The following is a 115343-nucleotide window of genomic DNA, read 5'->3' on the forward strand; positions in this document are numbered from 1 at the left end:
GCGTAGCAAACATGCCCTCGCGTTTACTACTTAGCTTGGGTAGTGCGTCTGTAAATGCACACTGGCTTGCTGTGAGTACACCAAAAGTAGAGCGACGGGTTTGCATGTTTGGTGCAACGGCATAAGACCAATGCGGTAACTGTAACTCAGTGTTCGAACTAAGCTTAGCTTCTTGAAGTAATAAAAATAGGCTGGGAAACTTTTCTAACACGTGCGCCAAAGCAAGCTTAAACCTTAGCGTTTGGGTAAGCTTTTGGGTGTTCCAGCACAGCACGCCGAACTCTTCACCATGCGCGATGGGTTGTTCATGAATAAGCTGTTGAGGAATAACTACCTTGGGTTTGAGCACGTTCCTGCCTTTCTAAAATTGAAAACCAGCATAATAAATAAGCTTTAACATCAGACATTAGTTTAGTATGCGAGTTCGAAAGCTTTCAATCGTTCTCGTTAAATGAGCAAAGGGGAATCGGCAGTAACGGGCTGGCGCTCGATTTTGCCTTTGAAACAGTTAGTAACATAGAGCCGATTGTAATTGGCTAAGTCGGGGGCTAGGGTTTATTTCTTGATAAACCACAAATTCAAATAGAGAAACTTATGATAAGAGTACTCTTGTTTACATTGCTCCTAATTCAATGGGTCGCGGGTTGTTCAGATCATGAAGGCACTCAAGGTTCTGAGCGTTTTGATGCCGAATATGCAGAAAAAGCAGAACAAGTACTCACCGAACATCAGCAGTCCAGCGCATTTATGGGCAACATTGTGGTGCTGAAAAATGGTCAACAGATCTTTCAATACTCGTCTGGCTTCTCGCAGATTGAAGAGAATTTGAGGAATAGTGAAAGTACAGGTTTTAGAATTGGCTCCGTGTCAAAAATATATACGGCCGCCGCCATATTCAAAGCGATTGAGCAAGGGCGGTTATCCTTAGATGACATACTCGGTGAATATTTCCCCATGATTGAGAGCGCTGAGCGCATTACCATTGCGCACTTGCTTCAACATCAAAGTGGAATTGCTAACTACACAAGTGAACCCTCTTTTAGAAATTATCATGTTGAAGGCATAACAAAAGAAGAGTTGCTAAACGTTATTTCCTCTATGCCTAGGGAGTTTGATGCGGATTCTCAAACCCAATACAGTAATTCTAATTACTTTCTGTTGGCTAACATTCTCGAAACGGTCTATCAATTGCCCTACGCTGAAATAATTAATAATGAGATCGTTCAACCTCTGCAGTTTAGTAATACATATCATCCGCTATCTAAAACTCTTTCTGAGAAAGAAGCCGCGTCTTATGATTACACGGGCACTTGGGAGCTGCTGCCCACCACTTCACCATCGAGCTCTTTTGGGGCTGGCTCTTTAGTGTCAACAGCTGACGAAGTAGGTTTCTTTCTCCATCAGCTAATGATCGGTAATGTCGTAAACGAATCTTCTCTCATTTCTATGAAAGATATAGAACGTGGTTTCGGTATGGGGCTCCAACAGATTTCCGCAGGCGCTTATAATGGGTTTGGTCACGGAGGAAAAGTTGATGGCTTCGAGTCAATTGCCGTTCATTTTCCTCAGGGCAATCTTACTATTGCAATTATAAGTAACGGGACAAGCCAAAACCTGAATCCGCTTATGGTAAATCTCGCTAAAGCTACTTCGGAGAAACGCAACAACCGCTTACGCAAGAGCAAGCAGAGCTTTTTGCAGGGCGTTACGCTGAAGCCACAAATCCTTCAGAAACCTTTACCTTTATAGCAAGAGGTAATGAGCTCATTCTGCTCGTGATGGACGAGTTTGAAGAATCGCTTAGCTATCAAGGCAACGGGGAGTTTCTATTCGAGCAGGCGCACGCCACCAATATGACGTTTGAATTCTCACAAGACGGTCAAACGCTTATGTTCACGCAGGGAGCATATCAAGGCGAGTATAGAAAAGTTCCGTCGGGCCAATAAATGGCGCACGCTCAGGAGGTCGAACCTGCGGCCTCTGCCTCCGGAGAATAATTGAAGAATTTAGGAGTCTTCCTGTTGGGTTCTCATAAGTCTTTCTTTGCGCGCTTGCATCCCTTCAAAAATCGGTTTTGAAACTACCTCGGGGAAACCACGGGGTAGGTTTTTCTGTACCCGGCTAATAACATCGTCAACTTGGCCGCACATGTTACTGATAATCTGGTTCATTTTTGTTGGACTGAACTCAGCGAGTTTTGATGTGTTAAGGAAATGCCGCTTAAATATTTGATATATATTCCACTTCTTCCCAGTGCTTCCTCGCAAACTCATCGCCAACTTCAACTGACGAATATTTAATCCTGTACCACCTAACATGGGGTAGGCTGAGATAATGTCGTATAAAGGAGTTAACCGATATGCGCCATAAGGCTCAATATGCAAAGAGAAGTTCTTTGCATGTCCATCGGTTGCAGCTAACAAAAAGAAAAGTACTTGTGCCGCCATAAAGACTTCACGATCATGTTGGGCTTTAGCAGAGCCCTGAAGGTGTTTCATTATATCGGCTATTGATGGTCCATTATCTGATTCGTATTTTCGTGCGGACGGTAGGCCGAAAACTTGGCAATAGTCTTCTTGCGGGAGCCGCATGAGCCAGGACCGGTCTTTTGCGTATTTTCGGTCAAAGCGTTCGATCGCGAGTGCTTTCACGTTTGACGTTGTTACCACTTCACAATCCGGAACGTCAAAGCCAAACGCTTTAGCAATTCTCAAACAAAGCATTTCGTTTTCTACGCTATCACTGAGGTCTATTGTATGGTCATGGCTTTCAATTTTACCTATTGGAAGTTTAAGAATATGCGACGTGGGAGTGTTTCCAACAGGTATGCACCATTCACCATCCACTTTCAATAAAGCAGTTTTTTCCTGAGCCCCTGCAATGGATATTTTGAAGTCGTCCAATTCTCGAAGCATTCCTAAGGGAGCTCTCGACTGATACCCCGTTAAAATACGTTCCAATTTTTCTTCGGTGAGTTTCTCATAACGAAGCTCACGTACTCCGCTAGGTTCTTTTCCTTCCGGTACGAACTGAAGTGCTCCAACGCTATCTCTGCCGATTGCCGAGAGAAGATCAAATGCTTGGTTGGAGTCAGCTGCATATCGTGCAACAACCCGATCTCTAATTTCTTCGTTATCGGGGAGAAGGTTGTCGAAGAAATTAATAACCTCCGGACCATAGTACGCGTCGTGGCGCAATGGCATAGATAAAGATATTGGCCGGGCACCTTCCTGTATAAGCCATTGGTTGTCATAGCGAAATTCGTGAGCACCCGAGTCAGAGCGTTTCAAGTAGCCAACTTTAAAACCATTCATATAGACGTCGAGCTTACTCATCACCACTCCTCATTCCATCGTTCACCGGCCGATGTTTCAGTATGTGAAGTTGTATTTTTAGGCTTTACAGAGAGCTCAAGCTCTAGGGCAGACAAGAGCCGAAATAGGGTGTCGAGCTGAGTTTTATCTGGCATAGACTCGAATTTAGATACAGTGCCCTGTCTTAAGCCAACCACGTCTCCTACTGCTGCCTGGCTCAGACCGCGGGCACGACGTTCATTTCGTAAATAGTTTGATAGAGCTTTGGAATCAGTAATTTTCATTATTTAACCGTTTTATACGCAAGGGCGTTTATAATTCATTTTATACGCAAAAGCGGATAAGTCAATTTTTACACGTAAAAGCGCATATATATTCCTGTATACGGACTTGCGTGTAAATCTTCTCTTTCATAAATCCCATACAAAGGGTGGTACATGTCCACTTTATGATGCCGGCTCAATAAGCATATTTCGTCTAGCAAGATGACAGGATAATAGGTTCCGGCACGAAAAATTAAAGGTTTGATTGGAGTGACTGCTAAGAGGACGTTTGAAAGTACAAATGGCGCACCCGGCAGGAGTCGAACCTGCGGCCTCTGCCTCCGGAGGGTAATCCCGTAAAGTGTCACAAGTCTCTTTTATTTTACTAATCAATATTTTACTGTGTTTTCGAGTGCGGTTTTTCGTGCGGGGCTGAGACTTTTTAGATCAATTAAAGAAAATTTTGGTCACAGAAGGGTGGTCCGAAAAGGCTTAAATTTGACCTTTAGCCACGACAGGAGTTCCCAATCGAGCCGGAAAATCTGACTTTTTATGTCGAAAAATTTCGACATAAAAAGTGATTTGCAGGTTTCAAAATGAATGTTGATGAGGGTCACGACTTAATTAGTTGAAACATTATGTCGATATATAGTTGCAAGTATCTACGTTTTGTTTCAATATTGAGAAATGAAAACGAAAGAGCAAGTCATTCTTGAGGCCCTTGAAAAGGGGCCTATGCGAACATCCGAGCTAGAAATCTTGGGGGTTTCGCGTGCGACTATCACACGACTCACACAAAATGGTTCTATCGAGCGAATCGCCAGAGGTCTATACCAGAAGCCGGCGGCTGAGTTTGATGAAAATCAACAACTTGTAGAGGTCTGCAAACAAGTGCCGAGGGGAGTGATTTGCCTTCTATCAGCACTACAATTCTATAATATCTCGACAGAACTCCCCTTCCAAACCTGGCTAGCGATTGAGGGTAAAAGTAGAGCTCCAGCGATAAATTACCCTCCCATTCGCATATGTAGATTTACAGGAGAGTCTTACCATAAGGGTATCGAGGAAGTTCCGACAGCAAGTGGAGTTATTCGAATCTATTCCCCGGCCAAAACAGTGGCCGACTGCTTTAAGTACAGAAATAAGATAGGCAAAGATGTGGCAATAATGGCCCTAAAGGATTGTTACGAACAAAGACTAGCAACGATAAACGAGCTAAATCATTTCGCTAATATTTGCAGAGTAAATAGAGTCATGCGCCCTTACATGGAGGTATTGGCACATGGTTAAAAACATCGCTGTTTCCGTTAGACAAAGGCTTATGAATGTTGCGAGAAAGCGTAAGGAGAATTTTAATTTCGTTCTGACACGATATGGAATTGAGCGCTTACTTTTCAGGCTATCCATATCCCCTTATGCCAATCAGTTCATATTAAAAGGCGCGACACTTTTCGCAATATGGAATGATGAGCCTCATCGACCAACTCGAGATGTCGATTTTTTGGGTGTTTGTAGTAACGATATCAATTCAATTCGTGCAACCTTTACTCAAGTGTGCGAAATCGAAGCGGAAGACGGAATCGTATTTGATGCACAATCAATCAAGATTGACGAGATAAAAGAGGATGCCGAATACAGCGGTGTCAGAGTGAAGCTGATTGGCCATATTCAACGCACCCAAGTTAACGTACAGATAGATATTGGTTTTAATGATGTTGTCGTGCCTGAACCGTTGACCCAAAGAGTCCCAGCGCTCCTGGATTTTCCTGAGCCTGAGTTACTAGCATATCCCGTTTATAGCGTCATCGCGGAGAAGTTGCAGGCAATGTATTCGCTCGGGGAAGCGAATAGCAGGATGAAAGATTTTTATGATTTGTGGACTATTATAACCACTCAAAAACTTGATACTTCGTTGCTGAAAAAAGCTGTACTGGCGACATTCGAGCGCCGAAATACAGAATTCACTTCACAGGCCGTAATTTTTGAATCATCGTTTGTGAATGATGAGGAAAGGCTTCGTATGTGGAACGCTTACATGAATAAGCTTGGTATTTCTGGAATTGATTTTGCTGAGGTTGTGGACTCAATTCAGCTTCTTGTCATTGAAATCTCAAATATACTGCGGAAAGAAATGCGTTAGGCTAGCTCGGGACTAACTAAGAAAGTTTGTCAAAGCGATGAGAATTTCGTCGAAGTCATGGTTTTATTCTTGGGTTAGGTCAGTGTTGTAAAGCCTAGTAGGAATAAAAGTCCATATTACGATTTAGAATAATCGACTTACAAAGGACGTATAATGAAAAAACTAACAGTTATAGATAAGGTTCTTCGCTCCTCAAAAAAACCAGGCGTAGTTTTAAGAAATGCCCTGACTAAATTAAAAGATGAGAATTTAAGAGTGTTCTCGAAAGTTGGTTTATCGAGCTATCCATTGAAGAACAGTCGATACGCTGAAATAGAAACTCGCAATATCGCAGATATAAAAAATCTTAAGGTGTCGGTGGTATTTGAAAGCATATCAAATGAAAAAGTTTTTTATTATGTTCTGGGTATATTAGAAAAAAATAGAGAGAAAATAGAGCAATTTAAAATTACTAGGGACAATATTGAAAATCTCATCGAGCAAAAAAAATATGATCAAGCTGAAAAAAAGATCAAACAGTTGGAGTCGGCTCTTGGTTCCAGCTTTTGGTCTCAGAATAAAACGCAGTTTGTACAACTTAATCAAGGTAAAGAGTATTCGGCTGAGAGGTCGGGAGTGCCATCAGGAACTCCACAGGAGTTAATTCTGCATCATTGGAACGCCTTTTTAAAAGAAACAGATGAGAGTCGGGTTCGCACAGAAGTTCTAGAACAACTATCAGAGCATAGAGAAGATAGTTTTGTAAATTACATTATATACAGACTACTAGGTATTGATCCGCGAGCGGGGGTGGATTTATACAGAATCTTAAAAACGGAACTAAATACAACACTGATAGACCTATACGTGGCATTCGAAAGTTTATGCTTTTATGAGGTGGCATTTTCAAAGGACAACAATAAAAAAGCAATATGTGAGAATTTTGTAAAGCCGAGCAAAGACTCGGTGAATCAGCCTTGTGAGTCCGGCATCATTGAAAGATACACGGCGATAGAGCATTACACCCTTGGGAATTATGAAAGTGTTGTTAAAGCTTTAGCGGAAAAGAGCAAACTTGATTTTACAGAACTTTACTTATTTTCATATTCCTTAAAATTGTTGGGATATAGGTTAATAGGTGGCTCTGAAAAGTCAAGACTCGTTAATTGGCTTGCAGATGTCGTTGAAAACGGTGAGCTTTTTCTGAGCTCAACGCTAAATCTGGACAACTATATTTTTACTAAGTCTACTTCTTATGAAGCTTTCATCTTGACCCATTTTCTAATGCTAGAAACTGAGCCAATGTCTTTTGAACAGACGTTAAAAATTAACGACGGAATTAAAAAAATTCAATCCAGCAGATCATGTGTTACTTCAACTGTAGAAAAGGAAATTAAAACAAAGTTTGCTCCAGAGACTACTAAAATATTTGAAGCGGTAAACCTTTTGAAGGTTGAGCATAGTTATTTAAGCAATAAGATTTATGCAAAATATCTTGGAAGAGCGTTAATGAAAAATGGGGATTATGAAAAAGCAAAAGACGTTTATCAGCCATTTTCTGACACTTCAGATTGTACTTTAAGAAGAGATATTTTGACTTGTCAGATTAGGCTCAATAACCGAGAGGTTGCTGTAGATTATTTTCTTTCATCTATTGATAACATTACAAAATCTATTAGCTTCTGGTATTCACATGAACTATGCGAAATGCTGAAGCAGAACGCTCTGCGCACAAATAATATTAAAGACATAATTTCCTTATATTTTCTAAATGAAACAGTATCTAATACAACTAATCAACGAGCGATCTCACTAGCAATACGAGCTTATACGCGTTACATGGAGAAGGATAACCCTTCTGATATTGAGTTCAATATTAACGATAGGAGGCATGTCTTTTTCTTAGAGCGTATCTGTAGCCGAGAACTGCTAGTAAAATCATTGCTCTATCGTACTCAAAGGGACGCGTACGAGGAGAGAATTAGGATTTGCAACCTCCTAGTGCTTAAAAAGCTGGGTAACACTTCTAGATTAAACCATGAAGCAAAGGAATTATCTAAGCAGCAAGTTCTAGAAGAGGCTTCAAAACAAGTTTCAAGCTCAAAAGTTTATGCCGATTTGGACTATGTAAGAACACAAGTGTGGGAGGATTTTGAAAATCATTTTCAACTTTTCAAAATAAGGAGTCATGAGGGCGATAGAGCGGTTCAGGAGTTGGAGCGTACGATTGAAATGATGGAGGATAACTCTATTTCAGAGAATGCGTCTCCTTTAGCAAAGTTTATATCTGGACAGTTGGAAAGCTTTTTGAGTTTAGGCAAAGACAAAGTGAATAAACAACTTTTCCTTATTTTGCAAGCTGTGATAGAGGAGTACTGCTATGGTTTAAAGGGATTAAACAGCTACCTAAGCACAAGAGTAAGGCATGGGACCTTCAGTTCTAATTTAACAGCACCACTAGAAGCCGAAGGGTTTCTAACAAAAGCAAAGTCCCTCGATGAGCTTCATATCGATGAAGGTAATTTTCCTCCAGAGATTTCAGAGACAAAAATTTACGCGATAATAGAAGGTTTTTCTAAGGAATATACTGAGGCAATCGATAGGTTCATAGGTGAGAAAGTACAAGTGGTCACCAACGGAAGAGGAAATGATGATGGTTTTTTCGATTATCGGGTTTCCTCCAAAGATTTATACAGTATCCGAGAGACGTTAGGAGAAGAATTTACCAGCCAGGATTGTTGGGATTGTATCGTTAGCTTCATGATAGACAGAACAAATATAGGCTGTAGTCGAGCCAAGGAAATGATAAGTGTCGAATTGGCTAATCAGCTAATCAAAGCGGTAAATCGATTTTCTGAAAATGTAACGGGGATCCTTGAGGATTGTTCGCCTGTCTACAGAGAACAATTTATCAGGAAGCTAGATAAGTTAAGAAGAGATATTAACGAGAAAATATCGCATGTTGAACAGTGGTTTGAGGTCGAGTTTTCAGCATCGAGCACGAAATATGACCTCGAAATTGCTTTTGATATAACTGAGAAAATGTTAGGCAGGAAAATATTTAAAGACTCAAAGGTCCCGAGCCTAAAAATTAAGAACTCTAATTTATCATCCTTTGTAGATATTCTTCACAACATCGTTACTAATGCTGTAACTCACTCCAATATAGAGGGGAGTGAGGTGCGAGTAATTGTACATGCTGAAAAGGAAAATGGTCGATATTTTTTCAAATGTAACAATAACTGCAAGTTTTATGGAGATGTGTGTATGGAAAATACACGTCTTTCTCAATTGACTGATATGAATGAAAATCAAATGAAGGAGAGAGCGCAATTTGAGGGAGGCAGTGGTGTCGCGAAAATCCTAGGAATTTTAAGATATGATTTGAATTCTGATTCTGGGATAACTTTACGTTACAAAGATGACCAAGAGTTTGAGGTTTGCTTTGAGGTTGGAGGAGGGATTTTTGTGTGAAAGTTTTAATGGTGGAAGATGATAAATATAAATCACAGGCAATATCAAAGTATTTAGATTCACTTCCAGAACATTTCGATATTGATATTGAAGAGTCATTGAATAGTGGCTTATTCAAGCTTGAAGAATGTCACTTTGACCTGATTATCCTAGACATGAGTATGCCTAGTTTTGATATCTCTAAAAGTGACCCTTCAGGAGGGGCTCCTGAGAGTTTTGCTGGGAAAGAGTTCCTAAGTCATATGTCGCTTATTGGCAAAACCATTCCAGTCATTATTGTAACGCAATACGATAGTTTTGGCCCGGACGAGCAGCAAACATCTCTGAATACTTTGAAGAAAAATCTACAAATTGAATACCCACAATTATATAAAGCTTCAGTCTACTTTAGTATTAAATCGGATGAGTGGAAAAGAGCTTTATTAGATGCACTGAAAGGAATCATATAATGAGAATTTTATTAGTGGAGGACAATTACGAAAAGTTGCGCCTTGTGCACAAGGCTCTGGATGGTTACGGGTGTAACATTCACAGAGTCAGTTCCAGCAATGATGCAATACTTAGGCTCGAAAGAGAACAATTTGATGTTCTGCTGATCGACATATTTATACCCGTGGTTGAAGGGGGAGATGTATCAGAGCGCGGGGGCGTTGAATTGTTGAGCGAGTTAGCTGAGATAGATACGATTATATTTCCAAAGTACGTTATGGGCTTAACCAATGAAATGGATAACTTTGATGCCTTTCGCAAGGAGTTCTCGAGCCATGGCTGGTTTTTATTTAAAGAAAGAGAGGACTACGATTCTTGGGCAGGTATTTTACAAGGCAAAGCCAGAGCGAGCCATTCAAACATACACAACAACATTTGTGATATCGCAGTTGTGGCGGCCTTACACTCTCCTGAACTGAAGGCGTTTTTAAGTGAAGTAGGTGAGGATTGGATAACGTTAACTCATCATGGTCAGGATATTTACAAAGGCTCAATCCCAAGAAGTGGGGAACACCCGTTGACAATTGTTGCGGCATCTTGCCCAAGAATGGGCATAGCCTCCGCTGCAGCACTTACATCAGAATTGATTTTCAAATTTTCTCCAAAACTAATGTTCATGACAGGCATCTGTGCCGGCATTCGAGGCAGAGTTGATTTAGGGGACATAATAGTCGCTGATCGTACATGGGATTATGGCGCCGGTAAGATTATCTCAAAAGGTGATGGTTTTGAAATTCAACCAGACCCACATCAAGTTCCACTGCAGGCCAACCTTCGATTAATGATTAATCGCTATGTTGAAAACTTTGATGATGGAGAGAGAATTTTTCAAGAGTGGAAAGGGAACAAGAAGTGTTCTCCTCCAACAGTAAACCTTGGGCCAATGGCGTGTGGAGCTCAGGTAGTTGCACTAGATTCATTCGCTAAAGATTTGATAACGAGAGATAGAAAGCTTCTGGCGATAGAAATGGAATCCTACGGGTTCATGAGTGTTTGTGAAAAGCACGAAATTGCAGCAATTGTTGCAAAGTCTGTCTGCGACTTTGCGGATTCGGAAAAATCTGATGATTTCCAAGATTATGCAGCTCACACAAGTGCTGCATTTATTAAGACTTTCATAGAGCGCGAGGCTGGTAATGGTTTAATAGACTAAGTGACGGCTTTGAGTGCTGTTGCAACTGAAACAACTAAATTGTCAATGTTCTATGAAGGTCAGAGTCATATCAGGCGGGTAAATTCGCAAAGAACGGAGTAATAGGATCGATGAAATCAAGCGACTGGGTGATCATAGCTTCAGTCACTGCTCTTAACACTCCAAAAGAGTAATTTAGCGTTAAAATATTTCTATTCTTGGGGGAGAGGTCAAGCGCTAAGTGCCCCTCCCGTGGTACCAGATCAATGGTCAGTTTTGAACGAATTTCGGACCATGCTAATTTAACTAGTAACTCGCCTCGCAGTAGTTAATAATTCTGGATAGCGCGAACCGGACACGGCACTCTTATCTCTGCAATATTGCGCGTTTTGTTATTGTGTTGTGTATTTAAGTCTTTTACTGTCAATAACATAATCAAAAACTAAAGTTAGATATTGTGCGCACGTTAGAGAGGTACTGGAACTTAACTATGAAGACTTTTCGTTACTATCGCTCACATGGCTGTGCGCTGAAGCTGGGCGTTACGCTTCATTATTAATTAAGGTACTAAATTTGAATTATGATTTTCGACTTTCTTAACAGGCAAAAGGGGATTTCAGTAGATGAGTTAAATGTTCGCGAGGACAATATGAAGTTCAAATTGGAATTCTTGAAGAATTTATTTTATCTCTCGATTAAAACATGGCCTGAAAAACAAAAAGAAACGATAAAGTTCCAGGTAGACTTTGGTGACTCGCTAACCCCTGTTGCTAGAGCCTTTCCCGGGGGACTATATAGAATAATTTTCCCTGTAAGAATGCTATATGAGTTAGAGCAAGTCGTATATGGTCCTGGAATTAAAAAGCACAGGAAAAAGTCTGAAGAAACGAGAGTAGTGCTAATCTGTTTAATGCTATGTCTAGCTCATGAAATGATTCATTGTGTTCGAGGCCACTTGGATAATGATGTAGACAGCATTAAGTCCGAAGAAACTGATGCCGACTTCATGGCAGGAGGAATGGTATGGGGGTGGATTCATAATCAGCTTTCGTTTCTTAAGCCCTATGGCTTTTTAGATGAGGAGCAAGGAGGATACGAAATGGGATATGCCTCTACTGTATTGACCTCTTTATTTCAAAAGTATCACTTTGAAGATGATGGGTATCATCTTCCGCGTCAAAGGTTACTGACCTTTATGGCTGGCTATATAAATCCTGTAAAGCAAACTCAAGGAAACTTAGCGGCAAGAAAAATTGGTCAGCTTCAGGAAGCAGGCGTTAGTGCTGCTAAGTTACTCTTATCTGAAAGAGGTTTTGATATCCATTTACAAAGTATGTTCGATAATCCAGATAACGATTCTGATTACTATGAAGTCATGGGCAAAACAAATAACAGACGAGATGAGGATATTAATGAATGGCATCGTGCTAGTTTTTTGCTAGAGCCCATCAAAAAACTACTATTCAAATTCAGCTCAAAAAATAACAAGAAAAGTAAGCCGTAGTAGTAAAATAGCGGTGTACTTGGCAGTGTATTTCTGAGGAGTGAGGGTCAAGTTGATTGGTTTTGAGAAGCCGCTTCCAGATGGCATCGCATGAGGATCTGGAGCCAGCAGTCAGCCGTCTTTATAGTCGGTTTGGGGTACCTAAGAAGCTTTTCCTCTCTATTTTCAAATATATGACATTTACCTGTGGCATATACAATTTACTATCAAACGAATTTGTAGCCTATGTCTGGTCACTTTAAGAATATAAATCGATGAATGAAATAACAGAGGAAGTTAAAGAGCGTCTAAGTGGGATAATTGATATTTTTCATGGATTATTCAATGGACTAGACCCACATTTTGTTGCTGATTCTATTGGATACAGCTTCACAATACTGGTGGGGTTCGTAGCTATTGGGATTCCATTAAGTCTCCAAGTTATTTCCCGAGCAACAGAAAAGTATAACTCTGCACATATCATCCGTTACTTAAGTAGCTGGAGGCTCATTACTCCGAAACGAATTTATTGGGGCTTGATTTTATACTTCATTTTATCCCTAACTTTTAAATCACTATTACCGGTAGACGGTGAGTCTGACATTTCCTTTCTAATGCAAGTTTATGCATGGGCAGTTGCGCTAATGTGTTTGGCTATAGTTCTCGCTCTTGGAATGTGGTTCAGCCATATATTTTCTCAGGCGAGTAAGCGACCACGGGAAATCTATGATTCTCTAAAACGAGGAGTCGAGCCCCATGTAGGTGCCAGAAGAGGGCGCTATTTAGATCAACTAAATGCTAGGATAGACATTGTTCGAGAGGGATTAAGCTCAAACCCTCTTGATGTCGAGCTAGAGGAACCTATAACAGAGTTGATGAAGGAAGTTCGTCCCTTGGTTTTTAATGAGGACTGGGTGGTTCCTGTTCAATCAAATGAATGGCTGGTGGTTGTAAACTTCATACTATCGCTCAACGAAGTATCAAGAGCTGCAAGGAAGAACAATCGGAGCCTTAATTTCTCCGCCCAGCGCTCAGTTTTCGTATTGTTAGGGTATATCTTTAATCATCCACAATTTTCAGAACTTTGCGGATCGAGAAGATCACGTCCTACGAAGGCACCTTTCCTTAATCTAACGCAGATAATGTATAGTGAAGCAGAGCGACAAAACTATGATCCTTGCTCTTATGATGATCTTTATGCAGAAGGTGAGTGGCTCAGCAATATAATGGGGCTCTTTATGCGAGCGAGGGATTTTTCGCTAAACCCAGAAGGTCTGGATGCCGCATTAAACTTATGGGAGAGCCTCGTAGCATATGCGGCTCGAAACAATCCTAACCGCCTAACTAAGCTTCATCAAAGTTTAAAGGAGGCTGCAACGAGCGGTTTGTACAAAAAGCAATTGGCTCCTGTCATGTTAGGAGAAAATGAAAAGTTCAGTATGTGGCGTAAAAGATTCAACAATCTAAAGCCCTTTAAAATATCAAAATTAAATCAATGTGAGGAGGCCTTAGGCGTATTACATGGTGATGAAGCCAAAGGAGAATGGTCTGAATTTAATGGTTGTTTTGGACACGAATCTAAATTTCTAAAACAGACTTTGCCTAATGTATCGGATATAAGAGTTACTTGTATACAATCGTCCGCACTTGATTCAATTGCTTATTTTTTCGCACTTTGTGCCTTGAATAACTCATGGTCTGAGCTTAAAGAAAGTTGGTACCAGTATCAGCCAAAAGATGCAGACGCAAACTATATACAGTACGGTCTTTTTAATAGGGACCTCGGTTCTTTTTCTGATTGGATTAATGAGCACGTACTCTCATTAGATAATAAGTTTTATGAAAGACACAACATTAAATCATATGCAGCCTCAGCATGCGTAGTAATACTTGCCGAAATGTTAAGTTTGGGTAATCCCCCCTCATTTAGACTCCTCAGTATTGAGCAATCAGAAAAACTCGAGCAATTTATTGTGTTGCTCAAATCAAAGTCACAACTAATAATGAGAGAGTCAGTAAGGGATGCATTCGACTGGGACTACCCTGAAGCACATCGTATAAAAATTCAAGTTGACGATTTCTTAGATACGGAGTTGGAAAATTGTAAACAGTATACCGTTAAGCAACTCAAAAATTGTGTTCCTGAAGCATCCAACCCTGATGACCTAAAGCTTATATATCAGTCTTGGAGTCAAACTAACAGTAATTTCTGGATTCGCTTTAATCAAATCCGAAAAGATTATTTAGCCATCAAAGTTAAGTTTGCTAACAATATTTTCCCCAACACAGTAGAAGTTCCATTTAACACCGGTCCTGCATATTCGTTATCAGCGAGGAGCGGAAAAGTCATCCACGGAATTGAGTTTAATGGTATTCAGTTAGCGGAACAACTGGAAGCAGAACTAATTCAAAAACTTAAGTCACTAGCTAGAAGCACAAGTACACCTGGAAACGCAGGCAGTATGTGGTTTATATGTGAGGATGACCGAAACACCGGTCGATTTAATAAAGTTCTGGCTCAATATGGTTTTAACTCTAAAACAGATCGAATCAGATATATCCAAGGACAAGAAAGTTTTGTTGTTGAGAAAAACGCAGTTGGACTCGTTTTCCATCAGTGGAAATTTATGCCTTGGGCTAACGAAGCACAAGACCCGATAGTTGTTTACGGGTTTACTAAGTACTCTGGAGATATTTCGGGAATATCTTCTCTCCACTACTTCCTCGAAGTTCATAATCCTCTTGGGATTTGGAAAGTATAGGTAACGTATTTAAAGGGTAAGATTACTCATCACAAGTAGAGATTTAAAAGTGTAATTGATGCTTTCTCGATCTCTAGGTTGGTGTAGGAAGGTCCCCAACTGGCACTAGGCGGAGGAGCACGACTGGTAGTTTCCTTATCTTTTTGACTCAAAGATTGGTAAAAATTCTGCCGATATCGTTTTAGGGTAAAGGTCAAAATAATCTGGTTCGAATATTCAACAAAAAAATTTTGTCACGGGCTTGTCACGAATGTGTCACGGATTTTTTCTTGTGAAATTTGAGTGGTTTTGAGCAAAGGTCATTAGTGTTTTTAGGATGACTTCAACTCAATACTAAGAAAGAAATAGAAATTGCGAGAGGAAATATGCTGAAAGGCTTTGATGGCGCACCCGGCAGGAGTCGAACCTGCGGCCTCTGCCTCCGGAGGGCAGCGCTCTATCCAGCTGAGCTACGGGTGCGTGGTATTGGAGTTGCTAGAAAGCAGGCGTGGATTCTAGGGAAATTCACGAGTTTTGTCCAGTAAAAGGCTTTAAAGCGCCCTAAAGTTTGGGCGCTGTAAATGTGTAGCCATTGCTCTCTAATGTTTTACCAAAATGTATGAGTTCCTGGTCTTGGTGGTGTGGTGCGCTGATTGAGAGTCCTATCGGTAAGCCTTGTTTATTAAGGCCTGTGGGTACTGTAAGCACGGGGTGTCCGGTAAGGTTGTAAAAGGCTACGAATGGGAAGCAGTAGTCTAAATATGGAATGGCTTCTCCGTCTAGCAAGATTGAACGGTGCTTGTGGTTGTGTTCAAACGCTGGTCCCATGGAAGTAGGGCTAAGTACAAAGTCGTAAGGCTCAAACAGGCGGTTCACTTCTTGAATAAGCTCTTCTCGTTCTGCCATTGCTTGACTGAAGTGTTGAAAGCTTAGCGAGAGGCCTTGTTTCAACTCTTTGCGGGCGGGCAAAGAAGACGCCTTTAGTGACGGGCTGAACTTCAAATAAAACATTTTCCGCACGAGCCAAGGCAAACCCTGACCCATCATAACTCCGAGTAGTTTGGTCCAGGTTTTCAACATGCGTTCAGAAAGAAACTTGTCGATATGAATAGGTACGGCTTCACCACCTAGTTTTTCAATGGTGTTCACCATGCGGTGTATGGCATTGCGCACGTCGCTGCCAGCTTGCAAGCCATACAATGAGTCGAAGTAGGCTACCTTCATGCCTTGTAGGTTGACGTTTCTTCCTTTTGTATCGAGGTAATGCAGCCGTTGAAGATCGGGCTTGTAAAGCACGTCATTCGCTAGTTGTATGTCGTTCATGGTTCTAGCGAGCGGCCCTGTGTGGTTCATTATACTTATGCCAATGTTGTCTTCAGGATAGGGCGGCACATGTCCGTCAGAAGCGTAACCGTTTTGGGTAGGTTTGAAACCAAATAGGCCACAATAGTGAGAGGGGTTTCTTATTGAACCACCAATGTCGCTTCCCAGTTCAAATGTAGTTAAACCAGCAGCTACCGCGGCAGCACCTCCGCCGGTGCTACCCCCTGGTGTTCTTGTTAGGTCGAACGGATTGTTCGCAGTTGGGTAAAGTGGGCCAAAAGTTTGCGAGTCAGAGAGTAGCGTAGGTACATTTGTTTTACCCAGTATTACCGCCCCCTGTTCCAACAAGCGCTTTACCAGAATAGAGGTTTCTTTTGCTCTGTAGTTTCGCTTCGGTGGGTAGTTTAAAGTGGTGGGTGTGCCTTCCCACAAATAGCATTCTTTAATGGATACAGGTACGCCATGCAGTAAGCCTTTCTCTTCTGTTTCTCCGCTCTGGTCACAGTGTTTTGCTCCTGCGAGAGCCTGCTCCGGCTGATGAAACACATACGCCTGCAACTTCTCGTTATGCTCTTTAATGCGTTCTAAATACAAAGAAGTGATGTCCACACTGGTGAGTTTCCCTTCACGTACTTGTTGTGCAATTTCGCTGGCGCTTAAGTATTCCATAACTTTTCCCACTCTCTGATTGTTACTTCAGCCTAATAGAAAATGCGTTATTTGAGAATCCCTTGAAAAGTTTGCACTATTTAGATGTTTAAACGGGAAACGTGCTGCTTTTTAGAAAGTCTTTTTGTACTTCCATTTCGAACAGTATTTTAACTCCGACAGAATCGAGTTGCTTTTTCATATCGTTTCCATGCTTCTCATAGTTTCGCGGCATTATACCCTTGGTGGAATTTCGATAGGCCTGTTCGCTGGGCCATTGCGCGTAAGCGATAAACCGACCTGATTTATCTTTATGTAATCTGGAACCTAAACTTCCTTTAAACAGATAAATGCCTCGTGTTGTCTTTAGCCAATTTAAAATAAATTTCTGTTCACAGCCTTTTCGTGCAGAGAATTGATAAACCACTACGAACATATTTAGAACTCATTTGAAACATTAAATTACGGTAAATCCATTCAACCTAGGCATGGAACCTGAAGCTTGTTGCCCGTAAGGTTCCATGCCTTTGTAAAGCAATATTAGAGTTGCACACGTTGCTCTAGAATGAACTCTCTTAAGCACGATAGCGCAGCTTCACCACTTCCTTCTGGGCATTCCAACTGAATATCCGGTGTAACACCGTCAGCTACAGGGTTCCCATTAGGGCGTACGATGAGCGCTTTCGGATAACCGACACTAATGCCCGTATTTTCAAGCGTAAATGTTTCCATGGCTGCATAGGTTGTAGCAGGGTCTGCTGTTTTCTCACCAATCACTGTGCCAAATCCATAGTCTTTCGTAATAGCTGCCACAGACACCGCATTACTGAAAGAGAAGCGGTCAATCCATACATAGATTTGAATATCACTATCGGAGATATTCATATCACCACTGTGGGGGTAACTATCTTCTAATGGAAATAAAATCACATCGCCTTGCTCGTTCTGGGCATAGAATTGCTCTAGCTTGGCGGTGATAGATTCTGGATCGTCGTCTAATGCGAGTCTTTGTAAGTTTGCATTTCTTGAATGTTCAGACACTTTCACGCGGAACTCTGAAGCAAATCGGAATTGCTCATCTGCATACCAACCGATTAAGTGGTCGCTAAAACTATTGGTGCCGCCCGCGTTACCCCTCACATCAATAACGATATCTTTTACGTTCGCGTCTAGAAAAGTATGCATAGCTTCGTCTATAAAACTATGAAACTCCGTGGTGTCCCAAATTTGGTTGTTATCTTCTGCGTAGACGTTATAAAACTCTCCTGGTTTTAAATAACCGATTTGATTGCTTAGAACTTGGTATTCTCTAGGCTCGGAGTCGTCAATAGCTTGGCTTGCAACGTGTTGTTCTTGGGTTTCATGTGACAAGGTTGGTTGCACAACTTCATATTGCTCACCGGAGTGCGCACGTTCGAGTGTAAGTGTGTATTGCGGTTGTTCACCTTCATGTAACCAAAGGTATGGTGCAATACCCCATGCTTCTAGCAATACATAAGCAAGTCTTGAGTCGTCGGCGGCAAGGTATTGAGCCAGTGTGTCTAGCCAAATTAGAGCAGGCTGCCCGTTTACGTTGATTAGCTTGTCACCTTGCTTGATATCTTGCAGACCTAAGTATTCAGTAATGATAACGCTGTCTGCTTCAACACGAATACTTAGCGGCAATGTTTTCCCACCACTGTTAAGAAATTCACGGAAGAATTGAATAGGGAAGTCGATTCGTGTGTGTGCAATGTCTGCAAGTGCAACGAAGCGTAAAAACAAGCGATGAACTTCCAGTTGCGTCATGTTGCCATTAATCTGGTTTTGGAACTCGAGGTAGTGTCGGTCAAAAGTATCTTTATCTGTGTGGGCGAAAAAGTTGTAGCTCGAAGACTGCAAGTCCTCGTACAATTGCGCGAAGTCGTCTTTAATTTGCTGTTCATTGAAAGTGTTGGCGTGCGTTACCGCGATAGTGGCAAGCAGTAAGCAAATACTTGTGAATGTGGTATACAATCTTTTCATGTTGTCTCTCCTGTAAATTTGATGAACAGCAGATTACATGGGAGCATAACCGCATTATCGGACAGTAAACTACTAAAGTCCGGACAAAACCCTGACAAACAGTAACCTATTGAATTAAATGAATAATAAATCCCAAAAATTTAAGCTTGGAGAATGGATCGTTGATCTTGAGTCAGGTAATTGTGTCTCCGACGTTCTAGGTACTGTTCGACTTGAACCAAAAACAAGCGCTGTTTTTGCTATTTTAATTCACGCCCAAGGCGAGCTTGTGAGTAAAGACGAGATTATTGTACAAGCTTGGTCTGGACAGTTTGCGAGTGACGAAACACTTCTGCGCACCATTTCTCGTTTACGCTCAGCTCTTCATGATGACCCAAAATCGCCAAGATTTATCGAAACTGTACCTAAACGTGGTTATAGGCTTGTTGAGAAAGCTCAACTTATTGATGAAACAGCGTCGGTGCAACCTGTTAGCGGCCAACCAAAGCGTAAATGGCTTTATATAGTGCTCGCAGTTCTTATCTGCGCTGCTGTCTTAGCTGGGTGGTTTATACATACAGCAAAAGAGCAAACCGCTGGTCGCGACCTGCTTACACAGGCAGATGATTTTTATCACCAAATGCGGCTAGCCGACAATGAAATGGCTATTTCCTTATACGAGCAGCATATCGATTTACAGCCCGGTGCTGCAGCTGGCTACGCTGGTCTCGCAAATACCTTAGTGCAAAGGGCGGTTCGGTATACGGTGGCAGAGTCAGAACATTACTCCTCATTAACAGAGAAGGTAGAGGCTGGGGTGCTGGACAACGAAGAGGCTAGAAACCTTCTCAATCGTGCCCACACACTTGCGGTGCGAGCGGTAGAAATTCAGCCAAATAGCGCTGTGACTCTGAAAGCCCTCGGGTTTGTGCAATCGGCACAAGGAAAGTACGAAGACGCAATTGAAACCTATGAGCGAGCCATTGCAATTGATGATCAAGCTTGGCAAGTGTGGATTAATTTAGGTGAGCTTCATGGAGTGAGTGGAAATCGCCAGCTTGCTGTCTCGGCTTTTGAGTCTGCATTTCAGTCTATGCGAGCAAGGTATGAAGAGCAGGAGGTTCAAATTCGACCATGGATTGCGGATATTGCAGCCGTCATTGGAACTTATTATCTTGAAGATCAAGCCTACAGTCAGGCTGAAACTTGGTTTGAAGATGCTCTTCGTTACGCCCCGTTACATGAGTCAGGCACATTGGGGCTCGCACAGGTTTTGTATTTAACAGGAGACAGGCTTGGTGGCGTAGAACTTTGTCAGCAGCTCGCTTCTCGATTGCAAAAAGAAATTCGCTGCGAGCAACTTCCCGAAACACCCGCAATTCTGCACTAAAAAGATCGCGAGGATCACGTTAAGTTTTTAGCTGCTCGGGCCGATAAATAAGCAAACCTTTCTCAAGAGAGTTTGTATGAAACGCTTAACTCAACGTGCAAAACCGATAGCAGCGGTTTTATTAGCATTGTCATTTACCGCAACTTTAGTGGGTTGCGCGTCGGCTCCTGAACAAAGTATGGCAGACCGCACTCCTGCGCCGTCAGCGGTTCCGCATAGTCCGTTAACGCAATATGAAAACATTCTTGCTCATGAGTTGTTTCAATATCACGAGGGTATTCGACGTGTAGCTGTAACAAGCTTTGTGCCGGCAGAGTCGCTTCAACATCAGGCGTCGGACAGCTACTCTGATTTAGCGCGGCAAATGCAAGAAGGGTTAATGGCCTCTGCACGTCCATATAATATTGGTTTTTTAGAGTATAGATTAACCCAAGCACTGCAGCTGACCGACGAGCAAGAGCTCATGCTTAGCCGCGACACCGAAAGGTTGCGCGACAACTATATGATCGACTGGGTGGTCGTAGGTACATATAGCGAAGTAGACAATGGCTTACTTGTGAACACTCGCTTAGTGAACGCGCGTTCTGCACTAGTAATCTCGTCTTCAACTGTGCTCGTGCCATGGGAAACCATTTCTTCAGACGAAGTGAACTCACAGTGGCGCCGCGGCGGTTTGTATCGTAGTTCGCACTTGTCTGACCCGCAGCCGGAACGTGAAAAGGGCGGATTCTTAAGTAGCATGTTCGACGCACCAGGCACACGTGGGGAGATTGAATAATGAGAACAATAACGAAGTTATTAAGTACGTTTGCTGTTCTTGCAATAACAGCTTGCGGTAATACGCCGCCTCCACAAGAGCCTGCAAGAGTAAACGACAACCCAACATATTCTACGGGTTATTACTCATTCCAATTGGTGGAAGAGCTTATGTCGACGGCTAACGATGTTAGCGTAGGCGAACGTGTAGCGGTAACAAGTCCTGTGTGGTTGGCGGGTGGCTTACGTGAAAGCAATTTAATGGGTTTGCAGCTGCAGCAAGAGTTAAGTGCTGAACTTCATGCCGCAGACTTACAAGTTGTGGAATTTAAACTCACGAATGCAATTCGTGTAACTCCTGAAGGAGACTTTGCACTTTCGACCAATTACCTTGAATTAAACGAAACATTCGACGTTGATTATGTACTTGTAGGCACATTGTTAGACCGTGGCGCTTCTATGGTGGTAACACTTCGTATGTTGGACTTCGGTACTCGCGTCGTGAAAGCCACAGCTCAAATAGAAATTCCAAGAGACGTTGTGCGCGACATGGTATATACACGCGGTACTGCAATCGTTAATTGATATCTTTTTCTCGCTCAAGGTATGCTTAGGTAAAATAATAATAAGACAGGCATACCTATGCACACTTCTCGCTTGAAAGCGTTAGGTCCAGGGCTTCTTCTGGCCACGGCCGCTATTGGCGGCTCCCACCTTGTTGCGTCCACTCAAGCAGGAGCGTTGTTTGGCTGGCAGTTACTGTGGGTAATTATCGCTGTAAATGCCCTGAAATATCCTTTCTTTCGCTTCGCCGTTCACTACACAGCTACACAAGAGCAAAGTTTAATTACCGGGTATCGCAATAGTGGTAAAGGACTTTACGGTGCCTTTATTGTGGTGTGTTCGATTGCCGCCATTGTCGCAACTGCTGGTGTGCTGCTACTCACTGCGTCTTTGTTGCAATACTTTGTGTCTTGGATACTTCCTTCGCCGCCTTCGGTCATTAGCTTAAGTTTATTTCTTTTAGTCGTTAGCTGGGTATTACTAATTTGGGGACGCTATCCGGCGCTCGACAAAAGTGCCAAAATTTTCATGTTGCTGTTGGCATTGGCAACCTTGGCTGCTTTTATTATTGCCTGGTCGAAAGGCGCCGCACGGGTAGACGACTTTGTGAGCCCTAATCCATGGCAGCTAGCGAGTTTTGGGTTTTTAATTGCCATGATGGGATGGATGCCCGCACCGATTGAAATCTCGGTGATTAATTCGCTTTGGGCAAAGGAGAAATACACATACCAACCCGAAGCTAAGAAGTATGCGCTTTTCGACTTTAACTTAGGCTACTGGGTAACCGCCGGTCTTGCTGTTTTATTCCTCGGTTTAGGTGCCATTATTCAATATGGTTCTACTACGGAAGTTGCGCTAGCGGGTGGTGCGTTTGCCCAGCAGCTCATTGATATGTACGCCCAAACTATGGGCGAATGGTCGCGTTGGTTGGTGGCGTTTATTGCTTTCGTTTGTATGTTTGGCACCACCATAACTGTGCTTGACGGTTACGCGCGAATTTTTGATGCCTGCTTCCATGAAAGTCGCCAAACAAGATCGAAGTTGCGTTTTAACGCACTGCTTATTGCCCAAGGTTTACTGGGCTTGTTGATTATTATCTTCTTTGCGGGTGCATTACGCCCTATGCTCACATTCGCAATGGGGTTGGCGTTTGTGACAACGCCATTATTTGCTTGGCTTAATATGAGGCTAGCGAAAGAAGCAGGGCTAATGAATAGACCATTAAAGGTATGGTCAATAATGGGTCTTTCTTACCTAATTATCTTTGTTTTCCTCTACTTAATCTGGCTATTGATGTAGCCACTCAAGGAGTTGCTTGCAACCGACATAAATTGTCGTTATTTTCTTACATCGGGTGAATTTCACGTAAGCCATCATATATAAAAATAATAGGCTTCCGTTTGTGGAGTTGTAGTTATCCATTCAAAGTTAAACGCCAATCAGCACGGTAAAAATAGCCGTACCAATAGAACGCGCATTTTGCGTGCTTTTGCACGTTTAATGATGCTGCTTTTGGTCGTGGTGGCTATCTTCACATCTTACATTGCATGGCAACGCACCCTCTCTTCCGAACAAAAGCAATTAAGCCATTTAAGTGGAATTCTTGCCCAAGGCTTTGAACACCAAATGGCGAAGCAAGACGTTATTCAACAAATTCTCGCCGAAGGCCTGGAAGTTAGCTCGGAATCTTCGAGTACTGAAACTGCTCAGGACTTTTTTCAGCGTATGCGGCCATATCATAGAAGTGCACTTGGCTATGCCATGCTCGACATGCAAGGCAATGTGCTAGGCTCTTCGCTTCCAGAATATGAATTCGCCCCAGACTCCCAATCCGCTTTAGACATGAGCAGTGAAAGCTTGCAAGAAGCTATACTCACACGTTCATTCCAAATCGGGCGCCCACAACTTTCCACCACCATCGATAAGTGGGTTACCCCGTTATACACACCAGTGTTTGACGACGATAACGAAGTTCGCGCGATTATGGTGTCGATGCTGATTATCGATAGCGACAATGCGGCGTGGTCTGAATTACAACTTGAAGACAATATTGAAATTGTACTGGTTCGTGACGACGGTTACTTAAACTATATGTATCCCGAGCCTGCTACTCGAGAGCGCTACGACCGAATTTATCAAACCCGAGCGTCGGAGCCATTACGCAATTTGATTCGCGAACAGCATGGCTGGGCTTCATACGATCGCCCTTATAACATGGCGGGTGGCTATCGCCATCATTACCTTTGGGTAGAGCCTATGGCGCAGTATGGTATGACTGCGGTGGCAATGAAAGACCGTCGCTATGTGATTATGGCTTGGTTGAGTAACTTAGCTTTGCCTACGGTGGTATGGTTACTAGGCGTATTAGTTTTAATTTATGGCTACCGACGAGCGAAACGCCTGATTGATGTGTCTGATCAAGATTTAAGAAGTTTAAACAGCCAGTTATCAAGTTCTTTAGAGCAATACGACTCGCTTACACAATTGCTACCTGTTGGGGTGTATCAAGGCAGAGTAAACAGCGAAGGGGAGCGAGAGGTCACGTATCTGAATCAGCGCGCTCGCGAAATATTAGAGTTGCCTGACTCTCTCCCGCTCGAACGTATGTTTACCGAGATAGAGCAACGAATCCACCCTTCGGATCGGTATGACTACAACCACCAAAGTTTAAAAGCCGCGCGAGAGAAAGCGCCTCTTTATTGGCAAGGCCGTATACTTGTCGGAAGCGAAATTCGTTGGGTTGAGGTGCAGTCGATTCCGCAAGTGAAAGACAATGAAAGTTTGCTTTGGAATGGCGTTATTATCGACACCACTGCAAGTAAACGGGCTGAAGAACAAATTAACCAATTGGCATTTTACGACGCATTAACCAAGCTACCGAATCGTAGAATGTTGCAAGAAAAGGTTAAAAATCTGAAACATAAAATGCAATCTATACCTCAGTATGCCGCAGTACTGTGTTTTGACGTCGACAATTTTAAAACGCTGAATGACTCTTTGGGGCAGCAAGCCGGCGACGACTTACTTGTTACCCTTTCTGAGCGGTTACGTCGCTCGATCCGAGATCAAGATTTTGTGGCTCGTATTGGCGGAGATGAGTTCGTGGTGGTGCTTACTCGGTTGTCTGAGCACGCAAGTGCTGCGGCTAACCAAACTCGCGCGTTGGCAGCGGAACTCATTCGTGACTTTGAACAGCCCGTTGCGCTAAATGAATCCTTTTATCGGGTAACGGCAAGTGTCGGTATTACCTTGTTTGACAACGACACGCGCTCGGTAGACACCCTACTGCAACAAGCAGACCAGGCGATGTATCAAGCCAAAGCCGCTGGTCGCAATACCCATATTTTCTTCGACGAAAGTATTCAAACCATGTTGCAGGACCGCCAAGAGCTTGTTCGTGACCTGCACCGCGCCATTGAAGATAACGAATTCGAGTTGCATTACCAGCTCATCGTAGAAGCAGATAAGTCGGTGCATGGTGTCGAGGCGCTGGTACGCTGGAGTCACCCAGACCGTGGCATGATTCCTCCAAACGACTTCATTCCGTTAGCCGAGGAAACTGGCGATATTTTGCTGCTTGGCGAGCAAATACTCACATCTGCGTGTCAGCAATTGAATGAGTGGCACCAAGATCCAGAACGAAAGCACTGGACCATGTCGGTGAACTTAAGTGTACGCCAGTTACATTCACCGAGCTTTGTGGCCGACACCTTAAGTATTATCGAAAAGTCGGGGGTAGAGCCACAATACTTGGTGCTGGAAATTACTGAGTCGATGCTACTTTCAGAACCAGACGACGCCATTGAGAAAATGACAGCCTTGAAGCAGCACGGTGTTAAGTTCGCACTCGACGACTTTGGTACGGGTTATTCTTCCTTAAGTTATTTAAATAGCTTGCCGCTCGACAAACTTAAAATTGACCAGTCATTTGTGCAAAATCTCCATAAAAACGAGAGTCCTCGCACCATTACCCGCACCATTATTTCATTGGGCGAGTCTTTAAGACTCAAGCTGGTTGCAGAGGGGGTAGAAACGAAAACCCAAATGGAACTACTTGCGGCACAGGGCTGCCAGTTATTCCAAGGATACCTGATTAACCGACCTACTCCTGTTTCGCAAATTGACCTTGTGCTGAAGCGCTTGCAAGAAGGCTCTGAAGCGTAGCGGTGTCATTAAATCGTATTATCTCCGTCAAATAATCTTCATATTGAAATGCCAAACTTTGCCTGACTTGGCTTACGTTGAGTTGTTGAATTCATCCACCTGCTAAAAGGGCAAAAGTTATGAAGCATCAAACAGCTCCGGTTGTGGCTAGAACACTATTCATTTCAGACGTTCATTTAGGGTCGAAAGACTGTAAAGCCGACTTTTTGTTACACCTTTTGCAGTCTGTGAAAGCTGAGAAAATCTACATTGTGGGTGACTTAGTCGACTTCTGGGCGATGAAGAAGCAAATGTTCTGGCCCGCTAAACACCACGAAATCATCCAGTCATTACTTGCCAAAGCGCAGTCTGGCGTAGAGGTTATTTACATTCCAGGTAATCACGACGGAGCCATGCGCAAATACCGTCACCCCAATGTTGCAAGCATTAGAATTCAGCGCAAAGCGATACATACCACAGCCGCAGGGAAGCGGTTGCTGGTACTTCATGGTGATGAGTTCGACGAGCAGGTGTACTTAGGTCGTTGGCTACATTTTATTGGCGACAAGCTCTATTATTTTTTGCTGGCGCTCAATCGTCATGTGAACCGTATGCGCAAATGGACAGGCCGTTATTATTGGTCGCTTTCTAGTTATGTGAAAGGGCAATTTGCTAAAGCGGAGTTGGCGATAACTCGTTTTCGTGAAGCGGCTATTCAAGAGGCTAAAAAGCGTGGATTAGACGGCATTGTTTGCGGACATATTCACCAGCCGGATCTTCGTATGGAAAACGGTATTATTTACGCAAACGATGGCGACTGGGTAGAGCATTGCAGTGCTTTAGTTGAGAGTGAAACGGGCGAATTGGAACTTATGTATTGGACGGATGCAGAAATAGCATCGGCGAGCACATCTGCATTTCCTGACAAGAACGTAGTACTTACGGAGCCAGAGAAACGCCCGCAAGCAGCTTAGGTGTAAAATTAAGCAGTTAGCCGCAATTCGCTTGAGAATGTGTAAGAATATAGACGACACTTCGTACTATTCATGCGCGTTACCAAGGAGTTGAAATGAAACTGCACGCAAAAACGTCGATGTTGGCCATTGCCTTCGCTAGCATCGTTGGATTTGGAGCCCAAGAAGCTCAAGCCAATCCAGTCGCTATTGAAAACCCTTTCGTAGAACAGTATTTGTTCACCAGTAACGAAGTTACCGACCAAGCCATTGAGCAAAGTGACATATTGGTTGTACCGGTGCCGGAAGACACCCAGGTAACACTACCTGAATGGTCCAGCGCAACGACTAGTCATGTTCAAAGAGTTTTAGAAATCGCCGAGTTTAGCGGTGAAGCGGGTTCGCAACGCGTTATTGTGGCACCTGCAGGATTAGACGTTGAACGTTTAGTGCTTATCGGTGTTGGCAACCCTGCAGAATTTGTGCGTAAAGAAGCAGAGAAAGCAGGCGCTGCACTTTCAGCTTTAGTGAACAGTACAAATGCGGAAACGGTCGGAGTAGATGGTCGTTTAATTACCAACCCTGTTTACAACGGACGAATTCTTGCTGCGATGTCACATGGTGCAGATCTAAGAAACTACCGATTCGACCGTTATTTTAGCGAACCTGAAGCGCGCCCTTCGCAACAATACACTTGGCGTGTTGCTAGTGTTTCTCAAGCAAACCAAGAGTTCTCGGCGTTGCAAGCCATTGCAGAGGGTGTATTTTTAGCGCGTGAATTAACCAATTTACCCGGTAGTGCAGGCTACCCAGAAGCATTTGCTGAATATGCGCGTCAGGCATTAGAACCCGCTGGTGTTGAAGTGACCATTTTAACCCCAGAACAGGTTCAAGCCTTAGGTATGGGGGCACTTTACGGGGTGTCTCAAGGTAGTCAGCACAAAGCGCATTTGCTTGTGGCTCACTGGGAAGGCAGCGACGATCAGCCGCTAGCGATGGTCGGTAAAGGTATTACTTTCGACACGGGTGGCTATAACCTGAAAACCAACAGCGGCTCTATTGTTCGTATGCAAACAGATAAAGCTGGCGCTGCTGCAGTGGTAGGATCGGTGCTCGCGTTAGCTCGCCAAAATGCCGAAGTTAATGTGGTAGCAGTTGCGCCTCTTGCTCACAACCTTATTTCAGGCGAGGCTCAACTCCCAGGAGACGTGGTAACAACCGGTTCTGGTTTAACGATTGAAGTGACGAATACCGACGCAGAAGGTCGTTTGGTACTCTCTGACGGACTTTGGTACGCACGTGAAAACTTCCGCCCTCGTGCCATGGTAGATATAGCAACACTAACAGGCTCTAAAATTGGTGCTGTTGGTAATGAATATGCGGCTGTATTTAGTGACCACGACGAAGTGCTTCAAGTTATGCAAGAAGCAGCAGACGTAACTGAAGAGCGTATCTGGCGTCTACCTATGGATCCTATGTTCGCAAGTGCAATTGAAAGCCGTATTGCAGATATGAAAAACGTGGGCTCGCCGGGTGCTACTGCCGGTGCCATGTTGCTGCAACGCTTTGTAGGTGACACGCCGTGGCTACACATCGACATGGCCGGTAATGCCTTGGTAGACGGACCTTCTGGTATTCACCCGCGTGGTGCGACAGGCTTCGGGGTTCGCCTATTGACTGAATGGGCTATTCGTCAGCCGTAATTTTAAGCTAAAAGCATTAAAAACAAAAAAGCCCCGAGCACACACAACTCGGGGCTTTCTCGTTAAAAGCTTTCGTTAGCTTTTGTTTTCTAAAGTACGTTCGTTTGACTTAATGGAAATAGAACGTGGCTTCATTGCTTCTGGAATTTCTTTCACCAGATAAATATTCAGTAGGCCATTGCGTAATTCCGCGTCGGTTACTTCAACGTGTTCTGCAAGGTTGAATTTGCGCTCGAACGCTCTTGCCGCAATGCCTTGGTATAAGTATTTACGCTTGCTGTCGTCTTCGGCCTTCTTGCCGCGAACGGTGAGTACACCGCGCTCGGTTTGAATGTCGAGTTCGTTTTCTTCGAAGCCAGCAACCGCAATGGTAATCATATACTGGTTTTCTTCCTTCGCTTCGATGTTGTAGGGCGGGTATCCACCTGTGCCGGTGTCTCCACGAAGCGCGTTGTCTAGCATTGAGGCTAAACGGTCAAAACCAATGCTGTTTCTGTAAAGTGGTGTTAAATCGATAGTGTTCATCATATCCTCCAATGAGCGATAATTAGTTACGCAGTCCGAATGTTCTCAGCGAGACCCATCCTCTGCATAACTAGACATAAGTACTGCCATATTTCTTTTCAAGTATGCGCAGCAAAAATTTTTACGTTGTTTGTTGCAAGAAAGGCATGTGGTAAATTGCAGCATTAGCCTGATTAGTGGGGTTTAATGGAGGTTCTATGAGCCATGAAGTTGCAGAAGGTTGCGTACGTGTAGAAGAGAAAATTTCACCTTTTACTCAGCAGGTCACCACTTATAACCACCGTTGGTTGGCTGACGAACCTGAAAGTCTTGGCGGAGCCGACGAAGGCCCTGCGCCGATGGAAATGTTGATGGCGGGTTTAGGGGCGTGCACCTCCATGACTTTACGAATGTATGCCAAGCGCAAGAACTGGCCGTTACAAAAAGTAACCGTAGACTTGTCGCATCAGGAAGGAAAGTTGCAAGACGGCGAAATTGTAGGGGAAGTTATTCATCGATCCATTCGTGTTGCGGGTGAGCTCACCGAAGAGCAAACCTCTAGGCTTTTAGAAATCGCGAATAAATGCCCTGTACATCGAACTATAACTAACCCGAACTTGGCCATTGAAACAGAATTGAATTTATCGACCGAAACGAAAGATTAAAGGATTGTAATGACTGAACAGTATTTACCCTGTGTAGAAGTAAGCCCAGAGCACGAAGCAAATGCAGCCGTTATTTGGCTACATGGCCTAGGCGCCGACGGCCATGACTTTGAGCCTATCGTGCCGCATATTCAATTACCCGCAGAGTGCCAGGTTCGTTTTGTGTTCCCTCATGCCCCAAAAATACCCGTGACGGTGAATGGTGGCATGACGATGCCTGCTTGGTACGACATTTTGGAAATGAGCATAGACCGCAGCGTCGACGAAAAGCAGTTACGGATTTCGGCAAAGCAGGCCCAAGATCTTATCGAACGGGAAATAGAGCGCGGTATACCAGCAGACCGTATTGTTTTAGCAGGCTTTTCTCAAGGTGGTGCGGTTGCTTATGAAGCTGGACTTTCTTTTGACAAAAAGCTTGCGGGCATTATGGCTTTGTCTACCTATTTAGCCACGCGTGACTCTATTCAGCCGAGTGAAGTTCAAGCGGAAACGCCAATATTGGTTCACCATGGATCACAAGACCCAATCGTGCCAGTTAGTCTAGGTGAGCAAGCAAAAGGGTGGTTAACCGACCATGGCTATGACGTTGAGTTCCAAACTTACCCGATGGCTCACCAGGTATGTGGTCCGCAAATTCAAGACATCGCAAAATGGCTGGCGCGCTTTTTATAACGCGCCTTAGCTCGGTTTTTTGCTTGGAAAAAGTTTGCTTGAAAAAAGTTTGCTTGGAAAGGGCTTGTTTGGCAAAGATTAGTTTAGAAAAGACGTTCCAAACTCAAGTTGTGGCAAGCCTAAATGCTCGGCAATGGTTTGCCCAATGTCTGCAAAGGTCTCTCGTTTACCTATATTCCCCGGCTTCACTTTCTTCCCAAAGCAAATCACAGGCACATATTCACGTGTATGGTCGCTACCTGGCCAAGTAGGGTCGCAACCATGGTCTGCGGTAATAAAAACGATGTCGTCTTCTTGCAGTATGGCTTCGAGTTCAGGTAAGCGCTGGTCGAGTTGTTCTAAAGCATGCGCGTAGCCTGCTACATTTCGACGGTGTCCATATTCCATGTCGAAGTCGACAAAATTGGGGAAAATAATACTGCCGTGCGGTGCTGTTTTAACAACATCTAACGTGACGTCGAAAAGGGCATTATTGCCCGCAGCTTTGTGCTTCTGTGTAATACCTTGATGCGCATAAATATCGGCTATTTTACCGATGCTAATTACTTCATTGCCGGCTTGCTGGTTTTTAACGAGTACAGTGGGTGCAGGAGGTAGCACTGAAAAGTCTCTACGATTACTCGTACGCTTGAAGCTCTCAGCGCTTTCTCCGGTAAATGGGCGCGCAATAACGCGGCCCACGTTTAGGTTTTGTTGGTCTAGAATAGCTCTTGCCTGCTCGCACAATGTAATTAAACGTTCTAGGCCAAAGTGCTCTTCGTGTGCGGCTATTTGTAATACTGAGTCTGCGGAGGTGTATATAATTGGCTTGCCGCTGCGAATATGCTCTTCGCCTAATTCGGCAATTATTGCTGTACCCGAGGCGTGGCACTCACCTAATACGCCCGGCAAATTACCAGCTTCTTGAATAGCGCTAATGAGCTCTGGTGGGAAAACACTTTCGCCTTTGGCGACTTCCTCGTTTTTAGGAAAGTAATGCCAGTCAAATTGCACCGGAACACCCGCTAACTCCCAGTGTCCGCTTGGTGTGTCTTTACCGTTACTCAGCTCTTGTGCAAATCCGAACTGAGCTTTTGGTTCTATCGAGTCATCGAGCCCCGGAATAGCGTGCCCTGCGGCCTCTGCTCCCAGTTGGGCAAGCCCTAAACGTGTTAGGTTTGGTAAGTTTAATGGTCCTTGGCGCTCTGCATTATCTGCCTGCCCTTCGGCACAGGCTTGAGCGATATGACCCAAAGTATTGGCACCCACGTCACCAAATAGGTGAGCGTCTGCGGAAGCGCCGACACCGAAAGAGTCAAACATCAGAATAATTGCGCGCGCCATGTTCTTTGCCTCACTAAAGTTTAAACAAAACCTTCAAGAACTACTTGATTAGAGAATACACCACTGGTGGCGCTTCTACATTCGCTTCGTTAATTGAATATGCCGATTGCACTGATTGAATAGCGGCTTTAGCGTCTTCTTCCGTTTTAGCAAAAACCCTAGCAATCGGTGTTTTTGTATCTACTTTCTGGCCTATTCGGGCAAAGTCGGTTAAGCCAACACTATGGTCTATGGTTTGGCTTGGGTCGGTACGTCCACCACCTAAACTCACCACAGCCAAGCCAACTTCACGGGTGTCGATAGCATGGATGTAGCCGTCTTGCGGTGCGAATATGTCCATGCTTACGGCAGACAATGGTAAATGCTTCGATTTGTTCTCGATAAGGTCACTTGGGCCGCCTAAAGCTGCCACCATTTCACTAAATTTCTCTGCGGCGGCGCCAGTTTCTAGTACAGTGCTTACCTTTTCTAATGCCTCTTGCTCGCTTGATGCCAAGTTGGTGAGTACTAACATTTGTGCGGCGAGCGTAACCGTAACTTCATGTAAACGTGGATGGCGATAATGGCCTGTTAAATACTCGATAGCTTCCCGAATTTCTACCGCGTTACCGGCTGTAGACCCTAACGGTTCGTTCATGTCGGTAATTGTTGCAGACGTGGCTACTCCAGCTCGGTTGGCAACCTGCACAATACTTTGCGCTAGCTCAGTTGCGTCCTCTTCTTGAACCATAAACGCACCGCTTCCGGTTTTAACGTCCATGGCTAGTGCGTCAAGTCCCGCTGCTAGCTTCTTCGACAGAATCGATGCAGTAATGAGTGGAATAGAGTCAACGGTGGAGGTCACGTCTCGAATGCTATAAAAGCGCTTGTCCGCAGGTGCAATCTCTCCCGTTTGGCCAATAATGGCTACGCCGACTTGTTTCACGATGCGTTTCAGCTCGGCTTCATTGGGGGCAGTGTTGTAACCTGGAATACTTTCAAACTTATCAACAGTTCCGCCGGTGTGTCCTAATCCGCGTCCGGCAATCATAGGTACATATCCACCACACGCAGCAATAATCGGCCCTAACATAAGGCTTACCGAGTCGCTTACGCCGCCCGTGGAGTGCTTGTCGACTACTGGACCGTTGAGGTTCATTGAGCTCCAGTCGAGTACTTGGCCGGAATGCATCATTTGCTCTGTTAATGCCACTCTTTCTGGCATGGTCATACCCTTGAAGTACACGGCCATGGCAAAAGCAGCAATTTGACCTTCGGTAACTGCGCCGCTTGTAATGCCTTTTACAAAGTAGGCTATTTGTTGTTCTGAAAGTGCTTTGCCGTCGCGTTTAGCACGGATAATTTCTTGCGGTAACATGATTAGTAATCTCCTTGATTCTTATTTTCGCTTCCTGTGAGCACTGCTGCTAAGTCACCTCTAACCGAGCTTGCGCCTATTCTAAAGCGAGCTGGCGTAAGTGCGTCAGGTGATAAAATTTCGCTGACTAAGTTCATATAGGTAAGCGCGTCGCTAAGGGTGCGAATTCCTCCTGCTGGCTTGAACCCGTGGTGAGAAGGTGAGCGTTTTGCAATTTCGTTCAACATGACTTCTGCCGCTTGTGCAGTAGCATTTACAGTCACTTTTCCTGTTGAGGTTTTGATAAAGTCGGCACCGGCTTCTAGTGCTATGTTGCTTGCACGGGCAATGTTCTCTTCACTTCCAAGCTCGCCGGTTTCTAATATAACTTTGAGTTGCACATAGGTACCGCAAGCGGCTTTACATGCCTGCACGAGCTGTTTAGCCAAAACTTCGTTACCTGCTAAAAATGCACGGTAAGGAAAAACAACGTCTACCTCGTCGGCGCCATAGGCAACAGCGGCTTGAGTTTCCGCAACGGCAATGTCGATGTTGTCTCCGCCGTGAGGGAAGTTGGTCACGGTAGCTATTTTTACCTTGAACAATTCTCTTGCGTCTAGTGCCGCTCTTGCGTAAGGAATAAACCTTGGAAATACGCAAAGGGCAGCGACATGAATAAGTTCTCCGCTGGGTAACAGTAAACTTGCGTCGTCCGCCAGTTGTTCAATGTCTGAAACGGTTTCTTGGTCAGTTAAACTGGTAAGATCAAGAAACGAGAAAGCCTGAGCCGCAAGCTCTATACTAGGTAAATTCATAATGTTTCCTCAGGCGATGTGTTCTGGGCCGAATGAGTGGGGTAAGAGGTCTTCTAAGAATAGACTTTTACGAATACCTTCAGGCCCGCAAATATGAACTTGTGTTTGCGCGTTAGCGAACTCGCGAATGCGCTGACGGCATCCGCCGCAAGGAGAAACCAGTGCTTCGCCATTGCCGATAACGTAGATGTGTTGAATGTTCTTTTCTCCTGCCATCACCATTGCAGCAATAGCACCGGCTTCGGCACACGTTCCCTCGGGATAGGATGCGTTTTCTACGTTACATCCGGTAAATGTTTGGCCCGAGCTCGTCAGAATAGCCGCACCCACAGGAAATTTTGAGTAAGGCGAGTACGACTTTTCCATGGCTTGCTTGGCAAGCTCAAACATTTGTTCTGCACTTTGTGTTGGTTCATTCATAGCTGTTTAATTTTCAGCAGCAAAAGGGGAGTTATTCTAGCGAACTTTAGCCACTGCTTCCAACCAACGTTGATATTGTCGCTCACGCTCTTCGGTGCTCATGTGTGGCCCCAAGTCTTGGTCATGCTCCACCAAGCCGTAAATGTCTTGAAGGTCATTAAACAAGCCGGCTTGAAAACCTGCTAGAAATGCTGCGCCACGAATACTTATTTCTACGTTTGCAGCTCGCTTCACCGTTTTTCCAGTAATGTCGGCAACGGCTTGCAAGAACCATTGGTTTTCGGTCATACCGCCGTCTACTTTTAGGGTCTCAATTGTTTGACCGTCTTCCGTCATAGCGCGCATGAGATCTTGTGTTTGTAACGCTACGCTGCGCAACCCCGCTGCTGCAATTTGCTCTTTCCCTGTGTCGCGGGTCATACCTAAAATGGCCGCACGAGCATGGGGGTCCCAGTAGGGTGCGCCAAGACCTGTGAATGCCGGTACGAGTATTTCTGACTGTTGCCAAGGCACGTTTTGCGCAAGTTGTTCTGAGTCGGAGGCTTTCTGCAGTATGCCTAACTTGTCACGTAGCCACTGCATAATGGCTCCAGCCATAAAGATACTTCCTTCTATGGCGTATGTGGTTTCGCCTTGAATGCGCCAGGCTACGGTTGAAAGTAACCGGTTTTTTGAAACAAGAGGTTTGTCACCGCTGTTTACTAATGCAAAGCAACCTGTGCCATAAGTGCTTTTAGCTTCACCGGGCTGTAAGCATGCCTGACCCATCAGCGCGCCTTGCTGGTCGCCAACCATGGAATAAATAGGAATTTCAGCGCCCAATAATTTTGAGTGTGTTACACCAAAATTGTCTGCGGTGTTACAAATCTTCGGTAAGCAGTTTTTCGGGATATCAAAAATATCCAGCAGTTCGTTGTCCCAGTCGCAGGTTTCAAGGTTCATGAGCAGGGTGCGAGAAGCGTTACTGGCGTCGGTGGCAAAGCTTTCACCATGAGTCAGTCGCCACAATAAGAAGGTGTCGATAGTGCCAAAACATAATTTGCCTTGTTTGGCTTGTTCGCGTGCGCCTTCTACGTTCTCTAAAATCCAGCGTATTTTTGTGCCTGAAAAATAGGGGTCAAGTAATAACCCTGTTTTCTCTTGAATTTGGGTTTCAAGGTTTTTGTTTTTCAGTTGTTGGCAAAAATCTGCTGTTCTGCGGTCTTGCCAAACAATTGCGCGGTAAATAGGTTCGCCTGATTCACGATCCCAAACTACGGTTGTTTCACGTTGATTGGTAATGCCAATGCTGAGAATGTCGCTTGCCTGCAGGCCTGCGCTATCAAGTGCGTCCTCGCATGACTTTAGAGTGGATTGCCAAATATCTTCAGGGTCGTGCTCTACCCAGCCACTTTGCGGAAAGTGTTGCGGAAATTCATGTTGGCCTTGGCCAACTACATTTAGCTGTGCGTCGAAAATCAATGCGCGGCTAGACGTTGTACCTTGGTCTATCGCTAAAATATGCTGTTTTTGAGGTTTCGGCATAAATCGTAAACTTTGGGTTATGGTTTTCCTTTACCATAACCCTGTCTAGGTTTTACGCCAACAGTTGATGTGTTTCGAAATACTGTGAAACAAGCTCTTCCGCTTGCTGCAAGCTAGTTACAGAGAAGTTTACGTGTCCTACCTTTCGGCCTGGGCGTGGCGCTTTGCCGTACCAAAACGGTTGGCTGGTAGGTATAGCCCAAAGACTGTCGGCAATTTTTTCAGCACCAATAATATTCAGCATCATGGTGGGTGCCATAGTGAGTTCGGGAATCGTATGTTGTGCCATGCAGCGCATATGTAGGCTGAATTGAGAGCAGTTACTGCCTACCATCGACCAGTGCCCGCTGTTGTGCACGCGAGGGGCAATTTCGTTCACCAGAAGCTCTGCGTTCTCGCCTTCGCCAACAACAAAGAATTCGATAGCGAGTGTTCCTACATACCCCAAATGCTCAGTGAGTTTTTGGAACCACTGCTCGGCGGTAGGTTGTAAATGAGTAGGAATGTCTACAAGCCCAGCAAAGGTGTGGCTTAGAATACCTTCTCGGTGGACATTTTGTACCAATGGGTAGCAGTGAATTGAACCGTTTTGAGTACGAGCGCCCACAATCGACACTTCGTAATTAAAAGGTATAAATGCTTCGACAATACCGGGTTGTTGTCCTGCAGTTGCCAATAAGCTGTCGATGTCTTGTCCTGGCTTCCAGCGCCATTGGCCTTTTCCGTCGTAACCACCTTCTGCTGCTTTAATCACTGCGCCCGTTTCCCACGACGCTAAAATATCAGCTAGCTCCTCAGCTGTATTGAAAGACTTCCATGGAGAAGTTGCGATACTTAGGTCGTCGCACATTTGCTTTTCATGGCGGCGGTGCGTTAAAGGTTGAATCGCATTAGGATCGGTTAGGAATTTATGCTTCGCCAACGCAATATGCTGTGGCGATATTTGTTCATGTTCCCATGTAACAACGTCGGCCCATTCCACCGCTTGTTCCAAAGTTAATGAAACAGCTTGGTGGGCACCAACAGGCATAACCTCGTTGGTTTTAGTGTTGACCAATAATACTTCGTCGCCCAGTTGAACTGCGGCTTGTCCTAGCATTTGGCCAAGTTGGCCATTACCAAGAATTAGGGTCTTCATGAATCCAGTTCCAGCTTACTGTTACTCATCACTTTGTCGCGTTGTTCTTCACGGAATTTACGAACTGCGCTTTGAATATCTGGGTTTTGCGTGCCTAAAACTTGCGCCGCAAGCAGACCAGCGTTTGCTGCGCCGGCTTGCCCTACCGCTAAAGTACCAACGGCTACACCCTTAGGCATTTGTACAATGGAGAGCAGGCTGTCTAGTCCCTTCAATTGCTTCGAAGGAACAGGTACGCCAAAAACAGGTAAACAAGTGTAGGCAGCTAACATACCGGGTAAATGAGCGGCACCGCCAGCCCCTGCAATCACAACTTTAACGTCGGTTGCTTCAGCTTCTTCCATGGTCGACTTCAGAAGATCGGGCGTACGGTGTGCAGACACAACGCGAGCTTCCCAGTCTACTCCAAGGTCTTTTAACATGGTCGCTGCGTGTTGCATCACGGGCCAGTCAGATTGAGAACCCATAAGAATTAGAACGGATGCCATTGTTAGCTCCCTCAATTGTGTCTTAATATTAACCACATTGCCTTCACGTCGACTGTGCGCTTACATCGATTATAGAGGCAAAGTAGTATGGAAGTTTGAAAGGCGCGGATTATAGCAGAAAATTCCGCCAATGGCAGGTGTGCAAAGATTCGTCGTAACGTGATAAGTTCCGTACCCAAGTTGTAAAAACAAAGTAAACTGGTTGGAGTCGACGGAAAGATTTCGCCATAGTCAAAAACCACATTAACTGGCGCCAAAACGGAAAGGCAAATTTATGAAGTATGTATTACCACTTGTCTGGGGTTCATTGTTACTGGCCAGTGTGGCTTTCACAAAACAAGTGGCAGCGTCTGAAGGATTATGGCTTCCTAGTGAGCAGCCAGATCTTTCGAATAATTTACCTACTCAAGCGGTAGTTAAAATTGGCACCTGCAGTGGTGTCTTGGTCTCTTCTCAAGGATTATTGCTCACCAACGCGCACTGTATAGAAGACACGCTCGAAGTGAGTAGTGACGTGGAGTCGGAAATTAAGGCGTCCGGTTTTATTGCGCAAAGCCAAGACCAAGAGTTAGTGTCCGCACCTGGACTTTTTGCCTCTATTACCCTCGAGCAAAGTGACGTGACCGAAGCAATGAGTGTGGGTGTTACGGCAGACATGACACCGCGCGAACGTTTCTTGAAAATAACACGTAACCGAAACCAACTCATTACCGAGTGTGAAAACGAAGCAACCATAAAGTGCCAAGTTCAGTCTCACCAAGACGGCTTAAGTTATTTGTTAATAAAAGAACGAGAGTATCGCGATGTTCGCCTAGTTTACGTACCGCCCGTGTCGTTAACGATGCATGGTGGCGAGGACATGAATTGGCAATGGCCAAGGTTTTCAGCGGACATTGCAATTCTACGGGTATACACCGACACCGAAGGTAAAGCAGCAGACTATTCCGAAGAGAACATTCCCTTAGAGCCACCCCAATATGCCGAAGTCGGTGATTCACATTTAACATTCTTTGACACCGTTCGTGTGGCAGGTTTTCCTGGCCAAACTCAACGTCTACGCACCGCGTCTGAAGTACAGTGGAACTTCACAGAAAACTATCCAGCCTTGCTAAGTTATTTGCATGACTTTGAAGCAATGGTGGAAGCGCAAATGGAAACTAGTGAGAGAGCTCGCATTCGTTTCCAGCCAGTTTATTTTCAGCTGAGTAACCACATTACTTTTATCGAGTCTCAAATTGAGTATTACCAGCGCTTTGGCGTGCAGCGTTTAAGCGAGAATAGGCAGGGGCAATTGCTACAGTGGCTATCTGCACCAGAACGCGAGCCTATGTTTCGTGAAGCGTGGTGGACGGTACAAGAGCAACTACAGAGTGACCGTACGTGGCTAGAGCAAGATTTGTGGTGGAATTTCCTCAATAGGTTGAGTTTGCCGGGTGCTGCATTACTTGTTCATCGTTATGCATACGAGCAAACCTTACCTGCAGACATTCGCAGTCGCGGTTTTCAGCAGCGCGACTTACCAGCACTACAGGCTCGTTTGGACCAATATGCACATAGGCTCTGGCCGGAGTTTGAGCAGCGGCTGATGGTGTACCTCATGAACCGTTATCTTGAGCTTCCGGAGGCACAGCAAATTGCTTCTGTTAATGACTTCTTTGGTATCGATGAAAACACCACAGAAGAGAGCTTACAGAACCGTATTGAAGAGTTGTACGCGGCCCCCGGCTTGCTTGAAGACGAAGTTAGGGAAGCGTGGTTAGGTAAGTCTTTGAACGAAGTTCAGCAGTCTGACGACCCGTGGTTGCAGTTTGCGACTCAAACTTCAAGAGCGCGCTTGCAAATGGATAGTCGTGAAATTGAGCGCCGTGGTCGTATGGCATACGCACGCCCAATGCTTATGAATGCCCAGTTAGAACTCGAGGGGACGTACGGGCGTCAAGTGCCCGCCAATGCGAACCGAACTTTAAGAGTGAGTGAAGGACAGGTTCTTGGTTATAACCCAAGCCCTAACAAAGATCCAAATGAATACAAGCTGGCGCTAACTTATTTAGATGTTTTTCGTGACCATATTCAAGAAAACAACGAAACGAATGTTCCCGAGCAGTTTGTCGGGATGATGAGAAGGCATAATAACGAGTGCTTTATTAATTTCGAACGCGAATCTGTACCAGTCAATTTCATTAGTACTGCCGACAGTACCCCGGGAAGTTCTGGCTCTCCAACTTTTGATCAGGAAGGGCGTCTAATTGGGTTGGTTTATGACCTTATGGAAGAGTCAACCATTAGTGATTGGCATTACAGTCGTGAGCATCATCGAACCATTCATGTGGATATTCGATATGTACTATGGATTCTAGGTTATTACGAGGGCGCCGACACTATTCTTCGAGAACTCGGATTTAGCCACCAAGGCGACGCAGAAACACCGTCTTGCAGACTTACTGCGCTGAACTTTTAGCGTTAAGTTATTCTAGGTCTAACTCCAATTGCCGGTCCTCGTCGGGGTCCGGCAATGTCACACCTAAACCAATTAACCTTACTTTCCTATTTTTTGCTCTAGCCCAAGCTTCTCCAAGCAGCTGGTAAAACAGGGAAGGTGAGACTTTGTTGGCACTACGAGAAACGGTTGTTTGTTGAAAGTCGTTAAACTTCAACTTAACGGTTTGAGTACGAATTCTAGTTCCTTGCCAAGGGCCCGGAGGAAGTCGCTTTTTCAGCGAAGGTAACAGAAACTTCTCGATAAACACCTCGGCTTGTTTCAACTGTGCGAAGTCTCTCGCTAAGGTGTCCTCGACACTTATTTGTTTACGCGTGCGTGAAACTGAAACCTCGCGAAGGTCGATTCCTTGGCAGCGCTGATGCAGTACATAGCCACTTTTCTCACCCAGTATCTGTTGAACTTGCTCAACGCTAGCGCGCTGAATGTCTTTGCCTAATCGGAATCCAGCATTGGCCAGCCTCTCTTGGCTTTTTGGGCCTACACCGGGAATTCGGCTGAGCGATAATGCGCTAATGAATGAGAATACTTGTTCGGGGGGGACGACAAATTGGCCGTCTGGCTTGTTTTCGTCGGACGCAATTTTTGCGACCATCTTTTGATTGGAAATGCCTGCGGAGCCGCTGATTCCCATTGTTCGCAATTGGGCACGCACATCTTCCATAGCCAACGAAGCAGAACCCTGATGACTTTTTAAATGAGAAAGATCGAGGTAAAACTCATCGATGGAAGCAGGCTCAACAAGGTCGGTATACTCACTGAGAAGCGCTCGTACTTTTTTGGACACTTCCTTGTAACTTGCCATGTCAGGTTTAACAAAAGTGAGGTGGGGGCATAATTGCCTAGCTTTAAAGCCCGACATGGCACTTCTCACACCATACTTACGTGCTTCATAATTACAGGTCGCCACAACTCCCCGTTCACCACCTCCACCAACAGCAAAGGGAATGTTCTTGAGTGCAGGGTTTTTAGTGACTTCCACGGCAGCAAAAAACGCATCTAAGTCTAGTAGCGCTATCTTTCGTTGTACCGCATCCGGCGTTGTATCAGCTGGCAAGGTCGCTTCCTAATTTCATGGCTTACCCAAAATATCTCGTGGCAAGTTATATTGCCACTTTACCTGAAACACAGAGCGTCTTGAATTGAGAAAGCACTAAACGTTTTATTTTAAGTTGCCGTAATTAACATTACATACAGTGTGGATACATTTTCGACAGCGCATTTACCTTGCGAAGATAAAACCGTATAATCGGTGCAAGAAGTTAGCAAAGCGGATGTATTCGGAAGCTTGAGTACGAGTAGCCAGGAGTGAGATGTGAAAGTGTTAACCCAAATTAAGTGGAAAAATATTTTAGCGGTTGTTGCAGGTGTTGCGGTAGCTGGCAGTGTTTGGGCAGCTACAGACGACATGAGTCGCGAAGCCATTTTAGAGCGTATTAAACCTGTAGCGAAAGTTCGTTTAGCAGGTGAAGAAACGCAGACTGCGAGTGCTGGTAACGAAGCGCAAGGTACGCGTTCAGGCGAGCAGGTGTTCAACCAAGCGTGTGCGGCATGCCACATGAGCGGTGTATTAGGTGCACCGAAGAAGGGCAACGCAGCTGATTGGGAACCACGTATTGCCCAAGGTATGGACGTACTGCTAGAGCACTCAATTAACGGTTTCAATGCAATGCCACCGCGTGGTACATGTATGAACTGTTCTGACGAAGAAATTCAGGTTGCAATCGAATATATGATCGAAGGCATCTAATTTACTGAGTTTTCAAAGCATTATGAAAAAACCGCCAGTTGGCGGTTTTTTTGTGCAATCTTGTCCGACCATTTCACTTTTCAAACCAAGCTGACCAAGTTATACTCAGCCCTTGGTAGTAATTATTACATTTCAATAACAATAATAATTACGGTAATAATATTTCTACCGCCTAAAGATAAATAACAAGTAACCGTTAACTAACTGGTTGATTAAATTGTAGTTAATGGTAGGCGAGAGAGTAAGTGACAAAGTCGGGAACACAAGGAACACCCACAGAACGTGTTGACGCGCTAGAAAAACTAAAACGACTAGAGAAGGTTGTTGAGCGGTTAAAGGCGTTAACCGAGAAATATAGGCAGGCTGAAGTAGTTCAGCAGGCCCTTTTCCGTATATCCGAACTTGCCTCGTCTGCACAAAGCATGGAACAGCTTTATTCTTCAGTGCATAAAATTGTTGCGCAGCTTATGGAAGCGCGTAACTTTTATATCTGTTTGTATAACGAAGACCGCAGTAGCTTTAGCTTTCCTTACTTTGCCGACGAATATGACACACCAGAATTTGTAGCCGAAGTTCCGGCAGAGTCGTTAATGAACGGTATGACAGGTTACATTCTGCGTTCAGCGGAACCATTACTCTGTACCGGTGAAGACATTCAGTCACTCAACGACAGCGGTGACGTAACTACAATGGGTTCATTGCCTGTTGATTGGATGGGTGCTCCTCTTATTCTGGCTGACGACGTAATTGGCGCAATGGTGGTGCAAAGTTACGTAGACGATGTGCGTTACCAACATGAAGATCTCGAGTTATTAACTTTCGTTTCTCAACACGTTGCGAATGCGTTAGAGCGTTTCAGACAACGCGAGTGGATGGAACGTGAGATACAGCACCAAACATCTGAACTGCGTTTCGCGAACGAAAGTCTATTAAAAGAAGTTACTGATCGGGAAAAGGCTGAGCAGCAAACTAGTGTGCTTTATGCTATTTCTGAGTTAACGAACACCGCGGAGGACATGCGCGGCTTCTACAGTGACTTACACCGCCAAATCGACAAGCTTTTAAACGCAGACAACTTCTATATTGCTTTATTGACCGAAAATGGTCAGCAGGTTTACTTCCCTTATTACATAGACGAAAGCGGTTCAGAAGCTCGCCAACGTCGCCTGCAAAAAGGCTTAACCGAGTATGTTTTGCGTACGGGTCGTCCAGCATTTGTGAATGCGCAGCGCCGAGACGAACTAATACGCCGTGGTGAAGTGGTGCGCGCGAGCGACCACGGTAAACTCGCTCACGAATGGTTAGGTTCGCCTCTAACTATGGATGGTGAAGTATTCGGTGTATTGGCGGTTCAGAGCTATAGCGAAGAACAAAAATATTCGAAAGACGATTTAGAATTGTTGAACTTCGTTTCGCAACACGTAGCCGTAGCGATTGAACGTCGTCGTTCTGCAGAGAAATTGGCCCGAGCCAACGTATTCTTGGAAAAAAGAATTGCCGAACGTACTGAAGAGCTTGTTGAAGAGATTGAGCGTCGTAAGAAAATTGAAGCTAGGCTTTTCCACGATGCGCACCACGACAACCTTACAGGCTTGCCAAACCGCGCAATGTTTACCGATCGTGTTAAACAAGCGTTGTCAGCTCAAAAACGCCGAAGTAAAGAATACTTCGCGATTCTATTTGTCGACTTAGACCGCTTTAAAAACATTAACGATACGCTTGGTCACTCAGCGGGTGATAAGTTCCTGCTCGAGGTGAGCGAACGTTTAAGCAGCATGATTCGGGAACACGATTTGCTGGCGCGTTTAGGTGGCGACGAATTCGTTATTTTACTCGATCGCATCAACCATATTGATGACGTGAAAGACATTTCCGCGCGCATTATCGAAGTTATGAAAGAGCCTTTCGTTCTGGAAGGGCAGGAACACTTCTCGGGTGCGAGTATTGGTATTGCTAATTACCGCGACGAGCATGACACGGTTGAGCGCTTATTACGTGACGCCGACGCGGCAATGTATGAAGCTAAAAGCATGGGTCGTGGCCGTTACGTGGTATTCGACGAAACCATTCGCAGCGGCTTGGTAGCAGCGATTAACCAAGAAACAGCATTACGCCATGCGCAGGTGAATGAAGACTTCATTCTTTGGTATCAACCTGTACAAGACTTAGAAACTCGCTCGAATGCGGGCTTCGAACTGCTACTGCGTTGGAAAAAGGGTAACGAACTTATTCAACCGAAAGAGTTTTTAGAGTTAGCAGAGCGTTCTGGAGCTATTCTAGAAATGGACGCATGGATGCTTACCCAGGCATCTGAACTTCTGGCTGCTCGAGAAGCTGCGGGCGAGAGTACGGCGCCTATCCATATTAACTTGTCGGTACAACACCTTCTGAGAAATCGTCATATTCAGCGACTCATCGACATTGTCGAGGCGGCGAAAGTTAATCCAACCGCATTGGTATTTGAGTTCGACGAAGAGTCACTTCAAAACGAAGATGCGCGTCGTATCTTGGCAAGCCTTCGTAAACTTAAAGATCAAGGTTTCCAACTGGCACTTGACGACTTTGGTAAAGGTGCGGGACCACTGCAGTTTATCTACAACTATCCATTCGACATTGTGAAGCTCGACCACCGCTTTGTAGCGCAAGTCAATAAGAAAGACCGCGCGCAAGCTATGGTGCGTCACGTAGTTACATTGTGTGAAGAGTTGGGTATTCGCCTTACCGCAGAAGGTGTTGAGAATAATCGTCAGTTAGAGAAGTTGACGGATCTTGGCGTGCATTTTGGTCAAGGTTATTACTTGGGTGCTCCACAAGAAGTGCAGTCGGAGAAGTCTGAACTGCGTTGCTCAGCTTAGCCTTCAGAATATTTTAATCGGCACTTTTTCCTTTAGTCTTCATCTAGCATGGCGCGAATGCGTGCGGCGTGTGCTTTACTGCGCTTAATACGCTCTTCTTCCGGCAACCGTTGTTGTTGGTTTTCCCACTGAATATCGTCTTGTGGCAGTTCTAATAAAAACCGACTAGGTTCTGGACGAATCACCTCACCAAATTGTCGACGTTCTTTCGCCATGGTGAAGATAAGCTTTTGCTGGGCGCGAGTAATCCCCACATAAGCCAGCCGGCGTTCTTCTTCAATATCGTCGTTATCTATGCTGGTTTGATGCGGAAGTAAGCCTTCTTCCATACCCACCATAAAAACATAAGGGAACTCTAGTCCTTTAGACGCGTGCAAGGTCATCAGCTGAACTTGGTCGGTTTCATCTTCCTCGTCTTGCCTGCTAAGCATGTCGCGTAGCATTAAGCGTGACACTACTTGCTCAAGGTTCATGGCTTCGTGTTCTGCGTCGCCTTCCAGCATGTTGACGACCCAGCGGTATAGTTCATTAATATTCTTTACGCGCATTTCCGCGGCTGTTGGACTCGGGCTGGTTTCATATAGAAATTCTTCATATCCCGACTGCTGAATAAGGGTTTGCACCGCCTCTATGGCGTCGCGAGTGTCTCCGGAAGAACTTCTGGCAGCGTTGAGAATAAGCTGCACGAATCCGAAAACGTCTTGATAAGAGTGCGACGAAAGCATGGTTTTTAAGCCTGGGTGCTGGCACGCGTCGAATAAACTAATGTTTTCTTGGTGCGCAAATTGCCCAATTTTTTCCAATGTCTGAGGACCAATGCCACGGCGAGGAACGTTAATAATACGCAACAAAGCATTGTCGTCGTCGCCGTTTACCACCAATCGCAAGTAAGCCATAACGTCTTTAATTTCTGCGCGTGCGAAGAATGACTGGCCACCGGTAATTTTGTAGGGAATACGGTTCGCCATTAGTGCCTTTTCGAACACTCGTGATTGGTGGTTACCCCGATACAGAATAGCGTATTCACCATACTTGGTTTGCTGCATGAAACGTTCGCGCACAATTTCCGCAACCACGCGCTCGGCTTCGTGCTCTTCATTTTTGCCGTAAATAACTTGCAATGGTTCGCCATATTCCATTTGCGAAAATAGTTTCTTATCGAATACGTGTGGATTGTTTTCAATAAGTATATTAGCAGCTTTCAAAACACGGCCCACAGAACGGTAATTTTGCTCTAATTTAATCACTTTGAGCTGTGGAAAGTCATTTTGTAGCAACGCCAAGTTTTGCGGCTGTGCGCCACGCCAAGAGTAAATACTTTGGTCGTCGTCGCCTACCACGGTAAAGCGCGCTCGCTCACCTACCAGTAGCTTAACTAACTGATATTGGCTGGTATTGGTGTCTTGGTATTCGTCTACTAATAAGTATTGAATGCGTTGTCGCCAGCGCTTTAATACCGACTCTTTCGACGCAAGCAGCAATGTCGGTAGTAAAATAAGATCGTCAAAATCTAGTGCGTTGTAGGCTTTTAAATGTCGTTGATACGCCTTGTAGGTTTCCCATGCGAACATCTCGTCTGGGTCGTTATTTACCTGAACATGCTCGGGCAATAACATGGCGTTTTTCCAGTGACCAATTTGATACTGCACTTTTTGAATCAGTGCTTTGTCGCCCTGTAACGTGTCTTCAGTCAAAGCATTCAATAATGCGTAGGAGTCTTGATCGTCGAATAGCGAGAAGCCTGGTTTAAAGCCCAAGTGGGCTGCTTCTTTGCGAATAATGTCTAAACCCAACGTGTGGAACGTTGACACTCGAAGTCCGCGCGTGCTTTGCTTGCCAAGGGTTTGACCAATACGCTCACGCATTTCTCGCGCAGCTTTGTTGGTAAACGTAACAGCTGCAATGTTACGAGCCTGGTAGCCGCCTGAAGTAATGAGGTGTGCAATTTTTTCGGTAATAACTCGCGTTTTACCACTGCCAGCGCCGGCTAATACAAGAAGGGGCCCTGTGGTGTACTTAACAGCTTCTTGTTGTTGGGGGTTGAGTAGCATGTCGTTGAATCACTGTTCGGCTTTGGCGTGAGAAGAGAGGAATTGTACCTGAATTCTTATTGGAGCTGAAACTCCTGCTAACATGCTATAGTAAAACAAGTAGCAAATACCCCAGCAGTAATAGGTAACCTTATGATAGACGGTAAAAAGTTAGAAGAACTCGCAAAACAAGTTACAGACAGTATTCCGCAAGGTGTGAGAGACGCAGCAGATAACTTAGAGTCGCGCGTGAAACAAACCTTGCAACAGCAGTTAGGTAAGCTGGATGTGGTAACTCGAGAAGATTTGGAAATTCAACAACAAATGGTGCTTCATATGCGACAGCGTATAGACGCACTAGAAGCTAAGCTAGATGAACTTAAACAGGCTCAAGACAAGTAACGAGGCTGCCTCGTGAGCTCGCGGCGATGGCGTGCTTGCCCTGAATGCGACTGGGTAAGTGCCTTGCCGGTACTAAAGGTGGGCGAATCCGCTTTCTGCCCGCGGTGCCAACATGAGCTCGTCCACCGCCACGACGCCCCTGCTCAACGTATACTTTCCTATGCGACTGCAGCGTTGGTGATGTTATTACTCACCTTGCCATTCTCTTTTCTTAGCTTTGAAATGGGCGGCATTCGACATGAAATTGTGTTGAGCGACGCTGCGTTTGTCATGTTCGACAATAACTGGCCGATACTGGCATTACTGATTGCCCTTTCCATTATTGTTCTTCCCGGAATTTTCTTACTTATGGTGACGTGGCTATACGGCTCCATAGCGATGCGAGTCAAACTGCCTGGTACTTTATTTATTGCCCGAATATTAAGCGGACTAAAGCCGTGGCTCATGACTGACGTGTTTTTAGTGGGGGTGTTAGTTAGCTTAGCAAAGCTGGCTAATATGGCAGACATTGGGTTTGGTTGGTCGTTTTTCGCGTTTTTCATTTATGTCATTTTGTTGGCAAGAACGGTAAGTATTGTTGACGCAGACTGGTTATGGTTTGCCTTGGAACAAGAGCCCCAGCCACCCTCTTTTGCGAAAAGGGGTATGACAGCGCACGAGCAAGGTTTAGTCGGGTGCAAATGCTGCGGCATGCTGAACTCTGCTACAGAGAGGCAATGCCAGAGATGCCATACATCGATAGCACCCCCCTCACCGCTGCGCATTCAAGCGACATGGGCGCTACTTATTTCTGCTTTAGTGCTTTATATACCTGCCAATATTTATCCCATGATGTACACCCAAACTTTGGGGGGGCAAAGAGAGTCGACTATTCTCGGTGGTGTGTTACAAATGGTTGATATGGGCAGCTATTTGATTGCCCTTGTAATTTTTGTGGCAAGTTTCATTGTACCTATCGCAAAGATAGCGGTACTTGGATATCTTAGTTATTTGGCTTCAAAGCCTGCTAAGTTAGCTACACCAAAGAAAATGCAGCTTTATAGACTTACAGAAGTTGTCGGTCGCTGGTCAATGATAGACGTGTTTGTGGTCGCTATTATGGTAGCTCTTATTCAAGGTGGTGTGCTGTTAAGCATTCTTCCGGGCGCAGCGGCTGTCGCTTTTGCCGGTGTTGTGGTGCTTACCATGATTGCCGCCAATACATTTGACCCGCGCTTGTTGTGGCAAGCAGAACTTAACGCTGACGAAATGAACGATGCAGTAAACAACATGGAGCAAGCTGGTGCAAAACGAAACGCCTGAAACGAAGAGCTCAATGATGCGAGCTGAGAAGAAGGTTAGCCGAAAGCTAAGTTCAGTATGGCTTGTGCCTATTGTAGCGGTGGCGATTGGTATTTGGATGGCTTACGACACGGTAACGAGCCGTGGGCAAATGATTACTATTGAGCTTGCAAGTGCAGAAGGTATTGAAGCAGGTAAAACACTGATTAAAACCCATGACGTGGCTGTGGGGCGTGTCGAACATGTTAGGTTGTCTGAAGATTTCGAACGCGCAGTTGTGGAAGTTCGCATGTACCAAGACACAGAGCGAATGCTGAATAGTGAGACACAGTTTTGGGTGGTAAAACCGCGTGTGGGCAGGCAGGGAATAAGCGGCCTTTCAACCTTATTGTCGGGGGCTTATATCCAATTACAAATCGGCGATGCTAGAGACAACCAAAAGAATTTTGTGGCATTAGACGCTCCGCCTGTAACACCCGCAGATATGGACGGCTTACGCGTTCATTTAACCGCGGACGACGCGACTATGCTAGGTGTGGGCGACCCGGTGTTGTACAGAGGCTATACCGTTGGGCGGGTAGAAACAGCTGTATTCGACCATGAAACCCGCAGCATGGATTACCAAATATTCGTACAGGCGCCATACCATAGCTTGGTGACACCGAGTGTAAGATTTTGGATGAGCTCGGGTGCTCAAATGGATCTGGATTCTCAAGGCGTACGCGTTGAGATTGGTTCTTTAGAGTCGTTATTAGGTGGCGGCGTAACCTTTGGCGCTTTCGAGCCGACCAATAACGAAGATATGGTCAGTGCGAATAGTGAATTTCGGTTGTTCGTCAATGAAGAGGAAGCCTCTCAAGCTCGCTATACTAAAGTTATTCGCTATGTTGTGTTGTTAGAAGACAGTGTGCGCGGGTTAAGTAAAGGCTCTCCTGTGGAGTACAAGGGCGTTCGGGTGGGTACGGTAGAAGAAGTGCCTTACCGTGGAGTTCCTGGAAGCTCTTCTTCGCTTCTCGATTTAGAAATTCCGGTGCTGATTAGATTCGAGCCAGAGCGTATTAGCGAAACGGTTTCTGAAGCCCAAATGCTCATGTGGCAAGCGGAATTGGCGCAAATGTTCCGTGTTGGTTTACGGGCAAGTTTACGCGCAGGCAACTTACTCACGGGGGCTTTATTCGTTGACCTGAATTTTTACCCCGACGAAACTTATGAAGTAGCCTCTATAGACAGTGAATACCCGGTTTTTCCCTCGGTCACGAACAGCTTCACCCAGCTCGACCAGAAGTTAACCGCATTGTTAGACAGCTTAAATGACATTAACTTAGACGAATTTGTCGATACCGCGACTGAAACGCTTCGTTTCTCAGAACAGACCTTAGAGTCTGTGGCTCAGGCTGCAGACCAACTGGCGGAAATATTAAATCATGAGGATACCCGGGAATTGCCGGGCGCTTTAGTAAGAGCGTTAGACGAATTAGAAAGAACATTCTCAGGTTATTCAGTTGATGCTCCGGCTTATAACGAACTTACTCAGTCGATTGAGCGTTTAAATGCAATTCTGCGCGACTTAGAGCCAGTGAGTGAAACTTTGAGAGATACACCAAGTGCTCTATTTTTTGATACCAAGGTGCCAGAAGATCCGCCGTTAAGGAGAGACCCATGATCACATTGAAGTTGTCTACATTGAAAAAGTGGAGCTTGATGGCGGCGCTTTGCCTATTAACTGCTTGCGCGGCAAGACCTCCTACCATAACTCATTATGTGCTTGCAGAGCCGGAAAGCGAAGTAGCCGATGCTGCATTTGCTGGCAAATATGCCATTGGTTCGATTCGCATGGCTGAGTTCCTAAAAGGTAACGCGTTAATCATCGCCGAAACCGACTCCCAGATTCGCCATACAAGAATGCACCGCTGGGCAGAACGTTTGGAAGCGCAAATTGAGCGACAGCTTAGGTTGGGTTTGGCGCAGCAATTTCCACAAAGCCAATTTGTGCCACTGTTGAGTACCGGCTATTTGCGCAATATGGATTACCGAGTGGACTTGCACGTAGACGCGTTTCATTTGAATGCGGAGCGCCAAGCTGTGGTGCGTTTGCAGTGGTTTGTTCGCGACGCGCAAGAAGACTTCGTGCATAGCGGGCGAATTGCTACTGAGGCGAATATTCAATGGCCAGCAGAAGAAGACAGCGATTTAGAGTATGCAGCAATGGTGGAAGCTTTAAGCAATGCTTGGCACGATGCACTCACTCAGCTCGGGCAACAACTTCAGCAAGTTAAACAGAGTAACCATGCCAACTGAAATACCCTTATTTCCCGCAAAACGTATTTGGTACAAAGCTCCACATAACGCGTTTACTGACCTTGCATGGTTTCGGGGCGCGTGGTGGTGTGTTTTCCGTGAAGGTGAAAACCATGTGTCGCCAGACGGGCAAATTAGACTTCTTCGTTCTAAAAACGGAGAGTCTTGGCGGACCGTAAAAGTGTTCGTGGCTGAGGGTGCAGACTTAAGAGACCCTTCGCTGGTCGTAACACCACAAAATAAACTTGTGCTATTGAGTGCTAAGAAAGTGCTTCGAGCAGAACATGGATTTTCTCATTTGGTGTATGCCTGGCAGTCGGATACCGGACGGCAGTGGTCGCAAGCACAAGAGGTAGGTGAGAAAGATTTATGGCTTTGGCGCGTGGCATTTCCTGACAGCAACGAGCAGTTAACCACAGGGCTTGGTGTTGCTTACAAGGTAGGTGGTGACTACCACGCTCGACTTTATAGTACTGAAAACGGTATAGACTTCATTCCACTGGTTGAGCGCTTACGCGGAAAGCGAAAGCCTGAGTACAGTAATGAAAGCGGGCTGTGTTTTAGCAAAGACGGAACAGCGTGGTGCTTAATGCGACGCGACCCTCAAACAGCGTTGCTTGGTTCAGCAAAGCCTCCTTACAAACGCTGGAACTGGAAAGACACCAAACAACGCATTGGCGGTCCGGTTATGGCGACCCTAGACGATGGCCGAATATTGAGTGTTGTGCGCTTTTATACGGTAGAGAACAAACAAATTGTTGCTGCAAGAACTAGCTTTGCATGGGTGAATACTGAAACAGGTAAACTAACCGAATGTGGTCGCTTGCCTTCTGGCGGCGACACGAGTTATGCCGGGTTAGTGGTGAAAGATGGTGTGGCCTATGTGAGCTACTATTCAGCGCATCGATTGGTAGCTCGAAAGTATCGCCCGTCGATTTACTTTGCGCAGGTACCTATTTGTGATCTATTGCCTGACACCGAGGAAGGGTAACGTCGTTGTTCAAATTTAATATCCGTACACAATTATTTATTGCCATTGCAGGAACTGGACTGCTGCTTATTGCGTTGGTGCTGTTAGGAACGCGAAGCTTATTTATGCACAACTTCCAAGAGTACTTAGCAGCCCAAGAGCGTGAACGACTCACCCGCGTGGCTATTATTCTTGCTGACTACTACGAACAACAGCAACAGCGTTATGAAGAGCAAATTCAACGAGGTCGTTGGAGTCCCGAACAAGAAATTACGCCCACGAGCTTATGGCGCGAAGCGCTCAGTAATTTGCAGCGAGACCTGATTATTAACCCTGAGCGCTTCAGTGCAGAGTCGCAGCTTTCTTTTGTCGAGTTAAATTTATATACCCCAGCGGGGAACCGAATATTTGGTCCCGAAATTAACGACCCCGTCACTATTCCTATACTCGTTGGTGAGCAAGTTACAGGGCTTTTAAGTACAGTTCGCCCCACTGGAGCTACCGGACCTATAGATGCGGTTTTTGCTCGACAACAGGGTAGTGCACTGCTCTATGCCGGTGGCATCGCCATTTTAGTTGGCGGTTTTGTAGCTTGGCTATTAAGTATTTGGTTTAGGAGACGAATTCGAGCTTTGGCAGACGTAAGTCAGGCTTTGGCGCAAGGAAACTATGGAGCACGTGCAGAACCGAAAGGTCACGACGAACTGTCCGAGCTTGGTGTCGATATGAATAAGCTTGGTGCGGCGCTGGAGAGCGCACAGGAGCAGCGCCAACGCATGTTGGCAGACATCGCGCACGAACTGAGAACACCATTGACGGTTTTGCAAGGTGAAATAGAGTCAGTACAAGACGGTATTCGGGTTGCAGACAATGCGCACCTTGCTCGGTTGCATCACCATGTAACGCATTTAACTCGCTTGGTGAACGACCTACATCAGTTGGCCCAGTCGGACGCTGGCGCGTTAAATTACGAGTGGCAAACCATTGAGTTGAGCAGCTTTGTAAAGGCGATTTGGCAAGATTATCAAGTACGTTTCACTGCAAAGCAGTTAAATGCACAAGCGACATGGCCAGAGCAAACAATAGATATTCTTGGAGACATGGACCGTTTATGCCAAGCACTAAACAATATTATTTCTAATAGTGTTCGATATACCGAGTCGCGTGGCGAGGTTCAGTTGTCATTGTCGGTGAATGAAGACGCGGTAGAGGTGGTACTCGAAGACTCTGCTCCGGGGCTTAACGCTTCCCAATGTGAATTATTGGGTGAGCGATTGTATCGCCCTGATTCTGCCAGAAGCAGAGCAGAGGGAGGGAGTGGTTTAGGTTTGGCAATTACCAAAGCCATTATTAAAGCGCATCATGGAAGTATAGAGTTTGAACCGTCTTCATTGGGCGGTGTCCGAGTCACCATTCAGTTACCACTTCATTCAACCTCGAGAACAACAAGATGAGCCAAGCGTTAATATGGGTAGTAGACGACGAGCCAGACATTCGTGAAATTATGCGCGACTACCTCAAGCATCATGATTATCAAACGGAAGAGTTTGAGTCGGGAGATGCCATGCTAGAGGCGCTTGAGCGAGGCGGAAAGCCAGACTTAGTGTTGTTAGATGTAATGATGCCTGGAAAAGACGGCTTTGAAGTGTGCCAAAAGTTGCGTGCGACAAGCCAAGTGCCCGTTCTCTTTTTAAGTGCGCGCAATGACGAATTAGATAAAATTCTGGGTTTGAAACTAGGCGCAGATGAATATTTGGTTAAACCTACCAGCCCAAGGGAAATTGTTGCTCGAGTTGAAGCCATGTTGCGCCGTATGTCTTGGTCGAAGTCGTCGGAAGATACGAGTAACGCAGCCGAAGGTATTCTTTGCCATTCTATTTTTGAACTCGACCAACAGGCGATGGAGCTGCGCATTGAGGGCAAACCACTGGTGCTGACCCGAGTTGAGTTTCGCTTAGTAAAAATGTTGATGTCACAGCCTGGCAGGGTTTACCCAAGAGAAACATTGGTTGAAGGTGCTTACGAAGATCACCGTATAGTGAGTGACCGAACCGTAGATAGTCATATTAAAAATATTCGTTCTAAAATAGAGAAGTTGGTGCGCGGAGCCGATCCAATACAGTCTATTTATGGTGTGGGATATAAGTGGCTCGAGAATAAAAACTAATTCTCCACACTTTCTCCATATTTTGAACAAACTCGCTCCATAGTGTTAGTCCATGATAAGCCGTGTGAGATGAAACATTCCCTGTGAAGGGCGTTCCCCTAAAGGAGAGAAGTGATGAAAAAATTAACCCAATACTTAGTGCCACTTACACTGGCTTCAATTGTAACTTTGCCTGCTTGTGCACAAGTTCCAGCCGCTGAACAAACGGAGCGTGCTGAAGCGCAAGAACGCGCGGAACACCGTGAAGCCCACCGAGCTGTATGGTTTGAGCATATCCATGGTGAAAGCGACGGTGAGATGCCTCATCCTCCGCGCCCACCTCGTGCAGGGGCTCCGCATATTATGGAGCAGGTAACGATTGTGCGCCGCGAAGCCCTGGAAGAGCAATTTAATGAATTTGACTTAGACAACGACGGCTATGTGAACGTGAACGAGCTGAAGGAAGTTATGGAACGTCAAGCTCGAGAAAAGGCGGAAGCCTTGTTCACCCGACTCGACCAAGACGGTACAGGTATGGTTGACCAACAAGCGTTCATTGATAACATTCATGGATTTCGTGTGATCGACCGTGAACGAATTCGAGCTCGCGCAGAGGCTGCAAGAGAAATGCACGAAGAAGCACGCCGTAGAATGGAAGTGATTATCCATGATGAGAATGGCGAGCGCGTTGTGGAAGAGCGTATTTTTGGACCAATGCCAGAAGGTGAGTACGAGTTATTTATTGAACGAGAGTTTTCTGGAGAAGTTGAGATAGAAGCTGACGTGGTAGAAGTTGAAGAGGAAGCAGAAGAAGAAGGTTCTGGAAACGGCTCTTAAGAACTTCAGAAACATTTTTATACATAATAAAACGGCATCTTTGGGAACAGAGATGCCGTTTTTGTGTCTTAATGTGCTTAGAACATATAACAAGGACTATTTATGACGTTTTTGACGAGACTTTGTCTTACTTTAAGCTTAGCTATAGCTGTTTGGGCAGCGCCAAGCCACGCCCAATCTATTTCTATGGATTTTGACACTAGTGAAACTTATGAGTCGGTGTTAACTGCGGCAACCAATGGCGACATCGACGAAGCCGAAACGTTAATGGAGCGTTTAGAAAGAGAGCATGAAGGCACGGCGGAGTATCATTTTGTGCTCGGGCAAATTGATATGTTCAAAATTAATGAAGCGTCGGCATTTCGCGCGCCCTTTATAGCACGCAGCATGCGCAAAAACTGGGAGCAGGCGTTGGAAATCGACCCTAATTTCGAGCCGGCAGCCTTTAGTTTAGGTATGTTTTATGCTGCGGCTCCAGGAATTGTTGGCGGCGATAAAGACAAAGCGCGAGAATTGCTGGCGCGTTTAGAAGAGATGGACAGTGACTACCAGCATCCGTTCAATGTTGCCATGATAGGGCTAGCTGATGCTGAAACAGAAGAGCAGCAAGCGCAACGCAACAATGATTTAGCTGCCGCATTCGATGAATGGGCCGTAGCTATGCCTAACGAGCTTTCACCTCGTGTGTCTGCAGCTTCTCTACATATTAATGAGAAAAACTGGGAGCAAGCTGAGCGTTACTTGAAAGAGGCCGACGACATTATTGCTCAAGACGAGACGTTGGAGAAATCGGAGATTTATAGTGTCGATTACCAGTGGGGCAAATATGCAGCTGAGTCTGGCTTAGCTTTAGAAAAGGGGCGCGACAGACTACTAGCGTTAATACAGCTTGAAGAGCACCCAGAAGGTTTACGTGAAGGATACAGCCACTTTAGGCTGGCGCAAATATTCAACCACTTGAATCTAGAGCAGGCAAAAGACCTTCATTTAGTAAAAGCTCAAGAACTAGCAAGTGAAGATGAGCAACTGCAAACTGCTATTGATGAGTTTCTTCTAGAGAACCAAAATATTGCAGGCTAAGCGTTGAACCGATAATAAAAAGCGACTCGCGTACTGAAACGGAGTCGCTTTTTTAATGGCTAAAATTTGGCGCTAAACTTAAACGGTTTCAATCTCTTTCGGATTAGGTCCGTATTGGTTCTCGCCAGGTGTACTGTCGGAGACAAAGAAGATAATGAGTACAATAGCCCCAATAAAAGGAATAAGTGCGATAAGTAGCCACCAACCGCTTCTAGAGGTGTCATGCAATCTACGTACGGCAACCGCGATGGCAGGAATAAGAACGGCTAAGCCATATATAACCCCTAAAGTTCCGAATCCCATTTCTGGATTATAGGTGCCTGTCATACGATCCACGAGCATCAGAACAATGCTAGCAATGACATTGAACAAATAGAAAAACCAGTATTCTTTTCTACGCGCTCGACCGCTAAACACTGCGTATTTTTTTAATACTCCAATGTAATAGTCCATATTTCCTCTTTATGTTGTTGTATTTATATGGTTTAACTTCTCAGAATGCACCTTGCAGTATAGACCATTAAATTGCGTTGGGAGTGTCTGTGAAATTTCCTAGAGAACTTTAAAGTCAGACTAAAATTCATCTATTAACTAGCAAAGTCACATGCCTCATTTAGCTTCTTACCACTACGCTTAGTGTAAACAAAACACAAGGAGGTGTTATGGGATTTGCGGTGATGCTTTGTCGGGCGCAGCAAGGTATGGAAGCGCCAGAAGTTCGGGTAGAAGTGAATGTAGGTAAGGGGCTGCCAAGTTTTCAAATTATTGGAATGCCAGAAACTACCGTACGTGAAGCGAAAGACCGAGTACGTACGGCAATTCAGAATAGTGGCATTCCCTTTCCTGTAGCCAAAATTACGGTAAATCTTTCACCTGCAGAGTTGCCTAAGCAGGGAGCGCGGTTTGACCTAGCTATTGCCCTTGGAATTCTTGCCGCGGAAGAAGAATGGACTCTGCCGACTGAGCCATTAGAGTATTATGGTGAGTTAGCTTTGAATGGTTGTATTCAGCATGTTCCTGGGTTGTTGCCCGCTCTAGTACAAGGGCAAAAGCACAACCGCGCAGCTATGATTCCAGCCGAAAATAAGGCTGAAGCCGCGTTATTACAAAAAGCGAAAGTATACGCGCTCGATAATCTATCTCAGGCTATAGCCCATGTTACCGGCATGGAAAAACAAACACCGCTAAAGCCGCAGGCGATAACCCCAAAACCACAAACGCAGGCAAATCTGTCGGACGTTCATGGCCAAGCCCTTGCTAAACGGGCGTTGGTTATAGCGGCTAGTGGCGGTCATCACGTTCTATTTGTCGGCCCGCCTGGCACTGGGAAAACCATGTTGGCAAAGCGTTTAATTGGTTTATTACCCTTGCTCAATGAGGAAGAAGCACTTGAAGTTGCCGCCATAAAGTCGTTAACGGGCCAGCCATTTAATCTTGCTGACTGGCGCCACAGGCCTTTCCGGGCTCCTCATCATTCTTGTTCGGGAACTGCATTGGTGGGTGGTGGTTCAATTCCCAAACCGGGAGAAATCTCACTTAGCTCAAATGGATTAATTTTCTTAGACGAACTTACTGAAATTCCAAGGCATATATTAGACACATTACGAGAGCCAATGGAGTCGGGAGAAGTTCATATTAGCAGGGCTAAAATGCAAGCTACGTTTCCCGCGAAGTTCCAATTTATTGGTGCGCTAAACCCTTCACCGTGCGGTCATTTCGACGGAAGCTTAAGCTCTGCTAGAGCAACGCCCGACCAAATTCTGAAGTATTTAGGCAGAATTTCTGGGCCGTTTCTAGACCGAATCGACCTTCAAGTTGAAGTGCCAAGACAACCTGACGCGTTAAAGCGAAGTTCAGAGCGAACTATAGCGCCGGAAGACACTTCTGAGTATTGGGCGGAGCGAGTAGCAACTGCTCATGGCAAACAGCTGCAAAGACAAAACTGTTTGAACAGTGCGCTAAAAGGAAAAGAATTAGACAATTACTGTGCCTTAAGTGAAAAGGACCATGATTATTTGGTGACTGCAATGGAAAAGTTGCAGCTGTCTCATCGTGCGTATCATCGCACTTTGCGGCTTGCTCGAACTATTGCGGATTTGGAAGGCTCGCATGCAATTGAGCGTATGCATATAACCGAAGCTATGAGCTACCGCGCCCTCGATAACTTGCTTAATCGTTTAAAGGAGTTTTGACAATTTTAGACAATCTATTGGTGAGAATTGGTTCCGGATTGTCCAGGTACTCCTTATATTAAAGTTGTTAACATTATTTTAATAAAAGTCCGAAATTAATCAGAAATACAGGAGTATAGTGATGAAAACTAGGATGGCCGTCTGCTTATTGGCACTTTTTTCCATAACCGGATGCTTTGATGATGACAAGCAACAACTTGATGACCAGCAAGAACTGGTGATCTCAGACACCGAGTTGAGCTTACGGTCTGAGTTCTCAGCGCAGGATTACTTAGAAGATCCCGGTTTTGTTTATTATACATCGGGCAATGGCGTTGAAATCGTTTATAACACGGAGTTTTTTGCTTATCGCTTCGGTAGCTCTGAAGAATGGACAGTCGAGTTAGAAAGCGATTACGAGGTGTATAGAATAGGAGTTATTAGTTCTCAACATTGGGTCAGATCAGGGATCGCCCCCGGAGGATCATATTTTGACCGCGAGGTCGCTCTTGAAGAAACAAGAGACGGGGGAGCAACGTGGAATGAGGTGGATGTTAACGAGGAAGATTTGAATTTAGGTACTGTTCGGTACGACTGGCGGTTTGCATATGACTTTGCAAATAACCGTTTATTTGCCACAAACAATAATAATCTAATGGTTGCTGATTTACCCATCGAGAATTTCACCTTGCTAGATGATTCCCCATGGTATGACGGTTGGGGAGACTTGATTCAACACCAGAGCAGAGATGAGATTTGGCTAATCGGTACTTTGGATATAATGACGATTGGTGGAACACCCGTTGATACCGCGTATGTAAGAAAGTTTTCTGTTTCAGATGGCGTTTCGCTTACTGACATGACAGATAGAATTGGTATGTCTCGAGTATCCCAAGGGTTGATTTTGAACAACCATCCAGATGTAGTTTTGGTGCTTGGCTCTGATGGTGTGGTGAGAACGGAAGATGGAGGTTCAAGTTGGGTGTCCATTTTAGAGTCGGCAAGCTCTTTGTCACAATCAACTAATGGCGACAGAATTTTTGCTTTAAACCACCCGGAAGATGGAAAAGTTGAAATCTATTGTAGCCAAGTATTAGGTGACAGTTGGGTACGTAGCTATATATCGGGGCCGGCTGATGTCGAGGGGTATCGAATGTACAGCAAGGGCGATGAATTGACTTTGATAGCTCGGGGAGGACGCGTTTTTTCACTTCCTATGTCTGATGTCCCATGTAATCTTTAAAGTTTAACCCCAGGGAGGGGGCTCGCCAGAACTTAGCTCTTCTCACAGAAGCTATGAGCTATCGAGCGCTAGATACCTTGCTGAACCAACTGAAGGCGCTTTGACAAGATCATACATATCTTGAATGTATTTTGTCGTTATCGGGTATAGAGTTATGTTTGAATCGTGTCGTCTTGATTCGAAGGAATGATTAGATTTCAAAGAGGAGAAATAACGATGAATTTCAAAGTACTCGCTTGTACCTTGCCTGCCATAATTCTAATGGGTTGTATCAATGACAGTGAGAGAACCGTCAAGGATAGCCAAGAAAGCTTGTCCCTTACACCTGTTCTGTCCTCTGCAGAATTAACCGAAGGAGCAAGCATTAATGGGTATATTGCCAAAGACGGTGTCGAGCTTGTTTACGGTCTTGGTGTTCTAGCTTCTCGTGTTGACGGTGGAGACTGGACAATTGAGACTTCAAATAACTTTTACGGGTTTGGTGCTGAGATCGTTGATTCTCAGCATTGGATATTTGGTGTTGCAAGATCAGCATCAGATGGAGCAAGTAGTGCTCGTCGAGTGGTAGAGCAAACTATTGATGCAGGTACGACTTGGAGTTCGGTTGATGTTGCAGTGGATTTGGACGCTTATGACTTTGTCGGCGGGTTCGCGTACGACTACAACCAAGATCAATTATTTACCAGTGTTGATTTAGGTTTGGCGGTAACAACTCTGCCCAATCTAGAGTTTGAGATGCTTTCTGAGGTAAGCGACTTTCCTAATGACTCAGTAAAACTGTTGCTAAATCCCAACCGAGATGAATTGTGGATGATTGGTGCGTTAGGCATTGCATCGGGGGGCGGTTCTGTAGATACCGCATACGTAAAGCGCTTTGATTTATCCGAGTCTCCGATTGGTACAGATGATTTTTCAGAGGCTGTTGAATTTTCTACGGTGTATGGTGGATTAATTTACTCAAACGACCCAGATGTAGTGCTGGTTTCTGGCTCTGGCGGGATTATGAGAACAGAAGACGGAGGAGCCAATTGGCGTCATGTTCTCAAAAACAGGAATATCCATAATGTGGTGGAGTCTGAATCTGGTGACCGCATATACACCGCATACTTAGAAAACGAACATGTAAAAGTCGCGTGCAGCGAGTCGATGGGCAACCGCTGGACTGCTAGCACTGTAGATACAGATTCAGCTGTTGGTGTAACACTAATCGAGCGTAACGGGGATAAGCTGATACTCGGTTTTGACAGGGAAAGCCTACACGCTGTTGCCTTGTCTGATATACCATGTGAACGCTAAGTATTAACACCTTATCGGGTGTATTCGCCAAAACTCAGCTCTTAGACTATGCTTTTTAGGTTGTTGAAAAAAATAACCTAAAGCCGAGAGAGCTGAGTTTTCATGTTTAAGTATTTGTCCGTCATTCCCCTTGTCGCAGTCTTAATCTACTCCCCTGCAAAAGCTCAAGAAAACGAAACACTGGAAATCGCCGTGGAATATTATGATTTCATAAGCGATACAATGGCTTTTGGTAATGTTATTGGCAATTATTGTAGCGAGCATGTTGAGGGAGATACGGAGGCAGCTTCCCTAGCAAAACAATCTGCCCAGACCATAATGTACGTTATCAATTCTTCTCTCCCCCCTTTTAAAAAGAATCCGATTATCACAAGTACTCAAAACAAAATTGTGGATTTTGAGGAAATGGTAAATAACACCAGTGGTTGCAGAATTGAAGACTACCGAATGATCTCGGGAATTCTTGATGACATCAAGCTAGCGGTCGATAGGGCAGAGGAGAGTTAACACTATGGGTAAATCTTTATTCGTTATAGCACTATCATTAGGTTTAGTAAGTATTCCACTCGCTGCAAAGACCAAGGGCCAACCAGGCATAGAAATTACACCAGAGACAAGTGAGCAAATCGTCGACTGGATAGCTCACGGTAGAAATGTGGGATGGAAGTGTGAGCATTTTCATATGAATGACATTCCCGGAGCGAGTGAACTTGAAGAAATGGGAATGAATACGTTTATTCGTATGAGAGATACCACGTTTGATCCTGAACTCACCGATGATATTGCAGAGAGAGCCCGGGTTAGAATTCGTTATCTTCAATATCAACTTCCAACTAACTTCGACTTTGGCCAATGCGCACAAGACGAGATAGCAAAATTTGAAAGTCAACTCATGCAAGTTAACGCAGCATTAGATCGTGCGGAATCAACCCAATAAAAGCGAGAAAGTAAAATGAGAACATGGTTTTTTGTATTAATTATTGCCGTTACTTGCGGCTTAAGTTTGCCTACAGAAGCCCGCCAGAAAGGCGGACGCGTACAATTAGTTGAAAGCAATTTTGAATATATTATTCAAACCCTAGCAACGGCAGACCTTGCCGCGGGAAGATGTCAACATGCGATTGGATCAGGTGACAACGCAGAACAGCTTTCCGAAGTTACTTTGGCTACACTTATAAACATTCGAGACTCATCTCTAAGTGAGAATGTGAGAGTTACCTTGTTTAACGGCACGCTACAACGTGCGCGCGACCCTCAATTTCAGCAGACGTTCCAAGCGAGTTATTGCGAACCTAATAATATGGTGGACTTAACCGGAAAGGTTCTTGAAATTAATGACGCGGTGAACAGGGAAACTCGTTAGCAACTAGCTTGCCTCTATTTAAAACTATCGGTAGCCTTGAGGTCGATTTGACGTAACTCATGAGGTTTCAGTATGCCTATTCAGCAACGAATTGGTTGGATTGCTGCCGCAGTATTGGCATTAACATTACCTATTTGGTTAGACGCCGTATTAGCCCCAGGCGATAGCTTAACTATTTGGACATGGAGCGACGCACGCGCGACAGTAGAGCGCGGTATTGCGATTCTTTTTGTTGTATCTGCATTTGTTGGCTACCTGTTTTTTAGAAAAGCAGCAAAAGATTGGAAGGAATGGAAAGCGATTCGTTTCGGCTTAGGTATGTGGAGCGCTCTTGTCATTTTATTTTCTGGCTCGACGTTTTATTTATTCGGTATCAGTGTGCAGTCTGAAGCGGCGAGTTATGAAAGAGATAATTTTGTTGTACGTACCATTCAGTCCGAGGCAGTTGATGGCACTTCCCACTTTGTCACCGTGATGAGCTGTGAGCGTAAAATCACTTCGCAAACGGTTATTTACTTAGACGAATTCACGGGTGGAAATGGCGCGGGCTTCCGTGAAAGTGACGAGGAAGAAAGCATCTTATTCATTGACTACACCAATGAAGGTCGGGTGTTGAATACCACCTCGTTCGACTTAGACAGTCTTTACAATCAATGTGTGTCGGGAAGTTCACCACGCCCGAACCCAAATGCAGTTGGTTCAGGCGCGTAAAACATATCTCTAGTCAAAATTGTACTGGTAGTTATCTTCCCAGCCCCAAGGTGCCGGTGGCGCTTCAACAGGCTGGGAAAGATCGACTTCTACTTGGAAGTCACGATTTTCTCTAAGCAGCCTATAGTTCATCGTTGTTGGTGTTGGGAAGCTGACAATCCACGTATTGTCGATTGAGGCGCTTAATCCTGTTTCTGAAAACATTTGTTTACTGAAATCGTCGGCAGGGAAAGACTGCTCAGTTGCTGTGCCCGCTGTGTAAGACGTGCCGCCATACCAAGTTACTGGGTCGTGCGTGCCGTCTTCATGGCGGTGATCGTGCTTGAGCTGTAAACCTAACGTAGTTTGCGTGAATACCCACGTACGCGAATGGTTGTCGCCCACATGCAATGGCACACGAATCCGGTCGTCTTGGCATTCTCTAATTTCAATGACGATGCGAGAATTCATCCAAGTTTGGTCTGTTTCCGGATTACCTTTCACCACCTCGCCTTCATAAGCGTTACCGCAATGTTCTGCTAACGTGTCGAAAAACACTTGTTGTGGGTCTGGGTCGGCAGGCGTGCAGCCAATGACCAAAGCTGACAGTGCGGTAAAAGAAAGTGTTGCTAGCGCTCGCATTATAAATTCCTCTGATTATTCTATTTTGTGGTTATGTTAACTTGAATTAAGAACAAGCCAAATGTTTTTGAATAGTTAAGGCGAAAACGTTCTAGCATAGAACTCAGTTGAATGGCTTGTTTGTTGCCGCTTTAGTATCATACGCAGCAAATTTGTACCATATATATACCGGAAACGTATTTTTCAAAAGGTTTGCACATGAATGTTTATCAAAATGCACTAGAAATGATCGGAAACACTCCGATGATGCGAGTGAGTAATATCGACACAGGTCCTTGTGAGCTGTACTTGAAACTTGAAACGGCAAACCCAGGGCTGTCGATTAAAGACCGCATTGCGGTTTACATGATCGATGAAGCCGAAAAGCAGGGCAAGATTAAGCCAGGCGACACGCTTATTGAAGGTACTGCAGGTAATACCGGTTTAGGGTTGGCCATTGTTGCAGCCCAGCGTGGTTACAAACTGATTATTGTTCTACCCGACAAGATGAGTCGTGAAAAACTTTACAACCTAAAAGCTTTGGGTGCAGAAGTAATTGAAACTCGCTCAGACGTGCAAAAAGGTCACCCTGAGTATTACCAGGATTTAGCCGAGCGTTTGTCGAAAGAGCGCGGTGCGTATTACATCAATCAATTTGAAAATCCGGCGAATGTGAAAGCTCATTACGAAACTACTGGTCCTGAAATTTGGCAGCAAATGGACGCTAAGCTCGACGCTTTCGTATGTGGTGTTGGCTCAGGCGGCACGTTAAGCGGTGTGGGTAAATACCTGCGCGAACAGAAGCAAGACATTGATTTGGTACTAGCTGATCCAGACGGTTCAATTCTTGCGCCATTGGTGAACGAAGGTAAAGACGTTGAAGCCGGCAGCTGGCGCATTGAAGGTATTGGCGAGGACTTTATTCCAGTAATTTGCGACATTGAACTTGCAGGAAAGGCTTACGCCATTTCAGACCGTGAAAGTTTAGAAACTTCACGCGAAGTACTTCGTAAGGAAGGCATTATGGTTGGGTCTTCAAGCGGTACGCTCATTGCGGCTGCTTTGCGCTATTGCCGTGAACAAACCGAACCTAAGCGTGTCGTTACACTAGCTTGTGACACGGGCGCACGTTACTTATCTAAACATTTCAACGACGAGTGGATGGCCGCTCAAGACTTTGGCGACGAATAAGAGGTAAACCATGCAAGATACATCTAAATTGGCATTCGCAACACGCGCAATTCATGGTGGCCAAGAGCCAGAGCCTGTTACAGGAGCTGTGATGCCTCCTATCGTGACCAGCTCAACTTATATTCAGAAAAGTCCGGGCGTGCATGCAGGGTTTGAATACTCGCGGTCCCATAACCCTACGCGTTTCGCTTGGGAGCGCGCGGTAGCCAACCTTGAAGGTGGGCGCAACGGTTATGCGTTTGGCTCTGGCATGGCAGCTACATCTACGATTCTGGAAATCCTAGATTCGGGCGATCATGTTGTTGCGATGGACGACTTATACGGCGGTAGCTTCCGCTTGTTTGACAAAGTTCGTGAGCGCTCAGCGGGTTTGCAATTCTCATACGTTGACTTGGCGGACTTAGAAGCGGTTAAGGCTTCTTTGCGCCCTGAAACACGCATGATTTGGGTAGAAACACCAAGTAACCCAATGTTAAAGCTGGTAGATATTAAAGCTATCGTGGAGATTGCACGCGCGCACCGTGAAGACATGATTGTCGTGGTCGACAATACTTTTGCGACGCCATATAACCAGCGTCCATTAGATTTAGGTGCAGACATTGTGATGCACTCAGCAACCAAATACTTGAACGGCCACTCAGACATGGTAGGTGGTGTAGCGGTTGTAGGTGAGCGCGAAGACTTAATTGAGCAAATGACCTTTTTGCAGAACTCAGTAGGCGCAATTGCAGGACCATTCGACAGCTACCTTGCGCTTCGTGGTTTAAAAACATTGGCGTTAAGAATGCGCCAACACAACGAAGCAGCCCTAGAAATTGCGAAGTGGCTTGAGGCTCATCCGAAAGTTCGTAAAGTGGTTCATCCTGGCTTAGAAAGTCACCCACAACATGAGCTTGCGAAATCGCAAATGAGTGGATTTGGCGGCATGATTTCAATTTTCTTGGAAGGCGATATTGAAAGTGCTCGCAAATTCCTAGAAGCAGTAGAAATCTTTGCACTTGCTGAAAGCTTGGGTGGCGTGGAAAGTTTAATCGAACACCCTGCAATTATGACTCACGCTTCAATTCCGAAGGAAAACCGAGAGAAGCTTGGCATTCATGACAACTTCGTTCGTATTTCTGTTGGTATAGAAGAAACGGCAGACTTGATCGCTGACTTGGAACAAGCGCTAGGAGCGTTTTAATGTCTGTTCGTCCTTTTCATTTGGCGATTCCAGTTAAAGACCTAGACAACGCGCGTAAGTTTTACGCGCAAGTTCTAGGTTGTGAGCAAGGGCGCTCTTCCGACCATTGGATTGACTGGAACTTTTACGGGCACCAGCTTGTTACCCATGTAGCACCAGAGCGCGTGCAACCACCTGCCAATAATGCTGTAGACGGACACGCAGTCCCTGTGCCGCATTTCGGTGTAGTGTTAGATATGGAAACATGGGAAGCATTAGCTGAACGCGTGAAAGCTGCGGGTATTGAGTTTGTGATAGAACCCTATATTCGTTTTAAAGGACAACCTGGCGAGCAAGCCACAATGTTCTTTTACGACTATTGCGGCAATGCGCTTGAGTTCAAAGCGTTTGCAGACTTGGACCAGTTGTTTGCGAGCTAACCTTTAGTCGTCAAAGCAAATAAACTCGCCCATAGCTGACATAGTTAAGCAGGAATGGGCGGGTACAATAACCAGCATATCCCCAAGCTTTAAGTCTTTGATCATGGTTTTAGGCAAATGAATTTTGCCATGCTCTTGTGACAATCCTTTGATGTAGGCGTCGCCTACTGGAGCTCCCCAGCCATTTTCGGTGGTATGCATGACTTGCCCAAATACTTTTTGGCCGTTCATTTCAGCAGAGTCTTTAGAAAAGTGCACTGCGCCACCGTGAACTACGACTTCTTCCCGTTCTGGGTAACGGGCGATAACAGGGCATGCAACCGCTAGTGCTATGTCATTCCAATCACAACTACCAATCAGTTTTTGCTGTAGGTCGTAAAATACATAGTTGCCGGGGCGTATTTCAGTTGCACCCGGAAAAGTCGACATTTGGCTACAAGTTGGCGTATCACCAATGGAAACGCGAAGTGGTTCGCCTTGCCAGTCCATCATGTCGAGCAACTCTTTTAGCCGGTGCGAGCTTTCTTGGTGAACACCTTGAATATCTTTTAAGCCATGCGCGAGATAACTATGACCGCTATGAACCATTAAACCGAGCTGATTGACTTGTTTATGCGCTTGTAAGGCGTCCAACAACCGCTTAATTCTGCCATATTGCTGCCAATGTATACCTGTTCGGCCGTAACCGGTGTCTACTTCGACACTTACCGCTACCTTATGGCTAAGGTGAGAGAGTAGTTCAAGGGTGTCTTCGTGTTCAATAGAGAGCGTAAGGTTCACTTTACTGGCTAGATTGTTTAAAGCTGGAAGCTCTCTCGGATTTACAGGTATAGCGATATGAATATCTCGCCAGCCCGCACTAGCAAACTCATTTGCCATTTTTAATGATGACACGGCGATAGGCGTGGTTTCTGGTGTGCCGAACCATTTGCCAATAATTGTAGACTGGTGTGTTTTGAAGTGTGGGCGAAGTTGTACTTGTGCTGCTTCAGCTTTTGCCTTCATGCTCTCAATATTACGCTTCGCTCTCGTTCTGTTGACGAGTACCGTAGGACCCGTAAGAGTTGACCAATTAAGTTTCATGAGGCGACTCCAACTTGTCTACATGCCAGGGCAGGCGTGCTATGTCTACGTTACCACCGCTAATAATAAGGCCAATACGCTGCTTTTGAAATTGCGCTTTGTGTTTAATCACCGCTGCAAGAACCGTTGCTGAAGAAGGTTCAATGACCACTTTAAGTTCCTGCCAAATAAGGTACATTGCTTCGACTATTTCTTCTTCGGTTATGCACAAAATGTCTTTTACGAATGACTGGATGACTTCAAATGGATATTCACCAAGCCTAGTAAGTAAGCCGTCGCAGATACTTTTTAAACCTTTTTCTTTTTGAATTGCGCCTTTCTGTAACGACTCCCAAGCGTCATTTACATTTACGGGTTCAGCACCAAACACTGGAATGTCCTGGCTGTGACCAACCATGCAAGTTCCGGCAAGCAAGCCGCCACCGCCGACCGGAGCGACTAACGCATTTAAGTCTGGCACGGCTTTAATTAACTCTAATGAAGCCGTTGCTTGCCCTGCAATAATAGTAGGGTGATTGTAGGGCGGTATAAAAATTTCACGACTGTGTTGTTGTTGCTCTTCCACGAAAGCGTCTCGCGCTGCCATACCGAGTTCAAGTTCGGTAATTTTTGCGTGATAACGCTGCATGTTTTGCTTTTTAACCCGTGGTGCGTTCTTTGGAACGCCCACATGAACCGGAATACCAAGTTTTTCCCCAGCGCAAGCCAGTGCCGCGCCATGGTTCCCAGAAGACACCGTATAAACACCAGCTTTGCGTTGTTCGCTGTTGAGCTGCAGTAGTGCATGGCAAGCGCCACGAAACTTAAATGCGCCGGTGCGCTGTAAGTTTTCACATTTAAAATAGAGTTTGGCACCCACAAGCTCGTTAATGCCTCGGCTCGTTAACACAGGCGTGCAATGGATATGCGGAGCAATAAGTTGCTCAGCTTGATATATCGTTTGCAGGTTGAGTGCGTCGACACCTGCTGCATGTTGCCAACCAGTCAAGTTTTTTACCCCATGTTTATGGTGCGGTTTTGTGCAAAAGAGTACACTATGCTAACTATTATACGCTAGCACACGCCAACACGTTTTGGAGAAACATCATGGATTTATGGACCGCCTCGATCACGCTTTTGCTGATTATGAACCCGTTGGGTAATTTGCCCATATTCATTTCAGTATTGCGTCATATTGAGCCTAAACGCCGCAAAGTTGTGTTAGCGCGCGAACTTATTTTTGCCCTTATATTTATGTTGCTGTTTTTATACGCAGGAACTTGGTTACTTTCGAGCTTAGGGCTAAGGCAAGAAAGCGTAAGTATAGCCGGCGGTATTATTCTATTTATTATCGCACTTCGTATGATATTCCCGCAGCCGGGCGGTGTTCTTGGTTTACCTGCGGGCGACGAACCCTTTATTGTTCCTTTGGCTATTCCATTGATCTCAGGGCCTTCGTTATTGGCGTCGCTTATTCTGCTTGCCAACCAAGAGCCTGAGCGTATGTTCGACTGGACCGTAGCTGCAGGTGTAGCGTGGCTTATTTCTGCTACGGTGCTTATGTTTAGCAGTGTGGTTATGCGAGGCTTGGGTCAGCGTGGTTTGAATGCTATCGAACGTTTAATGGGTATGATCTTGATTATGGTTGCGGTGCAAATGTTCCTCGACGGTATTATGCGTTATGTCAGCCAAGGCATGGCCGGTTAATTCTCAAAATTAGCTAGGCAAAAGGAGACTAAATTGTCGCAGAAAACTTTGTTTCAACGTATCCGTAAGCTCGAACCAGCGCAACAGGCGGTATTAGCTGCTTATTTATGTGAGCGCTTACTTCCAAACTATAACTTGTTCTCAGAGCATGTCGGTTTTGGTGACCCGAAAATATTAAGAGGGCTGCTAAATTTAGTTTGGGACAAAATTAGTGTGAATAAAGGTGGAGACTGGGAGCGTTGGCAAGAAAAATTAGAGGCTGTAACGCCGAGCGATAATGACTTCGATATGCTCGGAGTGTATCCCGCTATTGCAACTTGCACGGCGTTAAGTTGTCTAGCTCAAGGTATTGCCGACAAAGAAAGTGCGCCGTTTTTAGATGTAGCGAAAATTTCTCAGGGTAGTGTTTCTCATTATTTGGAACTGGGTGAATTTGCCGACGTAGATGACCCCAAAAAACGATATGAATGTATCGAAGAGCATGAGCTTATGGCTTATGAAATGGCAACTCAAGAAGCGATGGTGGAGTTCCTAGAAAGCTCGGCTAACGTGGATAAAGCATTAGTGAGTGACGTTAGAAAGATTGCGCGCGAAGAAGGGCACTCAAACTTAGGGCTTTCTTAACCGACGCTTCTAAAGGTGCTGTTGCGTCCATTGAAATAGGCGAGCATGAGACTGCCCCGCCTTTTTCTCGCGATACAGTTCCAAACCTTCCATAAGTTTAAGGTCAACCTGCTGCTCGGTCTCTACATATATCCATGCTTCTTCAGCCAACCAACCATTTTCTATAAGGCTTTTTAGAGCTGGCATCAGTAAGCTTTTGTGAAATGGTGGGTCTAAGAACACAACATCGAATTGTTGCTTTGCGGGTTGCTGCAAAAACTTCAGTGTGTCGATTTGCTCTACTCGACCTTCGGCAGTTTTAAGCTGACCAAGGTTCAGTTCCAGTTGTTTGGCAGCCACTCCGTTCATTTCCAAAAAAAGCGCGCTGGCTGCGCCCCGTGAAAGTGCTTCTAACCCCAAACTTCCCGTACCCGCAAATGCGTCAAGTACATGGGTACCTGGTAACTCAAATTGAAGCCAATTGAACACTGTTTCTTTCAAGCGGTCCGTAGTCGGACGCAAACCTTCTGCCGTGAGCACGGGTAGCTTTCTACCACGCCATGCACCACCGATGATGCGAATGGTTCCGGCTGCAGAGGTGTTGTTTTTAAAAGAGTTACGTTTGTTCATAACGTCCAAAGAGTTTGTTCATAACTTCATGAGCCCATATTGTAACATCGAAGTCGGAAGATGTTGCTTTTGAAAGATGCTGTCGGGTTGTTGTCGTGGTAATTTCGTCACCGACAGTAGCTGTTTTTTGCGAAGGTTTCCTCGCACATTGGTTAGGAGTGAACATGATAGTTAAACAATTAAGAGAGAAACGAAAATGGTCTCAAGAGCAGTTAGCCGTTATGAGTGGTTTAAGTACACGAACTATTCAACGTATTGAAAGCGGTAATAAGGCCAGTATTGAGTCTCTCAAAGCTCTTGCCTCTGTGTTTGAAGTTGATATTTCAAAACTACAAGAGGAAATTACTGTGATCGATAAATCATCTGAAGCGTGGGCTAAAGAGCCTTTTTTCATTCGGTTTCTATTTTGGGGAGTTAAAGTTAGAAAGCAGATAGTTATGGCAGAACTGCTGACATTAACTTTAGGTATTGTATCCTGGCTGGTGGAGCCAGATATTATTGCTACCCCAGCATTTTTTGCTTTTGCCTACCTATTTTCCAATATGAAGCATTATATTGATACCCGAAAATACTGGTGAAAATGCCCTTAGCCACAGTGGCACAGCCTAGCCTCTGTGGCTTCCTTCCACGCTATCGTGGATGGTTTTAAACGCATCAACCGCAATGTCTCTTAATGCTTCAACGCATTGGAAACGTGGGTAGTTAGGGCGTGTGATAAAGGCTATTGAGCGATGAGGACCGGGTTCTTTTAAGTGAGCAGACACCAAGTTCGGATTTTGGCTAATGAGCTGAGGTAATGCCATTTCGGGAACCAGAGTTGTTCCTAAACCTCCAGCCACCATTTGAATGAGCGTATTTAAACTGATCGCGCTGAGCCCTCGTGCTGAAATCTTTTGCGCCAGGTGGCAAGCGTCAAGAATATGGTCTTTTAGGCAATGACCTTCTTGCAGCAACAGTAGCTCGTTCTCGTCGATATCTTCCCCACTTATTTCCCGTAAGTCTGCGCGGCTATTATTTTTATGTGCCACCCAGTAAAAGTCTTCGTGCCAAAACTCTAAAGTGAGTAGACCTGGGCAAGAATAGGGTAGTGCAATAATGGCTGCATCTAGTTCGCCTTGTCGTACTTGCTCGATCACGACGTGAGACCTTTCCTCTTTCACCTGCAAGTTCATTTGCGGGTGCCGTTCTTTCAGTAAGGGTAGAAATTGTGGCAGCAGAAACGGGGCTATGGTGGGAATGATACCAATGTCCATGGGCGCTGTTAGTGGGTCTTCATAAAGTGTTGCTAACGCTTGCATGTCTTCAATATCTAGTAGTACTTGCGTTGCCTTTTCTAAAATACGCCTACCGCTTGGGGTGATGAGTACGCGCTTGGTGTCGCGCTCGAAGATTTTCATATTTAGTTGCGCCTCTAACTCATTGAGTGCGGTGCTCAGCGCTGAGGGGCTAACATTGCAAAGTTCAGCTGCTTTCTTGAAGTGCAGCGTTTTTTGGACTGCCAAGGCGTACTTGAGTTGTTTAATGGAAATCATCGACGGTTTAACCTGTGTTCTAAAAAATAGAATATACAATGAATATAATTCAAATTTACCAAACTTTCTATTCTGAGTATCCTATCTCCAGTTTCAAACAAGCATCATTAAATACAACCTCGTAAGGAGATCGTAATGGCATTGATCAACACTAAAATTAAACCATTTAAAGCGAATGCGTTTAAAAACGGTGAATTTTTCGAAGTTTCTGAAAAAGACACTGAAGGTAAATGGTCTATTTTCTTTTTCTACCCAGCGGACTTCACTTTTGTTTGCCCAACTGAGCTTGGTGACCTTGCAGACAAATACGAAGAACTTCAAGCGCGCGGCGTAGAAGTATTCTCTGTGTCTACAGACACTCACTTCACGCACAAAGCGTGGCACGACTCGTCTGACACAATTGGCAAAATCCAATACACCATGATTGGCGATCCAACAGGTGAAATTACGCGCAACTTCGACGTTATGCGTGACGAAATGGGTCTTGCTGACCGCGCTACTTTCGTAGTTGACCCAGACGGCATCATCCAAGCAATGGAAATCACTGCTGAAGGTATTGGTCGTGACGCTGAAGACTTGGTTCGTAAAGTTAAAGCAGCACAATACGTTCGCAACAACCCAGGCGAAGTTTGCCCTGCGGCTTGGAAAGAAGGTGAAGAAACACTAGCACCTTCATTGGACCTAGTAGGTAAAATCTAAGTCCTTGCACGAATTACGTGTGTGAATGCGAAGGCGGTGGTTGCCGACACCCCCATACGGTGGCCACCTGTCTTCCTCCCTTTCCAAATTCGTAGTTTCAATCTTTTCAGTTAACCATTTGGCAGGAAACAAACATGTTATCTAAAGACATTTTACAAGCGATTAAACAGTACACTGCAAACATGAAGCAGCCGCTTTCTTTTGTTCTGCAAAGTGGCGAACATGAAAAGCGTGAAGAACTTAAAACTTTCCTTGAAGGCATTGCTAGCGCAAACGATTTAATGAGCGTTGAAGAGCGTGACACTGAAGGCAAGTTACGTAGCCCTATTAGCTTTTTCATTGAAGTAGACGGTAAAGACACCGGCATTCAGTTCTCGGGCATCCCGAGTGGGCACGAGTTCAACTCGCTCATCTTGGCTGTGCTTCATGCTACCGGCACTGCAATGAAGCTTGACGAGTCTTTGCAAAAAATGGTCGCTCGAGTAAAAGACAAGCTGCATTTTGAGGTGTTCATTAGCCTAAGCTGTCACAACTGCCCAGACGTAGTACAAGCGTTGAATCAATTCGCGTTACTTAATGACAATATTTCAAGCGAAATGATCGACGGTGGCTTATTCCAGGACGTGATCAACGAGCGCGATATTCAGGGCGTTCCAAGTGTGTACGTGAACGGCGAGCTCTTCGCGAACGGTAAAGTAGACGCCGCTCAGCTTATTGAAAAATTAATGGAGCTAGACAGCAGCATTGCAGCTCCAGACGAAGCCGACGCACTACCACTGCAAGACGTAACCGTTATTGGCGGTGGCCCAGCAGGTGTAGCTTCAGCAATTTACAGTGCTCGTAAAGGTTTGAAAGTTACGCTAATTGCCGAGCGTTTAGGTGGTCAGGTAAAAGACACCATGGGTATCGAGAATTTGATTTCCGTGAGTAAAACTACTGGCCCAGAGCTTACTGGTAACTTAATTGCGCACATGAACGACTACGACATTACCGTAAAAGAGCATTTACGCGTGTCTGAAGTGATTGATGACGAAATTAAGTCTGTAGTTCTTTCTTCAGGTGAACGCATCGACACCAAAACGTTGATTGTTGCGACAGGTGCAAATTGGCGCGAGCTAGGCGTTCCAGGCGAGAAAGAAAACGTAGGTAATGGTGTAGCGTACTGTCCACACTGTGACGGCCCGTTCTTTAAAGGCAAAGACGTAGCGGTCATCGGTGGCGGTAACTCGGGTATTGAGGCCGCACTAGACTTAGCGGGTATCGTGAAGAGCGTAACTGTGCTGGAGTTTGCCGACGAATTACGCGCAGACCAAGTGCTGATCAATCAAGCTGAATCTAGAAACAATATTCAGATTATTAAGAGTGCAGCAACTCAGGAAGTACTCGCCGAAAACGGGAAAGTTAATGCGTTAGTGTACCAAGACCGGGTGTCTGGCGATAAAGTCCGCGTAGACGTTGAAGGTATCTTCGTACAAATTGGCTTAGTGCCTAACAGCAAGTTTGTGAAAGACGTGGTTGAGGTAACTCAATACGGCGAAATCAAAATTGATGAGAAATGCCACACCTCGCAGAAAGGCATCTATGCTGCAGGTGACGTAAGCACGGTTCCGTATAAGCAAATCGTGATTGCGATGGGCGAGGGTTCTAAAGCATCTCTTTCAGCGTTTGAATATTTGCTCGCGAATTCAGACCGCCTTGAAGCGCTTTATGAAAGCCAGAAAGCAGAGGCTGAACAAGTCGCTTCTTAGTTTTCTACCTAAATTGAGAAGAAGGGTCAGCGTGATTTCACTCTGGCCCTTTTTATTGCGATACTCGACTGTAAATATTACAAAGTCGGCGTGAATATATGACAAACAACGCAAGAACTATTCGAGTTTCGCTGGTTATCATCGTATTAGCTGTTGTGACAATGCTTGCATTGTTGGTGTACGACCGCTTTTTTACGACGCAGGAAATAGAGACCTTTCAGGGCAATATCAATTTAACCTCTGACAACTCAGACACTGGCTTACTCGAGTTTCTGGACCGCAATGAAGGGAAAGTTGTGCGGTTCGATGGCTATATCGATACCAGTATGTCCATCGCTGAAAACCAAATTGTGGAGCAGACTTGCGACTTAAATATTGAAGCCGTTATCGACAGAAGTGTTGTGGGAACCCCAATTCCATTACCTTTTTATGAAGACGTAAATAATTTTCACTGTTCTCCTTATGCTTTGGTTTTAGACATTGGCCCTCATACTATTTACGAATACAGTTCAGGCGGAACTGGCATTGTAATGGTTCGATTCAAAGGATTGTTCGAGGTGTTCACCACATATCATTCAGGTCCGACTACGCATTATCATTTGAAAGAAATTGCGCCTTAGTCGCATTGCTGTTTTCGGGGCAGCGCATTCAACCTTTTGGGTGAAAGTGATACTATTTATTTTTTGTCGGACAAGTAGGCAGTATGAGCGAAAAAGGTTCCATTTTTTCATCTTGGTTTAAGAAGAAACCTGACAGCAAGGAGCAGAGTCAACCGGCTGAAAAGCCGCCTGTTGAAACGCAACTTGATCAATCTCCAGAACCGCAACAAGAACGCACAGCAGCAGACGATTTGCCATCTGCAGCTGAAGACTGCGCAACCGTTACTGCGGAATCGTTAGCTTCGGAAGCAGCTCCGAAAGGGCAAGTACCAACTGAACCTGAAGTTCAAGAGCCAAAAGAGCAAGAATCCAAAACAAAGGAACCAAAGCAGTCTTGGTTTCAGAAGCTCAAGTCCGGCTTGCGCAAAACCTCGGGTAATCTCGGCTCGGGCATGGCTAGCCTGTTTTTGGGTAAGAAAATTGACGAAGATCTCTTTGAAGAGCTAGAAACCCAGCTACTGGTTGCCGATGTGGGTATGGATACCACGACCAATATCATTCAACGGTTAACCGATCATGCCAGCCGCAAAGATTTAAAAGACGGCGATGTGCTTTTTGAAAAACTCAAAGAAGAATTAACGCATATTCTTGAACCTGTGGCGGTTCCTTTAACTATTCCGGACAACCATGAAGGCCCATTTGTTATTTTAATGGTGGGCGTAAATGGTGTGGGTAAAACGACGACCATTGGTAAGTTAGCGAAGCAATTTAAAGCAGAAGGGAAGTCGGTCATGTTAGCTGCAGGCGATACTTTCCGTGCCGCAGCGGTAGAGCAGCTGCAAGTTTGGGGCGAACGCAATGACATTTCTGTGGTGGCTCAACATACGGGTGCCGACAGCGCCTCTGTTATTTACGACGCGGTAGAGGCAGCAAAAGCTCGTGGCGTTGATGTGCTTATTGCCGACACAGCGGGCCGCTTACAGAACAAAAGCAACTTAATGGAAGAACTTAAGAAAATCGTTCGAGTAATGAAAAAACTCGACGACTCGATGCCTCACGAAGTTATGCTTACATTGGATGCCGGCACGGGCCAGAATGCGATTTCGCAAGCTAAGTTATTTGGCGAAGCAGTAAATGTTTCTGGTTTGGTGATGACTAAACTAGACGGCACCGCAAAAGGCGGTGTGATGTTCGCTTTGGCGAATCAATTTGGTATACCTATTCGTTATGTTGGGGTTGGAGAACAGTTAGACGATTTGCGACCGTTCACTGCACAAGATTTCGTTTCAGCCCTGTTTGACGAGGAAGAGTCTTCGGCGAGCGACAAGACCTGAGCAAGGAAAACTTTCACCCATGATCCAGTTTGAGCAAGTCAGTAAGACGTACCCGGGAGGCTTTCAGGCTTTAAACCAAGTCAGTTTCTCTTTGGAAAAGGGTGAAATGGCATTTCTAACCGGTCACAGTGGTGCGGGCAAAAGTACCTTGCTCCGACTTATCGCACTGATGGAAAGAGCCACCGTAGGGCGGGTAATGATCAACGGGCACGACTTACGCAAAGTAGGCCCGAACAAGGTACCTTACTTGCGTCGCGATATTGGCATGATTTTCCAAGATCATAGGTTGCTTCCCGACAAAACTGCTTTCGACAATGTGGCGTTACCGCTTTATATCGAGGGTTATACTCAAGGTGAAGCGCGTAAACGCGTACAGGCTTCACTTGAAAAAGTAGGGCTTGCGGGTAAGGAGAAGCATTATCCGCGAATGCTTTCTGGTGGTGAACAACAACGCGTGGGTATTGCTCGGGCCATTGTGAATAAACCCCCTTTATTGCTAGCTGACGAGCCTACCGGAAACCTAGACCCGAAACTCTCAATGGAAATTATGCGTTTATTTGAGAGTTTTAATGACGTGGGCGTTGGCGTGCTTATCGCCACGCACGACTTGGGTTTAATTGCCAGAATGCGCTACAGAACATTAACGCTGAAGCAAGGTGAAATGATTAACGATGGCTTACAACATGGGCAAAGCTCGGAAGGTGTTGCTCATGAGTAGAATAAAGCCGACACAGAGAAAAGGTGCGAGCACGGTAAAAATATCGCTGTTGCGTCGTTTTGTCATGTTTTGGGTTCATCACTTGCAGCAAGCACTAGGTAGCTTGGGTGAGTTAACCCGAAATCCTATTGCTTCTACCATGACTGTGGCGGTTTTAGGCTTAAGTTTAACTTTGCCAAGTACGCTTTATGTGTTGGTAAAAAATAGCCAAGAAGTTACGAGTGGTTTAGAAAACGCCTCTGAAATTTCGTTGTTTTTAGAAAAGCGCCTCGACCAAAATGCAGTGGTGAACTTCGCCGAGCGCATTTCTTTGTGGGACGAAGTAGAAAGCACGCGTATTATTTATAAAGACGACGCATTGCAGGAGTTTAGGGATTACTCCGGTTTTGGTACGGCTATAGATTATTTGCAAGACAACCCCCTACCTGACGTAGTTCTGGTGACCCCCAAGGAGCAGCATCGGTCTGCCGAGCGCGCGCGTATGTTGCAGCAAAAGCTGGAACTTGAGCGTGAAGTTAATTCTGCAACGCTAGACGTGACATGGTTAAACCGTTTGCAGGCGCTTATTCAACTTGTTCAAGACGTACTAGCAGCTATTGCATTGCTGTTGTGCTCGGCGGTAGTGCTCATTGTAGGGAACACCATTCGGTTGATGATTCTCAACCGGAAGGAAGAAATAGAAGTCATGAAGCTAGTAGGCGCTACGAATGCTTATATTCAAAGACCTTTCCTATACACAGGCTTTTGGTATGGCATTTTAGGTGGTTTTTTAGCGTGGGTCGCCACAGCGCTGTTGGTATGGTGGATTGGCCACGCTATGACACGGGTGTCTGAACTCTATGAAAGCCCATTCAAACTAAGCGGATTAAGCTTCAACGAAGTATTGATCCTTTGGGGTGTGGCTGTCGTTTTAGGATTGTTAGGCAGTTATGTCGCAGTGCGTAGACACGTGGCAAAAATAGAGCCGCAATCGTAAATTTAGCTGTCATATCAGTGTCATTAGCTTATGTTACATTTTAGCTATTGCACATGCATTTTGGTTTGCTAGAATGCTGTGTTCGCGGAAATTTTAAAGGAACTTTTCCGTGTTGAATGACTCTAATGTTGTATAGAAATGATGTACAGGAAATTCGCGTTACCCAAGCTGAAGTAAAGTTGGAACGTTGAATGGAAATCAGTAGGTCATACATTCGCTTAAAGTGAGGTTTGTCAATGACTGCACAATTAAACTCAATGGCGCTTACGGTTCCTCAGACAGGAAGCCTAGAGTCTTATATTTCTTCGGTAAATAGCATTCCGATGCTTACGGCTGAAGAAGAAAAGTCGCTTGCTGAACGCTTACAGCAAGAGGGTGACTTAAACTCTGCAAAACAACTGATTATGTCTCACCTACGTTTTGTAGTACACGTGGCCCGTGGATATTCGGGATACGGTTTACCCCAAGCGGATCTTATTCAAGAAGGCAACGTGGGCTTAATGAAAGCGGTAAAGCGCTTCGACCCAACCGTGGGTGTGCGCCTTGTATCTTTTGCCGTACATTGGATTAAAGCTGAAATTCATGAATTTGTGCTTCGTAACTGGCGTATTGTTAAAGTTGCCACAACTAAGGCGCAGCGCAAATTGTTCTTCAACCTACGTAAGGCTAAAAAGCGTTTAGGTTGGTTTTCTGGCGCCGAAGTAGACACGGTAGCTAAAGAGCTTGGTGTAAGCCGTGAAGAAGTGATGGAAATGGAGTCGCGCATGAGCGCCCACGACCAGGCTTTTGAACTGAGTTCAGACGACGATGATGCACGCGATACAGGTTCTTTCTCGCCAGCGCAGTACTTAGAAGACACAACTTCTGATGTCGCTGAGACTGTAGAAGCTCAGGACTGGGACGCGCATGCGACTAAGCGTTTAACTCACGCATTGTCGGCACTAGACGAAAGAAGCCAGCATATTGTGAGAGCGCGTTGGCTTGAAGAAGATAAGTCTACATTGCATGACTTAGCTGCTTATTATGAAGTTTCTGCTGAGCGCATCCGCCAGCTTGAGCAAAACGCGATGAAAAAACTTCGCGTGGCCATGCAGTAAGCAGTTAGAACACATTTATGGAATGCAGAATGGGGTGCGGTGCATGTTGTATCGCACCATCTATTTCCAGCCCGATACCGGGTATGCCTCAAGGAAAGCCTGCAAACACTCGCTGTATACACCTCTCTGACGACAACCTTTGTAATATATTTGGCCAACCCGAGCGACCAAAAGTATGTGACGAATTCAGTGCACAGTCTTATGTATGCGGTAATAGCCGTGAAGAAGCCTTAATACTGTTGACGCAATTAGAAGTAGAAACCTCTGAACAATAATTGACCTGCTTATAACTTCTTCATATTCTAAGGAAACGTTATCCTTGTAGCAGGACTTCCATGCGCGTAGTTTGGGTTAGGCAAATCTTAGCGTTTCTCGTTTTATGCTTATTTTTACTGGGTTATACCTCCCAGGCGCTCGCATTTCCTCCTAGAACTATAGAGTTCGAGCAAATTGGTGACGCAGACAATATTCCTGATCAAGTTGTAACCACCCTAACTGAAGACGCACATGGCTTTATTTGGGTAGGCACTCCTGCTGGATTAGTGCGTTACGACGGTTACCGCTTCCGTTTATTCAAAAACGACTTACACACCCCAAGCTCAATTGCAGGTAACTTTGTAAGAGACACCTTAGCCGCCGAACGAGGTCACGTTTGGGTGGCTACCGAGCCCGGTGGTATTTCAATCTATGACGCGCAACAAGATCGCTTTTGGCAACTGCAACGCAGTGAGGCTTTCAGCACTATAAGCGGGATGGGGCAATTAACCTCTTTAGCTGGTTATGGTAACGCCATTTGGGCTGGAACTACTTCGGGCTTGTTCCGTGTTACATGGCATGGAGAGGCTCATTTCGAAATAGTTAAAGTTGATCTGCTGCCAAGTTTCCAATCCGTAAGAGCATTGCTTTTAGATGAGCAAGGTCAGCTTTGGGTAGGAAGTAGCGACGGCTTACTTGTAATTTCTGAGCCCCTATCAGTTACAACACCAGAAATAGTTTTAGACAACCATCGGGTTCGCTCGCTCTATCAGATACAAAACACCAGTTTGTCGGAAAGTACTGTTGTGCTCGCGGCACTTGAGGGCCATGGAGTTGGCCGCATCGCTCAAACAGGGAGTGAGTATCAATTTGATGTACTTGAAGACGTGCTGGAAGGAGAAACTCCTTATGCATTTGGCCAACCCTCGGAAAACGAGTTATGGGTTTCGAGCGCGAATGGTATTGTGCGTTTGAAAATACCATCGTTCATGGTGGTAGACGAACTCCATCACGACCCTTCTAACCCTTATAGTCTAGCTAACAACGACACCCGAGCGATGCTGAGAGACTCTGCTGGTCAATTCTGGGTGGCCGGATACGGTGGCGGAGTGCAAAGGAAACATGGTGGTAACAACGCTGTAGGTTCCATTCGGTTTAGCTTAAGCAACCCTCGTTCTCTGACTGAGCCGAACATCAGTAGCGTACTTGAGCTCGCAAATAGAGACATCTGGATTGGCACCCGTGGTGATGGGGTAAATGTATTCCGCCGTGATAAAGGTGTTATTGAGCATTACAGCCCCGCAGAAAGAGCTGAGCATGGACTTGCCAACGGGTGGATTACGGCGATAGCACAGCGTGAGAATGGGGAGGTTTGGTTAGGGGCCAACCCCAACAAGCTTTACCGTGCCCAAGTCACAGAAGGTGGCGATGAGTTTGTAGAGGTGACACGAGCAGAAGGGTTTACGGGCTCGAATGTACGCGTTATTCGCACTGACGCTGCTGATAATGTTTGGGTAGGTACAAGCGACGGAGTCTTGGTATGGGATGCAGAGACAAACCAAATGGAGCAGCTTCAAACGCGTGACGGAGATATTTTAACTTCATCGATAAATGCCATTGAAATGACAGCCAATGGCGGTGTTTGGATTGGCTCAGGAACTTCTGGGTTATATTACGTTGCGCCAGAAACACAAACTTTGTTACCCATAGCGGTATTTGACAACAGTGGTGAGCAAATCAATGATCTTAGTGTTCTTGGGTTACTGGAAGACAGTAACCAGCAAGTATGGCTAGACTCACCTCAAGGCCTGCTAAAGCTTACCCCGCAAGGCGACAGGCGCTATGTGGGAGAGAATATAAGTGCCGTATTTGGTAACGAAAATGCACCATTCGGCGCCAACCTACTCGAAGATAGCGAAGGACGAATTTGGACCACTGAATATGTCTACAATCCTAGCAGTAATGAAATGTGGTCTTTGCATAAAGCTGACGACGTAGACATTGGAACCGCATGGTATCGCTCTTATTCGAAAACTCATGACGGTATATTAATGTTTGGTGGAAGCCGGGGCTTATTATTTGTTGATCCTGAAAAATTTGAGCATTGGTCCTATCAACCCCCTGTCGTAGCGACCGAATTACGCATAGACGGTGCATCAGCATCTTTAGGCAGAATTCAAAATACCCTAGAGTTAGACGTAACTGAACGCTCGTTTGCCCTTGAGTTTTCTGCGTTAGACTTGTCGGAGCCTATGCGAAATGGTTATAGGTATCGCCTAGAGGGCTTTGACGAAGACTGGATATATGCCGACGCTTCAAGACGTGTAGCCTCTTATTCAAATCTATGGCCTGGTGAGTATCAGCTCATTGTTGAGGGTACCAATCGACATGGGCAGTGGAGTGATCAACAACTTGTAGTGGATATAAGAAAGCTTCCGGCTTTCTGGCAAACGCCGTGGTTTGCTCTTCTTTGTGCGACAAGTTTGATGGCGCTATTTTATTTCACCATGAAAATGCGCACAGACTTTATGGCGCGCCAACAAAAGCAGCTTGAGCGAGTGATTGAAGAACGTACGGACGCTCTACATGCTGCGCAAAGTGACCTTATTGAGCGAGAGAAAATGGCGAGTTTAGGGGCGCTAGTGGCTGGTGTATCCCATGAAATAAACACCCCGGTAGGCATTGCCGTTACCGCTGCTTCTACATTGGGTGAGTTTACCAAAAAAACGGTAAGCAAAATGGAAGACGGGGTACTTACGCGAACAGACTTCAAACAATACGGTGAACACGTAAAAGACTCGACTTCGTTGATTCTAAATAGCTTAGAGCGAGCCAGGACCCTTATTGCAAGTTTTAAACAGGTTGCAGTGGACCAGTCTAGTGAAGAGCCTCGTAAATTTGTGGTTCGGGAATTCTTAAATGAGGTTACGCATTCGCTGCATCCGATTTATCGTAAACAAAAGCATAGCCTAGTTACTGAATGCCCTGCTACGTTAGAGATAGAAACCTACCCGGGAGCACTATTCCAAATTCTTAGCAACCTAGTCACCAACTCAACGATTCATGCATTCGGTGAAGAGCCGGGTGAAATGAAAATTACAGTTGAGGTGAAAGGCAAGAATGTGGTGTTGAAATATGCCGACAATGGTAAAGGGATGGACGAAGATGTACTTAAAAAGGCCTTCGATCCTTTCTTCACAACACGTCGCGGCTCCGGTGGTTCGGGGTTAGGTTTACATATTGTGTATAACTTTGTGACCCAGGTTTTGAAAGGTGACATCAAGTTAAACAGTAAAAAAGACAAGGGCTTCGAAGCTGTTATTACTTTCCCAGCGAATTATAGAGAGTCGTCTTAACGCAGGTATTGGTTAGGGTTTAAGGCGCGACCACGGTGGCGAATCTCAAAGTATAAACCTGGTTCGCGTTGTCCACCGCTTTTACCTACCAATGCGACAGTTTCACCGGCTCGTACAGTCTCGCCAACGTCATAAAGCAAAGCTTGGTTATATCCGTATAGCGACATATACCCTTCGCCATGGTCGATGACGAGTAACAACCCGAATCCGCGCAACCAGTCTGCAAATAGCACACGGCCGTCGGCGACATTGCGTACTGGGGTTTCCGCTTCCGCGCCAATGACCATGCCACTCCAACGCACTTCACCGCTTTGCGTTTCGCCAAACTGGTAACGCACATCTCCGTTTACTGGCCAAGCTAATGCATTAGTGCGATTTGCGAGTCCTTCCAATTGTACGGGAACGTTACGGGAAGCCTCTGCCAACGAAATAAGAAGCTCAGTCAGTTCTTCTACACTTTGGTGAAGTGCTGCGAGTCTTTCTTCGTCGGTTGCTGAAGCATTTTGAATACGTGCAATTTGCTGCTCGCGCTCAGCCTTTTGAGCATTCAAGGCGTTACGTTGACGGGTTTGTTGCGCTTGTTCATTTTCCAGTTGCATCCTCGCATTGGCGAGGCGTTGTTGCACGTCACGAAGCTCCTCTTCTCGTTCGTGTAACGCTTGCAGTTCTTCTAACCGAGCGGCGTTCATATAGCGATAGTATTCCATGAGCCGCTCTACCCGGCCTGGGTCTGACTGATTAAGCAATAACTCTAAGATTTGGTAATTGCCAGCACGGTATGCCGCGTCGATCTGGTCGGCTAGCAGTTCAGCTTGTTCTGCGAGCTGGTCTTGTAGAATTAATTGCTCATTCTCTAAAGACTCAATTTGGCGGCGAGTCTGGAATAACTCACGTTCTGTTGCGGAAAGTCGTTGAGTAGCGGTATTAATTTCCTGTTCGATATCTCTAAGTTGACGTTGGCTTCTAGACAGTTCAGTACGTCTGCGCGCTAATGCTTCTTGCCGCTCAGCAATTTCACTCTGTAATGCCTCTAGTTGCTGCTGTGTTCTTTCTCGTTCGTCTTGTGACTGCTGAGCTTCAGCAACAGAAATACTAAAAACCGCACTCAGTAAAATACCGAGTGCGGCTGGGTAAAGCATATTCAGAGATGCGGCAAAGCGCTTTAGCATTTCAATGTTAGCCTTTGAGTTGCATCAGTGTTTTACCGGTCATTTCAGGCGGCTGTTCCATTCCCATGATATGTAGCATGGTTGGTGCTATGTCACAGAGGCGACCACCTTCAACGGGCTGTGCGTCGCGGCCCACATAAATGAAGGGTACTAAATTGCTGGTATGTGCTGTGTGAGACTGGCCAGTTTGATGATCAGCCATTTGCTCTGCATTCCCGTGGTCAGCAGTAATTAAGCATTCGCCGCCAAATTCTTTGAGTGCGTCTACAACACGACCTACCGATGCGTCGACAGCTTCACAAGCTTTTACTGCAGCGTCGAAGTTACCGGTATGACCTACCATGTCGCCATTCGGGTAATTACAGATAATTACGTCGTACTCGCCCGACTCTATCGCACTAACTAATTCATCAGTCAGCTCTTTAGAACTCATTTCCGGTTGCAGGTCGTAGGTGGCAACCTGAGGCGAAGGAATAAGCACGCGTTTTTCGCCGTTAAATTCTTCTTCACGACCACCGCTAAAGAAGAAGGTAACGTGTGCATACTTCTCGGTTTCAGAAATGCGTAGTTGAGTTTTGTTGTGCTTTTCCAGCCATTCGCCCAAAACATTGTTTAAGCTTTCCGGTGGGAAGGCTACAGGAGCGTCGATGTCTGCCGCGTATTCAGTAAGCATGATAAATGAACTTAATACTGGGGCTTCGCGGTTGAAGTGATTAAACTCCGGTTCTACAAATGCACGAGTAATTTCACGCGCACGGTCGGCTCTGAAATTCATAAAGAATACAGCGTCACCATCGACAATAGGTGTAGCGTCTGCAAGCCAAGTAGGTTTAACAAACTCGTCAGACTCACCGCGCTGATATGCTTGCTCTAAACCTTCTGATGCGGTATTTGCTTGTGCCTCGCCCTGACCCTTCACAAGCAAGTTCCACGCTTGCTCAATGCGCTCCCAGCGGTTGTCGCGGTCCATAGCAAAGTAGCGACCACACAAACTGGCGAATCGAGCACCTGGAATAGACTTAAATGCTTCTTCGAAACGCTTAATGCTCTCGCCAGCAGATTTGGGTGGGGTATCGCGACCGTCTAGGAAAGCGTGCACTTGGATGTTTTGTGCACCTTGCTGATGCGCTAAACGGACCATGGCAAGTAAATGATCTTCATGGCTGTGCACACCGCCTGGAGAAAGCAAACCCATAATATGCACGGTGTTTCCTTTTGGTATCGCACCTTCAAGGCCACCCAGCAATACTGGGTTTTCGTTGAAGCTACCGTCTTCAATCGCTTTGGTAATGCGTGTGAAGTCTTGATAAACGATGCGTCCAGCGCCAAGGTTCACATGACCTACCTCAGAGTTACCCATCTGCCCGTCTGGTAAACCCACAGCCATGCCTGAACCGTCAACCAACGTATTTGGAACGGTTTGATAGAGTTTGTCTAGAACAGGGGTATTGGCATAGTTAACTGCATTGTCAGGCGCGTCTTCGCGAACGCCCCAGCCGTCGAGAATTAATAGCACTAGCGGGTTTTTACGAGATGGAACCGATGTCATGTGAACTCCTCACCGATAATTTGTCCCGTAGTTTACTTTATTTACGAATAACTCGCATCTGTAACCTAGATTTTTTGCTGATTCTAAATGCGAGAGTAGGTATACTCTGGCGCTGTTATATTTTTGTATGGATCGAAGGCTTAGTAACCTTGGTTATTGCGCCAAATTCAAATGACCAGAGTCGAAGTTAGGAGCGGTCATGGACTCATTTATTCAGTTTGCTACTGAGCACTATATTTTAAGCGCCCTTTGGTTAGCGGTGTTTACTTTTCTAATTGCCGACATTATTAAACGTCGTTTTTCTACGGTAACCACATTGTCACCACAGCAAGCTACTATTGCAGTGAATCGTGGCGGTATATTTGTAGATATTCGTACCGACGACGAGTTCGCCGGCGGATTTATTCACGGCTCTAAGAATATTCCATTGGCGAAAATTCGAGCGGGTGAAACAAAAGCGCTTGATAAATTCAAAGACGCCCCCATTGTTACCGTATGCAACTATGGAAATAGTGCACGAACAGCGGCGTCGCTGCTTGAAAAGGCTGGCTTCACCAAAGTTTCAGTTTTGCAAGGTGGCTTACAGGGCTGGCGCGGTGCGAATATGCCCCTAAGCAAGAAAAATAATAAAAAATAAGACATTTAATTCTTTTAATTTGAACATTTAAGGTAAATATCATGGCTGAAGAACAGCAAAACAATGCCGCTGCACAAGGTGCAGACCAACAACAAGAACCTCAATTCGCTATTCAGCGCATCTACGTAAAAGATGTTTCTTTTGAAGCGCCTAACTCTCCAGCGATCTTCAAGAAAGAATGGAAGCCAAACGTAAGCGTTGATATGAACGTAAGCAACAACAAGCTTGAAGATAACCTTCACGAAGTTGTGCTAACACTTACTGTGAAAAACACCATTGGCGAAGAAACAGCTTTCCTATGTGAAGTGTCTCAAGCGGGTATTTTCGCGGTAGGCTCTCAAGTTCCTGAAGAGCAACTACCTCAACTTCTAGCTGCATTCTGCCCGAACATTTTGTTCCCTTATGCACGTGAAAGCATTGCTAACCTAGTTAACCGCGGTACTTTCCCGCAGTTAAACCTTGCTCCAGTAAACTTTGACGCAGTTTACGCGCAACACTTACAGCAGCAACAAGCCGCTGAAGGGCAAAAACTGGACGCGTAATGGTTAACGAATCGAGCACACAAAGTGTCACGGTTTTAGGGGCGGGGTCTTATGGCACCGCCCTTGCTATCTGTGTGGCACGAAAAGGCGTTCGAACCTTATTGTGGGGGCGTGATCCGAAAGCCATAGAGCAAATGGCCGCGACCCGCAAAAATGAGCGCTACTTAGGTGATATTGAATTACCTGAGGCGCTAGAACCTTGTGCTGACCTAGCAACAGCGGTAAAAGCTTCCTCTATCGTTTTAGTGGTGGTGCCGAGCTATGGTTTTGCGGAAGTGTTGCAACAGATTAAACCACACCTAAGAAAAGACGCTCGTATTGCATGGGCGACGAAAGGTTTAGAGCCGAATACTGGCAGATTCCTGTCTGACGTGGCCACCGAGATACTTGGACCAGAAGTACCTTTAGCTATTTTGTCGGGCCCTACCTTTGCAAAAGAAATGGCTCAAGGTATGCCAACTGCGATTGCGGTTGCAGCTACAGAAACTCAATTTGTAGCGGAACTGAGCGAAACCTTACATTGCGACAAGTCTTTCCGTGTATATTCCAACGACGATTTTATCGGTATGCAACTTGGTGGCGCGGTGAAAAACGTTATTGCCATTGGTGCTGGAATGGCCGACGGGGTTGGCTTTGGCGCCAATGCAAGAACAGCGTTGATCACTCGCGGTTTAGCCGAGCTTACTCGACTTGGACTAGAGCTAGGTGGTAAGCCCGAAACCTTTACCGGTATGGCTGGTTTGGGTGACCTTATTCTTACTTGTACCGACAATCAGTCGCGTAATCGACGTTTTGGTCTCGCAATTGGCCAGGGCAAGTCGGTTGATCAAGCTATGGAAGAAATAGGTCAAGCGGTAGAAGGCTACCGTAATACCAAAGAAGTTTACGCATTGGCGAAACGTTACAACGTTGAAATGCCCATTGTGGAGCAGCTTTACCAAGTAATGTACGAAGGTAAGCAACCTGTCGAAGCCGCTAAAGCATTGTTAGGGCGCGCGCGCACCAGCGAGTCGTTGTAGCTTCATAGCAGTCCTCGCTCAGCAAAACTTACTGATTCTCCGGCTCCAATTACGAAGTGGTCTAAAACCGCTACGTCGATGGTTTGTAGGGCATCTTTTATTCGGTCTGTTACGCGTCGGTCGGCTTGGCTAGGTTCTGCCACGCCACTCGGGTGGTTATGGGCTAGAATAATTGCCGCGGCATTGTACTCAAGAACTATTTTTACAATTTCTCTAGGGTAAACAGGCGCTGCATTAATAGTGCCGTAGAACAGCTCTTTGTAATGTAGTAGTCGATGTTGGCTGTCTAATAGCAGTATGGCGAAAACTTCCCTGGGTTGATGGCGCAACTGAGAGGCTAAATAGTCTTTCACCATGTCGGGCCGTGTGAAGCCTTCCCCTTTTTCTAGCGTGCTGGCTAAATAGCGCCTAGATATCTCCAGTACGACTTGTAGTTGCATACAACGAGCAGCACCCACACCTTTAAGTTTTCTCTTTTGTGCTTCGGGAAGCGAGAGTAAAGGACCAAGGCCACCGCTGTCTTGTAGTAGCGTTCTACTCCAACTCATGACGTCTGTGCCAGCAGTTCCTGTGCCGAACAATACTGCGAGTAGTTCTGCGTCGCTTAACGCTTGTGAGCCATATTTAGCGAGTTTTTCTCGAGGTCTTTCCTCTGTTGGCCATTCTCGAATGTGCATATTTCCTCCATGAAATAAATTTGATCACGCAACTCCGCTTGCTAGGTATCGCCAAGTCAAGTCTGAGCGTGTTAATCTAACGTAAGGACTCACTTCCAATAGAACAACTATGGCTAGCCTAAAAAATTGTAATCTATTGCTGATTGTTACGGGTGGCATCGCCGCCTATAAAACACCAGAACTGGTTCGTAGACTGCGTGACCAAGGTGTAAGCGTACGCGTGGTTATGACCAAAGGCGCGCAAGCGTTCATTACTCCGCTTACTTTGCAGGCCGTTTCTGGACACCCTGTGCACGACGACTTGCTCGATCCGGCTGCAGAAGCTGCAATGGGTCATATTGAGTTGGCGCGTTGGGCCGATCTAGTGGTTGTCGCACCTGCGAGTGCAAGTGCTATTGCAAGGCTGGCGCATGGTCATGCCGACGACTTATTCAGCACCTTGTGTTTAGCTACAGACGCGCCCATTGCCGTGGTGCCTGCTATGAATCGCTTAATGTGGGCTGCTCCTGCGGTGCAGCGCAATGTCGAGTTGCTTCAGCAAGACGGTAAGCTTATGTGGGGACCTGCAGAAGGTTCACAAGCCTGCGGCGAAGTTGGCGCGGGTCGAATGATAGAGCCGGCGGACATCGTAGCTAACGTAGAGAACTTTTTTCATACAACGGCTCATTTAGAACCTACCGGTGAACTTGCAGGACAGCATGTAGTGATAACTGCTGGACCTACACGTGAAGCTATCGATCCTGTGCGTTATTTGTCGAACCATAGTAGTGGGAAAATGGGATTTGCGTTAGCTGAAGCAGCGGCATCTGCGGGAGCTCAGGTAACCTTAATTGCAGGACCCGTACAGTTAGATACACCACCCGGTGTTGATCGCATCGACATACAAAGTGCTCAGGAAATGCTGGAGCAAGTTCAGCGGGCGTTACCAGAAAGCGACATCTTTATTGGTTGCGCAGCTGTGGCTGACTTCCGGGCTATGGAAGTTGCAGACAATAAAATGAAGAAGTCTGCAGAGCAAAATGAAATGACCATTACGCTCACTAAGAACCCAGATATCTTGGCGTGGGTTGCAAGTCAGTCGAACCGTCCCTTCACGGTTGGTTTTGCGGCAGAAACACAAAACGTTGAAGAATATGCGACGCGTAAGCTTCGTGCGAAAAATATCGACATGATTGTGGCGAACGACGTCAGCAAAAGTGGACAGGGCTTTAATAGCGACAATAACGCTGTTGAGGTGTACTGGCCACTAAACGACAAAGAACATGGACATGAAGCTTTCGCTTCTCGTTCAAAACAAAACCTAGCAAAAGACCTTATTCAACTCATTTATAAAAAGAAACAACATGGCTAACAGTATTGACGTAAAAATTTTAGATCCTCGCGTGGGGAAAGACATCCCTTTACCTGAATATGCAACTTCTGGCTCTGCTGGCATGGACTTACGTGCGTGTATTAGTCATGCGGTAACTTTAGAACCAGGTCAAACAGAGCTTGTAGGTACCGGTTTGGCGATTCACATTGGCGACCCGAAACTAGCGGCGACTATACTTCCGCGCTCTGGGCTAGGCCATAAGCATGGCATTGTATTGGGTAATTTAGTGGGCTTAATAGACTCGGACTATCAAGGCGAGCTTATGGTTTCTGTTTGGAACCGAGGAAACACTACATTTACGATTGAGCCCGGTGAACGTATTGCGCAGTTGGTTATTTTACCTGTGGTGCAAGCTGAACTTAATTTGGTGAGCGACTTTGACGAAACCGACCGCGGCGAAGGTGGTTTTGGCTCCTCTGGCAGACATTAATTCATCAAGGAATAGCAATGGCAGCAACACGCACGCAAAACCGCAAGGAAGAGATTTTAGGCACCTTAGCGCAAATGTTAGAGACCAATATTGGTCAACCCATTACCACTGCGAAGTTAGCGAAGGAAGTTGGCGTTTCTGAAGCGGCGCTTTATCGCCACTTTCCGTCTAAGGCAAAAATGTTCGACGATTTAATTAATCTCATCGAAGATATTTTGTTGGGGAGCATGAATCGTTTATTCGAAAACGAGAAAGACACCATGCAACGTGTCCGCGGTATGGTGCATATCATTTTGAATTTCGCCGAACAAAGCCCTGGGATGAGTAGAGTACTTACGGGTGAAGCGTTAAACGGTGAACATGAACGTTTACGTGCGCGAGTGGTTGCCTTATTCGACAAGCTAGAAAGTCAGATGAAGCAGATTTTGCGAGAACGTAAATTACGCGAAGGCGTTGAATTTACCACCGACGAATCTATTTTGACCAATGTAGTTATGGCTTATACCGAAGGAAAACTTTTACAGTTCGTTCGATCTGGCTTTAAATTGCGGCCTACGGTACAATTCGATACCCAATGGCAACTCATTGAAAGGCAGTTGCTAGGGTCATAATTTCGCCCTTTTTTCAGAAATCGCTTGCTTTTTTGGCGAGATTTTTGTATAAATTGCGCCCTCGAATTTATGGGTAAAGCCATCAGGGCTACAGGCGAGCTGCAAGCAATTTCGGAGTAAAGATAATGTCTCGAGTATGTCAAGTAACAGGAAAGCGACCAGTGGTTGGTAATAACCGCTCACACGCGAACAATGCGACCCGCCGTCGGTTCCTGCCAAACCTACAATCTCACCGTTTCTGGGTAGAAAGTGAGAAACGTTGGGTGAAACTACGTGTTTCAACTAAAGGTATGCGTATCATCGATAAGAACGGTATTGATTCTGTTCTTGCTGATTTGCGTACGAAAGGTGTCCGGGTTTAATACCGGCTAGAACGAAAGGAATTTAACAATGCGCGATAAGATTCGTCTAGTTTCTTCTGCTGGTACTGGATTCTTCTACACCACAGATAAAAACAAACGTAACATGCCAGAAAAATTTGAGATCAAAAAGTTTGATCCAGTTGTTCGTAAGCATGTGATGTTTAAAGAAGCGAAAATCAAATAATAAAAGCCCGGCTTGCGCCGGGTTTTTTGTATCCATTCGAAATTGCATGTTACCCAAGATTATTATTAGAGCACGTCGAATTCGGCTGTTTTTCTTCGCGGTCATGCTTTCTTATGTGCCGCCTTTCCTCTTTCTGTTGCTTACAGGGCAGGGCATTTACCAACACGGCTATCATATTCTTTTGGTTTTACTTGCGTCGGGCGTAGCGACCGGAGCCGGCGTGAAATCACCTCGCCTTGGTTTCTTTTTAGTCGCCTCAATGAGCCTTAACGTGGCAATTCTTCTGCTCGATGCTGCCGGCGTTCGGCTACCGGCAAATATTTCGATGGGCGCATTAGTACTGCTGGCACTCAGTGTGCTTATGTATTATTTAGCCTGGGGAATGGTGCTCTACTTGCGCTGGAGAATTAAGCAAAAGAAATAGCTATCTTGCCGGGTCAATGCGAAACCCTGTTGAGGTGTTGTGCCGGAACCAACCAGTTAGGCTGTAGCGCAATCGATTGCTCACTTTAACTTCATGAACAAAACGGTCGCTTAAGAAGACCACGAAGCAACCTTGTTTAGGTAAAACTGTTTCGAGTACTTTCCCCCGCTCACCATAAATGACCAATTCGCCACCATTTTCAGGCTGCCAGTCTGGGTTTAGGTACAGAATAGTACTGAGCACACGATTAGAACGCCCCTTAAAGGCGTCTAAATGCTTCTGGTAACGACTACCCGGCGCATAACGTGCAAAGTGGCATTCGTAGTCGAATAAGCCCATAAAAAGGTATCGGTTGACCGACTCGCGAAGTTGTTCCATACGGTCGAGCCAGAACATTTCCTGCTCGGTACGTTGGGTTAGCCAACATATTTCGTCGCTACGAACATGGGTATTGACGGTGTGTTGTTGTTCTCTGCCCACCCCCGCTAAGTGCCAGAAACCTTGCTCTAACGACTCAACATAGTGATAAAGTGCATTTGCTTCTTCCTCGGAAATAAAGTCAGGCACAATTGCATAGCCAACGTCTGCCAATTGGTCTGCAATTTTTTCGAATTCAATCATGTATATGTCGCCTGATTCACTTTAATCCCGCTAATGCGTATGATGCGGCTAATATAGTGCTATTTTAAAAGAATACATAGCAATTTTAATGGTATCACTACCGGACACTACTATGGCAAAGCAAGACAGTCGGCCCGAAGACCAGAGAACGATTCTAGGTTTCACCTTAACTAAAAGAGGTTGGAACAATGTACTGATTTACTTGGTACTTGGTTTAATGTTCGTGTTTTATTTTCTCGGGCATAAAAGTGGCGACATTGCCGGTCAGCAAACCGTAGAGCCGTTTACAGATCAAATGATTGTCGAAATAAGTGATCAGCAAAGCCATTGGATACGCGTTGGTGCGAGCTGGCAACAACGTTCGGGTAACTCGATGGACCCAGAAATTTTTCGACGTTGGTTAAGCGCATGGCAGCGTCTGCAACTCGAGCCGTCTGAGCAGCTATTAGCAGGTGAAGAATACGTAATAGAAATTACGCTAGCGGATAACCCAGAACCACTGCGTATTGGCGTTTTTTATCAGAACAATGAAGCTTTAATGGCTATACCGGGTGCAGATGTAACTTACCGAGTAATTGCGCCTGAAGCAGAACAATTAAAACCGCAGTAATGAGTAATTAAACATGCCTGAATTACCTGAAGTAGAAGTTAGCCGTCTAGGTATTTCGCCGTTTCTCACCGGTAAAACTGTAAAAGCCGTGCATATTCACCACCCTCAACTGCGCTGGCCTGTTCCTTCCGAAGTGAAATCTATTGTCGGTGTGCCGATCATAAACGTGCATCGTCGAGCCAAATATCTTCTGCTCGAGACTGAGCGCGGTACTGTAGTGTTGCACTTGGGTATGTCGGGCAAGTTGCGAGTATTGCCGGAAGGAACGCCTTTGGTTAAACACGACCATATCGAAATTATTACTCAAGATGGTCAAAGCTTGAGACTCAACGACCCAAGACGCTTTGGAGCGTGTTTATTCCAAGCTCCAGAGGAAGAGCTAGACATGCTTGCCAAACTCGGTCCTGAGCCTCTCTCAGAGGCTTTTGAGAAGGATCTTTTATTCCGTTTGTCGCGTGGGAAAACGTCGCCGGTAAAAACCTTTATCATGGACAACCATGTCGTTGTGGGCGTCGGTAATATTTACGCCAATGAGGCGCTGTTTATGAGTGGTATAGACCCGCGTAGGCCGGCGGGTAAAATTAGTAAGGCACGTTACGTTAAGTTGCACCATGCAATTCAAACAGTGCTTGCACGTGCGATAGAGCAGGGTGGTACTACACTTAAAGACTTTAGCCGAGCAGACGGTCAGCCCGGCTATTTCGCCATTGAATTACAAGTGTATGGACGTGGCGGAGAACCTTGCGTGCAATGCGATAAAACCCTAAAAGAAACGCGCATTGGGCAGCGTAGCTCAGTGTTTTGTACGAGCTGTCAGCGTTGATGAACTATATTATTCAGCACTTCTAAAAATTGCGCTTGCTCATTTAGAAATGGTGTATGCGCACTATTTTCGAACATAAAGCTTTGGTCCTGAGCTTTATTAAACGCGTCGCGCTGCTGTTTTGGCACTAGGCTGTCTTTACTGCCGTAAATACGCGTTGATGGAATAGATAGCCTTTCAAACTCGTTGCGTAAGTCGATTTGTGAAAGCCATTCAAGTCCAGCTGCAAGTGCTTCTGGGTGGGGTTGTGCGGTGCTTTGTAAAATAGCTTTTAGCTTTTGTATGTCCTTTCTAGCACTTGGGCTACCCATGGCCTGTACTGCTAAAAATCTTTCTGTTGTGGCACGAAAGTCTTGCTTGAGTTGTTTTTGAAACATCGCGAGTACGTTCGGCTGAATACCTTTCCAGTTGTCCTCGTGCATAAACTTTGCAGTACTCGCTACCCACGTTAAATGGGCAAATAACTCTGGTTGTCGGCTTGCAAGGGCTGTGGCAAACAGGCCGCCCATAGACCAACCGAGTAAATGTATCTCGGTATTGTTGTGCTCTGCATGAAGCTTAAGTATTAGGGTTTCTAATTGGTCTACGGCAGCTTCAAACTTAGCATAGTCACTGTGCCAACCGCTCTCGCCAAATCCTGGAAGGTCGACGGTAATCACGCGATGAGACTGGGTAAAAGTAGGTAAGATCGGCTCCCACACAGACTTGTTCATACCCCAGCCGTGAATCCACAACCATAAAGGGCCTTCACCTTGTACGTTAAACGCTAAATTATTTGTCATTGCGTCTTTGCTGCCACTAAACCTAATGAATAAGGAGCGAGTATGGCACAAAGGACCTGGCAAAATAAATTAAAGCTACGCTGGCGCAACATTCAAAGGCCTTGCGCTATGTGCGGTGAACTTACCCGAAGGTATCTGTGTTTTTGTTGTGTAAAAGACTTGCCTTTAGTACCCGCTAAAAATTTGGTGGGATTGTTGCAAGTTCATCGTTCAGGCTTGTCGCCATTTCGCGCCGCATTAGCACCGCTTTGGTATCACCACTCGGTACCTCGGTTTATACACGACATAAAGTTTCGTGGAGCGGTCGAGTATTTGAATGTAGTTAGCCCATTTGTTGTTGCTCAGGCTATAAGGTTTTACAGCACACATCAGTTAATGATGCCGCAGCTACTCATTCCCGTGCCTATTGCTCCGCAAAGGCTAAGCGAACGAGGTTTTAATCAAGCAGAGCTCATCGCACAGAAAGTAGGTATTGCGCTGGGTATTGATGTGAAGTCATTAGTGGGGAGGCAAACACACCAAAAGGCGGCGCATCGCATGACCTTTAATGAACGAACTAACCTAAGCTTAAAAGAGTTCTATCGTACTGAAGAGGCATGGCCTGAGCAGGTGTCTCGCGTTGCCATTGTTGACGACGTGATGACGACAGGAACGACATTAACCGCGGTCAAAGCTTTGCTAAAACGAAAGAATATAATTGTGGATTGTTGGGCGGTGGCTATAACACCACCGCCCAAATTCCAGGAGGGAGAGGTTTAGTGACTATGTTCACTTTCCTCAATTGCGGCTTGCTCTGCAGTTGCTTCTTCTTCGCTCACCCGGCCATTAATGTACTGTGACCAGAAAATGGCGTTACTTAGTAATTTAGATGTACCCCAGAAGAAAGCTCGGAAGTTGAGGTTGTCGGCAAAACCGATAACTCGACCTGAACCGTAGCGGTGCGCGATAATCGAAGTCTTACCGCTCAAGACATTACGGTTACCCTCTGAAGTAAAGCCTGCAAGCACCGGTGTTTCACTGTAGCGTGCAACATCTACAAAAGGTGATTCGCTAGGTTCAAACGCAAGCGTGCTGTTCTTAAATACAGGCAGTTGTTCGCGAGAAAAGCCCACCATAAGCGGATGCGTAAGGTCTACGTCGCTGTTGAAGATTGCGCCTGCAATACGACGTTGCGAGTAGTAATCGCTGCTTGCAGCGTAGTTTAACCCTTCAGTAGGGAACTGCTCGTCGAAAGTTTCGTCTGACACAACGGTAGCACCAAGAATCTCTTGTTCTGCCATCCACTCTGCACCACCGCGTTGACCGATAAGAGTACCTCCGCTTCGTGTCCACTGACGTAACGCGTTGGTCGCACCTTCAGACAATCCGTTATACCAGCCGTGAACCATAAGAATATGAGTATAATCGTCTAGGTTAACTCGGGTTAAGCGATCAGTTTCTACCATAGTAACCGGCAGGTTTACGTGGCGGTCGAGGTAGTACCAAGCTTCACCTGTTTCTTGTAGGTGCGCACCGTCACCCATCACAATAAGCACTTTAGGCTGAATTGCTGGGTCGATACTGCGGCTACCTATATCCATGCCTGTGGTTGGTGTTAAGCCACTAGTTAACGTGGCGACACGAATTTCGTTGGCGTCAGCTTGTTCTGCTAACACTGACTGAACTTCTGTCCATGGTCTTTGTTGGTATGCACGCGTAACAATCACCGCACCATTAGGGAAGCTTTGTTCGCCTTGTGGTGTGCTAATGGTCATCTCTTCAAAGGCTAGGCGAGCGTGGATGTTTTCACGTTGAAGTGCTGTCAGTAAGCGCGGTGCAAAATAAGACTCCCATCCAAATACATAGCCTACGCGTGTTTCCCCAAGCTGGTTGGCTTCAAAGTCGTTGTTATGTTGCCACGCTTGCTCAGAAAGCTCGAAGCGACGGTTAGTACGCACCGCTTCAAATTCTACGTTAAAGGCATAAGGTAGTGTCCATGCAGACACGTCGTAGAAGGTGTTGTTCGGGAAGTCTTGCTGAGTGCTAAACGCGCCCTTAAGAAGACGGTAATTACGCTGACGTACAGGCACAAAGTAGGCTTCTCCAGGGCGGTAAGTGGTACCGTCGTTAGTGAATTCCTCTGTAACTGGGTAAGCGTGAATACGGTGCTGCGCTAAGATGTTTAATAGCTCTTCTAGACGCGCAGGATCTTGAGGTTCACGCAACATATAACCGTCATGGCGTTCACGACGCGCAAGTTCTAAGTTGTCTTTGAAAAAGCGTTGCTGATAGTCCAATAAATGGTCTCTGTTCTCAACAGCTCCGCGAAGCGTAGACAACGAAGTAATGAATTGGTTTTTGATGGTGAATGGGAAAGCAACCACACCATTGACAGAGTCTTGCACGTGTCCACGACTTGAGGCTTGCTCAAATAGAATACCTACAGTGCCTTGGGCGTCTGGGTAGCTAGAGCCTTTACCGTAGTAGAAATCGTCGAACGACTCTTCGGTGTAGTACAAGCTATTTAGTTCGTCTAACGCGTCTGCATGATACTGCGCAATTAAACCAGTCAACTCCACGTTTTCGTCAGGTGTGTCTGGATTCTTACGTGAAGGAATGCCTGGTTGGAAGAAGTATGTTGAGTCAGTGCCCATTTCGTGATGATCGGTTAACACATTGGGTAACCAATCTTGGTAAATCTTCACACGTGCACGTGACTCTGGGTGCTGTAGAAGCAACCAGTCACGGTTTAAGTCGAACCAATAATGATTCTGACGACCGCGCAGCCAGCTTTGCACATGTTCAATGTGATTACCGTCGGTGTTCGAGGTCATTGCACGGTACTGGTTTGCCCACTGTGCGAAACGCGATGAGCCGTCTGGGTTCAGCGAAGGGTCAACTAAGATTACATGGTTGTCTAACCAAGACTCGATCTCTGCACCCTCGGCAGCTGCTAGATAATATGCGGTTAACAATGAAGCATTGATTCCTGAAGACTCGTCGCCATGAACGCTAAAGCCTAAATAACTGACAAGCGGTGCTTCGGTAGCGTCTACTTCTTGTGAAGGGTCAGACACGGCCATGTGAGCTTGACGCATTTCCTCTAAGCGGCTTTGGTTTTCTGCGCTTGAAAACTTAGCGATAAGAAGAGGGCGGCGCTCATGCGTGTAGCCAGTCACTTCTAATGTCATGCGGTCTGAGCTTTCGGCGAGTATTTCAAAATAACGCACTAATTGGTCGTGGCGAACATGCCATTGACCAACTTCATAACCTAAAACTTCACTAGGTTTTGGAATGTTAGGGTTATATTGGACGTGGTCGGGTAAGTAATAGTCGAGTGTTACATCGTCGATGTTTTCACCACCGTCGTAAGCGTTAGCGCTTATCGGAAGGTGAGTAGCTAAAACAATACTTGCTAGAGTTAAGAACTTGCGAAACATGCTTGGTCCTCGGTTATTTTATATGCTCTCAAGCTATCAAATATATGCTTATCGTACTAGCTCATCACTATGCAACGCCGTTTCTTTGCGATAAAATAAATCCTAGTAATTTAGTCGGGTATAGAAAGGGGTTGTTACTTCTTTCTGTACGCAAGATGTATCAGTGGTTAGGTGGTGAGACATGATTCGTATTTCAGAGAGTGCCCAGAAGCATTTTCGTGAATTGCTTAAAAATCAGGAAGACGGCACAAACATTCGAGTGTTTGTGGTGAACCCAGGTCGTGCAGACGCGGAATGTGGTGTGTCTTATTGTCCACCTGATTCAGTTGAAACAGATGACACGATTCTTCCGTTCTCTGGTTTTGATGCTGTGGTCGATGAGCAAAGTGCTCCGTTTTTAGAAGACGCAGAAATCGATTTTGTCGAACAAGATTTAGGTTCGCAACTCACGTTGAAGGCGCCGAATGCAAAAGCGAAGAAAGTTGCAGACGACGCACCTTTAATCGAGCGCGTGGAATATGTGATACAAGCTCAAATTAATCCGCAATTGGCTGCTCACGGCGGTAATGTGGTGATTACTGAAATTACCGACGATGGCATGGCTATTTTGCAATTTGGTGGTGGTTGTAATGGCTGCTCAATGGTAGATATGACTTTGAAAGAAGGCATAGAGAAACAACTTCTTGAAGAGTTTCCGAACGAGCTAAATGGCGTAAAAGACGTAACCGAGCATTTACGCGGCGAGCACTCTTACTACTAAGATTGCTGTTTTTCGAGCTCAGAAATAAGCCCAGAAGGTCCGTGTTCAAGATCATTCTGGGCTTCATTAAACTTCACGCCAATCGTCAACTGCTCACCTTCTAATTTAGAGCTCCTAATTTCCCCCGGAATAATTCGCTTGTCGCCGCCAATACTAATCACAACGGGCAACTGCTTCACTTCTTTGTTGCGTGCCTCTTCACCAAATACGAACCGACAACCCCCACTAGATATATCAACTATGTTTCCGTGGTAAGACGGTGAGCTTTCTTTATCTCTTAACCTGATCACTGCTGGAATTTCAGTGGACGCGCGTTGCTGGTTGCGCAAAGGTCTATGGTGAATTTCATCAGGGAAAGTTAGGAAGATAATTCGGTCTGGCTGGCGCACAGAATGTTTTATTTCGGTTTTAAACGCTAAACACTCACCTACTAAGTCTTCAACGAGAAAGCGCACCACCGCCGAGTACCCAATAAGCGACACCGGAGTGCTGTTGTCTTCTTCATATCGAAGGATAATATATTGACCAATACGAAAACCGAGTAGTTCGGCACGCATACGGGTTTGCTTTTGGTCAAGAAGTTGAATGGATATACGGGTGCCAACATCGATTTTCCTAAACCAATGTTGAGAACTTTGAAGTTCGTCGATAGTTATAACGTCTATCATAGTTTCGGCCAAAATCCCTGCTGACTTCTACAAATCTTTACAAAAACTTATACAAGAAAAGTGATCTTGTCCATCTTTTAACCGCGTAGTGGGAGTTGCTGACAACCATTAAGAGGAAAAAACAATGAACAAGATCACAACAGTCTTAAGTGTTTCTGCTCTCGCTTTAGCCCTTTCGGCTTGCGACGACAGCGACGGTCCTACAATTTTAGAACCTAACCCTCCAGAACCCGGTGACTCTTATGTTCGCGTGCATCACGCCGCGGCAGATGCCCCACGAGTTAACGTTGCCGTAGACGGAGAAATCTTCCTTGAAGATGTAGATTATCAGGTTTCTTCTGGCGTAACTATGGTTACTGAAGGTACATATAGCGTCGGTGTAGATGCAATTTTGCCAGACCAAACGACACCGACAGTCATTGGTCCGGTCGATTTAGACCTAGCCGCTGACATGCGTTATGAAGTAGTAGCACTAGGAAGTGTGGCTGACGAAACGTTAGAGCCGCTTGTGATTGCAAACGAAGTTTCTGACGTTGCTTCGGGTGAAGCCCGTATTCAAGTGCTGCATGGTTTAGAAGGTGGTCCAACGGTTGACGTATTCTTAACTGAAGTTGACGCTGACTTAAGTATGGCGCAACCAGCCGCTACGTTGGCTTACCAAGATTACACTCCACAAGTGGACGTGACGGCCGGTGAATATCAAATTCGCGTAACCGTTTCTGGTGACACCGATACAGTGGTGTTTGACTCAGGTGCGGTAATGCTGGAAGACGGTGCGGATTTATTCCTGACAGCAACCGCAAACGTCGCAGCGAACACAACTGATCGCCCATTAGCGCTGCTAGTTGCTGATGGTGCTGAGTCTTCTGTTCTTTACTCTCAGGACACTGGTGCAGACGTGCGCGTAGTGCATGCAGTATCTGATGCACCGAACGTTGACGTTTTAGTTGACGGTGCTGTAGCTATTTCAGACCTCGCTTTCCCGGATTATGCAGGTTACGTGAACCTAGCTGCAAATACCTATGACATCGCGGTAACGCCAACAGGTCAAAACGGTACAGTAGTGATCGACGCAGCAGACACTGCATTGGCCAATGCGCAGGCATATAGTGTATTCGCTGTGGGCTTGCTAGGGGACTCAACAATTACTGCCGCTATCTTGGCTGACAGTAATCGCCGTGTAGCAACAGAAGCTATTGTGCGCATTGTGCATGCATCTCCAGCCGCTGGTGAAGTTGACATTTATGTAACTGCAACTGACGACATTTCAGAAGCAGACCCAGCATTTACAGCGGTAGACTTTGATGCAGCAGCGTTGCAAAGCACGGGAAATGTAGCGTTAACGCCGGGTGAGTATTATGTAACGGTAACGCCAACAGGCAGCAAAACAGCAGCTATTGGTCCGATTATGCTAGACCTACAAGGTGGTGGCTTATATACGGCAGTAGCGGTTGACCCAAGTGCAGGCGGTACATTACCGCAGTTGATTCTGATGGATGACTTAGATCAGTAATCACAAGCTGATAAGTGAAAAAAAACGGGGCCTCGAGCCCCGTTTTTTGTTTTAGTCTGGCCAACTTCCTTGAGGATCGGGTCGTATCCATTGTTTAGAAAACCAATAGAAGCGCTTCGGCTGCGTTTTGCTGGGTGTAGTGCAATTATAGCGCGAGCGACCTATGGGAATGTCATTATTGGCTTGAATGTAAAATCTATTGTTGCCCACCCATGTTGGACTCACCGGCTCGCCACCCACGAAGCACTGTAGTTGATGCTGATGAATATCGTCCATTTCTAATGTCACGCCTAGCCCAGGCCGTGTTTGGGAGTGGGTTAATAGCGTGTCGCTAAAGTTTACTCGAAGTGTAGGGAGGTTCAGAGCTGCCATTTTTACACTAAGCGTTTCCAAATTGGCGTAATTACCTGAAGCTGGAAAACGCGGAATTGCTTGCGGGTCGCTGTACTTCCCATACGCGCCAGAATGCTGACCTAAGCCGTGAAAGTTTAAGTCGGCTAGAATGTCGCGAAGTCTATTGTTGTACTCGCCGAAAGGGTAAGCAATTAAGCGATTTTCTACACCGAGGCGTTGCTCTAATTCTTCTTGTGCAGAGAGAAGGTTGTTGCGTATACGTTCTTCCCATTGCTGCCAATTTTCACCACTTTGTCGACGTGGCAAATGCGCGTGATCGATCGAGTGATTGGCTATGGTCACACCTTTACTCTTTAGTTCCTCAAGTTGTTCCCAACTCATAAACGACGTGGGAGTTTCTCGAATAACCTCAGTGCTTACGAAAAGTGTCCACGGCATATTAAAACGCTCTAGCATTGGTGCGGCGTTTTCGTACAGGTTTAGGTATGCGTCGTCGAAGGTTAATGCGACGGCTTTTTCAGGCAGTTCAGTACCTTGCTCTATGGCATGAATGGCGTCGGGTAGCGACACCACGTTAAAACCGTTGTCTTGTAAATATTGTAAGTGAGCTTCAAATTCTTCGGGGGTCACACTGGTTACGCGAGGTGTGTCTTCGCTAACGTGATGATACATTAGAATAGACACACTTGGAGTTGCTGCCTGTACAGTAACAGCTGAAAAGCTAAGTGTAATCCAGAGTAAGAGTTGGCTTGCTGATATTTCGCGGAAATATTTCATGAAGTACCAAAAACTCCGTAATTTTTAAGTATGTGTGTTTAGGGGAGTAACCTTTGACTAAGCAACCATTTCGATACCATGCCAAGCTATTGGCTATTGCCTTGCCCATGGTTATCTCGAATATTGCCGCCCCTCTTCTTGGCCTTGTTGATACAGCCATCATAGGGCATTTGCCCGACGCTATCTACTTAAGCGCTGTTGCTGTTGGCGCTATGGTCGTTTCGTTTGTGTATTTACTTCTTATCTTCCTGCGCATGTCGACGACAGGTCTAGCTGCACACGCTTATGGTGCAAGAGACCGTGAAAAGCTTCGTAATGTTTGGGTCGACGGCGTGACGACAGCAGTTGTATGTACCGGCGTTATTTGGTTGCTTAAACCTGCTATTTTGGCGCTCACGTGGCTATTAGTTGAAGCATCACCGGATTTACAAGTATTAGCATCGAGCTATATCAACATTCGTTTTTGGAGTGCGCCTGCAGCACTCATTATGTTGGTTAATTTGGGTGTTTTATTGGGCATGCAAAAAGCCAAACAAGCGATGGCTTTGGTGGTTATTACTAATGCTGTGAATGTTGTAGGTGACGTTGCTTTTGTCATCTACATGGATCTGAATGTAGTGGGTGCGGCTTGGGCAAGTGTGTTGGCAGAGTGGGTAACTGCGCTACTTGGGACAATATGGGTTGTTCGCGCTATTGGCATATCTTTTTCGAACTTTGCTCGCCCTTCTTGGGCTAGGCTCTCAGCGCTCACCTCCATGAATAGCGATATTTTTCTTCGTTCTGTGTCATTACACTTATGTATGGCCATGATGACCGCTTGGGCGAGTTACTATGGCCAGGTTTATGTGGCGGCAAATGCGGTATTACTGCAATTTCTCATGCTGATTTCATTGGGGCTGGACGGCGTTGCTTATGCTGCAGAAGCTCTGATTGGCAGAGCAAAAGGGCGTCACAGTAGTTCGCAGGCCAAACTGTGGTTTAGGGTGAGCCTGCAGTGGTCTATCGGCTTGGCGATTTCGTATAGTTTAGTGTTCCTTGTGGGCGGTCGTTTTATTGTAGAGCTCATTACCAATATTCCAGAAGTTGTGAATACGGCACTTACTTATTTGCCTTGGGTTGTGGCTTTACCGTTGGTAGCGCACTGGAGCTATTTGCTCGACGGCGTGTTTATTGGTTTGTCTGCGAGTAAACAGATGCGAAATAGTATGATGATTTCTGCATTTGCAGTGTTTCTGCCCGTTTGGTGGTTTACCCAAGACTTTGGAAACCATGGTTTGTGGCTAGCGTTATGTTGTTTTATGGCTGCACGGGGATTATCGCAGTGGTGGCTTACTTATAAACACAAAATGTTAGAAGTTGGTCTAAACTAATTGAGAACACTTTTTAAAACAAAAACTAAGAAGGAAATCCACATGAAATATTTAGTGTTAGTAGGGGCGTTAATGTTGGCTTTGGTAAGCTTTAATACTTCCGCGAATGAACAAAGCGAAACCTTAGTGAGTAACGCTTCAGCTTTAACTGTTGACGCAAATGAGAACGTTACAGCGCTGGCAGTTTCAGAAAGTGAGTTAATGGAACTTGAAAATGCAGCGTTAACGGAAGAAGAGTTGCAAGAAGTAGAGGGTGGACAAAACTCTGAAATGGCAGTGTTCCCAGCTATTTATATTGGCGTTGTTGCTGTAGCGATTATTGCCGTAGCGGCTCTATAAAACTGTAATCGTGAAGTTAGTACACGCTTTATTTATACTTCTATTGAGCATCCTTTTTACAGGGTGCTCAATTGTTTCTTCAGTACTTCCAAGTCCGACAGATCGGTATGAGCAAGATATTTCTGACCTGACGTTAACGAGGCAGCAGCAGCCTAATGACTGTGGCATAGCCGCACTTAGTACAGCGTTAAGTGCTTGGAATATTGATCTGAATATTGAAGAGATCTACGAGAATACACCACCGTCTGCCGAGGTGGGTTACTCTCTATCAGAATTACAAGATATTACCGAGTCTTATGGCGCAAACTTTGTTGCCGTTAACGCTGACTATGCCTTTATAGCGCGTCAGACTGGCTTAAAAAGGCCCGTTCTTATTCCTGTATTCAGACCCAGAGAAATGCGAGCAACGCTCTTTATGACACCGGCAGCAAAAGAGCAAATCGTGAAGCTGTGGTGGCGTGAGTCGGTGACGGGACCTCTGAATCATTATCTAGTCGTTCTTGCTGCAAACGAAGAGGAAGTTTATTTATTCGATCCAGCATTCGGTGATTTTGTTATTGCGAAAGACACCTTCGAACGCCAGCGGCAGCAATGGTCTACGATTGCTGCACTGCCATTTACGCGAAGTTAAAAGCCCGAAGCACCAACAATTTTTTGAAAATCTGACACAAAGGTTTCGGGTTCTATTGTGTAATATTCACCCGGCCGTTGAACCGGTTGAAAAATAGCGTGCTGTTGGCCATTGGGGTTTACCAAAACAATAGCTGCACTGTGGTTCACCTCGTATATCTCTTGCTCTTCTTCGGGTACTGAATACATCATGCCAATACTAGTTACGAAGGGGTAGAGCTCAGGATGCTCTGCTCGAACTCCAACAAATCCGTCCCCAAAAAAGTTTACGTAGCGAGCTACTTGCTCTAAATGGTCACGCTTTGGATCCACCGAAATCATCCACACTTCTATAGGCAAGTCGGTCGCTTCCATTAATGCAGGCATATTCGACTTTAATAACGACATCGTAGTTGGGCAAATGTCAGGACAGTAGGTGTAACCCGTGAACAGTAATGTCCAATGGCCTTGTAAATCTTCGTTCGCTGCTACTTCGTCTTGGGTACTTTGTAATTCAAATTCTGGAATGCCCCGAGGCGTGTCGTATATTCGAGCAGACTCAAGCGCAGGAGGCCCTCCGAACAAAGAGGTCGACAAATAAATGCCACCTACCAATGCGGCACCAAGTACAAGAGCAATTAAAAAACGGTTCATACAGCTACCTAATTAAAATATGTAGTGGTCGACCAACAGCAAAATAAACAGCGCCATTAAGTACCAAATTGAATACTTAAACATGTTGTATGCAGTGTGTTTTTTCGGGGAGTATTTCAATTTCCACGCGTACACCAAAAACCCTATATTTAATGCGGTAACGCCAACTAAATACAATAAACCGCTCATGCCAATAAGGTACGGCATAATGCACACCGCAGTTAACAATACGGTATAGAGCAAAATACACGTCTTCGTAAACTCGATACCATGTGTAACCGGAAGCATAGGAATTTCAGCGCGTTCGTAGTCTTTAGCACGGTGTACCGCTAACGCCCAAAAGTGTGGTGGCGTCCAAGTAAAGACAATCATGACCAAAAGTAGCGGGTAAGCGTGCATTTCGCCCGTTACAGCAGTCCAGCCCAGTAGCGGCGGTGCAGCTCCAGCAAGTCCGCCGATCACAATGTTTTGTGGTGTGGCACGCTTCAAATACATGGTGTAAATAAACGCATAACCCACCAAGCTCGCTAAGGTTAATACGGCAGTAATTTGGTTCACAAAAACCGCTAAAATTAAGTAACCCAGCGCTCCAATGGTGGCGGCGAAAGTAAGCACTTTAGCCGGAGATAGTGCTCCGGTAGGAAGTGGACGTCGTAACGTACGCGCCATTTTAGCGTCGATATGACGGTCTACTAAATGGTTCACCGCTGCGGCAGAGCCCGACATTAAACCAATACCTGTTAATGCGGGAACGAGAATGTCCCACGCAACCCACGTAGGCGTAGCTAAACACATTCCCACTACGGCGGTGAGAAGCAATAATGCCACAACTCGAGGCTTGGTAAGTTCTAAATATTCACGCCAGCTAGCGCGACGAGACATCGCTATGGAGTTAGCCATGAATCACCTCCTTGCGGTCTAGTTTATAAATGGCATAGGTAAGCACTAACACGCTTACCAAGAGTAAAGCGCCCACGAAATTATGAGCAACAGCCACAAATAAGGGCAGGCTTAACGTTACGTTCAGAACACCCAATGTAATTTGTGCAACAAGTAAGAAAGTTATAATTGCCGCCATGCTAGTAAACCAACGTGTTTGCGCCTTTCGCCATAGTAAAGACAACAAAGTTAGCACTGCTACGGTGACGAAGATAGCGCCAATGCGGTGGAAAACATGCATAGTCATTCGTTCTTCATAAGGGTGAATACCAAATTCATAGGTATCAGCCTCTTCTAATGTGAAAGCACCTACTACTTCAAGGTTTTCAGCCCAGTTGCCCTGGCAAATTGGAAGCTCTGTACATGCTAACGCCGCATAGTTGGCTGCAACCCAGCCTCCCAGCGCGATTTGGCAAGCAATAAGAACTAATGTCAGCACACAGAAAGGTAATATTTTACGTAGCGGGGTGTCGACCGGGCTAGGTTGGAAGTTTGACTCTCTTAAATACAAAAGAGTAAGCAAGCTAAAGGTTGTAAACCCACCGAGTAAATGTCCCATAACAATTGCAGGTTGCAACATCATGGTTACGGTCCACATACCCAGAGCAGCCTGGAAAATGATTAACCCGCCTAAAAATAGTGGATGTTTGAACGGCTTGTCTTTCTCGCCTTTCATTCGACGACGAATAGCTAAAGTCACAATGGCAAAGATGACGAGCCCTAAAATACCCGCAGCGTAGCGGTGGATCATTTCGTTCCAAGCCTTTGCGTGGTCAATATTCGCCGTTGGGAAAGCTTCTTGTGCGGCTTGCATCCTAGCTTCGTCCGTAGGAACGGTGGCAAAGCCGTAGCACCCTGGCCAATCAGGGCAACCGAGGCCCGCGTCTGTAAGGCGCGTATAAGCACCTAAGATAATGACGATGGTCACTAAAGCTACTGCAATTTGTACGAGTCTTTTCATTGTTGTTTTCCTCGGTACTACTTAACCCACACGGGACATCTTGAGCATTTTCTTCAGATCTTTTAGCAGGTCCCTAGCTTGCATAATCATATATTCACGATCAGCAGAACCTTCATACCACATCACAATATTCCCGACTGGGTCGATAATGTAAAGGCTATTCGCAGGCAGCGTACTTAACTGCTCGTAAGTGTTTGGAAGTGCTTGATATACCACATTCGAGTCAGCTGGAAGCTCGGGTAAGTCGTCGTGCATAGTAGGCAAAATACCTACAGGTGTGACACGGTCGGTCATACGCCCTAATGCATGGTCGGTTTGACTGAGTACATACAAGCCACTGTCGCATGGTGCGCCACATCCTTCGGGAACTTGCATAGCAATTCGCCATGTATTCGGTAGCTGCTCGTTCTCTAATTCTTCAATTTTCAGGGGTGGGGTAATGAGGTTCCCAAGATTTGAGGCTCCTGAGTTATACCAGCCCATCTCAAAAAATAATTTAGCCACGGCAACAGGAAGAATGAAAATAGCCGCTACGATAAGTAGTGTGCGTCTGTTTTTTGTTTGTTGTGGTGTAGACATACTACGAGTCCTTAATGCTTGAATGACGTACTCGGCTAGCGAGTAGGAAAATAATTAGTGCAGCAAGCGCTAATCCGAACCATTGCACCGCGTATGCGTAGTGTTTGTGCGGTGGCATTACGACAACAGGCCATTCCCGCACCCACTGTGTTGCTTCTGAGCTCTCTTCTTGCGGTAAAAGTCGCACCATAAAGTCACTCACGTTAACGCTATCGTGCCGCTCTTTGATATGACGTTCCAGAACGGTTAACTCAGGGTATTGAATTCGAACGTACTGCTGTTCTGCATTTGCTGGCGCACTTTGCTCACTGAGTAAAAATGGAGCTTCTGGAATATACACTCTGCCCACAAATTGCGCTGTGTCGGATAATTGAAATTGTGGCATTTCGCTGCGTGTTTCGAGGGCAGCTATCCAACCGAAATTAACAGGTATGGTTAGTGAGCTGTCAGTTAGCTTAACGGGCGCAATGACATGGTAGCCCACTTGGCTATTATGAATTTGGTTTTCTACTAAGAATATAGGTGCTTGCTGGATACTACCGGAAAAGGCAACCCATTGGTCTTGTCTGGCTGAAAACGTGTGTGCGTTGTCAGCTGAAAGGGTAACTTCCCCTTGTGCATTGGCTGCTGAATTGCGGTCGATAATCGCTTGTTTTTCTTCTCCGCGAGATATTTGCCAAAATCCGAGCTTGATCATCAACACGATCGCAAGCAAAGTAAGCACTAAAGCAAACGGATTAAGCTTAAAATGAGAAGAACCAATGCGAAGGACTGCCATAACTACCTTTGAGGACCTACCGTGCTAAACATTATTTTAAAAGTGCTGTTAGTCGCACTACTGCTTTATGTCATTGTGAACTTATTTAGAGGCTTGTTCTCTGCCTTTAGTAACAACCCGGAACGTTTGCCTATGTCTCATTACATTGGTCGTAGGGTGCTTTTTTCTGTTGTTGTTATTGTGCTTGTTATTATTGCCCTAAGTAGCGGCATTATTGAACCGAATCCACGCCCCTACCCATAGGGGCGCGATTCATTACATGTTCCCTTATAAAATATAAACGAACACGAACAAGCAAATCCAAACCACATCTACAAAGTGCCAATACCAAGCGGCAGCCATAAATGCGAATTGGTTGTCCTTGTCAAAGTGCCCCGCAAGAACACGCCCGAACATGACGATAAGCAAGATTGCACCAAGCGTAACGTGTAGTCCGTGGAAGCCAGTTAACAAGAAGAATGTATTACCATAAATCCCTGACTGTAGCGTTAAACCTAAGTCGTGGTATGCGTGGTAGTACTCGTATCCTTGGAAGAACAAGAACACTAAACCTAAAGCGATGGTAATAAATAACCATGTTTTAAGGGTACCGCGCTTGCCAACTTCTAAGGCATGGTGCGCGAAGTGTAATGTTACCGACGAAATAACGAGAATAATGGTGTTGAGAAGCGGTAGACCAAACCAGCCCATAGCTTCGGTAGTTGTACCGTCTGGGGTAGTTGTGAGTGGCCAGATGGCTTCAAATGTCGGCCAAATAATCTCGCCGGTCATTTCGTTATTGCCTGCACCACCTAACCATGGCACAGCAATCATGCGTGCATAGAATAGGGCGCCGAAGAACGCGAGGAAGAACATAACTTCCGAGAAAATGAACCAGAGCATACCTTGACGGTAAGACTGGCCTAATTGGGTGTTATATAGCCCTGCGCGTGACTCACGAATTTGGTCGCCAAACCAGCCGACTAGCATTATTACTAAAACAAGTAAGCCTGCACCTAGTACATAGTGGCCAAAGCCGGCTTCTTCTTTCGAATATTCAATAGTGTAGTGACCTGCACCAAAGGCAATAAGGCCAAGTGCGATAGCGCCGATAATCGGCCAAATGCTTTGATCAGGTACGTAATATTTAGTTGGATTGTGTTCTGTACTCATAAGTATTCCTTACTCCGAACGACTGGCCGTTTGGCCGGACTGCGCTTGGTCGGTGATGTCATACATCACATAAGACAGTGTGAGGCGCTGAATTTCTTGAGGTAAATCTGGGTCAAGGAAAAAGCGCATCGGCATCACTGCAGTCTCACCGGCCGTAAGAGGTTGTTGCTCGAAACAAAAACATTCTGTTTTATTCAGGTAAAGTGAAGCTTCGCCAGGAGAAACCGAAGGTAGTGCTTGTGCCACACGATTCGTTGAACTGTGGTTATCTACAATAAAGTTCACTACCTTAATTTCCCCAGGATGCATTCTGACCGACCGTACTTCAGGTCTAAACGACCACGGTGCACCACGGTCGGCTCGGGTTGTAAATTCAACCGTAACCCACCGCGACTCGTCTACTTGCATACCCTCGCGTTCAGCTGCCGCTGTATTTTTTGTCGTGCCGTTAAAACCTGTAAGGTCGCAAAACTTTTCATACAGCGGAACCAGCGCGAACCCGAACGCGAACATAATGACTACCGAAGCCAAAAGCTTGGTAATAATGCTGCTATTTTCTGAATTCGGGTTTTGCTGGCTCATAACTACTTCACCTCAGGTGGCGTATCGAAGGTATGGTATGGCGCCGGTGAAGGTACCGTCCATTCTAAACCTTCCGCACCTTCCCATGGTTTCGCTGGTGCTTTTTCGCCTTTCTTCATTGCACACTTGAGTACAACTGCAAGGAAGATAAGTTGCGAGAAGCCAAACAAGAAACCACCGACACTGACTATGGCGTTAATGTCTGCAAATTGCAGTGCATAGTCTGGGTAGCGTCGTGGCATACCTGCTAAGCCAACGAAGTGCATTGGGAAGAACAAGATATTCACAGAAATGAGTGAACACCAGAAATGTAATTTCGCTAGGCCTTCGTCGTACATTACGCCAGACCACTTTGGTAACCAGTAGTACGCAGCAGCCATGATAGAAAACACCGCGCCACTTACGAGTACGTAGTGGAAGTGAGCAACAACGAAGTATGTGTCGTGGTATTGGTAATCTACCGGTGTGATAGCCAACATAATTCCAGACAAACCACCAATGGTGAACAGAATTACGAAAGCAATCGCAAATAACATAGGTGTTTCAAATGTCATTGCACCGCGCCACATGGTACTTACCCAGTTAAACACTTTTACGCCCGTTGGCACCGCAATCAACATCGTCATATACATAAACATCAACGACGCTACGGTTGGCATACCGGTGGTGAACATGTGGTGTGCCCAAACTAAGAATGACAAACCAGCAATTGAAGCTGTTGCATATACCATCGAGGCGTAACCAAATAACGGTTTGCGTGCAAACGCTGGAATGATAGCCGACACAATACCGAAAGACGGCAGAATCATGATGTACACTTCTGGGTGACCGAAGAACCAGAACAAATGCTGGAACAACACCGGGTCACCGCCCCCTGCGGCCGCGAAGAACGATGTTCCGAAGAATTTATCGGTTAACACCATGGTCACCACACCTGCAAGAACCGGCATAACAGCAATTAACAGGAACGCTGTAATAAACCAAGTCCACACGAATAGTGGCATTTTCATGTAGGTCATACCCGGAGCGCGCATGTTCATAATGGTTACAATCACGTTGATTGCACCCATAATCGAAGACATACCCATAATATGCATCGCGAAAACGAATAGTGCGGTTGAGTCGGCACTATAAGTCGTAGAAAGCGGTGCATAGAACGTCCAGCCAAAAGCCGGGCCGCCGCCTGGAACAAACATAGAAGAAAGCATGATTAAGAAAGCTACTGGCAAAATCCAGAAGCTCCAGTTATTCATGCGCGGTAAAGCCATATCTGGAGCACCAATCATTAGTGGCACCATCCAGTTCGCTAGACCGGTAAAGGCTGGCATAACCGCACCAAATACCATAATAACCCCATGCATGGTGGTCATTTGGTTAAAGAAGTGCGGGTCAATAACTTGCATACCCGGCTGGAACAGTTCCATACGGATCATTAATGCGAATGACCCGCCGAGTAAGAACATAATAAAACTAAACCACAAATAAAGCGTACCAATGTCTTTATGGTTGGTCGTAAAGATCCAGCGCTTTATTCCGGTTGGTTTGTGGTCGTGATGCTCGTCATGGGCATCATGTGCGTCTGCAACTACAGTACTCATAGCCAGCTCCTCTTATTGATTGCCCTGAATGAAATTATGGATGTCTGCTGGCTGAACCGCATCACCCGTGTCGTTACCCCAAGCGTTTCGCTCGTAGGTAATAACTGCTGCAATTTCACTCATAGACAGAGAGTTCTGGAACGACTGCATGGCTGTGCCTGATACACCGTTCACCACAATATCAATGTGTTGAGTGCGATCACCAACTGAAACCCCTTCACCCGCTAAGCGAGGGAATACGCCAGGGATACCCTGACCGTTAGGTTGGTGACACGCTGCACATTGAGCCAAATAAATATTGCGGCCTGTTTCCATGAGTTGGTCCATAGACATGTTCATAGAAAGTAGGCGTTCTTCTTCCGCTCGCTCCGCTGCTAAGCGCTCTTCTTCCGCATTAATCCACTCTTGGAATTCAGCCGGCTCTTTCGCAATAACAACAATCGGCATAAACGCATGGCCTTGCCCACAAAGCTCTGCACAAACCCCACGATAAATTCCGGGTTCGTTAACGCGTGTCCACACTTCATTGATGTAGCCTGGGTTTGCATCTTTCTTAATCGCAAACTCCGGAACCCACCACGAGTGAATCACGTCTTCAGAGGTAATTAGGAAACGAACTTTGGTATCGGTTGGAATAACTAATGGGCGGTCTACTTCCGAGAGGTAGTTCTCGGTTTTAGGTAAACGACCATAAATTTGTTCGTTCTGGGTGGCTAGAATACTTTGGAACTCAACGTCATGGTCTAGGTAGCTATAATGCCAACGCCATTGTGAGCCGGTAACCACTACCGTTAAATCAGAGTCATCCGTATCGTCCATTTCAAATAAGGTTATGGTCGCTGGAACAGCCATCGCAACCAGTATTAGAAATGGAATAACGGTCCATGCAATTTCCACTTTTACATTGTCGTGGAATTTAGCAGGCGTTACGCCTCTAGATTTACGGTGACGGAATATCGAAACAAACATGGTTCCGAATACTAGAACACCAATGACCACACAGATGTAGAACACCAGCATGTGTAAACCATACACGTGCTGACTCATATCTGTACTGCCTTGTGTCATGTTTAATTGCAGGTCGTTCGCCCATGCAACTGGCGTTGCAACAAGCGCCAACAACCCTGCAAGCAGGCTTGTGCGTCTCGTTTTCACTCGACTTCTCCTCTTTCTCCTTAGGCCTAGTTGAACACCGGGGATATTCAGTCAGACGAAAAGAACAAAGAGGTCAACAAGAATAGGAACCGCTTTCCCCTGAAATCACAATTCTTGCGTAACCCTTTGTTGTTGTTTTTATTACTGCGAAAGTTCGCACATTTATTGTTTTTATTTCACTTGTACAGGAAAGCAACTTTGGATGTTCGGCAGCTACAATCTTGCACAAATTTCGTTGCGAGGAACAAAATACCACCAAAGATGTTAATAAAAAAGGGGCTGTTGTTAACAGCCCCGGGGAAAACCCTACAAAAGGGTTAGTGGAGTGGTTGAATACTGGTCGGGTTTGTGAAAAGGAAGTTAATGCTCTGGCTGTTGCGTGCCGCGAGCTGTAGCCGTTTTTGGTCGCGCTCAGAGACATTATTTAACCAGGCAATAACCAGCTGGCTGTTATCGAGTAAAAGAGCCTGTTCTGTAGCCCATACAGCGGTTTCAATACTGTTCGACGTAATACAACGGATCCGACCAGTTGGAATACCCGCAATTTCTAGCTGCTGAAGAAATTCTCTGGAAGGTTTTCCAATTAAAGTCACCCATTGATTCGGTTGCTGGCGCATAGTGCTTACCGCGGCCCACAACTGACTCTCTTGGTTTACCGCTTGCGCCTGCTTAGCGCTACTCTCATGACCCCATAAGCCAGGGTGAGAAATTTTCTTGGATACTAATGAATGTTTCATAACCAACCTCCGTTGCGCACAACCCCAACAGCTAACCCCTCTATAGTGAAAGGTTGGTGTTCTAGGTCGACACGAATAATAGAGAACTCTTCATTTTCAGGGTGTAAAAGCACAACTCTGCCCTGACGTTCAAAACGCTTCACGGTGACTTCTTCGTCTACACGCGCTACGACAACTTGCCCGTTTCTTGCTTCATTTGTTTTATGCACTGCAAGCAAGTCGCCGTCTAAAATGCCAATGTCTTTCATACTCATGCCTGAAACACGAAGTAAGAAGTCTGCACTGGGATTAAAAATACTTTCGTCTAGCTGGTAACGAGACTCGACATGTTCTTGAGCTAAAATGGGCTCACCTGCGGCTACACGACCAATCAGCGGAAGACCCTGCGCTTCAGCGATAATCTCTGCCGGAGCAGCTTCCTGAAGCAAACGAATGCCGCGAGAGGTGCCTGGTACCATTTCAATAACACCTTTCTTCGCTAGTGCTTTAAGGTGTTCTTCGGCAGCATTCGCTGAGCGAAAACCTAAGCGTTGGGCTATTTCCGCTCGAGTTGGGGGAATGCCGGCTGCTTCAATATGGTCTTTAATAAGCTCGAGTATTTCAGACTGTCTTGGCGTTAAAGGTCTCATTTCATTACCTGTTTATTCGTACAGTATGCTGTCAGTATATACAGTATTAACTACTGTGCAACTTTTTTATGGAAAAAAGTTTTGATTCGGAAACATCGAATAACTAGTGGTATGATCCATACTTACGGTTTACATAGCAGAACGCTTGGAAAAATATGAACGACAGCAGCACCCATATTTCTTGGTTTTTCTATCTTTTAAAGTGGCCTTTAAAGCTACTCACACGTTTTAAGGCTATTGCGGACTCCCATGACGAGGTGCCTTCACAGCCCGACCATGTGGTGTATGTTATGCGTTCGCCGTCGGCAGCGGATCTTGTGGTGGCTCGCCAGGCTGCAAAAGAGCTGAACTTACCCGACCCGACCTCGACCTTCGAAGTCAAAGGGCGCGAATTTCCACGCGTGTTATATGTAGAAGACGACCGTCACCGTTTAGAGTATGACGCCATTGAGCCTTTCTCAGAAATACTCGACCTGCACAATAAGTTCGATGACCTAAACGTACTCATGTTTCCCGTAGGCATGTTCTGGGGACGTGAACCGGGTAAAGATAAGCGAGACAGCAAAACGATTACCGCAGACATCGACGTTCCAGGTAAGTGGAAAAAATTCATGCTGGTGCTGTTTTCCGGGCGTAGCGTACTTGTTCGTGTATCAAGACCTGTGAGCCTTAGAAAGATGGCCGACGACTTCAAAGGCGATAAAAATCTCGCTCGCAAACTTAAACGTGTCGCACGAACTCATTTTGCCCGACTTCGCCATGCCGTTGCAGGCCCAAAACTGACAGGCCGTAAAGAAATTATTGCCGAGTTACTTCGCCTACCTGCTATTAGAAAGGCTATTTTGGAAGAAGCGAAGAGCAAGCACATTAGCGAAGAAAAGGCAGAAAATGTAGCGCGCCAATATTTAAATGAAATTGCGGCTGATTACCGAGAAGGTTTGGTACGCTTTGGTGACCGCTTCCTGTCTTGGTTATGGACCAAAATTTATCGGGGCATATCAGTAAAGAACAGTGCTGAAGTTCGCGAACTCGCTCAAGACGGTCATGAAATTGTTTATGTTCCATGCCACAGAAGCCACATGGACTACATCCTACTTAGTTATGTTATTTACAAAGAGGGTTTAGTACCACCACACATTGCTGCTGGGGTGAACTTGAACTTCTTCCCGATGGGGCCTATTTTCCGACGCGGCGGTGCGTTCTTTATTCGTCGTAGCTTTCGTGGCAACAAACTTTATTCCACAGTATTCCGCGAATATTTAGGCCGCCTTTTCCAGAAAGGTTACGCCATCGAATACTTTATGGAAGGTGGTCGTAGCCGAACGGGTCGTTTACTTGCTCCAAAAACGGGCATGTTAGCTATGACCCTGCAGGGCCAGCTTCGCGGCATTAGTCGACCTATTAGCTTAGTACCCGTGTATGTCGGTTACGAGCACGTGATGGAAGTAAGTACTTACCATAAAGAGTTACGTGGTAAGAACAAAGAGAAAGAGTCCATTTTCCAAGTCTTTGGCATTTTGAAGAAGCTTCGTAACTTCGGAACGGGCTATGTTACCTTTGGCCAACCGTTGCGCCTTAGTGACTATTTGGACAACGTGGTTCCAGACTGGCGTGATTCAGTAACCAAAGGTACAGAAGAGCCTGCTAAGCCACGATGGCTTACGCCTTGTGTAAACCAATTAGCGGGGCTTCTTATGCAGCGCGTTAACGAAGGCGCTGCGGTAAATCCTATCAACCTTGCGGCAATGTGTTTACTTGCAACAGACAGACAGCGCTTAAGCAAAGACGAACTTATGGCGCAAGTAAGTGCTTACATTAAATTGCAGCAGGAAGTGAAGTTTAGCGCTTGGCTGCAAGTACCTGAAGCAGACAGTGATTTAGAGCACATGTGGAACCACTTAGTGGAAATGAACAAATTCCATGTGGACAAAGACGATGCCGGAGAAGTTGTACGGC

General features: G+C 45.6%; 111 protein-coding genes, 1 tRNA gene and 1 pseudogene (2 of these 113 only partly in view). 71 read left to right on the plus strand and 42 right to left on the minus strand.

What is annotated here, in order from left to right:
• On the minus strand, positions 1 to 349 hold the 5' portion of the coding sequence (locus tag EYQ95_RS08585) for an endonuclease/exonuclease/phosphatase family protein (RefSeq protein WP_111915455.1). The gene continues 389 nt to the left of window position 1, outside the view; 349 of the gene's 738 nt are visible here — the first part of the coding sequence; the start codon lies at positions 347 to 349; its stop codon lies off the left edge, out of view.
• 260 nt (positions 350 to 609) lie between these two features.
• Between EYQ95_RS08585 and EYQ95_RS08590 the strand changes: the two genes are divergently transcribed.
• Both EYQ95_RS08590 and EYQ95_RS26595 read left to right on the plus strand, forming a co-directional pair.
• Entirely contained in the window at positions 610 to 1749 is a 1140-nt protein-coding gene (locus EYQ95_RS08590) for a serine hydrolase (protein ID WP_165831970.1), read from the plus strand.
• 29 nt (positions 1750 to 1778) lie between these two features.
• Complete coding sequence (locus EYQ95_RS26595; RefSeq protein ID WP_207916296.1) at positions 1779 to 1946, plus strand: hypothetical protein; 168 nt, start codon at positions 1779 to 1781, stop codon at positions 1944 to 1946.
• A gap of 60 nt (positions 1947 to 2006) precedes the next feature.
• On the opposite strand, the gene EYQ95_RS08595 is transcribed toward EYQ95_RS26595, so the two are convergent.
• Together EYQ95_RS08595 and EYQ95_RS08600 are read right to left on the minus strand one after the other, a co-directional pair.
• Positions 2007 to 3335 carry a type II toxin-antitoxin system HipA family toxin gene (locus EYQ95_RS08595; RefSeq protein WP_111915453.1) on the minus strand — a complete coding sequence of 443 codons (1329 nt, stop codon included), beginning with the start codon at positions 3333 to 3335 and terminating at the stop codon, positions 2007 to 2009.
• Complete coding sequence (locus EYQ95_RS08600; RefSeq protein ID WP_111915452.1) at positions 3335 to 3598, minus strand: helix-turn-helix domain-containing protein; 264 nt, start codon at positions 3596 to 3598, stop codon at positions 3335 to 3337. The genes EYQ95_RS08595 and EYQ95_RS08600 overlap by 1 nt, the downstream gene beginning before the upstream one ends.
• Positions 3599 to 4264: 666 nt before the next feature.
• Between EYQ95_RS08600 and EYQ95_RS08605 the strand changes: the two genes are divergently transcribed.
• The 7 genes from EYQ95_RS08605 (at position 4265) to EYQ95_RS08635 (ending at position 15036) form a co-directional block, all read left to right on the plus strand.
• Positions 4265 to 4867 carry a type IV toxin-antitoxin system AbiEi family antitoxin domain-containing protein gene (locus tag EYQ95_RS08605; RefSeq protein WP_111915451.1) on the plus strand — a complete coding sequence of 201 codons (603 nt, stop codon included), beginning with the start codon at positions 4265 to 4267 and terminating at the stop codon, positions 4865 to 4867.
• The gene (locus EYQ95_RS08610) at positions 4860 to 5717 is read left to right on the plus strand and encodes a nucleotidyl transferase AbiEii/AbiGii toxin family protein (protein ID WP_111915450.1); all 858 of its coding nucleotides are present in this window, start codon (positions 4860 to 4862) and stop codon (positions 5715 to 5717) included. Before EYQ95_RS08605 ends, EYQ95_RS08610 begins: the two co-directional genes overlap by 8 nt.
• A gap of 153 nt (positions 5718 to 5870) precedes the next feature.
• Positions 5871 to 9170, plus strand: coding sequence for a hypothetical protein (locus tag EYQ95_RS08615; RefSeq protein WP_111915449.1), 3300 nt, complete (start codon positions 5871 to 5873; stop codon positions 9168 to 9170).
• Positions 9167 to 9619 (plus strand): response regulator, encoded by a 453-nt coding sequence (locus EYQ95_RS08620; RefSeq protein ID WP_111915448.1) that lies wholly within the window; start codon positions 9167 to 9169, stop codon positions 9617 to 9619. Before EYQ95_RS08615 ends, EYQ95_RS08620 begins: the two co-directional genes overlap by 4 nt.
• Entirely contained in the window at positions 9619 to 10812 is a 1194-nt protein-coding gene (locus tag EYQ95_RS08625) for a response regulator (protein WP_111915447.1), read from the plus strand. Before EYQ95_RS08620 ends, EYQ95_RS08625 begins: the two co-directional genes overlap by 1 nt.
• 628 nt (positions 10813 to 11440) lie before the next feature.
• Entirely contained in the window at positions 11441 to 12295 is an 855-nt protein-coding gene (locus EYQ95_RS08630) for a hypothetical protein (protein ID WP_165924702.1), read from the plus strand.
• Positions 12296 to 12549: 254 nt separating this feature from the next.
• Positions 12550 to 15036, plus strand: coding sequence for a hypothetical protein (locus tag EYQ95_RS08635; protein WP_111915445.1), 2487 nt, complete (start codon positions 12550 to 12552; stop codon positions 15034 to 15036).
• A 382-nt stretch (positions 15037 to 15418) separates the two neighbouring features.
• Here the strand turns inward: EYQ95_RS08635 and EYQ95_RS08640 are convergent.
• From EYQ95_RS08640 to EYQ95_RS08655, 4 genes are all read right to left on the minus strand, one after another.
• Positions 15419 to 15495 (minus strand) — tRNA-Arg (locus EYQ95_RS08640).
• 81 nt (positions 15496 to 15576) lie between these two features.
• On the minus strand, positions 15577 to 17007 hold the full coding sequence (locus EYQ95_RS08645; RefSeq protein WP_111915444.1) for an amidase: 1431 nt from the start codon (positions 17005 to 17007) through the stop codon (positions 15577 to 15579).
• 88 nt (positions 17008 to 17095) lie between these two features.
• Positions 17096 to 17422, minus strand: a complete 327-nt coding sequence (locus EYQ95_RS08650) for an antibiotic biosynthesis monooxygenase (RefSeq protein WP_111915443.1) — start codon at positions 17420 to 17422, stop codon at positions 17096 to 17098.
• A 104-nt stretch (positions 17423 to 17526) separates the two neighbouring features.
• Entirely contained in the window at positions 17527 to 18990 is a 1464-nt protein-coding gene (locus EYQ95_RS08655) for a S41 family peptidase (protein WP_111915442.1), read from the minus strand.
• A gap of 118 nt (positions 18991 to 19108) precedes the next feature.
• Between EYQ95_RS08655 and EYQ95_RS08660 the strand changes: the two genes are divergently transcribed.
• The 7 genes from EYQ95_RS08660 to EYQ95_RS08690 all read left to right on the plus strand — a co-directional run bounded on the left by EYQ95_RS08660 (position 19109) and on the right by EYQ95_RS08690 (position 28478).
• Positions 19109 to 20359 (plus strand): winged helix-turn-helix domain-containing protein, encoded by a 1251-nt coding sequence (locus EYQ95_RS08660; protein ID WP_111915441.1) that lies wholly within the window; start codon positions 19109 to 19111, stop codon positions 20357 to 20359.
• Between the two features lie 76 nt (positions 20360 to 20435).
• Positions 20436 to 21137, plus strand: a complete 702-nt coding sequence (locus EYQ95_RS08665) for a FlgO family outer membrane protein (protein WP_111915440.1) — start codon at positions 20436 to 20438, stop codon at positions 21135 to 21137.
• Complete coding sequence (locus tag EYQ95_RS08670; protein WP_111915439.1) at positions 21137 to 21700, plus strand: FlgO family outer membrane protein; 564 nt, start codon at positions 21137 to 21139, stop codon at positions 21698 to 21700. The genes EYQ95_RS08665 and EYQ95_RS08670 overlap by 1 nt, the downstream gene beginning before the upstream one ends.
• Positions 21701 to 21757: 57 nt before the next feature.
• Positions 21758 to 22978 carry an NRAMP family divalent metal transporter gene (locus tag EYQ95_RS08675; RefSeq protein WP_111915438.1) on the plus strand — a complete coding sequence of 407 codons (1221 nt, stop codon included), beginning with the start codon at positions 21758 to 21760 and terminating at the stop codon, positions 22976 to 22978.
• Positions 22979 to 23158: 180 nt separating this feature from the next.
• A complete protein-coding gene (locus EYQ95_RS08680; RefSeq protein WP_111915437.1) occupies positions 23159 to 25843 on the plus strand; it encodes an EAL domain-containing protein in 2685 nt (894 codons plus the stop codon).
• A gap of 119 nt (positions 25844 to 25962) precedes the next feature.
• On the plus strand, positions 25963 to 26796 hold the full coding sequence (locus tag EYQ95_RS08685) for a UDP-2,3-diacylglucosamine diphosphatase (protein ID WP_111915436.1): 834 nt from the start codon (positions 25963 to 25965) through the stop codon (positions 26794 to 26796).
• Positions 26797 to 26891: 95 nt separating this feature from the next.
• Complete coding sequence (locus tag EYQ95_RS08690; RefSeq protein WP_207916298.1) at positions 26892 to 28478, plus strand: M17 family metallopeptidase; 1587 nt, start codon at positions 26892 to 26894, stop codon at positions 28476 to 28478.
• 75 nt (positions 28479 to 28553) lie between these two features.
• Here the strand turns inward: EYQ95_RS08690 and EYQ95_RS08695 are convergent, their stop codons facing one another.
• Positions 28554 to 29003, minus strand: coding sequence for an Hsp20 family protein (locus tag EYQ95_RS08695; protein WP_111915435.1), 450 nt, complete (start codon positions 29001 to 29003; stop codon positions 28554 to 28556).
• A gap of 197 nt (positions 29004 to 29200) precedes the next feature.
• Here EYQ95_RS08695 and EYQ95_RS08700 point away from each other — a divergent pair, with 197 nt between their 5' ends.
• On the plus strand, positions 29201 to 29647 hold the full coding sequence (locus EYQ95_RS08700; protein WP_111915434.1) for an OsmC family protein: 447 nt from the start codon (positions 29201 to 29203) through the stop codon (positions 29645 to 29647).
• Between the two features lie 9 nt (positions 29648 to 29656).
• Entirely contained in the window at positions 29657 to 30319 is a 663-nt protein-coding gene (locus tag EYQ95_RS08705) for an alpha/beta hydrolase (RefSeq protein WP_111915433.1), read from the plus strand.
• Between the two features lie 78 nt (positions 30320 to 30397).
• Here EYQ95_RS08705 and EYQ95_RS08710 read toward each other — a convergent pair whose 3' ends face one another.
• The 7 genes from EYQ95_RS08710 to purE are packed head-to-tail and all read right to left on the minus strand — an operon-like array spanning position 30398 to position 37363.
• Positions 30398 to 31642 (minus strand): phosphopentomutase, encoded by a 1245-nt coding sequence (locus EYQ95_RS08710; RefSeq protein ID WP_111915432.1) that lies wholly within the window; start codon positions 31640 to 31642, stop codon positions 30398 to 30400.
• Positions 31643 to 31682: 40 nt separating this feature from the next.
• Positions 31683 to 32999, minus strand: a complete 1317-nt coding sequence (gene deoA, locus EYQ95_RS08715) for a thymidine phosphorylase (protein WP_207916300.1) — start codon at positions 32997 to 32999, stop codon at positions 31683 to 31685.
• A gap of 2 nt (positions 33000 to 33001) precedes the next feature.
• Positions 33002 to 33793, minus strand: a complete 792-nt coding sequence (gene deoC / locus EYQ95_RS08720) for a deoxyribose-phosphate aldolase (protein ID WP_111915430.1) — start codon at positions 33791 to 33793, stop codon at positions 33002 to 33004.
• Positions 33794 to 33802: 9 nt separating this feature from the next.
• Positions 33803 to 34213 carry a cytidine deaminase gene (gene cdd, locus EYQ95_RS08725; protein WP_111915429.1) on the minus strand — a complete coding sequence of 137 codons (411 nt, stop codon included), beginning with the start codon at positions 34211 to 34213 and terminating at the stop codon, positions 33803 to 33805.
• A 36-nt stretch (positions 34214 to 34249) separates the two neighbouring features.
• On the minus strand, positions 34250 to 35737 hold the full coding sequence (gene glpK / locus EYQ95_RS08730; protein ID WP_111915428.1) for a glycerol kinase GlpK: 1488 nt from the start codon (positions 35735 to 35737) through the stop codon (positions 34250 to 34252).
• A gap of 52 nt (positions 35738 to 35789) precedes the next feature.
• On the minus strand, positions 35790 to 36875 hold the full coding sequence (locus EYQ95_RS08735; RefSeq protein ID WP_111915427.1) for a 5-(carboxyamino)imidazole ribonucleotide synthase: 1086 nt from the start codon (positions 36873 to 36875) through the stop codon (positions 35790 to 35792).
• Positions 36872 to 37363 (minus strand): 5-(carboxyamino)imidazole ribonucleotide mutase, encoded by a 492-nt coding sequence (purE, locus tag EYQ95_RS08740; protein WP_111915426.1) that lies wholly within the window; start codon positions 37361 to 37363, stop codon positions 36872 to 36874. Before purE ends, EYQ95_RS08735 begins: the two co-directional genes overlap by 4 nt.
• A 274-nt stretch (positions 37364 to 37637) precedes the next feature.
• On the opposite strand from purE, the gene EYQ95_RS08745 reads away from it, so the two are divergent.
• Positions 37638 to 39821 (plus strand): S46 family peptidase, encoded by a 2184-nt coding sequence (locus tag EYQ95_RS08745; RefSeq protein WP_111915425.1) that lies wholly within the window; start codon positions 37638 to 37640, stop codon positions 39819 to 39821.
• 7 nt (positions 39822 to 39828) lie between these two features.
• Here EYQ95_RS08745 and dinB read toward each other — a convergent pair whose 3' ends face one another.
• Positions 39829 to 40917, minus strand: a complete 1089-nt coding sequence (gene dinB, locus EYQ95_RS08750) for a DNA polymerase IV (RefSeq protein WP_111915424.1) — start codon at positions 40915 to 40917, stop codon at positions 39829 to 39831.
• Between the two features lie 258 nt (positions 40918 to 41175).
• Here dinB and EYQ95_RS08755 point away from each other — a divergent pair, with 258 nt between their 5' ends.
• A complete protein-coding gene (locus tag EYQ95_RS08755; RefSeq protein ID WP_207916302.1) occupies positions 41176 to 41610 on the plus strand; it encodes a cytochrome c5 family protein in 435 nt (144 codons plus the stop codon).
• 245 nt (positions 41611 to 41855) lie between these two features.
• Positions 41856 to 44465: an EAL domain-containing protein gene (locus EYQ95_RS08760; protein WP_111915423.1), complete on the plus strand. Its 2610-nt coding sequence runs from the start codon at positions 41856 to 41858 to the stop codon at positions 44463 to 44465.
• 32 nt (positions 44466 to 44497) lie between these two features.
• Here the strand turns inward: EYQ95_RS08760 and rep are convergent, their stop codons facing one another.
• Positions 44498 to 46516 (minus strand): DNA helicase Rep, encoded by a 2019-nt coding sequence (gene rep, locus EYQ95_RS08765; protein WP_111915422.1) that lies wholly within the window; start codon positions 46514 to 46516, stop codon positions 44498 to 44500.
• A gap of 132 nt (positions 46517 to 46648) precedes the next feature.
• Between rep and EYQ95_RS08770 the strand changes: the two genes are divergently transcribed.
• From EYQ95_RS08770 to EYQ95_RS08810, 9 genes are all read left to right on the plus strand, one after another.
• The gene (locus tag EYQ95_RS08770; RefSeq protein ID WP_111915421.1) at positions 46649 to 46897 is read left to right on the plus strand and encodes an accessory factor UbiK family protein; all 249 of its coding nucleotides are present in this window, start codon (positions 46649 to 46651) and stop codon (positions 46895 to 46897) included.
• Positions 46898 to 46909: 12 nt separating this feature from the next.
• On the plus strand, positions 46910 to 48199 hold the full coding sequence (locus EYQ95_RS08775) for a paraquat-inducible protein A (protein ID WP_111915420.1): 1290 nt from the start codon (positions 46910 to 46912) through the stop codon (positions 48197 to 48199).
• A complete protein-coding gene (pqiB, locus tag EYQ95_RS08780) occupies positions 48180 to 49841 on the plus strand; it encodes an intermembrane transport protein PqiB (protein ID WP_111915419.1) in 1662 nt (553 codons plus the stop codon). Before EYQ95_RS08775 ends, pqiB begins: the two co-directional genes overlap by 20 nt.
• Positions 49838 to 50476 carry a membrane integrity-associated transporter subunit PqiC gene (locus tag EYQ95_RS08785; protein WP_111915418.1) on the plus strand — a complete coding sequence of 213 codons (639 nt, stop codon included), beginning with the start codon at positions 49838 to 49840 and terminating at the stop codon, positions 50474 to 50476. Before pqiB ends, EYQ95_RS08785 begins: the two co-directional genes overlap by 4 nt.
• Entirely contained in the window at positions 50466 to 51467 is a 1002-nt protein-coding gene (locus EYQ95_RS08790; protein WP_207801095.1) for an exo-alpha-sialidase, read from the plus strand. The genes EYQ95_RS08785 and EYQ95_RS08790 overlap by 11 nt, the downstream gene beginning before the upstream one ends.
• A gap of 5 nt (positions 51468 to 51472) precedes the next feature.
• Complete coding sequence (locus EYQ95_RS08795; protein ID WP_111915417.1) at positions 51473 to 52900, plus strand: ATP-binding protein; 1428 nt, start codon at positions 51473 to 51475, stop codon at positions 52898 to 52900.
• Positions 52897 to 53613 carry a response regulator gene (locus EYQ95_RS08800; protein WP_111915416.1) on the plus strand — a complete coding sequence of 239 codons (717 nt, stop codon included), beginning with the start codon at positions 52897 to 52899 and terminating at the stop codon, positions 53611 to 53613. The genes EYQ95_RS08795 and EYQ95_RS08800 overlap by 4 nt, the downstream gene beginning before the upstream one ends.
• Positions 53614 to 53727: 114 nt before the next feature.
• Positions 53728 to 54429 carry an EF-hand domain-containing protein gene (locus EYQ95_RS08805; RefSeq protein ID WP_111915415.1) on the plus strand — a complete coding sequence of 234 codons (702 nt, stop codon included), beginning with the start codon at positions 53728 to 53730 and terminating at the stop codon, positions 54427 to 54429.
• Positions 54430 to 54531: 102 nt separating this feature from the next.
• Positions 54532 to 55509, plus strand: coding sequence for a lipopolysaccharide assembly protein LapB (locus EYQ95_RS08810; protein WP_111915414.1), 978 nt, complete (start codon positions 54532 to 54534; stop codon positions 55507 to 55509).
• Between the two features lie 78 nt (positions 55510 to 55587).
• Here the strand turns inward: EYQ95_RS08810 and EYQ95_RS08815 are convergent, their stop codons facing one another.
• Entirely contained in the window at positions 55588 to 55962 is a 375-nt protein-coding gene (locus EYQ95_RS08815) for a DUF805 domain-containing protein (RefSeq protein WP_111915413.1), read from the minus strand.
• A gap of 209 nt (positions 55963 to 56171) precedes the next feature.
• On the opposite strand from EYQ95_RS08815, the gene EYQ95_RS08820 reads away from it, so the two are divergent.
• The 7 genes from EYQ95_RS08820 to EYQ95_RS08850 all read left to right on the plus strand — a co-directional run bounded on the left by EYQ95_RS08820 (position 56172) and on the right by EYQ95_RS08850 (position 62293).
• Positions 56172 to 57701, plus strand: coding sequence for a YifB family Mg chelatase-like AAA ATPase (locus EYQ95_RS08820; RefSeq protein ID WP_111915412.1), 1530 nt, complete (start codon positions 56172 to 56174; stop codon positions 57699 to 57701).
• A 121-nt stretch (positions 57702 to 57822) separates the two neighbouring features.
• On the plus strand, positions 57823 to 58923 hold the full coding sequence (locus EYQ95_RS08825) for a hypothetical protein (protein ID WP_111915411.1): 1101 nt from the start codon (positions 57823 to 57825) through the stop codon (positions 58921 to 58923).
• Between the two features lie 216 nt (positions 58924 to 59139).
• On the plus strand, positions 59140 to 60219 hold the full coding sequence (locus EYQ95_RS08830) for a hypothetical protein (protein ID WP_111915410.1): 1080 nt from the start codon (positions 59140 to 59142) through the stop codon (positions 60217 to 60219).
• 102 nt (positions 60220 to 60321) lie between these two features.
• Positions 60322 to 60726, plus strand: a complete 405-nt coding sequence (locus tag EYQ95_RS08835) for a hypothetical protein (protein ID WP_111915409.1) — start codon at positions 60322 to 60324, stop codon at positions 60724 to 60726.
• 4 nt (positions 60727 to 60730) lie between these two features.
• Positions 60731 to 61156: a hypothetical protein gene (locus EYQ95_RS08840; RefSeq protein WP_111915408.1), complete on the plus strand. Its 426-nt coding sequence runs from the start codon at positions 60731 to 60733 to the stop codon at positions 61154 to 61156.
• Between the two features lie 15 nt (positions 61157 to 61171).
• Complete coding sequence (locus tag EYQ95_RS08845) at positions 61172 to 61582, plus strand: hypothetical protein (RefSeq protein ID WP_111915407.1); 411 nt, start codon at positions 61172 to 61174, stop codon at positions 61580 to 61582.
• A gap of 72 nt (positions 61583 to 61654) precedes the next feature.
• Entirely contained in the window at positions 61655 to 62293 is a 639-nt protein-coding gene (locus tag EYQ95_RS08850) for a hypothetical protein (RefSeq protein ID WP_111915406.1), read from the plus strand.
• A gap of 9 nt (positions 62294 to 62302) precedes the next feature.
• On the opposite strand, the gene EYQ95_RS08855 is transcribed toward EYQ95_RS08850, so the two are convergent.
• Positions 62303 to 62914: a hypothetical protein gene (locus EYQ95_RS08855; protein WP_111915405.1), complete on the minus strand. Its 612-nt coding sequence runs from the start codon at positions 62912 to 62914 to the stop codon at positions 62303 to 62305.
• A 198-nt stretch (positions 62915 to 63112) separates the two neighbouring features.
• Here EYQ95_RS08855 and EYQ95_RS08860 point away from each other — a divergent pair.
• From EYQ95_RS08860 to EYQ95_RS08870, 3 genes and pseudogenes are all read left to right on the plus strand, one after another.
• Positions 63113 to 64072 (plus strand): annotated as a pseudogene (locus EYQ95_RS08860) (PLP-dependent cysteine synthase family protein); the annotation flags it as partial.
• 22 nt (positions 64073 to 64094) lie between these two features.
• Positions 64095 to 65267: a cystathionine gamma-synthase gene (locus EYQ95_RS08865; RefSeq protein ID WP_111915403.1), complete on the plus strand. Its 1173-nt coding sequence runs from the start codon at positions 64095 to 64097 to the stop codon at positions 65265 to 65267.
• On the plus strand, positions 65267 to 65686 hold the full coding sequence (locus EYQ95_RS08870; protein ID WP_111915402.1) for a VOC family protein: 420 nt from the start codon (positions 65267 to 65269) through the stop codon (positions 65684 to 65686). Before EYQ95_RS08865 ends, EYQ95_RS08870 begins: the two co-directional genes overlap by 1 nt.
• 3 nt (positions 65687 to 65689) lie before the next feature.
• Here the strand turns inward: EYQ95_RS08870 and EYQ95_RS08875 are convergent, their stop codons facing one another.
• Both EYQ95_RS08875 and EYQ95_RS08880 read right to left on the minus strand, forming a co-directional pair.
• Complete coding sequence (locus EYQ95_RS08875) at positions 65690 to 66769, minus strand: alanine racemase (protein ID WP_111915401.1); 1080 nt, start codon at positions 66767 to 66769, stop codon at positions 65690 to 65692.
• Positions 66759 to 67757 carry a threonine/serine dehydratase gene (locus EYQ95_RS08880; protein WP_111915400.1) on the minus strand — a complete coding sequence of 333 codons (999 nt, stop codon included), beginning with the start codon at positions 67755 to 67757 and terminating at the stop codon, positions 66759 to 66761. The genes EYQ95_RS08875 and EYQ95_RS08880 overlap by 11 nt, the downstream gene beginning before the upstream one ends.
• Positions 67758 to 67855: 98 nt before the next feature.
• On the opposite strand from EYQ95_RS08880, the gene EYQ95_RS08885 reads away from it, so the two are divergent.
• Both EYQ95_RS08885 and EYQ95_RS08890 read left to right on the plus strand, forming a co-directional pair.
• Positions 67856 to 68455 (plus strand): YhgN family NAAT transporter, encoded by a 600-nt coding sequence (locus EYQ95_RS08885; RefSeq protein ID WP_111915399.1) that lies wholly within the window; start codon positions 67856 to 67858, stop codon positions 68453 to 68455.
• 33 nt (positions 68456 to 68488) lie between these two features.
• Positions 68489 to 69079, plus strand: coding sequence for a YjaG family protein (locus EYQ95_RS08890; RefSeq protein ID WP_111915398.1), 591 nt, complete (start codon positions 68489 to 68491; stop codon positions 69077 to 69079).
• A 9-nt stretch (positions 69080 to 69088) separates the two neighbouring features.
• Here the strand turns inward: EYQ95_RS08890 and rsmD are convergent, their stop codons facing one another.
• Positions 69089 to 69688 (minus strand): 16S rRNA (guanine(966)-N(2))-methyltransferase RsmD, encoded by a 600-nt coding sequence (gene rsmD, locus EYQ95_RS08895; RefSeq protein ID WP_111915397.1) that lies wholly within the window; start codon positions 69686 to 69688, stop codon positions 69089 to 69091.
• 164 nt (positions 69689 to 69852) lie between these two features.
• On the opposite strand from rsmD, the gene EYQ95_RS08900 reads away from it, so the two are divergent.
• Positions 69853 to 70266 carry a helix-turn-helix domain-containing protein gene (locus tag EYQ95_RS08900; RefSeq protein WP_111915396.1) on the plus strand — a complete coding sequence of 138 codons (414 nt, stop codon included), beginning with the start codon at positions 69853 to 69855 and terminating at the stop codon, positions 70264 to 70266.
• A gap of 27 nt (positions 70267 to 70293) precedes the next feature.
• Here the strand turns inward: EYQ95_RS08900 and EYQ95_RS08905 are convergent, their stop codons facing one another.
• Positions 70294 to 71220 carry a hydrogen peroxide-inducible genes activator gene (locus EYQ95_RS08905; protein ID WP_111915395.1) on the minus strand — a complete coding sequence of 309 codons (927 nt, stop codon included), beginning with the start codon at positions 71218 to 71220 and terminating at the stop codon, positions 70294 to 70296.
• 135 nt (positions 71221 to 71355) lie between these two features.
• Here EYQ95_RS08905 and ahpC point away from each other — a divergent pair, with 135 nt between their 5' ends.
• The 9 genes from ahpC (at position 71356) to EYQ95_RS08950 (ending at position 82002) form a co-directional block, all read left to right on the plus strand.
• The gene (gene ahpC, locus EYQ95_RS08910) at positions 71356 to 71919 is read left to right on the plus strand and encodes an alkyl hydroperoxide reductase subunit C (RefSeq protein WP_111915394.1); all 564 of its coding nucleotides are present in this window, start codon (positions 71356 to 71358) and stop codon (positions 71917 to 71919) included.
• A gap of 134 nt (positions 71920 to 72053) precedes the next feature.
• Entirely contained in the window at positions 72054 to 73667 is a 1614-nt protein-coding gene (gene ahpF / locus EYQ95_RS08915; RefSeq protein WP_111915393.1) for an alkyl hydroperoxide reductase subunit F, read from the plus strand.
• Positions 73668 to 73765: 98 nt separating this feature from the next.
• A complete protein-coding gene (locus tag EYQ95_RS08920; protein ID WP_111915392.1) occupies positions 73766 to 74287 on the plus strand; it encodes a hypothetical protein in 522 nt (173 codons plus the stop codon).
• A gap of 83 nt (positions 74288 to 74370) precedes the next feature.
• On the plus strand, positions 74371 to 75600 hold the full coding sequence (gene ftsY / locus EYQ95_RS08925; RefSeq protein WP_111915391.1) for a signal recognition particle-docking protein FtsY: 1230 nt from the start codon (positions 74371 to 74373) through the stop codon (positions 75598 to 75600).
• A gap of 19 nt (positions 75601 to 75619) precedes the next feature.
• The gene (ftsE, locus tag EYQ95_RS08930) at positions 75620 to 76318 is read left to right on the plus strand and encodes a cell division ATP-binding protein FtsE (protein WP_111915390.1); all 699 of its coding nucleotides are present in this window, start codon (positions 75620 to 75622) and stop codon (positions 76316 to 76318) included.
• The gene (ftsX, locus tag EYQ95_RS08935) at positions 76311 to 77294 is read left to right on the plus strand and encodes a permease-like cell division protein FtsX (protein ID WP_111915389.1); all 984 of its coding nucleotides are present in this window, start codon (positions 76311 to 76313) and stop codon (positions 77292 to 77294) included. The genes ftsE and ftsX overlap by 8 nt, the downstream gene beginning before the upstream one ends.
• Before the next feature lie 236 nt (positions 77295 to 77530).
• Positions 77531 to 78391 (plus strand): RNA polymerase sigma factor RpoH, encoded by an 861-nt coding sequence (rpoH, locus tag EYQ95_RS08940; RefSeq protein ID WP_111915388.1) that lies wholly within the window; start codon positions 77531 to 77533, stop codon positions 78389 to 78391.
• Positions 78392 to 78408: 17 nt separating this feature from the next.
• Positions 78409 to 78666 carry a YkgJ family cysteine cluster protein gene (locus tag EYQ95_RS08945; protein ID WP_111915387.1) on the plus strand — a complete coding sequence of 86 codons (258 nt, stop codon included), beginning with the start codon at positions 78409 to 78411 and terminating at the stop codon, positions 78664 to 78666.
• 60 nt (positions 78667 to 78726) lie between these two features.
• Positions 78727 to 82002 (plus strand): two-component regulator propeller domain-containing protein, encoded by a 3276-nt coding sequence (locus EYQ95_RS08950; RefSeq protein ID WP_111915386.1) that lies wholly within the window; start codon positions 78727 to 78729, stop codon positions 82000 to 82002.
• Here EYQ95_RS08950 and EYQ95_RS08955 read toward each other — a convergent pair.
• Entirely contained in the window at positions 81999 to 83171 is a 1173-nt protein-coding gene (locus tag EYQ95_RS08955; RefSeq protein WP_111915385.1) for a murein hydrolase activator EnvC, read from the minus strand. The genes EYQ95_RS08950 and EYQ95_RS08955 overlap by 4 nt on opposite strands.
• Before the next feature lie 7 nt (positions 83172 to 83178).
• Positions 83179 to 84720: a 2,3-bisphosphoglycerate-independent phosphoglycerate mutase gene (gpmI, locus tag EYQ95_RS08960; RefSeq protein WP_111915384.1), complete on the minus strand. Its 1542-nt coding sequence runs from the start codon at positions 84718 to 84720 to the stop codon at positions 83179 to 83181.
• 199 nt (positions 84721 to 84919) lie between these two features.
• On the opposite strand from gpmI, the gene EYQ95_RS08965 reads away from it, so the two are divergent.
• From EYQ95_RS08965 to gpsA, 3 genes are read left to right on the plus strand one after another with little or no spacing between them, the layout of a single operon-like run.
• Complete coding sequence (locus tag EYQ95_RS08965; RefSeq protein WP_111915383.1) at positions 84920 to 85357, plus strand: rhodanese-like domain-containing protein; 438 nt, start codon at positions 84920 to 84922, stop codon at positions 85355 to 85357.
• 41 nt (positions 85358 to 85398) lie between these two features.
• Positions 85399 to 85899 carry a protein-export chaperone SecB gene (gene secB / locus EYQ95_RS08970; protein WP_111915382.1) on the plus strand — a complete coding sequence of 167 codons (501 nt, stop codon included), beginning with the start codon at positions 85399 to 85401 and terminating at the stop codon, positions 85897 to 85899.
• Positions 85899 to 86918: an NAD(P)H-dependent glycerol-3-phosphate dehydrogenase gene (gpsA, locus tag EYQ95_RS08975; protein ID WP_111915381.1), complete on the plus strand. Its 1020-nt coding sequence runs from the start codon at positions 85899 to 85901 to the stop codon at positions 86916 to 86918. The genes secB and gpsA overlap by 1 nt, the downstream gene beginning before the upstream one ends.
• Positions 86919 to 86920: 2 nt before the next feature.
• Here the strand turns inward: gpsA and radC are convergent, their stop codons facing one another.
• Positions 86921 to 87595, minus strand: coding sequence for a DNA repair protein RadC (gene radC / locus EYQ95_RS08980; RefSeq protein WP_111915380.1), 675 nt, complete (start codon positions 87593 to 87595; stop codon positions 86921 to 86923).
• A gap of 109 nt (positions 87596 to 87704) precedes the next feature.
• Here radC and coaBC point away from each other — a divergent pair, with 109 nt between their 5' ends.
• The 6 genes from coaBC (at position 87705) to EYQ95_RS09010 (ending at position 90978) form a co-directional block, all read left to right on the plus strand.
• Positions 87705 to 88946 (plus strand): bifunctional phosphopantothenoylcysteine decarboxylase/phosphopantothenate--cysteine ligase CoaBC, encoded by a 1242-nt coding sequence (coaBC, locus tag EYQ95_RS08985; protein ID WP_111915379.1) that lies wholly within the window; start codon positions 87705 to 87707, stop codon positions 88944 to 88946.
• Positions 88939 to 89397, plus strand: coding sequence for a dUTP diphosphatase (dut, locus tag EYQ95_RS08990; protein ID WP_111915378.1), 459 nt, complete (start codon positions 88939 to 88941; stop codon positions 89395 to 89397). Before coaBC ends, dut begins: the two co-directional genes overlap by 8 nt.
• Positions 89398 to 89414: 17 nt before the next feature.
• The gene (gene slmA / locus EYQ95_RS08995; RefSeq protein ID WP_111915377.1) at positions 89415 to 90008 is read left to right on the plus strand and encodes a nucleoid occlusion factor SlmA; all 594 of its coding nucleotides are present in this window, start codon (positions 89415 to 89417) and stop codon (positions 90006 to 90008) included.
• Positions 90009 to 90133: 125 nt separating this feature from the next.
• Positions 90134 to 90370 carry a 50S ribosomal protein L28 gene (rpmB, locus tag EYQ95_RS09000; protein WP_111915376.1) on the plus strand — a complete coding sequence of 79 codons (237 nt, stop codon included), beginning with the start codon at positions 90134 to 90136 and terminating at the stop codon, positions 90368 to 90370.
• Positions 90371 to 90398: 28 nt separating this feature from the next.
• Positions 90399 to 90554, plus strand: a complete 156-nt coding sequence (gene rpmG, locus EYQ95_RS09005; RefSeq protein WP_007420939.1) for a 50S ribosomal protein L33 — start codon at positions 90399 to 90401, stop codon at positions 90552 to 90554.
• A 46-nt stretch (positions 90555 to 90600) separates the two neighbouring features.
• Positions 90601 to 90978 (plus strand): hypothetical protein, encoded by a 378-nt coding sequence (locus EYQ95_RS09010; RefSeq protein ID WP_111915375.1) that lies wholly within the window; start codon positions 90601 to 90603, stop codon positions 90976 to 90978.
• Here EYQ95_RS09010 and EYQ95_RS09015 read toward each other — a convergent pair whose 3' ends face one another.
• Positions 90979 to 91599: a 2OG-Fe(II) oxygenase gene (locus tag EYQ95_RS09015; protein WP_111915374.1), complete on the minus strand. Its 621-nt coding sequence runs from the start codon at positions 91597 to 91599 to the stop codon at positions 90979 to 90981.
• A 112-nt stretch (positions 91600 to 91711) separates the two neighbouring features.
• Between EYQ95_RS09015 and EYQ95_RS09020 the strand changes: the two genes are divergently transcribed.
• Positions 91712 to 92209: a hypothetical protein gene (locus EYQ95_RS09020; protein WP_111915373.1), complete on the plus strand. Its 498-nt coding sequence runs from the start codon at positions 91712 to 91714 to the stop codon at positions 92207 to 92209.
• A gap of 13 nt (positions 92210 to 92222) precedes the next feature.
• Complete coding sequence (gene mutM / locus EYQ95_RS09025; RefSeq protein WP_111915372.1) at positions 92223 to 93032, plus strand: bifunctional DNA-formamidopyrimidine glycosylase/DNA-(apurinic or apyrimidinic site) lyase; 810 nt, start codon at positions 92223 to 92225, stop codon at positions 93030 to 93032.
• On the opposite strand, the gene bioH is transcribed toward mutM, so the two are convergent.
• Positions 93023 to 93814 (minus strand): pimeloyl-ACP methyl ester esterase BioH, encoded by a 792-nt coding sequence (gene bioH / locus EYQ95_RS09030; protein ID WP_111915371.1) that lies wholly within the window; start codon positions 93812 to 93814, stop codon positions 93023 to 93025. The two genes, mutM and bioH, sit on opposite strands and share 10 nt — an antisense overlap.
• Before the next feature lie 42 nt (positions 93815 to 93856).
• Here bioH and EYQ95_RS09035 point away from each other — a divergent pair, with 42 nt between their 5' ends.
• A complete protein-coding gene (locus tag EYQ95_RS09035; protein WP_111915370.1) occupies positions 93857 to 94573 on the plus strand; it encodes a ComF family protein in 717 nt (238 codons plus the stop codon).
• Here the strand turns inward: EYQ95_RS09035 and EYQ95_RS09040 are convergent.
• Positions 94570 to 97233, minus strand: a complete 2664-nt coding sequence (locus EYQ95_RS09040) for a M14 family zinc carboxypeptidase (protein WP_111915369.1) — start codon at positions 97231 to 97233, stop codon at positions 94570 to 94572. The genes EYQ95_RS09035 and EYQ95_RS09040 overlap by 4 nt on opposite strands.
• Positions 97234 to 97414: 181 nt before the next feature.
• On the opposite strand from EYQ95_RS09040, the gene nfuA reads away from it, so the two are divergent.
• Positions 97415 to 97993, plus strand: coding sequence for a Fe-S biogenesis protein NfuA (nfuA, locus tag EYQ95_RS09045; RefSeq protein ID WP_111915368.1), 579 nt, complete (start codon positions 97415 to 97417; stop codon positions 97991 to 97993).
• Here the strand turns inward: nfuA and EYQ95_RS09050 are convergent.
• On the minus strand, positions 97990 to 98661 hold the full coding sequence (locus tag EYQ95_RS09050) for a PilZ domain-containing protein (protein ID WP_111915367.1): 672 nt from the start codon (positions 98659 to 98661) through the stop codon (positions 97990 to 97992). The genes nfuA and EYQ95_RS09050 overlap by 4 nt on opposite strands.
• 124 nt (positions 98662 to 98785) lie before the next feature.
• On the opposite strand from EYQ95_RS09050, the gene EYQ95_RS09055 reads away from it, so the two are divergent.
• Positions 98786 to 100174 (plus strand): DUF4397 domain-containing protein, encoded by a 1389-nt coding sequence (locus tag EYQ95_RS09055; RefSeq protein ID WP_111915366.1) that lies wholly within the window; start codon positions 98786 to 98788, stop codon positions 100172 to 100174.
• A 51-nt stretch (positions 100175 to 100225) separates the two neighbouring features.
• On the opposite strand, the gene EYQ95_RS09060 is transcribed toward EYQ95_RS09055, so the two are convergent.
• Positions 100226 to 101305, minus strand: coding sequence for a polysaccharide deacetylase family protein (locus EYQ95_RS09060; RefSeq protein WP_111915365.1), 1080 nt, complete (start codon positions 101303 to 101305; stop codon positions 100226 to 100228).
• A gap of 53 nt (positions 101306 to 101358) precedes the next feature.
• Between EYQ95_RS09060 and EYQ95_RS09065 the strand changes: the two genes are divergently transcribed.
• Genes EYQ95_RS09065 through EYQ95_RS09075 form a run of 3 tightly spaced genes read left to right on the plus strand, consistent with a single transcriptional unit; the run spans position 101359 to position 103645 of the window.
• On the plus strand, positions 101359 to 102675 hold the full coding sequence (locus EYQ95_RS09065; RefSeq protein WP_207916304.1) for an MATE family efflux transporter: 1317 nt from the start codon (positions 101359 to 101361) through the stop codon (positions 102673 to 102675).
• 42 nt (positions 102676 to 102717) lie between these two features.
• Positions 102718 to 103014, plus strand: coding sequence for a hypothetical protein (locus tag EYQ95_RS09070; protein ID WP_111915364.1), 297 nt, complete (start codon positions 102718 to 102720; stop codon positions 103012 to 103014).
• Between the two features lie 10 nt (positions 103015 to 103024).
• The gene (locus EYQ95_RS09075) at positions 103025 to 103645 is read left to right on the plus strand and encodes a cysteine peptidase family C39 domain-containing protein (protein WP_165831968.1); all 621 of its coding nucleotides are present in this window, start codon (positions 103025 to 103027) and stop codon (positions 103643 to 103645) included.
• Here EYQ95_RS09075 and EYQ95_RS09080 read toward each other — a convergent pair.
• Genes EYQ95_RS09080 through EYQ95_RS09100 form a run of 5 tightly spaced genes read right to left on the minus strand, consistent with a single transcriptional unit; the run spans position 103642 to position 107534 of the window.
• Positions 103642 to 104277: an SCO family protein gene (locus EYQ95_RS09080; protein ID WP_111915362.1), complete on the minus strand. Its 636-nt coding sequence runs from the start codon at positions 104275 to 104277 to the stop codon at positions 103642 to 103644. The genes EYQ95_RS09075 and EYQ95_RS09080 overlap by 4 nt on opposite strands.
• Positions 104278 to 104289: 12 nt before the next feature.
• Positions 104290 to 105177, minus strand: a complete 888-nt coding sequence (cyoE, locus tag EYQ95_RS09085; protein WP_111915361.1) for a heme o synthase — start codon at positions 105175 to 105177, stop codon at positions 104290 to 104292.
• Positions 105170 to 106177, minus strand: a complete 1008-nt coding sequence (locus tag EYQ95_RS09090) for a heme A synthase (RefSeq protein ID WP_111915360.1) — start codon at positions 106175 to 106177, stop codon at positions 105170 to 105172. The genes cyoE and EYQ95_RS09090 overlap by 8 nt, the downstream gene beginning before the upstream one ends.
• 21 nt (positions 106178 to 106198) lie before the next feature.
• The gene (locus EYQ95_RS09095) at positions 106199 to 106756 is read right to left on the minus strand and encodes a hypothetical protein (protein ID WP_111915359.1); all 558 of its coding nucleotides are present in this window, start codon (positions 106754 to 106756) and stop codon (positions 106199 to 106201) included.
• A 1-nt stretch (position 106757) separates the two neighbouring features.
• Positions 106758 to 107534 carry an SURF1 family protein gene (locus tag EYQ95_RS09100; protein ID WP_111915358.1) on the minus strand — a complete coding sequence of 259 codons (777 nt, stop codon included), beginning with the start codon at positions 107532 to 107534 and terminating at the stop codon, positions 106758 to 106760.
• A 21-nt stretch (positions 107535 to 107555) separates the two neighbouring features.
• Between EYQ95_RS09100 and EYQ95_RS09105 the strand changes: the two genes are divergently transcribed.
• Positions 107556 to 107777, plus strand: a complete 222-nt coding sequence (locus EYQ95_RS09105) for a DUF2909 family protein (protein WP_207916306.1) — start codon at positions 107556 to 107558, stop codon at positions 107775 to 107777.
• A 24-nt stretch (positions 107778 to 107801) separates the two neighbouring features.
• On the opposite strand, the gene EYQ95_RS09110 is transcribed toward EYQ95_RS09105, so the two are convergent.
• The 6 genes from EYQ95_RS09110 to lexA all read right to left on the minus strand — a co-directional run bounded on the left by EYQ95_RS09110 (position 107802) and on the right by lexA (position 113387).
• Positions 107802 to 108686 carry a cytochrome c oxidase subunit 3 gene (locus EYQ95_RS09110; RefSeq protein ID WP_111915357.1) on the minus strand — a complete coding sequence of 295 codons (885 nt, stop codon included), beginning with the start codon at positions 108684 to 108686 and terminating at the stop codon, positions 107802 to 107804.
• Positions 108687 to 108695: 9 nt separating this feature from the next.
• Positions 108696 to 109268, minus strand: coding sequence for a cytochrome c oxidase assembly protein (locus EYQ95_RS09115; protein ID WP_111915356.1), 573 nt, complete (start codon positions 109266 to 109268; stop codon positions 108696 to 108698).
• A gap of 2 nt (positions 109269 to 109270) precedes the next feature.
• Positions 109271 to 110866 (minus strand): cytochrome c oxidase subunit I, encoded by a 1596-nt coding sequence (ctaD, locus tag EYQ95_RS09120; protein WP_111915355.1) that lies wholly within the window; start codon positions 110864 to 110866, stop codon positions 109271 to 109273.
• Between the two features lie 12 nt (positions 110867 to 110878).
• Positions 110879 to 112021, minus strand: coding sequence for a cytochrome c oxidase subunit II (coxB, locus tag EYQ95_RS26760; RefSeq protein WP_111915354.1), 1143 nt, complete (start codon positions 112019 to 112021; stop codon positions 110879 to 110881).
• 317 nt (positions 112022 to 112338) lie between these two features.
• Entirely contained in the window at positions 112339 to 112758 is a 420-nt protein-coding gene (locus tag EYQ95_RS09130) for a hypothetical protein (protein ID WP_111915352.1), read from the minus strand.
• On the minus strand, positions 112755 to 113387 hold the full coding sequence (gene lexA, locus EYQ95_RS09135; RefSeq protein WP_111915351.1) for a transcriptional repressor LexA: 633 nt from the start codon (positions 113385 to 113387) through the stop codon (positions 112755 to 112757). The genes EYQ95_RS09130 and lexA overlap by 4 nt, the downstream gene beginning before the upstream one ends.
• A gap of 155 nt (positions 113388 to 113542) precedes the next feature.
• On the opposite strand from lexA, the gene plsB reads away from it, so the two are divergent.
• On the plus strand, positions 113543 to 115343 hold the 5' portion of the coding sequence (plsB, locus tag EYQ95_RS09140; RefSeq protein WP_111915350.1) for a glycerol-3-phosphate 1-O-acyltransferase PlsB. Its footprint extends 683 nt past the window's final position; 1801 of the gene's 2484 nt are visible here — the first part of the coding sequence; it begins with the start codon at positions 113543 to 113545; its stop codon lies beyond the right edge, outside the window.

The organism is Lysobacter sp. N42 (genome assembly GCF_004344885.1).

Excerpts from the sequence above, each read along its gene's own strand:
- cdd (WP_111915429.1), bottom strand. The coding sequence starts at position 34,213 with ATGAATGAACCAACACAAAGTGCAGAACAAATGTTTGAGCTTGCCAAG.
- EYQ95_RS09100 (WP_111915358.1), bottom strand. The coding sequence starts at position 107,534 with ATGGCAGTCCTTCGCATTGGTTCTTCTCATTTTAAGCTTAATCCGTTT.
- EYQ95_RS08660 (WP_111915441.1), top strand. The coding sequence starts at position 19,109 with ATGAATAATAAATCCCAAAAATTTAAGCTTGGAGAATGGATCGTTGAT.
- EYQ95_RS09095 (WP_111915359.1), bottom strand. The coding sequence starts at position 106,756 with ATGTCTACACCACAACAAACAAAAAACAGACGCACACTACTTATCGTA.
- ftsE (WP_111915390.1), top strand. The coding sequence starts at position 75,620 with ATGATCCAGTTTGAGCAAGTCAGTAAGACGTACCCGGGAGGCTTTCAG.
- gpsA (WP_111915381.1), top strand. The coding sequence starts at position 85,899 with ATGGTTAACGAATCGAGCACACAAAGTGTCACGGTTTTAGGGGCGGGG.
- EYQ95_RS08605 (WP_111915451.1), top strand. The coding sequence starts at position 4,265 with ATGAAAACGAAAGAGCAAGTCATTCTTGAGGCCCTTGAAAAGGGGCCT.
- EYQ95_RS08830 (WP_111915410.1), top strand. The coding sequence starts at position 59,140 with ATGAATTTCAAAGTACTCGCTTGTACCTTGCCTGCCATAATTCTAATG.
- EYQ95_RS08950 (WP_111915386.1), top strand. The coding sequence starts at position 78,727 with ATGCGCGTAGTTTGGGTTAGGCAAATCTTAGCGTTTCTCGTTTTATGC.
- EYQ95_RS09010 (WP_111915375.1), top strand. The coding sequence starts at position 90,601 with ATGTTACCCAAGATTATTATTAGAGCACGTCGAATTCGGCTGTTTTTC.
- EYQ95_RS08690 (WP_207916298.1), top strand. The coding sequence starts at position 26,892 with ATGAAACTGCACGCAAAAACGTCGATGTTGGCCATTGCCTTCGCTAGC.
- dut (WP_111915378.1), top strand. The coding sequence starts at position 88,939 with ATGGCTAACAGTATTGACGTAAAAATTTTAGATCCTCGCGTGGGGAAA.
- ahpF (WP_111915393.1), top strand. The coding sequence starts at position 72,054 with ATGTTATCTAAAGACATTTTACAAGCGATTAAACAGTACACTGCAAAC.
- glpK (WP_111915428.1), bottom strand. The coding sequence starts at position 35,737 with ATGCCGAAACCTCAAAAACAGCATATTTTAGCGATAGACCAAGGTACA.
- EYQ95_RS08610 (WP_111915450.1), top strand. The coding sequence starts at position 4,860 with ATGGTTAAAAACATCGCTGTTTCCGTTAGACAAAGGCTTATGAATGTT.
- cyoE (WP_111915361.1), bottom strand. The coding sequence starts at position 105,177 with ATGGCTAACTCCATAGCGATGTCTCGTCGCGCTAGCTGGCGTGAATAT.
- EYQ95_RS08785 (WP_111915418.1), top strand. The coding sequence starts at position 49,838 with ATGATCACATTGAAGTTGTCTACATTGAAAAAGTGGAGCTTGATGGCG.
- nfuA (WP_111915368.1), top strand. The coding sequence starts at position 97,415 with ATGATTCGTATTTCAGAGAGTGCCCAGAAGCATTTTCGTGAATTGCTT.
- EYQ95_RS08745 (WP_111915425.1), top strand. The coding sequence starts at position 37,638 with ATGAAGTATGTATTACCACTTGTCTGGGGTTCATTGTTACTGGCCAGT.
- EYQ95_RS08790 (WP_207801095.1), top strand. The coding sequence starts at position 50,466 with ATGCCAACTGAAATACCCTTATTTCCCGCAAAACGTATTTGGTACAAA.
- ctaD (WP_111915355.1), bottom strand. The coding sequence starts at position 110,866 with ATGAGTACTGTAGTTGCAGACGCACATGATGCCCATGACGAGCATCAC.
- EYQ95_RS08695 (WP_111915435.1), bottom strand. The coding sequence starts at position 29,003 with ATGAACACTATCGATTTAACACCACTTTACAGAAACAGCATTGGTTTT.
- secB (WP_111915382.1), top strand. The coding sequence starts at position 85,399 with ATGGCTGAAGAACAGCAAAACAATGCCGCTGCACAAGGTGCAGACCAA.
- EYQ95_RS08855 (WP_111915405.1), bottom strand. The coding sequence starts at position 62,914 with ATGCGAGCGCTAGCAACACTTTCTTTTACCGCACTGTCAGCTTTGGTC.
- EYQ95_RS09110 (WP_111915357.1), bottom strand. The coding sequence starts at position 108,686 with ATGAGTACAGAACACAATCCAACTAAATATTACGTACCTGATCAAAGC.
- EYQ95_RS08850 (WP_111915406.1), top strand. The coding sequence starts at position 61,655 with ATGCCTATTCAGCAACGAATTGGTTGGATTGCTGCCGCAGTATTGGCA.
- gpmI (WP_111915384.1), bottom strand. The coding sequence starts at position 84,720 with ATGACATCGGTTCCATCTCGTAAAAACCCGCTAGTGCTATTAATTCTC.
- rpmB (WP_111915376.1), top strand. The coding sequence starts at position 90,134 with ATGTCTCGAGTATGTCAAGTAACAGGAAAGCGACCAGTGGTTGGTAAT.
- EYQ95_RS08875 (WP_111915401.1), bottom strand. The coding sequence starts at position 66,769 with ATGAAACTTAATTGGTCAACTCTTACGGGTCCTACGGTACTCGTCAAC.
- EYQ95_RS26595 (WP_207916296.1), top strand. The coding sequence starts at position 1,779 with ATGGACGAGTTTGAAGAATCGCTTAGCTATCAAGGCAACGGGGAGTTT.
- radC (WP_111915380.1), bottom strand. The coding sequence starts at position 87,595 with ATGCACATTCGAGAATGGCCAACAGAGGAAAGACCTCGAGAAAAACTC.
- EYQ95_RS08685 (WP_111915436.1), top strand. The coding sequence starts at position 25,963 with ATGAAGCATCAAACAGCTCCGGTTGTGGCTAGAACACTATTCATTTCA.
- EYQ95_RS08840 (WP_111915408.1), top strand. The coding sequence starts at position 60,731 with ATGGGTAAATCTTTATTCGTTATAGCACTATCATTAGGTTTAGTAAGT.
- EYQ95_RS08675 (WP_111915438.1), top strand. The coding sequence starts at position 21,758 with ATGCACACTTCTCGCTTGAAAGCGTTAGGTCCAGGGCTTCTTCTGGCC.
- EYQ95_RS09080 (WP_111915362.1), bottom strand. The coding sequence starts at position 104,277 with ATGAACCGTTTTTTAATTGCTCTTGTACTTGGTGCCGCATTGGTAGGT.
- EYQ95_RS08900 (WP_111915396.1), top strand. The coding sequence starts at position 69,853 with ATGATAGTTAAACAATTAAGAGAGAAACGAAAATGGTCTCAAGAGCAG.
- EYQ95_RS08870 (WP_111915402.1), top strand. The coding sequence starts at position 65,267 with ATGTCTGTTCGTCCTTTTCATTTGGCGATTCCAGTTAAAGACCTAGAC.
- EYQ95_RS09130 (WP_111915352.1), bottom strand. The coding sequence starts at position 112,758 with ATGAAACATTCATTAGTATCCAAGAAAATTTCTCACCCTGGCTTATGG.
- EYQ95_RS09040 (WP_111915369.1), bottom strand. The coding sequence starts at position 97,233 with ATGTTTCGCAAGTTCTTAACTCTAGCAAGTATTGTTTTAGCTACTCAC.
- EYQ95_RS08645 (WP_111915444.1), bottom strand. The coding sequence starts at position 17,007 with ATGGAATACTTAAGCGCCAGCGAAATTGCACAACAAGTACGTGAAGGG.
- EYQ95_RS08600 (WP_111915452.1), bottom strand. The coding sequence starts at position 3,598 with ATGAAAATTACTGATTCCAAAGCTCTATCAAACTATTTACGAAATGAA.
- EYQ95_RS08955 (WP_111915385.1), bottom strand. The coding sequence starts at position 83,171 with ATGCTAAAGCGCTTTGCCGCATCTCTGAATATGCTTTACCCAGCCGCA.
- EYQ95_RS09060 (WP_111915365.1), bottom strand. The coding sequence starts at position 101,305 with ATGAAATATTTCCGCGAAATATCAGCAAGCCAACTCTTACTCTGGATT.
- EYQ95_RS08865 (WP_111915403.1), top strand. The coding sequence starts at position 64,095 with ATGCAAGATACATCTAAATTGGCATTCGCAACACGCGCAATTCATGGT.
- EYQ95_RS08825 (WP_111915411.1), top strand. The coding sequence starts at position 57,823 with ATGAAAACTAGGATGGCCGTCTGCTTATTGGCACTTTTTTCCATAACC.
- EYQ95_RS08800 (WP_111915416.1), top strand. The coding sequence starts at position 52,897 with ATGAGCCAAGCGTTAATATGGGTAGTAGACGACGAGCCAGACATTCGT.
- EYQ95_RS09055 (WP_111915366.1), top strand. The coding sequence starts at position 98,786 with ATGAACAAGATCACAACAGTCTTAAGTGTTTCTGCTCTCGCTTTAGCC.
- EYQ95_RS09050 (WP_111915367.1), bottom strand. The coding sequence starts at position 98,661 with ATGATAGACGTTATAACTATCGACGAACTTCAAAGTTCTCAACATTGG.
- EYQ95_RS08835 (WP_111915409.1), top strand. The coding sequence starts at position 60,322 with ATGTTTAAGTATTTGTCCGTCATTCCCCTTGTCGCAGTCTTAATCTAC.
- EYQ95_RS09015 (WP_111915374.1), bottom strand. The coding sequence starts at position 91,599 with ATGATTGAATTCGAAAAAATTGCAGACCAATTGGCAGACGTTGGCTAT.
- lexA (WP_111915351.1), bottom strand. The coding sequence starts at position 113,387 with ATGAGACCTTTAACGCCAAGACAGTCTGAAATACTCGAGCTTATTAAA.
- rpmG (WP_007420939.1), top strand. The coding sequence starts at position 90,399 with ATGCGCGATAAGATTCGTCTAGTTTCTTCTGCTGGTACTGGATTCTTC.
- EYQ95_RS08665 (WP_111915440.1), top strand. The coding sequence starts at position 20,436 with ATGAAACGCTTAACTCAACGTGCAAAACCGATAGCAGCGGTTTTATTA.
- rpoH (WP_111915388.1), top strand. The coding sequence starts at position 77,531 with ATGACTGCACAATTAAACTCAATGGCGCTTACGGTTCCTCAGACAGGA.
- EYQ95_RS08670 (WP_111915439.1), top strand. The coding sequence starts at position 21,137 with ATGAGAACAATAACGAAGTTATTAAGTACGTTTGCTGTTCTTGCAATA.
- EYQ95_RS08635 (WP_111915445.1), top strand. The coding sequence starts at position 12,550 with ATGAATGAAATAACAGAGGAAGTTAAAGAGCGTCTAAGTGGGATAATT.
- EYQ95_RS08615 (WP_111915449.1), top strand. The coding sequence starts at position 5,871 with ATGAAAAAACTAACAGTTATAGATAAGGTTCTTCGCTCCTCAAAAAAA.
- mutM (WP_111915372.1), top strand. The coding sequence starts at position 92,223 with ATGCCTGAATTACCTGAAGTAGAAGTTAGCCGTCTAGGTATTTCGCCG.
- EYQ95_RS08885 (WP_111915399.1), top strand. The coding sequence starts at position 67,856 with ATGGATTTATGGACCGCCTCGATCACGCTTTTGCTGATTATGAACCCG.
- EYQ95_RS08710 (WP_111915432.1), bottom strand. The coding sequence starts at position 31,642 with ATGGCGCGCGCAATTATTCTGATGTTTGACTCTTTCGGTGTCGGCGCT.
- EYQ95_RS08920 (WP_111915392.1), top strand. The coding sequence starts at position 73,766 with ATGACAAACAACGCAAGAACTATTCGAGTTTCGCTGGTTATCATCGTA.
- EYQ95_RS08965 (WP_111915383.1), top strand. The coding sequence starts at position 84,920 with ATGGACTCATTTATTCAGTTTGCTACTGAGCACTATATTTTAAGCGCC.
- EYQ95_RS08770 (WP_111915421.1), top strand. The coding sequence starts at position 46,649 with ATGATAGACGGTAAAAAGTTAGAAGAACTCGCAAAACAAGTTACAGAC.
- EYQ95_RS08625 (WP_111915447.1), top strand. The coding sequence starts at position 9,619 with ATGAGAATTTTATTAGTGGAGGACAATTACGAAAAGTTGCGCCTTGTG.
- EYQ95_RS09035 (WP_111915370.1), top strand. The coding sequence starts at position 93,857 with ATGGCACAAAGGACCTGGCAAAATAAATTAAAGCTACGCTGGCGCAAC.
- rsmD (WP_111915397.1), bottom strand. The coding sequence starts at position 69,688 with ATGAACAAACGTAACTCTTTTAAAAACAACACCTCTGCAGCCGGAACC.
- deoC (WP_111915430.1), bottom strand. The coding sequence starts at position 33,793 with ATGAATTTACCTAGTATAGAGCTTGCGGCTCAGGCTTTCTCGTTTCTT.
- EYQ95_RS08845 (WP_111915407.1), top strand. The coding sequence starts at position 61,172 with ATGAGAACATGGTTTTTTGTATTAATTATTGCCGTTACTTGCGGCTTA.
- ftsX (WP_111915389.1), top strand. The coding sequence starts at position 76,311 with ATGAGTAGAATAAAGCCGACACAGAGAAAAGGTGCGAGCACGGTAAAA.
- EYQ95_RS09070 (WP_111915364.1), top strand. The coding sequence starts at position 102,718 with ATGAAATATTTAGTGTTAGTAGGGGCGTTAATGTTGGCTTTGGTAAGC.
- ahpC (WP_111915394.1), top strand. The coding sequence starts at position 71,356 with ATGGCATTGATCAACACTAAAATTAAACCATTTAAAGCGAATGCGTTT.
- coaBC (WP_111915379.1), top strand. The coding sequence starts at position 87,705 with ATGGCTAGCCTAAAAAATTGTAATCTATTGCTGATTGTTACGGGTGGC.
- EYQ95_RS08595 (WP_111915453.1), bottom strand. The coding sequence starts at position 3,335 with ATGAGTAAGCTCGACGTCTATATGAATGGTTTTAAAGTTGGCTACTTG.
- bioH (WP_111915371.1), bottom strand. The coding sequence starts at position 93,814 with ATGACAAATAATTTAGCGTTTAACGTACAAGGTGAAGGCCCTTTATGG.
- EYQ95_RS08905 (WP_111915395.1), bottom strand. The coding sequence starts at position 71,220 with ATGATTTCCATTAAACAACTCAAGTACGCCTTGGCAGTCCAAAAAACG.
- EYQ95_RS08820 (WP_111915412.1), top strand. The coding sequence starts at position 56,172 with ATGGGATTTGCGGTGATGCTTTGTCGGGCGCAGCAAGGTATGGAAGCG.
- EYQ95_RS08810 (WP_111915414.1), top strand. The coding sequence starts at position 54,532 with ATGACGTTTTTGACGAGACTTTGTCTTACTTTAAGCTTAGCTATAGCT.
- slmA (WP_111915377.1), top strand. The coding sequence starts at position 89,415 with ATGGCAGCAACACGCACGCAAAACCGCAAGGAAGAGATTTTAGGCACC.
- EYQ95_RS08650 (WP_111915443.1), bottom strand. The coding sequence starts at position 17,422 with ATGTTCGTAGTGGTTTATCAATTCTCTGCACGAAAAGGCTGTGAACAG.
- EYQ95_RS08805 (WP_111915415.1), top strand. The coding sequence starts at position 53,728 with ATGAAAAAATTAACCCAATACTTAGTGCCACTTACACTGGCTTCAATT.
- purE (WP_111915426.1), bottom strand. The coding sequence starts at position 37,363 with ATGGCATCCGTTCTAATTCTTATGGGTTCTCAATCTGACTGGCCCGTG.
- EYQ95_RS08705 (WP_111915433.1), top strand. The coding sequence starts at position 29,657 with ATGACTGAACAGTATTTACCCTGTGTAGAAGTAAGCCCAGAGCACGAA.
- EYQ95_RS08815 (WP_111915413.1), bottom strand. The coding sequence starts at position 55,962 with ATGGACTATTACATTGGAGTATTAAAAAAATACGCAGTGTTTAGCGGT.
- EYQ95_RS08945 (WP_111915387.1), top strand. The coding sequence starts at position 78,409 with ATGGAATGCAGAATGGGGTGCGGTGCATGTTGTATCGCACCATCTATT.
- EYQ95_RS08700 (WP_111915434.1), top strand. The coding sequence starts at position 29,201 with ATGAGCCATGAAGTTGCAGAAGGTTGCGTACGTGTAGAAGAGAAAATT.
- EYQ95_RS09020 (WP_111915373.1), top strand. The coding sequence starts at position 91,712 with ATGGCAAAGCAAGACAGTCGGCCCGAAGACCAGAGAACGATTCTAGGT.
- EYQ95_RS08735 (WP_111915427.1), bottom strand. The coding sequence starts at position 36,875 with ATGAAGACCCTAATTCTTGGTAATGGCCAACTTGGCCAAATGCTAGGA.
- deoA (WP_207916300.1), bottom strand. The coding sequence starts at position 32,999 with ATGTTACCGCAAGAAATTATCCGTGCTAAACGCGACGGCAAAGCACTT.
- EYQ95_RS08630 (WP_165924702.1), top strand. The coding sequence starts at position 11,441 with ATGAAGTTCAAATTGGAATTCTTGAAGAATTTATTTTATCTCTCGATT.
- rep (WP_111915422.1), bottom strand. The coding sequence starts at position 46,516 with ATGCTACTCAACCCCCAACAACAAGAAGCTGTTAAGTACACCACAGGG.
- EYQ95_RS08655 (WP_111915442.1), bottom strand. The coding sequence starts at position 18,990 with ATGAAAAGATTGTATACCACATTCACAAGTATTTGCTTACTGCTTGCC.
- ftsY (WP_111915391.1), top strand. The coding sequence starts at position 74,371 with ATGAGCGAAAAAGGTTCCATTTTTTCATCTTGGTTTAAGAAGAAACCT.
- EYQ95_RS09090 (WP_111915360.1), bottom strand. The coding sequence starts at position 106,177 with ATGAAAAGACTCGTACAAATTGCAGTAGCTTTAGTGACCATCGTCATT.
- EYQ95_RS09115 (WP_111915356.1), bottom strand. The coding sequence starts at position 109,268 with ATGAGCCAGCAAAACCCGAATTCAGAAAATAGCAGCATTATTACCAAG.